Origin of the sequence: Paraburkholderia sp. GAS448, assembly GCF_050435685.1 — a bacterium.
Classification (GTDB): Bacteria; Pseudomonadota; Gammaproteobacteria; order Burkholderiales; family Burkholderiaceae; genus Paraburkholderia.
In genome coordinates this window covers 288,358-399,178 of sequence record NZ_JBNDKT010000001.1, presented here as the reverse complement: position 1 = coordinate 399,178, position 110,821 = coordinate 288,358, and the positions used below count along the sequence as shown (strand labels likewise).

The 110,821-nt window shown below is 62.7% G+C and carries 114 protein-coding genes, 2 pseudogenes and 1 riboswitch (2 of these 117 running past the window's edge); of the genes and pseudogenes, 58 read left to right on the top strand and 58 right to left on the bottom strand.

The genetic code is table 11. The features are described from left to right. Window positions 1-14: the 5' portion of a Rieske 2Fe-2S domain-containing protein gene (locus P3T23_RS01850; protein ID WP_429314487.1), read on the bottom strand. Its footprint begins 1,147 nt before the window's first position; the window shows 14 of its 1,161 coding nt (coding positions 1-14); it begins with the start codon at window positions 12-14; the stop codon falls past the left edge of the window. A gap of 406 nt (window positions 15-420) precedes the next feature. Between P3T23_RS01850 and P3T23_RS01845 the strand changes: the two genes are divergently transcribed. From P3T23_RS01845 to P3T23_RS01825, 5 genes are all read left to right on the top strand, one after another. Next, on the top strand, window positions 421-1,332 hold the full coding sequence (locus P3T23_RS01845; RefSeq protein WP_429314486.1) for a LysR substrate-binding domain-containing protein: 912 nt from the start codon (window positions 421-423) through the stop codon (window positions 1,330-1,332). Window positions 1,333-1,452: 120 nt separating this feature from the next. After that, window positions 1,453-2,394, top strand: coding sequence for a CmcJ/NvfI family oxidoreductase (locus P3T23_RS01840; protein WP_429314485.1), 942 nt, complete (start codon window positions 1,453-1,455; stop codon window positions 2,392-2,394). An 18-nt stretch (window positions 2,395-2,412) separates the two neighbouring features. Continuing rightward, a complete protein-coding gene (locus tag P3T23_RS01835; protein ID WP_429314484.1) occupies window positions 2,413-3,045 on the top strand; it encodes a 2-hydroxychromene-2-carboxylate isomerase in 633 nt (210 codons plus the stop codon). Window positions 3,046-3,226: 181 nt separating this feature from the next. Next, on the top strand, window positions 3,227-3,865 hold the full coding sequence (locus tag P3T23_RS01830; protein WP_429314483.1) for a LysE family translocator: 639 nt from the start codon (window positions 3,227-3,229) through the stop codon (window positions 3,863-3,865). A 10-nt stretch (window positions 3,866-3,875) separates the two neighbouring features. After that, window positions 3,876-4,067 (top strand): hypothetical protein, encoded by a 192-nt coding sequence (locus tag P3T23_RS01825; RefSeq protein ID WP_429314482.1) that lies wholly within the window; start codon window positions 3,876-3,878, stop codon window positions 4,065-4,067. Here the strand turns inward: P3T23_RS01825 and P3T23_RS01820 are convergent. Beyond that, window positions 4,030-4,539 (bottom strand): Lrp/AsnC family transcriptional regulator, encoded by a 510-nt coding sequence (locus tag P3T23_RS01820; RefSeq protein ID WP_429314481.1) that lies wholly within the window; start codon window positions 4,537-4,539, stop codon window positions 4,030-4,032. The genes P3T23_RS01825 and P3T23_RS01820 overlap by 38 nt on opposite strands. Before the next feature lie 200 nt (window positions 4,540-4,739). On the opposite strand from P3T23_RS01820, the gene P3T23_RS01815 reads away from it, so the two are divergent. From P3T23_RS01815 to P3T23_RS01800, 4 genes are all read left to right on the top strand, one after another. Then, window positions 4,740-5,756 carry a 1-aminocyclopropane-1-carboxylate deaminase gene (locus tag P3T23_RS01815; protein ID WP_429314480.1) on the top strand — a complete coding sequence of 339 codons (1,017 nt, stop codon included), beginning with the start codon at window positions 4,740-4,742 and terminating at the stop codon, window positions 5,754-5,756. 43 nt (window positions 5,757-5,799) lie between these two features. Beyond that, window positions 5,800-6,291 carry a hypothetical protein gene (locus P3T23_RS01810; RefSeq protein ID WP_429314479.1) on the top strand — a complete coding sequence of 164 codons (492 nt, stop codon included), beginning with the start codon at window positions 5,800-5,802 and terminating at the stop codon, window positions 6,289-6,291. A 465-nt stretch (window positions 6,292-6,756) separates the two neighbouring features. Then, on the top strand, window positions 6,757-7,653 hold the full coding sequence (locus tag P3T23_RS01805) for a hypothetical protein (protein WP_429314478.1): 897 nt from the start codon (window positions 6,757-6,759) through the stop codon (window positions 7,651-7,653). Then, window positions 7,646-7,933: a hypothetical protein gene (locus tag P3T23_RS01800; RefSeq protein WP_429314477.1), complete on the top strand. Its 288-nt coding sequence runs from the start codon at window positions 7,646-7,648 to the stop codon at window positions 7,931-7,933. The genes P3T23_RS01805 and P3T23_RS01800 overlap by 8 nt, the downstream gene beginning before the upstream one ends. Before the next feature lie 51 nt (window positions 7,934-7,984). On the opposite strand, the gene P3T23_RS01795 is transcribed toward P3T23_RS01800, so the two are convergent. After that, window positions 7,985-8,671 (bottom strand): glutathione S-transferase family protein, encoded by a 687-nt coding sequence (locus P3T23_RS01795; protein ID WP_429314476.1) that lies wholly within the window; start codon window positions 8,669-8,671, stop codon window positions 7,985-7,987. Between the two features lie 224 nt (window positions 8,672-8,895). Then, complete coding sequence (locus P3T23_RS01790; protein ID WP_429314475.1) at window positions 8,896-9,849, bottom strand: alpha/beta fold hydrolase; 954 nt, start codon at window positions 9,847-9,849, stop codon at window positions 8,896-8,898. 127 nt (window positions 9,850-9,976) lie between these two features. Between P3T23_RS01790 and P3T23_RS01785 the strand changes: the two genes are divergently transcribed. Then, window positions 9,977-10,894 carry a LysR family transcriptional regulator gene (locus P3T23_RS01785; RefSeq protein WP_429314474.1) on the top strand — a complete coding sequence of 306 codons (918 nt, stop codon included), beginning with the start codon at window positions 9,977-9,979 and terminating at the stop codon, window positions 10,892-10,894. A gap of 18 nt (window positions 10,895-10,912) precedes the next feature. Here the strand turns inward: P3T23_RS01785 and P3T23_RS01780 are convergent, their stop codons facing one another. Continuing rightward, window positions 10,913-13,267: a putative bifunctional diguanylate cyclase/phosphodiesterase gene (locus P3T23_RS01780; RefSeq protein WP_429314473.1), complete on the bottom strand. Its 2,355-nt coding sequence runs from the start codon at window positions 13,265-13,267 to the stop codon at window positions 10,913-10,915. 271 nt (window positions 13,268-13,538) lie between these two features. Between P3T23_RS01780 and P3T23_RS01775 the strand changes: the two genes are divergently transcribed. Continuing rightward, the gene (locus tag P3T23_RS01775) at window positions 13,539-13,787 is read left to right on the top strand and encodes a hypothetical protein (RefSeq protein ID WP_429314472.1); all 249 of its coding nucleotides are present in this window, start codon (window positions 13,539-13,541) and stop codon (window positions 13,785-13,787) included. Window positions 13,788-14,223: 436 nt separating this feature from the next. Here P3T23_RS01775 and P3T23_RS01770 read toward each other — a convergent pair whose 3' ends face one another. The 3 genes from P3T23_RS01770 to P3T23_RS01760 all read right to left on the bottom strand — a co-directional run bounded on the left by P3T23_RS01770 (window position 14,224) and on the right by P3T23_RS01760 (window position 18,635). Then, window positions 14,224-14,910, bottom strand: a complete 687-nt coding sequence (locus P3T23_RS01770; RefSeq protein WP_429314471.1) for a Fe2+-dependent dioxygenase — start codon at window positions 14,908-14,910, stop codon at window positions 14,224-14,226. Window positions 14,911-14,991: 81 nt separating this feature from the next. After that, window positions 14,992-17,220: a TonB-dependent receptor gene (locus P3T23_RS01765; RefSeq protein ID WP_429314470.1), complete on the bottom strand. Its 2,229-nt coding sequence runs from the start codon at window positions 17,218-17,220 to the stop codon at window positions 14,992-14,994. 482 nt (window positions 17,221-17,702) lie between these two features. Then, window positions 17,703-18,635: a GlxA family transcriptional regulator gene (locus P3T23_RS01760; RefSeq protein ID WP_429314469.1), complete on the bottom strand. Its 933-nt coding sequence runs from the start codon at window positions 18,633-18,635 to the stop codon at window positions 17,703-17,705. Window positions 18,636-18,815: 180 nt separating this feature from the next. Here P3T23_RS01760 and P3T23_RS01755 point away from each other — a divergent pair, with 180 nt between their 5' ends. The 6 genes and pseudogenes from P3T23_RS01755 (at window position 18,816) to P3T23_RS01730 (ending at window position 22,829) form a co-directional block, all read left to right on the top strand. Beyond that, the gene (locus tag P3T23_RS01755) at window positions 18,816-19,649 is read left to right on the top strand and encodes an SDR family NAD(P)-dependent oxidoreductase (protein ID WP_429314468.1); all 834 of its coding nucleotides are present in this window, start codon (window positions 18,816-18,818) and stop codon (window positions 19,647-19,649) included. Window positions 19,650-19,931: 282 nt separating this feature from the next. Continuing rightward, window positions 19,932-20,285 carry a YciI family protein gene (locus P3T23_RS01750; protein ID WP_429314467.1) on the top strand — a complete coding sequence of 118 codons (354 nt, stop codon included), beginning with the start codon at window positions 19,932-19,934 and terminating at the stop codon, window positions 20,283-20,285. A 205-nt stretch (window positions 20,286-20,490) separates the two neighbouring features. Continuing rightward, a complete protein-coding gene (locus tag P3T23_RS01745; RefSeq protein ID WP_429314466.1) occupies window positions 20,491-20,907 on the top strand; it encodes a YciI family protein in 417 nt (138 codons plus the stop codon). Between the two features lie 40 nt (window positions 20,908-20,947). Then, window positions 20,948-21,085 (top strand): annotated as a pseudogene (locus tag P3T23_RS01740) (polyketide cyclase); the annotation flags it as partial. 44 nt (window positions 21,086-21,129) lie between these two features. Continuing rightward, the gene (locus P3T23_RS01735; RefSeq protein ID WP_429314465.1) at window positions 21,130-21,540 is read left to right on the top strand and encodes a VOC family protein; all 411 of its coding nucleotides are present in this window, start codon (window positions 21,130-21,132) and stop codon (window positions 21,538-21,540) included. A gap of 8 nt (window positions 21,541-21,548) precedes the next feature. Beyond that, the gene (locus P3T23_RS01730) at window positions 21,549-22,829 is read left to right on the top strand and encodes an RNA polymerase sigma factor (protein WP_429314464.1); all 1,281 of its coding nucleotides are present in this window, start codon (window positions 21,549-21,551) and stop codon (window positions 22,827-22,829) included. 27 nt (window positions 22,830-22,856) lie between these two features. Here P3T23_RS01730 and P3T23_RS01725 read toward each other — a convergent pair whose 3' ends face one another. Beyond that, window positions 22,857-23,573 (bottom strand): ArsR/SmtB family transcription factor, encoded by a 717-nt coding sequence (locus P3T23_RS01725; RefSeq protein WP_429314463.1) that lies wholly within the window; start codon window positions 23,571-23,573, stop codon window positions 22,857-22,859. Window positions 23,574-23,700: 127 nt separating this feature from the next. On the opposite strand from P3T23_RS01725, the gene P3T23_RS01720 reads away from it, so the two are divergent. The 5 genes from P3T23_RS01720 (at window position 23,701) to P3T23_RS01700 (ending at window position 27,381) form a co-directional block, all read left to right on the top strand. After that, a complete protein-coding gene (locus P3T23_RS01720) occupies window positions 23,701-25,077 on the top strand; it encodes an MFS transporter (RefSeq protein WP_429314462.1) in 1,377 nt (458 codons plus the stop codon). A 326-nt stretch (window positions 25,078-25,403) separates the two neighbouring features. After that, window positions 25,404-26,111 (top strand): phosphate signaling complex protein PhoU, encoded by a 708-nt coding sequence (gene phoU / locus P3T23_RS01715; protein ID WP_429314461.1) that lies wholly within the window; start codon window positions 25,404-25,406, stop codon window positions 26,109-26,111. A gap of 255 nt (window positions 26,112-26,366) precedes the next feature. Continuing rightward, on the top strand, window positions 26,367-26,492 hold the full coding sequence (locus P3T23_RS01710; RefSeq protein WP_429314460.1) for a hypothetical protein: 126 nt from the start codon (window positions 26,367-26,369) through the stop codon (window positions 26,490-26,492). 69 nt (window positions 26,493-26,561) lie between these two features. Next, complete coding sequence (locus tag P3T23_RS01705; protein ID WP_429314459.1) at window positions 26,562-26,978, top strand: hypothetical protein; 417 nt, start codon at window positions 26,562-26,564, stop codon at window positions 26,976-26,978. 172 nt (window positions 26,979-27,150) lie between these two features. Beyond that, window positions 27,151-27,381, top strand: coding sequence for a hypothetical protein (locus P3T23_RS01700; protein WP_429314458.1), 231 nt, complete (start codon window positions 27,151-27,153; stop codon window positions 27,379-27,381). 59 nt (window positions 27,382-27,440) lie between these two features. On the opposite strand, the gene P3T23_RS01695 is transcribed toward P3T23_RS01700, so the two are convergent. Together P3T23_RS01695 and P3T23_RS01690 are read right to left on the bottom strand one after the other, a co-directional pair. Next, window positions 27,441-28,787: an aspartate aminotransferase family protein gene (locus P3T23_RS01695; RefSeq protein WP_429314457.1), complete on the bottom strand. Its 1,347-nt coding sequence runs from the start codon at window positions 28,785-28,787 to the stop codon at window positions 27,441-27,443. A 207-nt stretch (window positions 28,788-28,994) separates the two neighbouring features. Then, a complete protein-coding gene (locus P3T23_RS01690) occupies window positions 28,995-29,855 on the bottom strand; it encodes a MurR/RpiR family transcriptional regulator (RefSeq protein WP_429314456.1) in 861 nt (286 codons plus the stop codon). A 181-nt stretch (window positions 29,856-30,036) separates the two neighbouring features. Between P3T23_RS01690 and P3T23_RS01685 the strand changes: the two genes are divergently transcribed. Then, complete coding sequence (locus P3T23_RS01685) at window positions 30,037-30,447, top strand: DUF4440 domain-containing protein (RefSeq protein WP_429314455.1); 411 nt, start codon at window positions 30,037-30,039, stop codon at window positions 30,445-30,447. Window positions 30,448-30,479: 32 nt separating this feature from the next. Here the strand turns inward: P3T23_RS01685 and P3T23_RS01680 are convergent, their stop codons facing one another. After that, window positions 30,480-31,136: a glutathione S-transferase family protein gene (locus P3T23_RS01680; protein WP_429314454.1), complete on the bottom strand. Its 657-nt coding sequence runs from the start codon at window positions 31,134-31,136 to the stop codon at window positions 30,480-30,482. 205 nt (window positions 31,137-31,341) lie between these two features. Here P3T23_RS01680 and P3T23_RS01675 point away from each other — a divergent pair, with 205 nt between their 5' ends. Next, the gene (locus P3T23_RS01675; protein ID WP_429314453.1) at window positions 31,342-32,760 is read left to right on the top strand and encodes a polyhydroxyalkanoate depolymerase; all 1,419 of its coding nucleotides are present in this window, start codon (window positions 31,342-31,344) and stop codon (window positions 32,758-32,760) included. Between the two features lie 66 nt (window positions 32,761-32,826). On the opposite strand, the gene P3T23_RS01670 is transcribed toward P3T23_RS01675, so the two are convergent. Both P3T23_RS01670 and P3T23_RS01665 read right to left on the bottom strand, forming a co-directional pair. Further along, complete coding sequence (locus P3T23_RS01670) at window positions 32,827-33,261, bottom strand: cupin domain-containing protein (RefSeq protein WP_429314452.1); 435 nt, start codon at window positions 33,259-33,261, stop codon at window positions 32,827-32,829. A 181-nt stretch (window positions 33,262-33,442) separates the two neighbouring features. Further along, the gene (locus P3T23_RS01665) at window positions 33,443-34,084 is read right to left on the bottom strand and encodes a pyridoxamine 5'-phosphate oxidase family protein (protein WP_429314451.1); all 642 of its coding nucleotides are present in this window, start codon (window positions 34,082-34,084) and stop codon (window positions 33,443-33,445) included. 100 nt (window positions 34,085-34,184) lie between these two features. Here P3T23_RS01665 and P3T23_RS01660 point away from each other — a divergent pair, with 100 nt between their 5' ends. Continuing rightward, window positions 34,185-35,672, top strand: coding sequence for a PLP-dependent aminotransferase family protein (locus P3T23_RS01660; RefSeq protein WP_429314450.1), 1,488 nt, complete (start codon window positions 34,185-34,187; stop codon window positions 35,670-35,672). Window positions 35,673-35,754: 82 nt separating this feature from the next. On the opposite strand, the gene P3T23_RS01655 is transcribed toward P3T23_RS01660, so the two are convergent. The 12 genes from P3T23_RS01655 to P3T23_RS01600 form a co-directional block, all read right to left on the bottom strand. After that, window positions 35,755-36,588 (bottom strand): AraC family transcriptional regulator, encoded by an 834-nt coding sequence (locus P3T23_RS01655; protein WP_429314449.1) that lies wholly within the window; start codon window positions 36,586-36,588, stop codon window positions 35,755-35,757. 108 nt (window positions 36,589-36,696) lie between these two features. Then, a complete protein-coding gene (locus P3T23_RS01650) occupies window positions 36,697-38,205 on the bottom strand; it encodes a DHA2 family efflux MFS transporter permease subunit (protein WP_429314448.1) in 1,509 nt (502 codons plus the stop codon). A gap of 30 nt (window positions 38,206-38,235) precedes the next feature. After that, window positions 38,236-38,655, bottom strand: a complete 420-nt coding sequence (locus P3T23_RS01645) for a VOC family protein (RefSeq protein WP_429314447.1) — start codon at window positions 38,653-38,655, stop codon at window positions 38,236-38,238. Between the two features lie 257 nt (window positions 38,656-38,912). Beyond that, window positions 38,913-40,130, bottom strand: a complete 1,218-nt coding sequence (locus P3T23_RS01640) for a dienelactone hydrolase family protein (RefSeq protein WP_429314446.1) — start codon at window positions 40,128-40,130, stop codon at window positions 38,913-38,915. A gap of 37 nt (window positions 40,131-40,167) precedes the next feature. Continuing rightward, the gene (locus P3T23_RS01635; protein WP_429314445.1) at window positions 40,168-41,805 is read right to left on the bottom strand and encodes an AMP-binding protein; all 1,638 of its coding nucleotides are present in this window, start codon (window positions 41,803-41,805) and stop codon (window positions 40,168-40,170) included. 27 nt (window positions 41,806-41,832) lie between these two features. Next, window positions 41,833-42,237, bottom strand: coding sequence for a RidA family protein (locus P3T23_RS01630; protein WP_429314444.1), 405 nt, complete (start codon window positions 42,235-42,237; stop codon window positions 41,833-41,835). Further along, window positions 42,234-42,677 (bottom strand): acyl-CoA thioesterase, encoded by a 444-nt coding sequence (locus P3T23_RS01625; protein ID WP_429314443.1) that lies wholly within the window; start codon window positions 42,675-42,677, stop codon window positions 42,234-42,236. The genes P3T23_RS01630 and P3T23_RS01625 overlap by 4 nt, the downstream gene beginning before the upstream one ends. After that, complete coding sequence (locus P3T23_RS01620; RefSeq protein ID WP_429314832.1) at window positions 42,674-43,858, bottom strand: acyl-CoA dehydrogenase family protein; 1,185 nt, start codon at window positions 43,856-43,858, stop codon at window positions 42,674-42,676. The genes P3T23_RS01625 and P3T23_RS01620 overlap by 4 nt, the downstream gene beginning before the upstream one ends. A gap of 25 nt (window positions 43,859-43,883) precedes the next feature. Further along, window positions 43,884-44,735 carry an enoyl-CoA hydratase family protein gene (locus P3T23_RS01615; RefSeq protein ID WP_429314442.1) on the bottom strand — a complete coding sequence of 284 codons (852 nt, stop codon included), beginning with the start codon at window positions 44,733-44,735 and terminating at the stop codon, window positions 43,884-43,886. 126 nt (window positions 44,736-44,861) lie between these two features. Continuing rightward, entirely contained in the window at window positions 44,862-45,419 is a 558-nt protein-coding gene (locus P3T23_RS01610; protein WP_429314441.1) for a MarR family winged helix-turn-helix transcriptional regulator, read from the bottom strand. Next, complete coding sequence (locus P3T23_RS01605; protein ID WP_429314440.1) at window positions 45,416-46,201, bottom strand: SDR family NAD(P)-dependent oxidoreductase; 786 nt, start codon at window positions 46,199-46,201, stop codon at window positions 45,416-45,418. Before P3T23_RS01605 ends, P3T23_RS01610 begins: the two co-directional genes overlap by 4 nt. After that, window positions 46,198-48,570, bottom strand: a complete 2,373-nt coding sequence (locus P3T23_RS01600; RefSeq protein WP_429314439.1) for a bifunctional salicylyl-CoA 5-hydroxylase/oxidoreductase — start codon at window positions 48,568-48,570, stop codon at window positions 46,198-46,200. Before P3T23_RS01600 ends, P3T23_RS01605 begins: the two co-directional genes overlap by 4 nt. A 396-nt stretch (window positions 48,571-48,966) precedes the next feature. Here P3T23_RS01600 and P3T23_RS01595 point away from each other — a divergent pair, with 396 nt between their 5' ends. From P3T23_RS01595 to P3T23_RS01585, 3 genes are read left to right on the top strand one after another with little or no spacing between them, the layout of a single operon-like run. Continuing rightward, complete coding sequence (locus P3T23_RS01595) at window positions 48,967-49,338, top strand: YciI family protein (protein ID WP_429314438.1); 372 nt, start codon at window positions 48,967-48,969, stop codon at window positions 49,336-49,338. Next, window positions 49,335-50,603 (top strand): RNA polymerase sigma factor, encoded by a 1,269-nt coding sequence (locus P3T23_RS01590; protein WP_429314437.1) that lies wholly within the window; start codon window positions 49,335-49,337, stop codon window positions 50,601-50,603. Before P3T23_RS01595 ends, P3T23_RS01590 begins: the two co-directional genes overlap by 4 nt. Further along, window positions 50,604-50,870, top strand: a complete 267-nt coding sequence (locus P3T23_RS01585) for a hypothetical protein (protein WP_429314436.1) — start codon at window positions 50,604-50,606, stop codon at window positions 50,868-50,870. It begins immediately after the preceding gene. Here the strand turns inward: P3T23_RS01585 and P3T23_RS01580 are convergent. Beyond that, complete coding sequence (locus P3T23_RS01580) at window positions 50,849-51,733, bottom strand: LysR family transcriptional regulator (protein ID WP_429314435.1); 885 nt, start codon at window positions 51,731-51,733, stop codon at window positions 50,849-50,851. The two genes, P3T23_RS01585 and P3T23_RS01580, sit on opposite strands and share 22 nt — an antisense overlap. A gap of 151 nt (window positions 51,734-51,884) precedes the next feature. On the opposite strand from P3T23_RS01580, the gene P3T23_RS01575 reads away from it, so the two are divergent. From P3T23_RS01575 to P3T23_RS01540, 8 genes are all read left to right on the top strand, one after another. Further along, entirely contained in the window at window positions 51,885-52,916 is a 1,032-nt protein-coding gene (locus tag P3T23_RS01575) for an NAD(P)H-quinone oxidoreductase (RefSeq protein ID WP_429314434.1), read from the top strand. A 102-nt stretch (window positions 52,917-53,018) separates the two neighbouring features. Next, window positions 53,019-53,471, top strand: a complete 453-nt coding sequence (locus P3T23_RS01570) for a MarR family winged helix-turn-helix transcriptional regulator (protein ID WP_429314433.1) — start codon at window positions 53,019-53,021, stop codon at window positions 53,469-53,471. Between the two features lie 28 nt (window positions 53,472-53,499). Beyond that, entirely contained in the window at window positions 53,500-54,063 is a 564-nt protein-coding gene (locus P3T23_RS01565; RefSeq protein WP_429314432.1) for an isochorismatase family protein, read from the top strand. A 2-nt stretch (window positions 54,064-54,065) separates the two neighbouring features. Next, window positions 54,066-54,395 (top strand): hypothetical protein, encoded by a 330-nt coding sequence (locus tag P3T23_RS01560; RefSeq protein ID WP_429314431.1) that lies wholly within the window; start codon window positions 54,066-54,068, stop codon window positions 54,393-54,395. After that, window positions 54,392-55,645, top strand: coding sequence for an MFS transporter (locus P3T23_RS01555; protein WP_429314430.1), 1,254 nt, complete (start codon window positions 54,392-54,394; stop codon window positions 55,643-55,645). The genes P3T23_RS01560 and P3T23_RS01555 overlap by 4 nt, the downstream gene beginning before the upstream one ends. Further along, a complete protein-coding gene (locus tag P3T23_RS01550) occupies window positions 55,617-56,537 on the top strand; it encodes a fibronectin type III domain-containing protein (RefSeq protein WP_429314429.1) in 921 nt (306 codons plus the stop codon). The genes P3T23_RS01555 and P3T23_RS01550 overlap by 29 nt, the downstream gene beginning before the upstream one ends. A gap of 206 nt (window positions 56,538-56,743) precedes the next feature. Beyond that, entirely contained in the window at window positions 56,744-57,028 is a 285-nt protein-coding gene (locus P3T23_RS01545) for a hypothetical protein (RefSeq protein ID WP_429314428.1), read from the top strand. Window positions 57,029-57,070: 42 nt separating this feature from the next. Then, window positions 57,071-57,895, top strand: a complete 825-nt coding sequence (locus P3T23_RS01540) for an isocitrate lyase/PEP mutase family protein (protein WP_429314427.1) — start codon at window positions 57,071-57,073, stop codon at window positions 57,893-57,895. Between the two features lie 485 nt (window positions 57,896-58,380). On the opposite strand, the gene P3T23_RS01535 is transcribed toward P3T23_RS01540, so the two are convergent. The 4 genes from P3T23_RS01535 to P3T23_RS01520 all read right to left on the bottom strand — a co-directional run bounded on the left by P3T23_RS01535 (window position 58,381) and on the right by P3T23_RS01520 (window position 63,005). Beyond that, on the bottom strand, window positions 58,381-59,589 hold the full coding sequence (locus tag P3T23_RS01535; protein WP_429314426.1) for a DUF3443 family protein: 1,209 nt from the start codon (window positions 59,587-59,589) through the stop codon (window positions 58,381-58,383). Between the two features lie 13 nt (window positions 59,590-59,602). Then, complete coding sequence (locus P3T23_RS01530) at window positions 59,603-60,154, bottom strand: DUF2844 domain-containing protein (protein ID WP_429314425.1); 552 nt, start codon at window positions 60,152-60,154, stop codon at window positions 59,603-59,605. Window positions 60,155-60,617: 463 nt separating this feature from the next. After that, on the bottom strand, window positions 60,618-61,676 hold the full coding sequence (locus P3T23_RS01525; protein ID WP_429314424.1) for a serine hydrolase domain-containing protein: 1,059 nt from the start codon (window positions 61,674-61,676) through the stop codon (window positions 60,618-60,620). 36 nt (window positions 61,677-61,712) lie between these two features. After that, window positions 61,713-63,005: an MFS transporter gene (locus P3T23_RS01520; RefSeq protein ID WP_429314423.1), complete on the bottom strand. Its 1,293-nt coding sequence runs from the start codon at window positions 63,003-63,005 to the stop codon at window positions 61,713-61,715. A gap of 156 nt (window positions 63,006-63,161) precedes the next feature. Between P3T23_RS01520 and P3T23_RS01515 the strand changes: the two genes are divergently transcribed. Beyond that, on the top strand, window positions 63,162-64,067 hold the full coding sequence (locus tag P3T23_RS01515; protein WP_429314831.1) for a LysR family transcriptional regulator: 906 nt from the start codon (window positions 63,162-63,164) through the stop codon (window positions 64,065-64,067). A gap of 146 nt (window positions 64,068-64,213) precedes the next feature. Here the strand turns inward: P3T23_RS01515 and P3T23_RS01510 are convergent, their stop codons facing one another. Continuing rightward, the gene (locus P3T23_RS01510; RefSeq protein ID WP_429314422.1) at window positions 64,214-64,486 is read right to left on the bottom strand and encodes a hypothetical protein; all 273 of its coding nucleotides are present in this window, start codon (window positions 64,484-64,486) and stop codon (window positions 64,214-64,216) included. A gap of 418 nt (window positions 64,487-64,904) precedes the next feature. On the opposite strand from P3T23_RS01510, the gene P3T23_RS01505 reads away from it, so the two are divergent. Further along, complete coding sequence (locus tag P3T23_RS01505; protein WP_429314421.1) at window positions 64,905-66,014, top strand: ABC transporter substrate-binding protein; 1,110 nt, start codon at window positions 64,905-64,907, stop codon at window positions 66,012-66,014. Beyond that, window positions 66,011-67,834 (top strand): HAMP domain-containing protein, encoded by a 1,824-nt coding sequence (locus P3T23_RS01500; protein ID WP_429314420.1) that lies wholly within the window; start codon window positions 66,011-66,013, stop codon window positions 67,832-67,834. The genes P3T23_RS01505 and P3T23_RS01500 overlap by 4 nt, the downstream gene beginning before the upstream one ends. Before the next feature lie 98 nt (window positions 67,835-67,932). On the opposite strand, the gene P3T23_RS01495 is transcribed toward P3T23_RS01500, so the two are convergent. Then, window positions 67,933-69,384 (bottom strand): cytochrome-c peroxidase, encoded by a 1,452-nt coding sequence (locus tag P3T23_RS01495; RefSeq protein ID WP_429314419.1) that lies wholly within the window; start codon window positions 69,382-69,384, stop codon window positions 67,933-67,935. 113 nt (window positions 69,385-69,497) lie between these two features. After that, window positions 69,498-71,183, bottom strand: coding sequence for a phospholipase C (locus P3T23_RS01490; protein WP_429314418.1), 1,686 nt, complete (start codon window positions 71,181-71,183; stop codon window positions 69,498-69,500). Between the two features lie 382 nt (window positions 71,184-71,565). Here P3T23_RS01490 and P3T23_RS01485 point away from each other — a divergent pair, with 382 nt between their 5' ends. Continuing rightward, entirely contained in the window at window positions 71,566-71,925 is a 360-nt protein-coding gene (locus tag P3T23_RS01485; RefSeq protein ID WP_429314417.1) for a BON domain-containing protein, read from the top strand. Between the two features lie 12 nt (window positions 71,926-71,937). Here the strand turns inward: P3T23_RS01485 and P3T23_RS01480 are convergent, their stop codons facing one another. From P3T23_RS01480 to P3T23_RS01465, 4 genes are all read right to left on the bottom strand, one after another. Then, the gene (locus tag P3T23_RS01480; protein ID WP_429314416.1) at window positions 71,938-72,636 is read right to left on the bottom strand and encodes an HD domain-containing protein; all 699 of its coding nucleotides are present in this window, start codon (window positions 72,634-72,636) and stop codon (window positions 71,938-71,940) included. A gap of 470 nt (window positions 72,637-73,106) precedes the next feature. Further along, a complete protein-coding gene (locus P3T23_RS01475; RefSeq protein ID WP_429314415.1) occupies window positions 73,107-73,952 on the bottom strand; it encodes a carbohydrate ABC transporter permease in 846 nt (281 codons plus the stop codon). After that, the gene (locus P3T23_RS01470; RefSeq protein WP_429314414.1) at window positions 73,949-74,839 is read right to left on the bottom strand and encodes a carbohydrate ABC transporter permease; all 891 of its coding nucleotides are present in this window, start codon (window positions 74,837-74,839) and stop codon (window positions 73,949-73,951) included. Before P3T23_RS01470 ends, P3T23_RS01475 begins: the two co-directional genes overlap by 4 nt. A gap of 188 nt (window positions 74,840-75,027) precedes the next feature. Then, entirely contained in the window at window positions 75,028-76,260 is a 1,233-nt protein-coding gene (locus P3T23_RS01465) for an ABC transporter substrate-binding protein (RefSeq protein ID WP_429314413.1), read from the bottom strand. Between the two features lie 382 nt (window positions 76,261-76,642). Here P3T23_RS01465 and P3T23_RS01460 point away from each other — a divergent pair, with 382 nt between their 5' ends. The 3 genes from P3T23_RS01460 (at window position 76,643) to P3T23_RS01450 (ending at window position 79,571) form a co-directional block, all read left to right on the top strand. Then, the gene (locus P3T23_RS01460; protein ID WP_429314412.1) at window positions 76,643-77,416 is read left to right on the top strand and encodes an SDR family oxidoreductase; all 774 of its coding nucleotides are present in this window, start codon (window positions 76,643-76,645) and stop codon (window positions 77,414-77,416) included. 120 nt (window positions 77,417-77,536) lie between these two features. After that, window positions 77,537-78,619 (top strand): ABC transporter ATP-binding protein, encoded by a 1,083-nt coding sequence (locus P3T23_RS01455; protein ID WP_429314830.1) that lies wholly within the window; start codon window positions 77,537-77,539, stop codon window positions 78,617-78,619. 70 nt (window positions 78,620-78,689) lie between these two features. Further along, the gene (locus P3T23_RS01450) at window positions 78,690-79,571 is read left to right on the top strand and encodes a MurR/RpiR family transcriptional regulator (RefSeq protein WP_429314411.1); all 882 of its coding nucleotides are present in this window, start codon (window positions 78,690-78,692) and stop codon (window positions 79,569-79,571) included. Window positions 79,572-79,574: 3 nt separating this feature from the next. Here the strand turns inward: P3T23_RS01450 and P3T23_RS01445 are convergent, their stop codons facing one another. The 7 genes from P3T23_RS01445 to P3T23_RS01415 form a co-directional block, all read right to left on the bottom strand. Continuing rightward, on the bottom strand, window positions 79,575-80,492 hold the full coding sequence (locus P3T23_RS01445) for an ABC transporter permease (RefSeq protein WP_429314410.1): 918 nt from the start codon (window positions 80,490-80,492) through the stop codon (window positions 79,575-79,577). Further along, window positions 80,493-81,413: an ABC transporter permease gene (locus P3T23_RS01440; protein WP_429314409.1), complete on the bottom strand. Its 921-nt coding sequence runs from the start codon at window positions 81,411-81,413 to the stop codon at window positions 80,493-80,495. It abuts the gene before it with no gap. An 81-nt stretch (window positions 81,414-81,494) separates the two neighbouring features. Continuing rightward, window positions 81,495-82,835, bottom strand: a complete 1,341-nt coding sequence (locus P3T23_RS01435) for an ABC transporter substrate-binding protein (protein ID WP_429314408.1) — start codon at window positions 82,833-82,835, stop codon at window positions 81,495-81,497. An 84-nt stretch (window positions 82,836-82,919) separates the two neighbouring features. Further along, window positions 82,920-83,981: an ABC transporter ATP-binding protein gene (locus P3T23_RS01430; RefSeq protein ID WP_429314407.1), complete on the bottom strand. Its 1,062-nt coding sequence runs from the start codon at window positions 83,979-83,981 to the stop codon at window positions 82,920-82,922. A gap of 1 nt (window position 83,982) precedes the next feature. Then, window positions 83,983-85,269 (bottom strand): amidohydrolase family protein, encoded by a 1,287-nt coding sequence (locus P3T23_RS01425; RefSeq protein WP_429314406.1) that lies wholly within the window; start codon window positions 85,267-85,269, stop codon window positions 83,983-83,985. 352 nt (window positions 85,270-85,621) lie between these two features. After that, window positions 85,622-86,512 (bottom strand): IclR family transcriptional regulator, encoded by an 891-nt coding sequence (locus tag P3T23_RS01420; RefSeq protein ID WP_429314405.1) that lies wholly within the window; start codon window positions 86,510-86,512, stop codon window positions 85,622-85,624. Then, a complete protein-coding gene (locus P3T23_RS01415) occupies window positions 86,513-87,334 on the bottom strand; it encodes an IclR family transcriptional regulator (RefSeq protein ID WP_429314404.1) in 822 nt (273 codons plus the stop codon). A 266-nt stretch (window positions 87,335-87,600) separates the two neighbouring features. Here P3T23_RS01415 and P3T23_RS01410 point away from each other — a divergent pair, with 266 nt between their 5' ends. The 4 genes from P3T23_RS01410 (at window position 87,601) to P3T23_RS01395 (ending at window position 92,064) form a co-directional block, all read left to right on the top strand. Then, on the top strand, window positions 87,601-88,560 hold the full coding sequence (locus tag P3T23_RS01410) for an MBL fold metallo-hydrolase (protein WP_429314403.1): 960 nt from the start codon (window positions 87,601-87,603) through the stop codon (window positions 88,558-88,560). A gap of 36 nt (window positions 88,561-88,596) precedes the next feature. Continuing rightward, on the top strand, window positions 88,597-90,312 hold the full coding sequence (locus P3T23_RS01405) for an FAD-dependent oxidoreductase (protein WP_429314402.1): 1,716 nt from the start codon (window positions 88,597-88,599) through the stop codon (window positions 90,310-90,312). A gap of 69 nt (window positions 90,313-90,381) precedes the next feature. Further along, a complete protein-coding gene (locus P3T23_RS01400; RefSeq protein WP_429314401.1) occupies window positions 90,382-90,624 on the top strand; it encodes a DUF2783 domain-containing protein in 243 nt (80 codons plus the stop codon). Window positions 90,625-90,738: 114 nt separating this feature from the next. Next, window positions 90,739-92,064, top strand: a complete 1,326-nt coding sequence (locus P3T23_RS01395) for an MFS transporter (protein WP_429314400.1) — start codon at window positions 90,739-90,741, stop codon at window positions 92,062-92,064. 206 nt (window positions 92,065-92,270) lie between these two features. Here the strand turns inward: P3T23_RS01395 and P3T23_RS01390 are convergent, their stop codons facing one another. From P3T23_RS01390 to P3T23_RS01355, 8 genes are read right to left on the bottom strand one after another with little or no spacing between them, the layout of a single operon-like run. Beyond that, window positions 92,271-92,744 (bottom strand): hypothetical protein, encoded by a 474-nt coding sequence (locus tag P3T23_RS01390; RefSeq protein ID WP_429314399.1) that lies wholly within the window; start codon window positions 92,742-92,744, stop codon window positions 92,271-92,273. 42 nt (window positions 92,745-92,786) lie between these two features. After that, window positions 92,787-93,236 (bottom strand): hypothetical protein, encoded by a 450-nt coding sequence (locus tag P3T23_RS01385; RefSeq protein ID WP_429314398.1) that lies wholly within the window; start codon window positions 93,234-93,236, stop codon window positions 92,787-92,789. Beyond that, window positions 93,223-93,786, bottom strand: coding sequence for a lysozyme (locus P3T23_RS01380; protein WP_429314397.1), 564 nt, complete (start codon window positions 93,784-93,786; stop codon window positions 93,223-93,225). The genes P3T23_RS01385 and P3T23_RS01380 overlap by 14 nt, the downstream gene beginning before the upstream one ends. Further along, window positions 93,786-94,355: a hypothetical protein gene (locus tag P3T23_RS01375; protein WP_429314396.1), complete on the bottom strand. Its 570-nt coding sequence runs from the start codon at window positions 94,353-94,355 to the stop codon at window positions 93,786-93,788. The genes P3T23_RS01380 and P3T23_RS01375 overlap by 1 nt, the downstream gene beginning before the upstream one ends. Beyond that, entirely contained in the window at window positions 94,356-94,922 is a 567-nt protein-coding gene (locus tag P3T23_RS01370) for a hypothetical protein (RefSeq protein ID WP_429314395.1), read from the bottom strand. Next, complete coding sequence (locus P3T23_RS01365) at window positions 94,923-95,447, bottom strand: PAAR domain-containing protein (RefSeq protein WP_429314829.1); 525 nt, start codon at window positions 95,445-95,447, stop codon at window positions 94,923-94,925. It lies immediately after the preceding gene. 53 nt (window positions 95,448-95,500) lie between these two features. Continuing rightward, on the bottom strand, window positions 95,501-96,052 hold the full coding sequence (locus P3T23_RS01360) for a PAAR domain-containing protein (protein WP_429314394.1): 552 nt from the start codon (window positions 96,050-96,052) through the stop codon (window positions 95,501-95,503). Window positions 96,053-96,065: 13 nt separating this feature from the next. Next, window positions 96,066-96,623 (bottom strand): hypothetical protein, encoded by a 558-nt coding sequence (locus P3T23_RS01355; RefSeq protein ID WP_429314393.1) that lies wholly within the window; start codon window positions 96,621-96,623, stop codon window positions 96,066-96,068. A 498-nt stretch (window positions 96,624-97,121) separates the two neighbouring features. On the opposite strand from P3T23_RS01355, the pseudogene P3T23_RS01350 reads away from it, so the two are divergent. Continuing rightward, window positions 97,122-97,268 (top strand): annotated as a pseudogene (locus P3T23_RS01350) (porin); the annotation flags it as partial. Window positions 97,269-97,319: 51 nt separating this feature from the next. Here P3T23_RS01350 and P3T23_RS01345 read toward each other — a convergent pair. After that, a complete protein-coding gene (locus tag P3T23_RS01345) occupies window positions 97,320-97,901 on the bottom strand; it encodes a histidine phosphatase family protein (protein ID WP_429314392.1) in 582 nt (193 codons plus the stop codon). Window positions 97,902-97,949: 48 nt separating this feature from the next. Beyond that, window positions 97,950-98,080: riboswitch (cobalamin riboswitch) on the top strand. A gap of 46 nt (window positions 98,081-98,126) precedes the next feature. On the opposite strand from P3T23_RS01345, the gene P3T23_RS01340 reads away from it, so the two are divergent. The 4 genes from P3T23_RS01340 to surE all read left to right on the top strand — a co-directional run bounded on the left by P3T23_RS01340 (window position 98,127) and on the right by surE (window position 102,407). After that, window positions 98,127-98,336: a CbtB domain-containing protein gene (locus P3T23_RS01340; protein ID WP_429314391.1), complete on the top strand. Its 210-nt coding sequence runs from the start codon at window positions 98,127-98,129 to the stop codon at window positions 98,334-98,336. A 12-nt stretch (window positions 98,337-98,348) separates the two neighbouring features. Beyond that, entirely contained in the window at window positions 98,349-99,095 is a 747-nt protein-coding gene (locus tag P3T23_RS01335) for a CbtA family protein (protein WP_429314390.1), read from the top strand. 499 nt (window positions 99,096-99,594) lie between these two features. Next, on the top strand, window positions 99,595-101,427 hold the full coding sequence (locus P3T23_RS01330) for a diguanylate cyclase (protein WP_429314389.1): 1,833 nt from the start codon (window positions 99,595-99,597) through the stop codon (window positions 101,425-101,427). 191 nt (window positions 101,428-101,618) lie between these two features. Next, entirely contained in the window at window positions 101,619-102,407 is a 789-nt protein-coding gene (gene surE, locus P3T23_RS01325) for a 5'/3'-nucleotidase SurE (RefSeq protein WP_429314388.1), read from the top strand. A 46-nt stretch (window positions 102,408-102,453) separates the two neighbouring features. On the opposite strand, the gene P3T23_RS01320 is transcribed toward surE, so the two are convergent. Next, window positions 102,454-103,410 carry a chemotaxis protein gene (locus P3T23_RS01320; protein WP_429314387.1) on the bottom strand — a complete coding sequence of 319 codons (957 nt, stop codon included), beginning with the start codon at window positions 103,408-103,410 and terminating at the stop codon, window positions 102,454-102,456. Between the two features lie 287 nt (window positions 103,411-103,697). On the opposite strand from P3T23_RS01320, the gene P3T23_RS01315 reads away from it, so the two are divergent. Both P3T23_RS01315 and P3T23_RS01310 read left to right on the top strand, forming a co-directional pair. Next, entirely contained in the window at window positions 103,698-103,898 is a 201-nt protein-coding gene (locus tag P3T23_RS01315) for a hypothetical protein (RefSeq protein WP_429314386.1), read from the top strand. A gap of 84 nt (window positions 103,899-103,982) precedes the next feature. Next, window positions 103,983-104,291 carry a DUF4148 domain-containing protein gene (locus tag P3T23_RS01310; RefSeq protein WP_429314385.1) on the top strand — a complete coding sequence of 103 codons (309 nt, stop codon included), beginning with the start codon at window positions 103,983-103,985 and terminating at the stop codon, window positions 104,289-104,291. A gap of 157 nt (window positions 104,292-104,448) precedes the next feature. Here the strand turns inward: P3T23_RS01310 and P3T23_RS01305 are convergent, their stop codons facing one another. Next, window positions 104,449-105,750, bottom strand: coding sequence for an NRAMP family divalent metal transporter (locus tag P3T23_RS01305; RefSeq protein WP_429314384.1), 1,302 nt, complete (start codon window positions 105,748-105,750; stop codon window positions 104,449-104,451). 304 nt (window positions 105,751-106,054) lie between these two features. On the opposite strand from P3T23_RS01305, the gene P3T23_RS01300 reads away from it, so the two are divergent. Both P3T23_RS01300 and P3T23_RS01295 read left to right on the top strand, forming a co-directional pair. Further along, complete coding sequence (locus P3T23_RS01300; RefSeq protein ID WP_429314383.1) at window positions 106,055-106,708, top strand: GNAT family N-acetyltransferase; 654 nt, start codon at window positions 106,055-106,057, stop codon at window positions 106,706-106,708. A 93-nt stretch (window positions 106,709-106,801) separates the two neighbouring features. Next, the gene (locus P3T23_RS01295) at window positions 106,802-107,113 is read left to right on the top strand and encodes a hypothetical protein (protein WP_429314382.1); all 312 of its coding nucleotides are present in this window, start codon (window positions 106,802-106,804) and stop codon (window positions 107,111-107,113) included. Between the two features lie 50 nt (window positions 107,114-107,163). Here P3T23_RS01295 and P3T23_RS01290 read toward each other — a convergent pair whose 3' ends face one another. Together P3T23_RS01290 and P3T23_RS01285 are read right to left on the bottom strand one after the other, a co-directional pair. Next, entirely contained in the window at window positions 107,164-107,580 is a 417-nt protein-coding gene (locus P3T23_RS01290; RefSeq protein ID WP_429314381.1) for a universal stress protein, read from the bottom strand. Window positions 107,581-107,921: 341 nt separating this feature from the next. Beyond that, window positions 107,922-108,818, bottom strand: coding sequence for a LysR substrate-binding domain-containing protein (locus tag P3T23_RS01285; RefSeq protein ID WP_429314380.1), 897 nt, complete (start codon window positions 108,816-108,818; stop codon window positions 107,922-107,924). Between the two features lie 130 nt (window positions 108,819-108,948). Between P3T23_RS01285 and P3T23_RS01280 the strand changes: the two genes are divergently transcribed. Continuing rightward, window positions 108,949-110,130 (top strand): M20 aminoacylase family protein, encoded by a 1,182-nt coding sequence (locus P3T23_RS01280; RefSeq protein WP_429314379.1) that lies wholly within the window; start codon window positions 108,949-108,951, stop codon window positions 110,128-110,130. 91 nt (window positions 110,131-110,221) lie between these two features. After that, window positions 110,222-110,821 carry the start of an MFS transporter gene (locus tag P3T23_RS01275; RefSeq protein WP_429314378.1) on the top strand. 717 nt of this gene lie beyond the right edge of the window, so 600 of the gene's 1,317 nt are visible here — the first part of the coding sequence; it begins with the start codon at window positions 110,222-110,224; its stop codon lies off the right edge, out of view.

Below are 110,821 nucleotides of genomic sequence, written 5' to 3'. Positions count from 1 at the left end.
GGGACTGCATGCATGGGTAACGCCTCCTTGCGCGACCGAGCCAGCCCGGTGAGTTGACTCAAAAGACCATGACGACAACGTCGGTCAGTCTACTCGAACAAGGGTCACGCCGGAGGTTTGATCGGACGTGATCGCATGCGTTTCGTGGTTGCGGGAGCGTGCCGCACGGCTGCTTCTCAAGCGCCATCCGGTTTCCACCTGGTTGTTAGCAGGTTGTTATCTGGTGGTCATCCGCCTGTCATGCGCCTGTTATCCGGTCGCTGGACGTTCTGTCGTGCGTGGGCGTTGTTCTCTGCGCGCGCCTATCGCCGCGGGCGCCACACGACGAAAACGACGCCCCCAATCGTAAGGGGCCGGCCGGCATGCCGGACGCCTGTCTTGCGCGGTACGATGGTTCTCTCCTTCCCATGAGGCGCGCGCATGTCAATGTCACTGCCCGGTCTGGCTGCGTTGATGGAGCCGCTGCGAGGCTTTGTTGCGGTCGGGCGCCGGATGAGCATCACCGTCGCGGCCGGCGACCTGTGTCTGACGCAGTCTGCGCTCAGCCGCCAGGTGCAGGCGCTTGAAGAGCGGCTTGGCGTAAAGCTGCTGATTCGCGGTCATCGCTCGATCGCGTTCACCCCGGAAGGCGAGCGGCTCTTTCGCAGCGCGAACGGCGCGCTTCAGCAATTGCAGGATGCCGTCGGCGCGGTCAGCGCGCGCGGTCGCAGGCCGCCCGTTACGCTGAGTGCGAGCATCGGTGTGACGGGCCTGTGGGTTTTGCCGCGGCTCGGGCGCTTCCAGCAACGGCACCCGGATATCGACGTACGGGTGGCGGCCAGTAACCGCCTGCTGGACCTGGCGAGCGAAGGCGTCGATCTGGCGATCCGTTATGGTCCAAGGTCGTCGGCTCACCCTGGCGCCACGCTGCTGTTCCGCGAGACGGTTGCACCGGTGGCACATCCGTCGCTGGCTGGCGGCGGTATCCGTTCGCCGGAAGACATCGCGGCCCAGGTGCTGCTGGAATTCGACGACCCCGGCCGGCCCTGGCTGCACTGGGACGACTGGCTGGCCGCGGCAGGCTGGAGCGGCGTGAAGCCCAGGGGTGTCCTACGCTTCAACCAGTACGATCAGGTCGTGCAGTCGGCGATGGCCGGGCAGGGTGTCGCTCTGGGACGGGTCGAACTGATTCGCCCGATGCTGTCCGACCAGCGTCTGATGCTGCTGCCGACGTCGTTACAGGGGCCGCCTGGTGATCACGCTTACTGGCTGATCCAGGCAGAGGACGCGCCGCGGCCGGACGTCGCCGCCGTGATTGAGTGGGTTACGTCGGAAGCGCGAGGCAACAGCTAGTGTTCGCATGCATACGGTGCATGTGAACAGTGCGCGTTCTGCGCTTGAGCGTGGTGATGTCCGCGAGGCTTAATGGGTGACGGGCCACCGCACCAGCGACGGCATTCCAGGAGCCACACGATGAACGTCAATCCGTCCGCCGGCATCGCGGAACCGCACTACTCGCAGCGACCTTACATCCAGACCGAAGGCGACGTTTCATCCGCGTTCCGGTTCAGGCCGGCAGCCATTCAGTCTCCATCTGTTCAAGCCACATTTGGCTATCTGCAGCCGACAGGCGAGCGACCCTACAACTATGCGTTCGATCCGCCCGAAGGCGCGCCATGGGAAAACTACACACGGGACGAACGCCTGATGCGCGTCGTCGATGGACGTCTGGCATCGGCGCCGGGATCCGTCCACACGGAAGGCTTCGAACTCTGGGACGCGCCATCATCGCTGCGTGATTTCGACGACCGTGACGAGATTGTCCGCTCGTACTATCCGGAGGTCGCAGAACTGGCGTGTGCTGTCACAGGCGCCACGCGCGGGTATGTCTTCGATCACCTTGTGCGTCGACGCGAAGCGGATCGGCGGCCGCTCGGATTTGGACGGGCCGGCAGCGGTGCGCCGGCCGCCGCGAACGGCGCGGTCCATAACGACTACACCGAGGCATCCGGCCGCCGCCGGCTGTCACTCGTGCTGGGCGACGCAATGGCTTGTGCAGGGGTGGGGCGCTACAGCATCGTCAATGTATGGCGTTCGATCAAGGGTCCGGTTCTCGATACGCCGCTTGCGGTCTGCGATGCGCGGTCCGTCGATGTGGCTGATCTTGTCGTCGCGGACGTGCGCTATCCGCGACGCACCGGAGAGATCTATCTGGCGCAGTACGCGCCCCGGCACCGCTGGTCGTATTTTTCGGCGATGGACCGGCACGAAGCGCTCGTGTTCAAGCAGTACGACTCACAGATCAGCGGCGTCGCCCGCTACACGCCGCATGCGGCTTTCGATCATCCCGACGCGCCCGCGGATGCGCCGCTGCGCGAAAGTATCGAGGCACGTTGCCTCGTTATCTACGACTGACCGACTCCGGAGACCGCGATGAATCCAGCCCAACCCGCGAAGCTCGAGTTCTGGTTCGAGTGCGGCAGTCCCTATAGCTATCTGAGTGCTATGCGCATCGAGACGCTGGCGGCCCGGCATGGCGTGACGGTGGCATGGAAGCCTTTCCTGCTCGGCCCGATTTTCCGGTCGTTCGGTTGGGACAGTTCGCCGTTCGTGCTGCAGAAGGAAAAGGGCGCTTATGCAATGCGCGACCTTGCACGCGAATGCATGAAATACGGCGTGCCCTGGCAACCGCCGACAACCTTCCCGCGTCGCGCGCTGTTGCCGATGCGCGTCGCGATGCTGGGCGCGGACGAGCCGTGGATCGACGAATACACGCGGCGGATGATGCAACTCAATTTTGCCGTCGACCGCGACATCGACACACCCGACGCTGTGACGGAAGTACTCGCCGCGTTGAACTTGCCCGCAGCGCAGATCATCGAGGCGGCGGTCTCGGACGCAAACAAACAGCGCCTGCGCGAACAGACGGAAACGGCACAGCGGCGCGGCGTGTTCGGCGCACCGATGTTCTTCGCTGGCGATGACATGTTCTGGGGCAACGATCGCCTCGAAGACGCATTGAGAGAGGCCGCGAGCGCGACGACGAAACGTTGGCGCGATGGATGACGACTGACTCGTGGCACATGACGCCGGATAAGATGTCGCCGCTCAAAGGTGGCCGTGTTCCGGCATTTCGGCGCGCTGACGCTGCCGTTCCTTCCCCGGCCTCCTGACCGGTCGTCACAGGACGCGCCCGGGCGCTCTTTCGACTGTAGAATCATCGTCTCTACCCGTTCAGGAGCCGCGCATGAACCCGTCCACGGCGATTGCCGCCATCCTTGCCGCGCTGCTGGTCGGCGCGATGAGCCCCGGGCCCAGCTTCGTGATCGTCGCGCGCAACTCGATCGGTCTGTCGCGCCGCGACGGCCTCGCAACCGCACTGGGCATGGGCTTCGGCGGCGTGTTCTTCAGCGGCATTGCGCTCGCGGGGCTCTATACACTGCTGGCGGCGGTCGAATGGCTGTATGTCGGCCTCAAGGTGGCGGGCGGCCTGTACCTGGTCTACATCGCTTCGAAAATCTGGCGCGGCGCAAGAACTCCGCTGACGGTCGACGCTGCGTCGTCCGGTCCCGGGCGCAATCCGCGCAAGTCATTCTGGATCGGGCTCAGCACGCAACTGAGCAATCCGAAGACGGCGATCTACTACGGCAGTATCTTCGCTGCGCTGTTGCCGCAGCATCCGCCAACGTGGTGTTACTTCCTGCTGCCGCCGATGGTGTTTGCGATCGAAGCGGGCTGGTACACCGTCGTCGCGCTCGGCTTTTCGAGCCGCCGTCCGCGCGAGCTTTATCTGAAGGCGAAGGTTTGGGTCGACCGCATTGCGGCCGGAGCAGTCGGGGCGCTCGGACTTCGGCTGGTTTTTACCGCGCATAAGGTGGGCATCTGACGGCGGCGTGATGGATAACCCGAACACGCTCTTCGAGCCGCAGCACGCCGATGCCACTGGCAGCGACGAAGCAGACATGGTGCAACATGCGCTTGCCTGCATCGATGCGTTCACGGAATGCTTCAATGCCCGCGATCTGAGCGGGATGGATGCACGGCTAGCAGTCAGATCGGAAATTTCGTCGTCGACAGGATTTCCTTGAGCACCATGAACGTTCGTATCTGCCGCACGCCGGGCAGATACAGCAACTGTTCCGCGTGAAGCCGGTTGAAGCTGTCGCTGTCTTTCGTGCGGACCAGCATGAAATAGTCGAACTCGCCCGTCACCACGTGGCATTCCATGCAGCCGACCACTTTCTGCGCGGCCTTCTCGAATGCAGCGAACGACTCGGGCGTCGACCGGTCCAGCACGACGCCGATCACGACCAGCATCCCCGCACCGACTGCCTTCGGATCGAGCAGCGCGACAAGCCCCCGTATCAGTCCCATCTCCTTGAGCCGTTCGACCCGTCGCAAGCAGGCCGGCGCGCTCAGATTCACCTTTGCCGCGAGACTCACGTTCGAGATCGACGCGTCGCTCTGTAGCTGTCGCAGGATCGCACGGTCGATGCGGTCGAGTTGCTGCAGCGCGCTTTCGTCGCGCGTTGCTTCGGCGCGAAATTTTGTTGCGTTCATGTTCAAATCCATGCAATTCAGAAGCGGAGATGTTTTGTCGCACCTACTAAACGTAGGCCTCAGCAATTTTTTTCGCAAGCTCATTTCGGCAGCTCTTGCCTAACATTTCATTCATCGCCGCTTCGTCCTGCCGATGAATAGCTCCGGCTCGTCGAGGCCCGTGTCCTCTCAACCGCATCTCGACCATCCGGAGCCAGTCCATGAACCTGCAACGTTTCCCCCGTTATCCGCTGACGTTTGGCCCGACGCCGATCCAGCCATTGAAGCGGCTCAGCGATCACCTTGGGGGCAAGGTGCATCTCTACGCCAAGCGCGAGGACTGCAACAGCGGTCTCGCGTTCGGCGGCAACAAGACGCGCAAGCTCGAGTACCTGATTCCGGAAGCGCTCGAGCAGGGCTGCGACACGCTCGTATCGATCGGCGGCATCCAGTCGAACCAGACGCGTCAGGTGGCGGCCGTCGCCGCGCATCTCGGCATGAAGTGCGTGCTCGTGCAGGAAAACTGGGTCAACTATTCCGACGCTGTGTACGACCGTGTCGGCAACATCCAGATGTCGCGGATCATGGGGGCGGACGTGCGCCTCGTGGCGGACGGTTTCGACATCGGCATCCGCAAGAGCTGGGAAGACGCACTCGAAAGCGTGCGCGCAGCGGGCGGCAAGCCTTACGCGATTCCCGCAGGGTGTTCGGAACATCCGCTCGGTGGCCTGGGGTTCGTCGGCTTCGCAGAAGAAGTCCGGCAGCAGGAAGCGGAACTGGGCTTCAAGTTCGACTACATCGTCGTGTGTTCGGTGACGGGGAGCACGCAGGCGGGGATGGTCGTCGGTTTTGCGGCGGACGGGCGTGCGGATCGCGTGATCGGTATCGATGCTTCAGCGAAACCGGAGAAGACGCACGAGCAGATCACCCGCATCGCAAAGCACACCGCAGGGCTTGTCGGGCTGGAGCGTGACATCACCGACAAGGACGTCGTACTGGATACGCGTTACGGCGGTCCCGAGTATGGGCTGCCCAATGAAGGCACGCTCGAGGCGATCCGTCTATGCGCGCGTCTCGAAGGCGTGCTGACGGATCCCGTCTACGAGGGAAAGTCGATGCACGGGATGATCGACAAGGTACGCCGTGGCGAATTTCCGGAAGGTTCGAGAGTGCTGTATGCGCATCTCGGCGGTGTGCCGGCGTTGAACGGCTATAGCTTCATCTTCCGCAACGGCTGAAGCCTGTTGGTGGGCGCGCCCTGATCGAACGACGGAGGCACTGATGGATCCGCTGACTGGAACTTCAGATGAGCACGGTTGCGACCATGAGCCTGGAGCAGGGATCTGGGTTCAGCCGCCGTCGCCGCTTACGCAGGTGTGCGCGGTGACGGATAACACCACACCGCGCGCGGTTCGCGAGGCGTTGATCGAACGCTTTGGCGATGTGCCGCAGTTCGCTTTGCTCCATCTCGACGCACCCGAGCAACAGAGGCTCGACTGGTTGTCTTCATGCCTGGCTGCGACCCGGGCTGGGCATCGAGGGCAACGGCGAATCGATGGCCTGCTCGCGGCGCTGTCGGCATCGTGCCGGCTCCTGCTTTGCACGCAGTCGGCGAGATCGCTCGACTGGCTTGGTTCAGTCTGCGGTCATCGATGCGCCTTCGCGTCGCTCCATGCGATCACCAGCGATGACAGGCAGAACGAAGTTGCCGTCGAAACGGTGCGCGCGCTGTTGCACGAGACGCTCGCCGAGCGTTGGGGGAGTGCGCTTTAGCGCTTTGCCTCCCAGTCTCTGTCGCTGCATCGGGCAAGCGGTGAATCGAATCCATCGCTTGCTCAATTCACCGACATCACGCGCCCAAGGTATTGATTAGATTGCCTTCCGGATCGCGGATCGGGTGTGCACCTATCGGCTGATCGGCCCAGACAGTCTCGACACCTTGTGCGGCGAGCGCCGCCGTCGTTGCGCGGAGATAAAGAATCCGCGCCCGGTCGCGTTCGTCAGACAGGCGAACATTGCGAATGGCCCGCACGACCCCGCAAGGGTCGGCTTTTTCGTTGGTACATGCGGGCCGATAGACAATCTTCCGCCGAAAAAATGCGGCGGATATCCCAAAAACATGGGCTTCCGGCAATCTGCCAGGTTTACGCCGTCACGATTTGAAGCGACCCGGCAAGGTATTGACGCACCAAGCCGGGCCAGGAATCGCCTGTTACAACGAGCAAAGCAGGTTCGCCTATGTCGCAATGGAATACGCTCTCGGTCCCGCTGGAGACCGGGTGGCAATGTACGCTGGTGCTGGCCAGCGAATACCGCAGTCCATCCGGAGAATGGCTCGCTTTCATGCGGGGCGGTAAACGCAAGCAGCTTGAGCAGGACCGGAAAGATTTTGACTGGTACTTCCGGCCACGCCGAGACTTGAGAACCGTGACCGGCGAGACGGAACTAGACACGATTCAGTCGTTCCTGAGCGATATCCTGAATGTGGTTCACTGGGACCTTCCCACGGACAACGCGAGCGTCGAAAGCATGCTCCGGAAGTTGGTGGCGGACGGTCGGCTGGTGCCCGTCGTCAATCGCGAATGGCGCTCCCGGCCCCTGGTGTCTCGTCCTGTGCCCGCGCCGGAGCGGTGGCCGTCGTCGGGTGGCGGCGGTGGCATGGTGAGGGCGGTTCCATACTCGGGGCTGTTCAATGGTGAGCCGGTTCTGTCCAGCCCGTACGACCCGACCATGCAGGAAGCCAAGCTCATCGCTGCACGCGGTGCGATGGCCGCAAGTGACGGCGGCAGCGATCTGCCTGGCGTGGTTGAGGCCATGGCCGGTGCCGCGCTCAGCATTGACTCCGGCGCGGATGACGGCGGCGGCGAGGTGGCCGACGATAGCGGCCATATATCTACACTGCTCGGCGATGCGCAGCCTTTGAAGCTAGGCGACGAGGTAGCAAGCGGCAACGTTGAACAGGATGCCGGTATATTCCTGACGCCAGCCGAAGAAGCGGAATGTGAACTTCAGCTTCGTGCGGATATGGCTGAATGCAGCGCATGGTACGCCGCAAAGCCCTCAAGCTGGGGTGTATGCAAGACCCGCGCAATGGAACGCTATGCCAACTGCCTGAGAGGTAAATCAATTGGCTGATACAAACGAACGTCCGCCGCGGTGTGTGGTCATCGCCTACGATGAGGATGCGCAAGCCCTCAATGTCTGCACGGTAAGCCGTGCATCAATGGAAAAACGGATGGAAGCCGCTCTTACGGTTCCGTGGCCACTCGAAGACGAGCATTTCAGGCTTGATGATGAATTCGCGAGAAAGCTTGGGGGTTTGGTCTTCAACCTGCTGGCAGTTCACCAAACTGAGTTGAAGCAATACATCAGTATTACCCCCCATCCAGACGCCAACAAACCGCCCGCCGACTGAAGCACCGCGCACATGCGCAGCCGGTCATCGCGTGAGTTGCCTGTCCCTGACTTACGCCGCGGTCAGATCAGCGTTTTGCGGAAACAGCGCGCGACGCGTTTCTTCATCGAACTCTGCCTTCAGTGTCAGCCTGTTCTTGAGCGCCTGTGCACGCGCGGCTGCGGGACGTGCGGAGATTTCATCGACCACGCGTTTGACGTTCGGGTAGTCTGTCAAACCCTTCTCTCCGAGGACGTAGCCAGCAAAATTCGCCCAGCCCCACAGCGCCATGTCGGCGATGGTGTATTCGTCGCCGGCCAGATACTTCGACCGCGCGAGACGCGCGTCGAGAATGCGGTAGTGACGCTCGACCTCTTTCAGATAGCGGTTGCGTGCATACGGCAGCGCTTCCGGCGCGTGGTGCAGGAAGTGCACGGCCTGGCCCGAGAACGGCGACAGGCCGGTCGCGACGAACTGCAGCCACGACAGCATCTGCGCATGCTGGGCCGGCGGGGCCGGCACGAACTGGCCATGCTTCGTTGCGAGATACAGCAGGATCGCGTGCGAGTCGAAAACGGTGACGCCGTCGTCGTCGATGGCGGGTACCTTGCCGTTCGGATTGACCTTCAGGAATTCAGGCCTGTGTTGCTCGCCCTTGAAGGTATCGACGGCGATGAGTTCGAAAGGCGTCTGCAGTTCCTCGAGCAGCAGCGCGGCTTTCAGCGGATTCGGCGACGGATGGAAATAGAACTTCAGCATGATGTTTCCTTGATTGACGGATGAGGCAGGCCACGGCCAAGCGGCGAGCCGCACGGTCGAAGGTCGATGGTTGGGAACGGCGCGCGCCTCAGTCGCGCCGCGATAAACGGGTTGCGGCCTTTTGAGCATTTCTGGCCGCGTCGATGAAGTGGCCGACGTACACAGCGTCGAAACGGATCAGCGTCGTGAAGAGGCGAATGTCCGCCTCGGCCTCTTCCTGCCGCTTACTGCGCGGCCTGCTGCGCCGGCGGCGCGTTGATGAACTGGACGATCGCCGGAATCGTCTGCTCTGGCGCTTCCTCCATCAGCCAGTGCCCCGATCCCTTGATGATCACGCCCTGCACGTTGTTGTCGACCACACGTGCCTGATTGATCAGGAAGCTGCCGGACGCCTTTTCACCGGCAAGAACCAGCATAGGCATCGGCAGGGGCGTTTTCGCGAAGCCGGCGAAGTCTTCAGCGTCCTGCGGGAACGCGTGGAAGTATTCGAAACCCGCGCGCATCCGGCCCGGTCGCGCATATTCGGCGGCGTAGCGCCGGCGATCGGCTTCCGACAGCCCGTGCGACGGATCGGCGGCGAAGTCGTTCCAGAAGTGCTCGAAGTAGATCCGCTCGCGACCCTGCACCAGCTTCAGCGGCGTTTCGCCGTAGAAGTTGAAGTGCCATTTGTCGCGCAGCAGCCAGACCTTCTGCCAGTCGCCGACGCCAGGCAGGAACGCATCCATCAGCGTGATGCTTTCGACTTCGTCCGGATATTGCGCCGCGTACGCATACGCGACCATCAGGCCGATGTCGTGGCCGACGATCTTCACCTTGCGGTAGCCGAGTTGCTGAACCATCGCATGGATGTCCTGCGCCATGGCTTTCTTGTCATAGCCGCTTTCCGGCATCGACGATTGACCCGCGCCGGGCAGGTCCGGCGCGAGCACGACGCGGCGGTCGTCCAGCTGTTTGATCAGCGGCAGCCACATGTGGCTCGATTCGGCATTGCCGTGCAGCAGCACGACGGGCGTTTCGTCGCCCTTTCCGGCTTCGAGATAGTGCAGCTCGATACCGTTCGCGTTGATCGAATGACTCTCGATGGGCGGATTCGTCGCCGCTTTCGAGGTGGACAGCAGTGCGCCGGCAAGCAAAGCGGCGGCGCCGACATGCCGTGCGACTTGAGTGAACAGGCTCATGACAGGTTTCTCCGATGACGGGCCAGCGTTTTGCTGGAGGACATTCTGTTGACGTGATGCCATGGTGGACTGGCGCCCACCTTTTGCCGTACGATTTTCCCGACGAACTCGTTCGACGGAGTTGAACATGTTGTCTGAGGAGGAACTGGCCTTACTGGAGGCGATACGGGACAGCGGCAGCCTGTCGCGGGCGGCGGCGCGGCTCGGCAAGGCGCCTTCGACGGTGTCGCACGCGGCCCGGCAGCTCGAAACACGCTTCGACGCGTTGCTGTTCGACCGTCGGCGCTACCGTCTGCAGCTCACGCCGGCTGGCCACATGCTGGCGGAAGAGGCGGCACGGCTGATGCAGGACGTGTCGCGGATGACGCAGCGCGTTCGCCAGATCGCGAGCGGCTGGGAGGACCGGCTGTGGATCGTGACCGACGAAATTCTCGAATTCGAGTTCGTGATGCCGGTCGTGAAGGCCTTCGACGCCCTGCAGTCCGGGGTCACGCTGCGCTTTACGCACGAGGTGCTGGCCGGCACGTGGGAAGCGCTGCGCGACGGGCGCGCGGACCTGATCGTCGGTGCAACCAACGAGCCGCCGGCGATTCCCGGATTGCGCTGGTTCGAACTCGGCGTAATGGATTGGGTGTTTGCGGTGTCGCCGCGCCATCCGCTGGCAGCCGTCGAGGGGCCACTAAAGCGCGAGCAGATCGTCGCGCATCGGGCCGTCGTGGTGGCGGATTCGTCGCGCAGAACGGTCGGCCGGGCCTACGGCGTGGTCGGCGGGCAACCGGCGCTGGCCGTGCCGGCCATGCGCGCGAAAGTACTGGCGCAGCGCGACGGGCTTGGCGTCGGCTGGCTGCCGCGCCATCGCGTTGCGTCACTGCTCAAACGTGGTGAACTGGTGGAGAAGCAGACTGCCGACCCGCGCGAACCGAACGTGCTGTACGTTGCATGGCGTGGCGACCACGAAGGACGCGCGCTGCAATGGTGGCTCGAACAGTTGCGCCAGCCGCGGCTCTCGGAGCGGCTGGTCAAGGGTATCGACATGTTCGCGTGAACCGACGCGGTGTGTCTGTCAGCTCACGTTGCTGGTGCTGCGCGACGTCTCTCTTTCGCTGGCCTCGCCGGAGCTGATTGCGTCGGTCAGCGCCTCGGGCGGCTGTGGCCTGCTCAGGAGGTAACCCTGCACATAGTCGCATTGCACCTGGCGAAGAATGTCGAGTTGCTCCTGCGCTTCGACGCCTTCGGCGACGACCTTGATCCCCAGCTTGCGCGACAGGCCGATGATGCCTTCGACGATGGTCTGGGTCGCGGCGTCGTGGGCGATCTTCGAGGTGAAATGGCGGTCGATTTTCAGCGTCTCAGGCGCGAAGTCGGCCAGGTACATCAGGCTTGAATAGCCGGTGCCGAAATCGTCGATGGCGATCCGCACGCCGAGCCGCTTCAGCGCATTGATCGTCTTTTGCGCTTCGGACGCGTTTTGCATCAGCGCCGTTTCGGTCAGCTCGATTTCGAGTTGATCAGCCGGGACGCCGTATTGCTTCAGCGCGCGCTCGACCTCTCTCACGATGACATCGTCGGCGAGCTGCCTCGCCGACACGTTCACCGACATGCAAAGACCCGTAGCGCCCGCACGTCGCCACGCGGCCAGCTGGCTCAGCGCGCTGTCGAGCACCCACACGCCGACGTCGGCGATAAATCCTGTTTCTTCGAGGATCGGAATGAATACGCCCGGCGGGATCAGGCCACGCGTGGGATGCCGCCAGCGGATCAAGGCCTCGACACCGCACACGGCGAGCGTGGCCGGCTCATGGATAGTCTGGAAGTGAAGCAGGAACTGGCTGGACACCAGCGCTTCGGGCAAATCGCGCTCGAGTTCGAAATCGTCGATCGTCGCCGCGGCTTCCTTGCCGGCGAACTGGAAGCTGTTGCGGCCGGCCTTTTTGGCGGCGTACATCGCGACGTCCGCGCTGCTCAGCAGCGTTTCGGGATTGGCGCCGTGATCCGGAAACTGCGAGATGCCGATGGACGCCGTCGTGAACACGCCGACGCGCTGTTCGAGGTGGCTGCGCGACAGGTCGGCCAGCAAAGACCCGGCCAGCCGCCCGAGCCCCGCTTTGTCCGGCACGCTGCCGATCAGCACAGCGAATTCGTCGCCGCCCAGCCGGGCGACGAAGGCATCGCAGGGAAGCGCCTTCCTGATGACGCAGCCGACGCTCTGCAGCAGGTGGTCAGCCGCCACATGGCCGAGCGTGTCGTTGAGCACCTTGAAGCGGTCGAGGTCGACGAACATGAGGCCGAACGGCTTGCCTGCCGTGCAGCGCTCCTCGATCTCCCGCAGCAGCGCCGCCCGATTGGCGAGCCCGGTGAGCGAGTCGGTGTAGGCGAGCCGGTCGAGGGCCATGATCCGCTCCTGCTCGGCGGTGATGTCCTCGGTGATGCCGACGATGCGCAACACCCTGCCGCTCTCGTCGCTTACCGGATAACCGGTGCTTCGCAACCAGCGCAAGGATCCATCGGCCTTCCGGATGCGGTATTGCGCCCGTCCGTCCGTCGATTCCCTGACGATGCGGTTCATTTCGGCAAGCACCGGCTCGAGATCGTCATCGACGACCAGTTTCATCCAGGCGGATGGATCCTTGACGAAATCCGCCGGTTCCAGACCGAACACCTTGGTGCAGCCTGCCGTGATGTAGTGAAAATAGTCGAAGTTCGCGCTGTACGAATAGAACACGATGGGCATGTGCGCTTCCATCTCCGACATCAGCGCATTTTTCGCCTGCAACTGCGTCAGCAGTTCGGTTTCGTCGGTGACGTCAGACGATGCGCATACCACGGCAACCACCTTGCCGCCGCTGTCGCGAACCGGCGTCAACCGGCTGTCCCACCATTTCGGCCGCCCGGTCGTCGTGTGACAAAGCGCGCGAAACGACGCGTCCCGGCCCGCCAGCACGTCGTCGAAGGCGGCCCTGGCGGCCACGCTGTCGGCGCCTTTCCAGAAGCTGAGCCAGTCGGCGCCCGCCAGTTCGAGCGGTGAGGGCGCGTCCATCAGCGTCGCGCCGTATTCGGAAATGCGCAGCATGCGTCCATTGACGTCGAGCAGCTTCATGCATTCCCGGTTCGTGTCGAGCAGCGCGGAGGCCAGCTTGCCTGTCGCCATCTGCCGGGAGCGCTTGCTGGCCTGGGTCCGATAGGCGGCAATGAACACGACGGTGCCCACTGCGATGGCGCTCGCCAGACTCACGCTTCGCGGCAGGCTCTCGGGAAACATCGACCACACGGGGGCGTACAGGCTCAGCGCGCCCGCACCGAACGCAGCGGCGGCGCTGATCAGCGTCTCCGCTGCGCCGGTTCCCTGATAGCGCGCGTGCCAGCCGACAAAGTACGACAGAAAAAGCTGGTTCTGCGGCGGCGTGGTGCCGTCGCTCAAAGGGACGCTCGGAGTGCCGCTCCCGGGAATCGAACGGCTTAAACGCGACAGTTTCAATTTGATGCCTGTTCTGCCAGGTGTTTCGTTCATGCGTACATGGCGCACACGATCGCGATACGGGCTGTCAGCCGATCATGCTCCCGTTTGGACGCGTGCAAAAGCATTTCTGCAGAGCAATGAGTTCCCGGGTCGATGAATCGGTCGTCGCGAACCGAAACGTACGGGTTTCCGTGGCCTTTGCAATATGCAATGCCCCAGATTGGCGCACTTGATGACGAATTCGAAGGACTTGCGGTTCAAGGCGGATGCGATGTCGTTGTCTGGCGTGAGCCGTAGCGCGGCCCATGCTCTTTGCATAGGCATCGCCACGACGCGCGAGCCGGTGGGGATCAGCGCGCAAGCCATATCATCGGCAAACGACGACCGTTTGCGCCTGCATGGAGCCTCCAGCATAGGCGAGCGGGCACGCGTCGTCGTGCGGCCGCTTGCTCCTGTGAGCGTCGCGGGAATCCAGTCGTGAAGGAGCATCTTGCCTGTCATGGTGTCGCTCGGGCGGGGATTGTTGATCGGCTCCGATACCGCCGCTTTCCGTGTTAACGGACAAAGAATTCATTTTTTTAGTGCAGGGTTTTTGCTATCCCGCAGGATGCTGCGCCGACGGCCGGCGTTTGCGACCTGTTTATGCGCAATGAACTGTCGAAGGTCGTCTAACGGTTATGCATTTTGCAAGCGGGCGCACATCTGGGCGCTCTCCGCAGATGCCTCGTTGTCGGCCTTCACGGCTTGGTTAACGTGCCGGCGGGTTTGGACCATGCAGAGCGCGAGCCATACACGGCTCGTCTGCTCCGGCCTGCTTTTCCGCGGTGATGATGACGTGGTCGAGGTGGCGGGGCGATCACGCGTGCGATGCCATTCGGACCGCCGCCTCCGTTGCAGACGCGTCTGCGCCCCGGAGGTTACGTTTCGCTCCAGAGTCGCAGAAGATTGTGATAGCAACCAATCAGTGTGCGTTTTGCCGCCTCATCGCCGTTTGTTGCATTGAGACGTTGGATAGCGTTGTCCATATCGAACAGCAGCGAGCGGCGCGTGTCGTCGCGCACGAGGCTTTGTGCCCAGAAGAAGCTCGCCACCCGCGTGCCGCGCGTGACGGGCCGCACCTGATGCAGGCTCGTGCCGGGATAGAGGATTGCGTGGCCAGCGGGCAGCTTGACTTCCTGCACGCCGTAGGTGTCTTCGATCAACAGTTCGCCGCCGTCGTATTCGTCGGGCGGTGTGAGAAACAGCGTGATCGACAGGTCGGTGCGTACCCGCGCGCCATGCCCAGGGACTAGCCGGATCGCGCCGTCCACGTGACTGCCGAAATGCATGCCGCCTTCATAGCGGTTGAAAAGCGGCGGATAGACACGGTTCGGCAACGCGGCGCTGATGAAGAGCGGATGCCGTTCCAGCGCACCGACGATGATATCGCCCATTTCCTGCGCAATCGGCGAACCTTCCGCGATCTGCTGGTTGCGCTTGACGGGCGCACCCTGGTAACCGGCAGTCGCACGGCCGTCGACCCAGGAATCGGCGGCGGCATCGAGACGCGCGCGCATCGTGGCGGCGTCAGCGGGACTGAGTACGTCCGGAATGGAGACAATCATGGCTGGATACTTCCTGCGTCAGACCGCCCGCTTCTTTGGTGGAGAAACGGGCGGCGATTCGTGGGTCGTCGCTTCGGGCGATCAGAAGAAGCGGTAGTTTACCGTCGCGAGGAAGGTCCGGCCGAGACCCGGCACCGCGCGCCCGCCATCCGACGGAATCAGCGCATCGTAGTACTTCTTGTCCGTCATGTTGAGCACGTTGAACTGGACGTCGTACTTCTTCGCGTGATACGCGGCCATGGCATCCCAGCGCGTATAGCCGCCAACCTTCACGTAGTTGGTGTTCGCTGCGTAGCGCGACGACGTGTAGACCGGGCCGCCGCCGACTTCCCAGTGCGGCGTGAACGCGTACGTGGTCCAGAGCGTGAGCATGTTGCGCGGCGTGTTCGCGGGTGTCTTGCCGGCGGTGCCGTCAAGCGCCTTCAGCACGGTGCCGTCCATGTACGTATAACCGCCGAACACCTGCCACTTGTTCGTGATGTGGCCGGCAACGCCAAGCTGATAACCGCGCACGCGAATATCGCCGTCGAGCTGGTAGACGCCCGTCGAATCCAGCGTGCGGGCGTTGGTCTTCTCGATGTTGAAGAGCGACTGCGAAATCGACAGGCCACCGCCCAGCAGGTCCCACTTCGAACCCACTTCGTACGAGCGGTTCTTTTCCGGCGGCAGATTCTGCTGTCCGTTGGTGAGCGTCAGTGCTTCCAGCGACGGATCGAACGACGTGCCATACGACACATAGTACGACTGCCAGTCGGTTGGTTGCCAGATGATGCCGCCGCGCACGCTGGTGTAGAAGTTCGTCTGCGTGGCGTACGAAGGCGCGTTGATCGAATTGCTGATCGAGGCTTCATAGCGGTCCCAGCGCACGCCGCCGACTACCTTCCAGTGCTCGCCGATCGAAATCGTATCGTTCGCGAAGAGGCCGATGCCGTTCGCGCTCGACTCGGCGAGGTTGGTCGCCACGGTCTTCGTGCTGGACGGGCGGGTGGTGTAGGTCGGATCGATCAGCGGGACGATCGCGAGCGTATTGGACGGCAAGCCCGCTGCAGTCGACGTGTAGGTCTGGTTGCTGTACGTCTCATGACTCAGATCGACGCCGGTGATCACCTCGTGCCTGAGCGGCCCGGTCGTGAATTTCGCATCGAGGTCGGTCGTGTTGTAGACCGAGTGATCGTTGATGATGCGGTCCTTGCCCTGCAGCTTGACGTACAGCTGCGATAGCGGCAGCGACGTGAAATTCCCGTTCGTCAGCGCGGTCGAGGTGGCCAACGGTCCGGTCAGCACTGCCGCCGCATTGGTTGCGCGCGCGTCGGTGCTGTAGTGGCTGAACTGCGTCTGGTTGCGCAACGTCAGGTTTTCGTTGAAGCGGTGCTGGATGCGTGCAGAGAACGTCTGCACGTCCTGGATCGTGCGGTCGTCGGTGAAGCCGTAGAAGGTTCCCCGGCCGACCGGCGCCGGCTGTCCGTTGAGCGACGGCACGCCGTAGTCAGGCTGGTCGCGGTTGTGCTGGATCAGCGCGGACAGGGTGATTTCAGTCGGCGTGCCGATGCCAAAGCGCACTTCCGGGGCGACGCCAAAGTCCTTGTTCTTCATGACGTCGCGCGTCGAACCCATGTCCTGACCGAACGCGTTGACGCGAATCGCGGCGGTGTCGCTGATCGGCTGGTTCACGTCGACGGTGGTGCGGTAGCGGTCGTGTGTTCCGGCCATCACCGAAACGTCGGCGCGGCGCTTGAGGTCCGGTTGCTTGCTGACCTGGTTGATCACGCCGCCCGTCGACCCGCGCCCGAAATACAGCGACGACGGGCCATATAGCACGTCGATCGATTCAAGGTTGAAGGTGTCCCGGTAGTACTGGCCGCGGTCGCGGAATCCATCGAGATAGATATCGGTGCGTGCCGTGAAACCGCGCAGGTTGATGTTGTTGCCGATCTGGCCGCCTTCCGCTGCGCCAATCGTGACGCCGGGAACGTTGCGCAGTGCGTCGCTGAACGACGTCGCGGCCTGCGACTGCAGTACGGCTTTCGGTACGACCACCACAGCCTGCGGGATGTCGCGCAGTGCGGTAGGAACCTTGGCGCCGACGCTCGATGTCTCCGGCTGGAAGTCGCGGCTGTTGTCGACCTGACTCGTTACCCTGACTGCAGGCAGTGTGGCGTTGCTGTCGGCGGCGGTGTCTGCTGCGGGTGTGGTCTGTGTCGCTTGCGCTGCCTGTGCGACGGGTGCGGTGGGTTGCGTTGCGGTTTGAGCGTAAAGCGGCGCCGCAAAAACAGTCATGATGGCCGCGGCGAGCGGTGTTGTTCCAGGCATTTCGATTCCTGTCGTTGTTACTGTCATTTTTCTGGCTCGGCGCAACACGGACGTCGTGCCGCAAACCCGGCGCGTGTCATGGCGCACGCGCGAGTTCATCCCCCCGGATCTTTGCTAAAAGGCCCGGTAAGCGTACGTAAATGCGAATCATTATCATTTCATAGATGGTAAGCGTTCGCAACAAAACCGTATGTTTTGTGGGTTTTTTGTAATTGTCTGACGGGTGACTTTTGCGCGAAAACGACATTCCGCGCGGACGATGGGCAACGGCGCCATCGTTAGCGAAGGGGGAGGCTTGCCCGGCGCGCGGTGATCGCGGCCGGTTCTCACAAACTCAGATGGAAGGCAGTCGAGCGGCGCTCATCTGCAGGTCGAGGATTATTCGCGAGTCAGCGCGACCGGCTGCGGCGAATGGAGGAAACGGGCAACAGATCGAATCGGGTGCAGACGAACCGCCCGGCCTGTCCATCTGCGCACGGCCTTCAGTTCCGCGCGGCCCGCTTGATCGCCTGCGGCGGCTGCCCGAACGCGCGCAGGAAGGCGCGCCGCATCCGCTCCGGATCGACGAATCCGGTTTCGGCAGCGACTACATCCAGCGAATGACGCCCGGTTTCGATCATCGAACGCGCCGCTTCCACGCGCAGGTTTTCGATCGCCTTGGCCGGGGATTGCCGGGTCTCATCACGAAACGCACGGCTGAACTGCCGCGGACTCAGATGGGCCACCTCCGCCAGTTCTTCGACCGACAGACGCTCGTGCAGATGATTTTTCGCATAAGTCAGCGCGGTCTGGATCCGGTCGGAACGCGGCTCGAGATCGAGCATCGCCGAAAACTGCGACTGGCCGCCTGTGCGCCGGTGATAAACCACCAGCTTCTTCGCAACCGCGCGCGACACCTCGACGCCAAGATCCGCTTCCACCAGCGCGAGACACAGGTCGATACAGGCGGTCATGCCGGCTGACGTCCAGACTGACCCGTCGACGATAAAGATCCGGTCTTCGTCTACCTGGGTCTGCGGAAAACGGTGTTGGAGCTCGCGCGCAAAACGCCAGTGCGTCGTGACGCGGCGGCCATCCAGAATGCCCGCCTCGGCCAGCACGAACGCGCCGGTACAGATGCTGGTGGTGCGCCGCGACGCGGTCAGCGCCCGGTTGAGAAACGCACACAGCCCCGGCGTAGACGGCGCGATATCCATCGCCCCGGAGACGATGACCGTATCGAATGCCGGATCGTCGAAGGCCTGCGTGTCGATCTGCACACCCGACGAACTGCGCACCTGGCCACCGTGTTCCGAGATGACTTCGATTGCGTACGCGGGATGCTCCGCCTCCTTGTTGGCCAGCTCGAGTACCGACACGGCCACCAGATCGAGGATCTGGAATCCGGGAAAAACCACCACGCCGATACGCTTCATCGCTGTGTCCTAAAACGAGGTAAATACGTCATTTGAGACATAAGCGTACGCGCCTAGACTCGCTCATGTCAATTCCAGATGCGTTTCCCGAGGCGGCGTGTCCGGAGCGATAAGGGTTCGTTATTCACATTGATTCGGGCGCGCGGCACTCAGGTCCGCCGTTCACAAGGAGAGCTTCAAATGGCAACTCAAAAAGACGCAGAAGCACGAGCAACGAAGGGCACCGCGTTGATCACGGGCGCATCGTCGGGTATTGGCGCGGTCTATGCCGACCGCCTGGCGCGGCGCGGTTACGACCTGATTCTGGTGGCGCGTGACGCGAAGCGTCTTGCCGGTCTGGCGGAACGCCTGGCGCGTGACACAGGACGCAATATCGACATCGTCGCCGCCGATCTGACCGCGAGACCGGATCTGCATCGCATCGAGGAGCGCCTGCGTTCCGACACGGGCATCACGATGCTGGTCAATAACGCCGGCGTGGGCGCGACAGCCACGCTGATCGATTCGGACCCGGACAGCCTCGAAAGCATGATCCAGCTGAACGTCGTGGCGTTGACGCGCCTCACTTCGGCGGCGGTGCCGGGTTTCGTGGCGCGACGTCATGGCGTGGTCGTCAACATCTCGTCCATCGTCGCGGTGGCGCCGGAATTGCTGAACGGCACGTACAGCGGCACGAAGGCGTACGTGCTCAATCTGACGCAGTCGCTGCATCACGAAGTGAGTGAGCAGGGTGTGCAGGTTCAGGCCGTTTTGCCCGGCGCGACCAGCACGGAGTTCTGGGACCGCGCGGGAACACCGGTTTCCGCGTTGCCCGAGCAGATCGTGATGTCGGCGGCCGAGATGGTCGATGCCGCGCTCGCGGGGCTCGACCAGCAGGAACTCGTCACGATTCCATCGTTGCCCGATGCGGGCGACTGGAAAACGTTCAACGACGCGCGGCTCGCGCTCGGGCCGAATCTGTCGCACAACCATGCAGCCGCCCGCTACGGGGTTGCGGCTCACGTCGCAGCGTAAGCCTGCTGCGCTGAAACTCCGGCTGGGTGATCCAGCCGGAATTGTTCCCGCTTCGCAATAACGCAGCGTCCAGAGCGCCTTTGGCGGATCGTCGAGTTCGCGCCGCCGGCGCGCGCAGGTCCCTGACGGGACGTTTGCACCTCCCCACATCCGCTTGCTAGACTGCCATCGCACACATCGCCCGCCGCGCTCCGATGCGGCCGCGATGGCAGGCAACTCTCGCGCCACGCGCGCCCTCACCGTTTCGACGCATGACGCGTCGCGCGATTCATGGGAGACCCCATGTCCTACATGTTGCTCATCATCGAACCCACCGACCAGCGCGACCAGCGGACCAGGGAGGAAGGGCAGGAGATCTACGACCAGATGGTCCGCTTCGCCGAAGGCCTGCAGTCGCGCGGCGTGCTGCGCGCGGTGGAATCGCTCGCATCGCAGGATAAGGCCGCGCGCGTCGAGGTGCGCGACGGTCGCAGCAAAGTGATCGACGGCCCGTTCGCCGAAGCGAAGGAAATGATCGGCGGCTTCTTCCTGCTCGATTGCGAAACGCTCGAAGAGGCGGTCGCGATCGCTAAAGAGTGCCCGGCGGCGTCATGGTGCACGGTTGAAGTCCGCAAGATCGGACCTTGCTGGGAGTGATTCCGTGGCGCGGTCGCTGTCCCGCTGCCTGCCGATTCCTGAGATCGTCACCCAGGATGGCCACATGAGAGTCGATGCCTGACATCGCTCAGGGATATCCCTGGAGTCGCATTTTTCATGTCGATCCGCTCGCGGGTGGTTCGTCGTGTAAGCAGAAGCCAGCAAAACAAACGGCTTTCCTCACCAAACCACAGGAGAAACTGCGATGCGATTCATGATCATGGTGCGGGCGAACGCAACGACCGAAGCCGGCGTGATGCCCGACGACGATACCGTGTTCGCCGCGATGGCGACCTACCACGAAGAACTCGCGAAGGCGGGCGTGCTGCTCGACGCCACCGGCCTGCAGCCGAGTTCGAAAGGCTGGCGGATCCGCTATAGCGCCGGCAAGCGCACGGTCGTAGACGGCCCGTTCGCGGAGACGAAAGAACTGATTGCCGGCTATACGCTGATCCAGGTTCGCTCGCGCGAAGAGGCGATGGAATGGGCACGCCGTTTCCCGGCACCGTTCGGCGAAACCGCCGACGGCGAGATCGAAGTACGCCAGCTCTACGAGATGGACGACTTCGAGCCGAGCGAGCCGGTTGAACGGTTCCGCGAACTGCAGGCTGGCAAGCGGTAGCGCGCAGGCATCGGAGGAGGCTCACATGCTCAAGACCATCCAGGTCACGTGGGCGATGCAGGGCCCCGTGCCGTTCGTCTCGAAGCTCATCGCCGTGTTCTTCAACATGGACCGCATGATCGGCAAGGATTTCGAAGACGGCCTCGGCAACCTGAAGAACATCGCCGAAGCAGGCTGACGCAACGCAATCTGCCAACAGCACGCAATTAACAAGGGAACATCATGCACAAGCAGATCTATGTGAATCTCCCGGTGAACGACCTGCCGAAGTCGATGGCTTTCTTCAAGGCGCTGGGTTTCAGCTTCAACGCGCAATTCACCAACGACTCCGCGGCCTGCCTCGAGATCGGCGAAAACATCTTCGCGATGCTGCTCGTGAAGGACTTCTTCAAGGGCTTCACCGGCAAGCCGGTAGCCGACGCGAAAGAGAGCACGGAAGTCCTCATGTGCCTTTCGTGCGGGAGCCGCGCGGAAGTCGATGAACTGGTCGCGAAGGCCGTGGCCGCGGGCGGCACCGCGCCGCGCGCGCCGCAGGATCACGGCTTCATGTACGGCCACGGTTTCGAGGACGTCGACGGCCATATCTGGGAACTGGTCTATATGGAGGACCCCGCCGCGGCGGGCGCTCATTGAAGTCCGCCATGATTCCGGCCGACACCCATCGAGCCATCGAGGCGGTCTGGCGGATCGAATCCGCCAGGGTCATCGCCCACGTTGCGCGGATCGTGCGCGATGTGGGGCTTGCCGAGGAGCTAGCGCAGGACGCGCTCATCGCCGCACTCGAACACTGGCCCGAAGCGGGCGTGCCGGATAACCCGGGAGCCTGGCTGATGGCGACAGCGAAGAACCGCGCGCTCGACCGCTTGCGTCAGGAAGCGCTGCACGCGCGCAAGCATGAAGAACTCGGACGCGACATGGACGCGCTGGAGAGTCACGTCGTGCCGGATTTTGTCGATAGCCTCGACGCGGCGCGCGAGGACGATATCGGCGACGACCTGCTGCGGCTCGTCTTCACAGCGTGCCATCCGGTGCTGTCGACCGAGGCGCGGGTCGCGCTGACGCTGCGCCTCATCGGCGGCCTCACGACCGACGAAATCGCGCGTGCTTTCCTTGCGCCCGAAGCGACGATCGCACAGCGCATCGTGCGTGCGAAGCGCACGCTCAAGGCGGCCCACGTGCCGTTCGAGGTGCCGCAGGCTGACGCTCGGGCGGCGCGCCTCGCATCGGTGCTCGAAGTGATCTATCTGATCTTCAACGAAGGCTATTCGGCCACCGCCGGCGACGACTGGATGCGACCGGCGCTCTGCGACGAAGCGCTGCGGCTGGGGCGCGTTCTCCAGGGGCTGATGCCTGATGAAAGCGAAGTGCACGGGCTGGTCGCGCTGATGGAAATCCAGGCGTCGCGCACTCATGCCCGCACCGATACGCAGGGCCGCCCGGTGCTGCTGCTCGATCAGGACCGCAGCCGTTGGGACCCGTTGCTGATCCGTCGAGGGCTGGCCGCGCTCGAGCGCTCAGTGGCGCTTGGCGGCGCGAGCGGCCCTTATACGCTGCAATCGGCGCTGGCGGCGTGTCACGCGCGCGCCAGAACGGCGGAGGAAACCGACTGGCTGCAGATCGTCGCGCTTTACGACGCGCTCGCGCAGGTTGCGCCGTCGCCGGTCGTCGAACTGAATCGCGCGGTGGCGATCGGCATGGCCTTCGGGCCGGCCGCAGCGCTGGAGATCGTCGAGGCGTTGGGCGACGAGCCGTCGCTTGTGAGCTATCACTGGTTGCCGAGCGTACGCGGCGATCTGCTCGCGAAGCTCGGACGCACCGGCGAAGCGCGCGCCGAGTTCGAACGTGCCGCCGCGATGACCCGCAACCTGCGCGAGCGCGAATTGCTGCTGGAGCGTGCGAGCGAGATGGGGCTGCGCAGTTGATTGCTCCTGCGCGCGTTGCACGGACGGTCAGTGTCCGTGCGACAGCTCGCCCAGCCGGCCTTCGATACCCAGATGTTCCCTTAGCGCATCCCAGCCCTTCGGCGTGACCTGCACGACACGCGATGCCTTCGCGCGCCGCAGCCAGCCCTCTGCGCAGAGCAGGCTCATGAACTGCACGCCGAGCGGCCCGGCCAGATGATGCTGCCGCTCGGTCCAGTCGAGACATTGGCGCGCGAGGCCGCGTCGGGTGGGTCGCACGGCTGCGAGGTCGAGACCCACGCTGCCGAACCACGCGATGCCCGCGGGCGTCACCTCGAACTGTTTGTCGGCGGAGGCGACGATGAAGCCGCGCTGCTGCAACGCCTGCGTCACCGCCACGCCGACTTCGCCCGCCAGATGGTCGTAGCAGCAGCGCGCGAAACGCAGGTTTCGCGCTTCCGGCGTGAGGGGCTTACGCCGCACGTCGTTGACCGGATGGATCGCCGCGAGATTCTCCAGCACCTGCGCGACGTGTGAGCCGCTAAGCCGGAAGTAACGATGCCGCCCTTCGGTTTCGACGGCCAGCAAGCCGCCCGCGAGCAGTTTAGCGAGGTGGGTGCTCGCGGTCTGCGCGGTGACGCCCGCCGCATAGGCAAGTTCGCCGGCGGGCAGGGCACGCCCGTCGGCGAGCGCCATCAGGATGTTTGCGCGGGCGGGCTCGGCAATCAGGAACGCGGTGGATGCGATGTTCGGCTGGACAGGCATACAGGATCTCCGTCGACGTTCACATGATAGTCGGCTGCGCGCACCGGATGCTTCGATACGCGTCGAAGCATCTGCGTGGCGTTGCAGGCCACACTGAACCTGTGATTTCCCACAGGACAAGCCTGCCGTGTCAGACCGTGCCCTTCAGCGCCGCGTGCTCGCGGCAACGAGCATCAGTTACGTCGTGGTCATTCTCGACACGTCGATCGTCAACGTCGCACTCGAACGTATCGCACAGTCCCTTGCGACCGACATCGCCGGCCTGCAGTGGATCGTGAACGCGTACACGCTCACGTTCGCGGCCCTGCTGCTGACGGGCGGCGCCCTCGGCGACCGTTGGGGCGCGCGCAATACCTATCTCGCCGGGCTGGTGGTTTTCACGCTGGCTTCGGCAATGTGCGGCATCGCTCCCGGTCTGACGGTGCTGACGCTTGCGCGCGTATTGCAGGGTGTCGGCGCGGCGTTGCTGGTGCCGTGTTCGCTGACGCTGCTCAATCACGCCTGGCCCGACCCGGGAGAACGGGCGCGGGCGATTGGCCTATGGGCCGGAGCGGGTGGCGCAGCGCTCGCAGCCGGTCCGCTGGTGGGCGGTGTGCTGATCCATCTGTTCGGCTGGCGCAGCATCTTTCTCGCCAACGTGCCGATCGGGCTCGCGGGCGTGTGGCTGACATCGCGGATCGCCCGCGACCCACAGGTCGCCACGAGCCCGCCGCTCGATCTCGCCGGGCAGTTGACCGCGATCGTGGCGCTTGGCTCGCTGATCGGCGTATTGATCGAAGGCAGCGCCGCAGGCTGGCGCTCGCCGCCGGTCGTTGCGGGCATCCTCCTTTGTGTGGCGGCGTGGATACTGTTCGTCGCAATCGAAACGCGACGCTCACAGCCGATGCTGCCGCTGTCGTTTTTTGCGGACCGTGTGTTCGTCGGTTCGGCGATCGCCGCCATGACGACGGCGCTGACGTCGTTCGGCATCATCTTCGTGCTCAGCCTGTATTTCCAGCAGGTCCGCGGCTACGCTCCGTTGTGGGCGGGCGTCGCGTTTCTGCCGCTGACCGTTGTGGTGACCGGTGGCAACATGCTTGCCGGCAGACTGGTCAAGACATACGGCGCCCGTTGGCCGGTGCTCACCGGTTTGCTGCTGCAGGCCGCCGGCTTTCTTGGTCTGCTACTTTCCACGCCCGCATCACCCTACTGGCTTGTTGCATTGCCATTGCCGGCGATTGGTCTCGGCGGCGGCTTCATCACGCCAGCGGCAACGGCGGCGCTGATGGGCAGCGTCGAAAAGAGCCGTGCCGGCATGGCGGCTGGGGTGCTCAACTCGGCGCGTCAAACGGGGGCGGCGCTGGGCGTCGCTATCTTCGGCATGCTGCTTGCCGCACGTGACCCGTTCGACTCCGGCATGCGGGCCGTGCTGTGGACGGCTGCGGGGATGTCGCTGGCGGCGGCGCTGGTGTGGTGGCGGGCTGCGGCTACGACGCGTCGCGAGGCGCGTCCGCGCCACGTCTAATGTCCGCGCTGCGGCGCCACGCGCCGGACGCTAGCGTGTGGCGATCACGATTCCGGGTGCCGATCATCATGGCGCCCGCCGCGCGATCGATATTCGCTTTGGTACGCGACGAAGTCGGCGCATAAGGTTCCCTTCAGGAGAATTTGATAACGTCGCCCGAGGCGGTTGTTGGGTGAGATCGCGGTCCTGCATCGCAGGGTCCTTTGCATGCCAGAAGGATACGAGGACGGATGAGGTTGTAATCGTTCACACGCATGACGGTTCGGGTCACGATGCCGCCCGCAGCCGCAGAATTATCGGACTCGCAGTTTCGCGCAGGAACGAACATGTCGGACAAGCACACTTCGAGCACATTCGATGGCGACCTCAAGCGGCTCACCGGCCGGTTGCTGGAGATGGGCGGTCTCGTGGAACAGCAGATCGCCTCGGCGATGGATGCCCTGGATACCTTCGATTTACCACTCGTCGAACAGGTCCTCGAGGGTGAGCGTCGACTCAACACGATGGAAGTCGAAATCGACGAAGAAGTGAGCAACGTCATTGCGCGTCGGCAACCGGCTGCTCGCGACCTGCGCTTTCTGATGGCGACTTCCCGATGCGTCACGAACCTGGAGCGCGCGGGCGATGAGGCCAGCAAGATCGCCAAGCGGATTCGCAGCCTTGCGATGAATCGGGCGGGACGCAGCGTCGACATCGCTGAAATCAAGAACTCGGGCGAGATGGCGTTGCAGATTCTTCGCAGGGCGCTCGACGCGTTCGCGCGCATGGACACGGAGTCGGCAAGACAGATCATTCGCGACGATGTGTCTATCGATAACGAGTTCCGTGCCTTCATGCGCAAGCTGGTCACCTGCATGATGGAAGACCCGCGGTCCATCTCTGCCGGGCTGGATTATCTTTTCATCGCGAAGGCCATCGAGCGCATCGGCGACCACGCGACCAACCTCGCCGAATCCGTCGTCTACGTGGTGCACGGCACCGACGTTCGCCACCAGCCGTTACAACGCATCGAGGGCATGGCGTCCGATAGTTGAAGCGGAGTGGTTGTCTCTAATCAAAATCGCACCGCATCGACCGGGATCAGCCTCGCATCGGAATCGATCCAGCGGCGGCGTCAACGTTCCCACTCTCGTCGAACTCACATGTAACCAGCGCATCGCTGGCTGCACAGGCGCGCCAGGAATACGTCACGGTGAGCTGTTTCAAAGTACACGTTTGGATACACACAAACACACCGGTAATTTGCTCACCCGATATAGTTGACTCAACACTAACGAGCGGGGCACCGTATGAAACGAACCTTGGCGCTGATGCTGCTGGCAATATCCCTTGGAAGCGCGCTCAGCGGATGTATTGTCGTGCCGGAAGGCGGCTACGCCTATCACGATCACGACCACTATCGCGACCGCTACTAAAAACCCAGGCGGGCCGCCCCGGTCCTTGTGACCGGACGGTCCCCTCAATATCAATCCGGAGAAGCGGTTATGAGAATCTCAAGCACTCGCTGGCTTGCGATGGCGTTGATTGCCGGAGTGGGCGGCAGCATGTCGTCGCTTGCCCTCGCACACGTGGACGTCGGTGTGAACATCGGCATCCCTGGCGTGGCGTATGCACCAGAGCCAGTGTATGCAGCACCTCCTCCCGTCGTGTATGCGCCGCCACCTCCTGCTGTCGTCATCGCGCCGGGATGGTACGGCGAGCGGTACTACGATGGACACCGTTACTGGGCACGTCGTGACTGGGAAGCACGCCACCACGATGACCGGGACTGGCGTGAAGCTGGCAACGACCACCGCGGTCCGCGCGATGGTTGGGGACACGACCATGGCGGCGACGGCCCGCGAAACGACTGGAATCATGGTCACGATGAAGGCGGACGCGGCAATCACGGCGATCACTAACAGCCACGCTGCTGCCAGCGCGCCCAGCGCGCCGTGCCTGTTGCAGGCGCATTGTCTCCTGTGAGCCGTGTTGGTCAGAGATCCTTGATCTGCCGCGCGGTGTATTTGCCACGCAGTCGCGACGGCCGCGGATGATCCGTCGGCCTGAGGCTGATGACCCTGGAGAGGCACCATGTCACGAAACAGCTCTCGATCGGTTACGGCGCAACTTGGCGGCAAGCAGATGTCCGCTGAGTTTAGCGAACAGACGGGCCAGCTACTCGTTCGACAGGACGGCGTTCTGATTCGCGAGTGGTTCCCGCCGCACTCATGGTTTGCCATTGCTTCCGTAGCCGGCGCGCGCAACTGGGGTACCCGCCCAAGCGAGGACGACCTGTTGGCGCTACTGGAAAATCACGTATAACGTCATGAGACACCGGCGCGCATATCGTCACTCCGCGCCGGCGACCGTATGAATAGTCGTTAGCGGGTTGCCGAGGCGCCGATAGAAGACAGGGCTGCGTCGACGGCATCCGTCAACCGGCCGACGATGGTTTCGATCTGCTGCTCCGTGCAGATGAACGGTGGGGCGATAAGAATATGGTCGCCCTGATTGCCGTCGACGGTGCCACCCATCGGATAGACCATCAGCCCGCGCTTCATCGCCTCGCTCTTGACGACTGAGTTCAGTTTCTTCTGCGGGTCGAAGGGTGCTTTGGTGTCGCGATTCTGGACGAGTTCGACGCCGACAAAAAGACCTCGCCCCCGTACGTCCCCTACAAAAGGGTGATCCGCATAGTGGCCGCGGAGCAGCGAACGCAGCTGTTCGCCGCGCGCCTTCACGTTGTCGAGCAACCTGTCTTCCGCGATGACACGCTGCACCTCGAGTGCTGCCGCACATGCCGTGGCGTGGCCGATGTACGTGTGGCCGTGCTGGAAGAAGCCGGAGCCGGCGACGATGATGTTATAGATTTCGTCGCTGACAAGCGTGGCGCCGATGGCCTGGTAGCCGGCGCCCAGCCCCTTGGCGATGGTGAGAATGTCGGGCGAGATGCCATCTTCCTCGCATGCGAAGAGATAGCCCGTGCGCCCCATGCCTGACATGATTTCATCGAGAATCAGCAGAACGCCATACTTATCGCAGACTTCACGAATTTTGCGGAAGTACTCGCGCACCGGCGGCACGGCGCCAGCCGTCGCGCCGACGACGGTTTCCGCGACAAAGGCCGCAACCGAATCCGGTCCGAGTTCGAGAATCTTTGCTTCGAGTTCGTCTGCGAGACGTTGTGCGAATGCTTCTTCCGTCTCGCCCGCGCATTGTTCGCGATACGCGTAGCAAGGGGTGACGTGGTGCGCCTCAATCAGGATCGGCAGGAACGGTTCACGACGCCATGCGTTGCCGCCGATGGCGAGCGCCCCCAGCGTGTTGCCGTGATAGCTCTGGCGGCGCGCGATGAAATGGCGCCGCTCGGGCTGCCCCTTCTCCACAAAATACTGACGTGCAAGTTTCAGCGCAGCCTCGATAGCCTCGGAACCGCCGGAGACGAAGTACACATGTCCCAGCCCTTTAGGCGCTGCATCGACGAGGCGATCCGCGAGTTCTTCGGCAATGTCTGTCGTGAAGAACGATGTATGTGCATAAGGGAGTTTCTGCGCCTGACGCTTGATGGCGTCGATGACCCGCTGATTGCTGTGACCAAGGCAGGAAACCGCAGCGCCGCCGCATGCGTCGATGTAGCGCCTGCCGTTGGAATCGATGATCTCGATGCCGTCGCCAGCCACGGCGACGGGAAGTGTTGCGCGGGGCGCGCGGTGAAATACGGTCGTCATTCTTTGCCTCAGGATGCGGGGGACTGGCGACAACACGCTACGCCGCAACATGCGATGTTGAATTTATACGTACAGAAACATGTGTTGTCAAGGCGGATACTATTACCCCAAAAAAGACGTCAACAGAAATTTGCAGGGCGGGAAACCCTGGCTCTCGCCCGGCGGGCTCAGGCGCGCTGGCTGGGCGAGCACAGACCGGGAATCCGGTCAGCCGACGTACGACCCCTTCTCGTGCAGGGCTTTCTCTGCGTCGGACAATTGCCTGACGGCGTCCTCGCCCTCAAGGGCGAGCAGATGCGCGACAAGCGATTCGGCGATCGCAGACGCCGCGACGAGCGACGGGAAGAAGGATGGGCTCTCGTGCGAAAAGAGCAGCACCTGGTCCGCATTCAGCGCAATCGGCGCGACAGCGCTGTCGGTAATGGCGATGAGGCGGCTGCCTTGCTCTTTCGCTGCCTCAGCGACCCTGGCCGCTTCGCGGGAGTAGGGCGCAAAGCTGACAACAACTGTTGCATGCCCTTTCGCGATGCTGCGCAACTGCATTTCGAGGGTACCGGCCTCGCCGGAGACAAGGCTCACCGTGGAGCGGAACAGCCGGTAGCCATAGAGCAGGCTAAACGCGATCGGGTAGCAGGAGCGGAACCCGGCAATGTGGACATGAGAGGCCTTTTTGAGCAAACGGGCCGCGTCCGGTATCCGGCCCCCGCTCTGCGCGAGCGTTGCCGCGAGGTTGTGTTGCTGGGCCGCGCCCATATTCGTTGCCAGCGCCTCGCGCGAGCCGCCTTTCACCAGCGCACGGGCCTTGCTGCTCAGTGGCTCGGGCCGCGTGCGAAGGCGCGCGACAAAGAGTTCGCGCAGTTCGTTCCAGCCTGGAAAGCCGAGCGTCTGCGACAGCCGGACGAGCGCCGCCGGCTGCACTTTCGCGCCTTGAGCCACCTTGCGCATCGACGATACTGCGACTTCGTCCGGGAAATTCAACAGGTAGGCAGCGCCTGCCTGGAATTGAGGGCTGAAATCCGGGAATCTGGCGCGAATGAGCGCGGCCAGTTCGTCAAAGGTCGGTGGCACGGACAGGGACTCGTTTGGGTGACAACAAATGTTACGTAGCGGCCGTCGTGCCGGCAAGGCCTAAGTAGAGGCGTGTCGTGAGCAAAGGTGAAGACGAAAGGAATACGATATAGCTGCCTCGGATGCCGCATCGCGCGGCATGACCCCTGAAACCTTGCTGGCACCAGCTGGAGTTTCCGACATGACGCACGCCCTTTGTGAACCTTCGCGCATCACCGAACCGGATCTGATCGCCGTTCGTGACGAACTGGCGAGCCGCGAGCCAGTTTTTCATCGTCCGGAGTGGGGTACGACGCGCGCCGACTTCGAGAGGATGACGGCCGCGGGCTTCTGGGAAACGGGCGCGTCCGGCAGGCGTTACAGCCGGGCGTTTGTTCTCGACGAACTCGAACGGCGCTACGCGTCGCCGCCGCTCGACGACGACTGGGAAAGCTGCGACTTCCACTGCCAGCGGCTTGCCGCCGACGTCTATCTGTTGACCTACTCGCTGCGCCAGGGCGCGCGGGAAACGCGCCGCTCGACGGTCTGGGAACGCGTCGGCGCCGACTGGAAGATCGTCTTCCACCAGGGAACGATCGTGCAGGATGCCTGACCAAGATGAGCTAAACAGGCGCTAGCCGCGCTTCAAAACTCGACATCCAGTTCGTCGATTTCCTCCACTTCCTTTTGCGCGTCCGCAATCCACTGCTGCATGTCCGGGAGCGCGAGAATGCGCTGTCCGTACGCGACGATTTCCGGTTCGAGCTTGACGTCATACGTCACGAAGCGCGTGACGACGGGCGCGTACATCGCGTCGGCGGCAGTCGGCCGCTCGCCGAACAGAAACGGCCCACCGTACTGCGCGAGACACTCGCTCCAGATTGCAACAATCCGCTCAATATCGGATTGCGCACGCGCCCACACCTTGAAGTCAGGGAAGTGCGCTTTCAGGTTCATTGGCAGTGCCGAGCGCAGCGAACTGAAGCCCGAATGCATCTCGCCGCAGATCGAGCGGCAGTGCGCGCGTTCGCGCCGGTCGGCGGGCAGGAGGCCAGCCTCGGGGCGGATCTCGTTCAGATATTCAGCTATGGCCAGCGTGTCCCATATCCTGATATCGTCGTGGAACAGACACGGTACGAGTATCGATGGCGACAGCAGCAGCAGTTCCGCGCGCGCGGCGGGATCGTCGATCGGCATGACGATCTCTTCGAAAGGCAGTCCGCTGAGTCTGGTGAGCAGCCAGCCGCGCAGCGACCAGGACGAATAGTTCTTGCTGCTGATGGTAAGCGTGGTATTCGCCATACGAATCTCCTGATCGCGCGCTGCACACAGACGTGCACTGTATTGTGCGGAGTGCGCACCAAATAACAGCAAAGCGCGCGCTCCGGGCGGAATCGCGCAAGTGCCATGCCAGGGCGATGCGGCTGGCGGGCCGGGCGTGAGTCCTGCCTGGCATACGTATTGCCTGTTGTTGGCTTCACTCCTTTAGGGCATTCGTGCGAAGGCTATGAATCTGTTTGCCTATCCTGCCTACCAGACCTTCGCCGACGCGACGCTGCCTTTCCGGCACGGCGCTTCGCTGATGAACCGGTCCCTCGAAATGTGGCCGGACCTGGCCGATACCCCGCAAGGCCGTTCACTGCGTGCGACCTGTGAACTGATCACGCTTGCGGGCCTTACGCACCATCGTCCTCCATTTGACATCGGCTCGGTTGAAGTCGACGGCAAAAAAGTTGGGGTCGTCGAAGAAATCAGTGCTGCGACGCCGTTCTGCTCGCTGCTCCATTTCCGCAAGGACCATGCGCCAGCGCAACCGCAGCCGCGTGTACTGGTGATTGCGCCGATGTCGGGACACTTTGCGACACTGCTGCGCGGCACGGTCCGCACCATGCTGCCGGAACACGACGTCTACATCACAGACTGGCACAACCCGCGCGATGTTCCGCTGATAGAAGGGCGCTTCGGCTTCGATGAATTCGTGCAGCACGTGATCGACTTCACGGACCAGATCGGCCCCGGTGCGCACCTGCTGGCGGTGTGCCAGCCAACGGTGGCCGCGCTGGCGGCAGTCTCGCTGATGGCCGCCGACAACCATCCGGCGCAGCCCGCGAGCATGACGTTGATGGCCGGACCGATCGACACGCGGGTCAATCCGACGCGCGTGAACGAGCTCGCGAAGAGCAAGCCGATCGAGTGGTTCGAACAGAATCTGATCAGCGCCGTGCCGTTCGGTTTTGCGGGGGCGACGCGCCGGGTCTATCCGGGGTTTGTGCAACTGGCCGCATTCATGGCGATGAACCTGGGGCGCCATCTCGACTCATTCGAAACCATGCACGACGAACGCGCGAGGGGCGACCATCAGAAGGCCGACGCGATTCTCGTGTTCTACGAGGAATATTTCGCGACGATGGATCTCACCGCCGATTTCTATCTGGAAACGGTGGATACGGTATTCCAGCGTCACGCGCTGCCGTTGCACGTGCTCGAAGTGCGCGGACGGCGCGTCGACCCGTCGGCGATCCGGCGCACGGCGCTGCTGACGGTCGAAGGCGAAAAGGACGATATCTGCGCGGTCGGCCAGACGCTGGCGGCGCAGGATCTGTGCGACAAGCTGCGACCGTATCTGAAGACGCATCATGTGCAGACCGGCGTGGGTCACTACGGCGTGTTCAACGGGCGGCGCTGGGACCGGCACATCTACCCGCGTGTGCGCAGTGTGATTCACGACAACGAGCCGCGGGCGGTTGTCGTCAGCGCGCGTGCGGCGCCGATTCAGCTTGCCGCTGCGTCGCTGATCAGTCCGCCGCCGGGTTCCGCGCCCGCGGCGCCCGCTGCGAGCGGCGTTACCGAGGCCGATGGGCCCGGCGGCGATGAGCCGGTTGCTACAAACGTGTTTCCGTTACGGCGTAACAGCGTGACGGGGTAGGTCCGCCGCTTGCGGGAAGCACGGCGAGAGCGGTCGCATGACCGCTCCGCCTCCACAGCGGCCCGCTCAGGCCGCTTCGCTGTTCCAGGGCGTGACCGGTGGCACCGCGCAGGGACCTTCGACGCCCACGGTCTTGAAGTCGGCGGGAGAGACGATCTCCAGATACTCCATATCTTCGGAGTAGTCGAACAGATAGTGGACGATGCCGGGCGCCTGATGCACGCAATCCCCGGCGGCGACCAGCGTTTCCTTGTCGCCGTACATGAAGCGCGCCCAGCCCTTCAGCATGATCACGATATGGAAATCGGCCTCATGACGGTGCCAGCCGGTGCCTTCCTGTGGTGCAATGTTTGCCTTGACGAGTTGCGCCAGCACTTTGCCGCCGGTCGCCTGTCCGATGCCGAGATCGCGATACAGGAAGAAGTCGCGCAGCCCCTGATCCTCCCAGGGCGTATCTTGTGGATGGACGTGCGAAAACTCAGTGGCGAATCCGGAAGTCATGATCGCGCTCCAGAATGATGAACGGTCAGGGGAACGACATAGGGGCCGTTTTCTCAAGCATCAAACATTCCATGCGGGCGCGCAAGGGCGGGTGACGGATCGGGCGTCACGATCCCCGCGCAGATACGCGCGACCGACGGGAAATAGCATCGGCGCGCGGCATCCGGATGCGTCGCTGGCTTCAACGCCACTTCGCGATGTACTCAGGCGTCTGTTCGTAGGCGCCGTCGGGCACGGCGCTGTGCGGCGCCAGTACCAGCGGCAGCACGCCGGCCCAGACCGGCAGGTCCAGGTCGTCCTCGTCGTCTTTAGGGCCGCCTTCGCGGATCTTGCAGGCGAATTCGTCGAGCGGCAGGCGTAGCACGGTGGTTGCGGCCAGTTCCTTTGCGTTGCCCGGCCGAACCTCGCGGGAGCGTCCAGGGGCGATGGTTTCCATGAAGGCGTCGAGTGCGGCGGCCTTGTCTTCGTCGGCGACGCGCTCGCAGACGCCATAGATCACCGCGCAGCGGTAATTCATCGAGTGATGGAACGCCGAGCGCGCCAGCACCAGCCCGTCGAGGTGGGTGATCGTCACACAGACCTGCGCGCCCGATGCCGCCTGCCTGATCAACCGGCTGCCGTTCGAGCCGTGCAGATAAAGATGATCGCCTTCGCGCCAGCAGACCATCGGAATGCAGTGCACGCCGCGTTCGTCGGCGAAGGCGAGATGGCAAAGGTGCGCGGCGTCGACGATCGCATCCAGCGTCGCGCGTTCGTAATCGCCGCGCTCCGGCACGCGGCGCACGCGCGTACGGTCAGTCGGTGCTTTTGCCTTCATATCCATGAGTGTGGTTCCCCTTGTTGGTTGTGTGCTGGCAGAATAGGGTTTTCGTGGCACTACGAGTAGACCCACGGCAGACACTATTTCTGGAGCCACGAGGCACATGGATTTTGGATTGCTGCTTTCCACACACGCGAAAGAAAGCGCGGCTCAGTCGAACGGTCGTCGGTTGCCGCGTCAGCGGTTGTTGTACGAAGCGTTGCGCAGCGCGATTCTCGACGGCAAGGTCGCGCAGGGTTCGCGTTTGCCGGCCACGCGCGTGCTGGCGGAAGAACTCGGCATCGCGCGCAATTCCGTGCTGTACGCGTACGAGCGTCTCGCCGCGGAAGGCTTTCTCGAAGCCGATCGGCATGGCTCCGTCGTGGCGCATCTTGGGCTGCACGCGCAACCGTCGGCGGCGCTCGACAGACAGCTGTCAGTGGGCTTGTCGCGGCGCGTGGGCGGCCTGCGCAACGATCGGGAGGCGCTGGAAGAGCACGTCGCGTTTCGCCCTGGCCTGCCCGCGCTCGACGAGTTCCCGCTTGCCCAGTGGCGCGCGGCGATGGAGCGCGCATGGCGCAGGGTCGACGTCACCGATCTGGGTTATGGCGGCAGCCAGGGGCATCCTTCGCTGCGGCGGGCGGTTGCCGATTATCTGAAGGTGTCGCGCGGCGTGCGTTGCGATGTCGAACAGGTGTTCATCACCGACGGCACGCAGACCGGCCTCGACGCAGCCGCGCGCATGCTGGCCGATAGCGACGATACGGCGTGGATCGAAAACCCCGGTTACAACGGCGCGCGTGCTGCGTTTCAGTCGGCAGGGCTCCGGATCGTGCCGATTCCGGTCGATGCGCAAGGAATTGCGCCGACGCCGGCGCATTGGCAGGATGCGCCGCCCAAGCTGATCTACATCACGCCGTCTCATCAATACCCGCTTGGCAGCGTGCTTGGTCTGGAGCGGCGCGTTGCGCTGATCGATGAGGCGCGCGCGCATGGCGCCTGGATCATTGAAGACGACTACGACAGCGAATTCCGCCATGAAGGGCCGCCGCTGTCCGCCGTCCAGGGGCTCGCGCCCGATGCGCCGGTGTTCTATGTCGGGACCTTCAGCAAGACGCTGTTTCCTGCGTTGCGGCTCGGCTTCATGGTCGTGCCGGCGCAACTGGCGAACGCGATCGCGCTGACGATGGGCGAGATCACGCGGCGCGGTCGCGTCGCGGACCAGATCGCGCTCGCGGATTTCATTGATAGCGGCATGTATAGCCGTCATCTGCGTCGCATGCGGCGGCTCTATTCGGACAGACGCCGCGCGCTGCTCGAGGCGCTTGAACGCCATCTGCGTGGTGTTGTGACGGTATCGGGCGGCGCGGGCGGCATGCACCTGACGGTGCGGCTCGATGTGCCGCTCCCGGACGTGGAGATCAGCGACATCGCGTTGACGAAGGGCATCGTCGTACCGCCCGTCAGCCGGTATTGCCTGCCTGCGGAAGATGCGGGCCGATATAACGGCTTTGTGCTCGGCTATGCGGGCGTGCCTGCTGATGAGATCGATGGGCTTGTTGCGCGGCTGGCGGATGTGATTGACGCGTTGTTAGCTGCGCGTGGCCGGTAGACGGGGATCACGCGGGGCGACTTACAGCGAGGCGACGTCCCGCACGATCCTGTTTGCGCAGCAGCGATTCGCATGCCACCCCTCACACCTTAAGCGGAATCCAAAGCTCGAACCCACCCATACCCGTCATCGGATTGAACTGCTCGCCATAGCGTTCGAAAACAGGCGCGTCTGCGACCTCATGTTCCGACTCGGGCAGCCATTTGTTCCAGATCGTATTCCAGGTTTGCCGGATCGTCGAAATGTGCTCGCGGTGCGCAAACACCGCATAGCGCTGTTCGCCGATACGCACGCGTGCAAAGTCTGCCGGCAGCGCCGAGAAGTCGGTCACTTCGACGCCGCACAGATAGTCGAAATTTCCCGCATCGTCCTGGTTGAAGCAGACGCCATAGGCGATCTGTCCAACCTGTCCCGGCACCTTGCCGAAATGCGGCCCGAAGCGTTGCCACTGCGCGGCAATGCCGGCGCTCTGCTCACACGTATAGCGTTCGCAAAGGCCTGCGATGAGCAGCGCCTTGCCGTCTTCGATGCGCGGTGGCGCGAGGTCTTCGAGAAATGACTGGTCCATGATGATCGGCTCCACGAGTTCGATGTTGCATACGGATCCTTGCGCGCGGACCGCTTCGGGCGTGATCCCGAATTGATCGCGAAACGCACGGGTGAATGCCTCATGAGAGCCGTATACCGCCTCGACTGCGACCGCCAGAATATCCGGAGCGCCGTCCGCGAGCGAGCGGGCCGCTTCCGACAGGCGCCGGCCGCGCACATAGCGCATCACCGAACGGCCGGTCGCGGCTTCGAACGCCCGCGACAGGTGGAAGCGGGACACACAGCTACCGCTTGCGATGTCATCGAGCGTGATATCGCGCGCGAAGTGGCTTTCGATAAACCAGAGTGCTTTTCCGACGGGGTTCATGCCAGCTCTCATATCAGCATGAAACCAGCATAGCGGTGCGCCGCGCGGCGCATTTGATCGCTATTGCGCAACATGCGTCGCGAGACCATCGGTTGTGGGGAGTGAGATTCAGCCGCTGCGTGCGGCCGTATCGCTGCCTGCCCGGCCAGATGCGCCGCGGCGGCTGTGCCCTTCGCCGCGATCGGTGGCTCCGCTCTGCCCGGCGCCAGCCTTTGCGCCCCGGCGCAGCAACAGTCCGCCAAGCACGCCTGCCGCGGCCGCAAAGACCGCGCCCGACATGAAGGCGACGTGATAACCGCCGTTGAGTGCGGCGCGCGGCTGCGCACCGCTGCCGAGCAGGTTGCCGGTTCGTGCGGCGGCGAGGCTTGCGAGAATCGCGAGACCGAGCGCACCGCCCATCATGAAAGCCGTGTTGACGAGGCCCGACGCAAGCCCGGAATCCTCCGGCTTCACGTCGCTCATCGCGGCGAGCAGCAGCGGGTTGAACGCGATGCCCGCACCGAAGCCGAGCAGGATCATGCCGGGCAGCACGTCGATGGCAAAGTGCCCGTCGAGCGGCGCGCGCGCGAACAGCGCCAGTCCGCACGCCGCGATCAGCAGACCGACTGCGAGCGGCAATCGCAGACCGAAGCGCATCACTAGCCGTGCCGACAGACCGAGCGAGAAGAACGCCATGATCACGTTCGCCGGCAGGAAAGCGAGGCCGACCTGAAACGGCGGATAACCCAGCACGCGTTGCAGATAAAGCGCCGAGATAAAGAACCACGCGAACATGGCCGCTGCCCACAACACAGCGACGACGTTTGCCGTCGCGACGTTGCGCAACGTGAAGAGACCGAGCGGCATCAACGGATGACGCACGCGTGACTCGATGCCAAGAAAAAGCGCAAGCAGCGCCGCGGCGATGACGAGCAAGCCGATCGTTTCCAGCGACGTCCAGCCGGCTTCGTTGCCATTCACGATTGCATAGACCGCGAGCATCAGCGATGCGGTGACGGTTGCCGCACCCGCGACGTCGAGCCTGCCCGCCTCTGCCTGGCCGCGCCCGGCGGGCAGCAATGTAAGACACAGCGCATAGACGGCGATGCCGATCGGTAGATTGACGAGAAAGATCCAGTGCCAGCTCAGCACGTTCGTGAGCAGTCCGCCGAGCAGTACACCAATGCTTCCGCCTCCGGCACACACGAAGCCATAGACCCCCATCGCTTTCGCACGCTCCCCCGTTTCGGTGAACAGGTTCATGATCAACGACAGCGAGACCGCCGACACCACGGCGCCGCCCAACCCCTGCACAGCGCGCGCGAAGACCAGCAGCCCCTGGGCGTTCGCGAGTCCGCATGCAAGGGACGCGAGCGTGAAGAGCGCGATACCGGCAAGGAACAGCCGCCGATGTCCGAACAGATCGCCCAGCCGTCCCCCCAGCAACAGGAAACCGCCGAAGGTCAGCATGTAGGCGTTGACGACCCATACCAGCGCGGTTTCGGAGAATCCGAGATCTGTCGCAATCGACGGGAGCGCGACATTCACGATCGTCGTGTCCAGGACGATCATCAACACGCCCATGCAGAGGACGATGAGTGCCAGCCAGCGCTTCTTGCCGTCGATGTTATGCGTCATGCCCGAGTCTCCGTGTTCTGCCTTGTCGCTTCAAAGGGGGGCCATCCCGCCGTTGACCATCCATGGCGTGCCGAAGCGGTCTGTCGTCATGCCGAATGCTTCGGCCCAGAATGTCTTCTGCAGCGGCATGATGACCTGGCCGCCGTCTGCCAATGCGTCGAATATACGCTGCGCGTCGGCGGCGGTGGGATACACCAGCGACAGCGAGAAACCCTTCATGCCTTCGTACGGCCGGTCGGGCGGGCAGTCGGAAGCCATCAACGTGCGCTCGTCGAGCACGAGGCGCGCATGCATGACCAGGTCGCGCGCTTCGGGTGCCATCTGGTCGCAGCCAGGACCCTCGCCGTAAGTCATCATGCGTTCGAGCTTGCCGCCGAGCGTGCGCTCGTAAAAGCGCATCGCTTCGGCGCATTTGCCGTTGAAAAACAGATAGGACTCGAGTACTGGCATGACTGTCTCCTTCGTTTCAGATTGAGATTGCAGTTTAGTACTCTAACGATTGCTGGTAACAGGAAGGTGGTGAAACGCTTCCTGACCTTGTTTACGCTGCCGGAGCCCGCGCCCGGCAATGTGCTTCCTGAATGACCTCATGTGAATGCCGCACAGTGCATGCGGCATTCAATCACTTCAGCTCAACAGCTCGTAAGGACCGCCGCGCTCCAGCGCCTGCTGATACGCGGGCCGCGCATGCGGCCGCCACCCCATGCTTACGCCTTGTCTCCCATCAAGGCGTTCGAGGGCAACGTCTCGTCCAGCAGTTTCCTCGCGCTTTCGATGCCTGCCACCGGCAGGCCAGTCGGGTTCAGCAGCCCGATCTGCACGAGCACCGATGCCTGATCCCAATAGATGTGCTCGTTGTACAGCTTGTCGCCCCGGAAGCACACGATGGCCAGCATCGGCACCTCGAAATACTTGCCGGTCGGCGCGACGCCGGGCAGCATCCAGTCGATTTCGCGCGAATGGGTACAGCTGAAAATAAACTCATCGACGATGCGATCCGCGCCGATAGTGCGCGAAATCGGAATCAGCTTTGTATCGTCGGGGTTCGAGTTGACGAAGTGCTTTGTATAGAAGCGCTTCAGGTTGTCGTAGCCGACGCCGCCCGTCATCGTCGGCACGTGATTGACGTAAGGGTCGGCGACCATTGTCGGCATCACCGAATCGACATCACGGGTCGCGAACTCGTAGTAGCAGTGCTGTTCCCACAGCGCGTTGAGGTCGTACACCGGGCCGAGCACCTTGCGCAGCAACGCGAGCGTGCGCGAATACGCCATCATCGTCGCGGGTTTGTTGTACTGCGGACGCGCCGGTGTGGCGAACGCGTGATCGCAGCCGGGATAGACGTACTGTTCGATCTGCGGCCGCTGGCGCAACGCGGCGCTGATGCGCTCACGTACGTCCGGCGGGCAGAGTGCGTCGTTCTCAGCAAAATGGAACACCATCGGGCAGCGGATGGTCTGCACCTCGTCCAGATACGCTTCGCAACCGACGCCGTAGTAGCTCACCGCGCAATCAACGTCAGTGCGCGCCGCGGCAAGCATGGCGAGCCTGCCGCCGAGGCAGTAGCCAATCGCGCCGACCTTGCCGACCTGCTCGGGCAACGCGCGCAATGCGGCGAGCGTGGCCGCGATGTCGTCGATCGAGCGGTCGATGTCGAAGCGTTCAAGATACCCCAACGCCTGCTTGACGTCCGCCTCGCCATAACCGAGCACGATGCCCGGTTTCATGCGCCAGAACAGATCGGGCACCAGCACGACGTAGCCCTCTTCGGCGTAGCGGTCGGCCATCGACCTCATATAGTCGTTGATGCCGAAAATCTCCTGCAGCAGCACGAGCCCCGGGCCCGAACCTTGCGCTGGACGGGCCATGTACGCATTGAAACGGCCGCCATCCTGGGCGACGACTTCGATGAAAGATCCGGCCATGAGCGCTCTCCTGCAGGAATGACGGTGTCGGGGTGATCTACATCGTGCGTAACGCAAACCGTTTGAGCTTGCCAGTTTCCGTGCGCGGCAACGCGTCGATGAACTCGATGATGCGCGGATACTTGTACGGCGCAACCGTATTTTTCACGAAATCCTGCAGTTCTGCGACCAGTTTGTCACCTGGCTGATACGGCGCACGCAGCACCACGAACGCCTTGACGATCTGGCCGCGCATCTCGTCGGCGACGCCGATTACCCCGCACTCTGCCACCGCCTCGTGCTGCATCAGCGCACTTTCCACTTCCGGACCGGAGATGTTGTAGCCCGCGGAGACGATCATGTCGTCGGCGCGCGCCTGATAGAAGACGTAGCCGTCGTCGTCCATATAGACGCTGTCGCCGGGCAGGTTCCAGCCGTCGCGCACGAACTTCTCCTGGCGCGGGTCGGCCAGATAGTGGCAACCGGTTGGACCGCGCACGGCGAGTTTGCCGATGGTGCCGCGTGGCACGGGCTTCATTTCATCGTCGACCACCTGCACCACGTAACCCGGCACCGCGCGGCCGATCGCGTGCTGGCGCACCTCGTTGCCAGCCGCTGAAATGAAAATATGGATCAGCTCCGTGCCGCCGATGCCGTCGATCATTTCGATGCCGCTCGCGTCGCGCCACAGCGTGCGTGTGGAATCGGGCAGCGCTTCGCCGGCGGAGACGGTCTTCTTCAGGCTCGTGATATCGAAGCGCGGCAGCAGCGGCGCCATCTGCCTGTAGAAGGTCGGGGCGGTGAACATGATCGTCGTGCGATAGCGTTCGACTGTTTGCAGCAGCGTTTCCGGCGTGAGCCGCTCGATCAGCACCGTCGATGCGCCAACGCGCAGCGGAAAGCACAACATGCCGCCAAGACCGAACGTGAATGCCAGCGGAGGCGTGCCGCAAAACACATCCTGAGCCGATGGCTTCAGCACATGGCGGGGGAACAGGTCGCACATCGCGAGGACATCGCGATGAAAATGCATGCAGCCTTTCGGCGCGCCGGTTGTGCCGCTCGTAAAGGCGATCAGGCACACGTCGTCGCTTGCGGTGTCGCAGGCCGTAAAGTCGGCGGGCTTGCTGGCCGCCAGTGTTTCAAGCGAACCGGCTGAGTCGTCGTGAAAGACGCAGATCTGTCTGAGGTCCGGGCAGAAGAACTCATCTTCCGCATCGCTGTTGCGCCTGAGTTCGTCGGTCAGGCGCCCATCGCACAGGGCGGCGCTCACGCGCGCCTTGTCGATGACCTGCTTGAGCTCTTTTGCGCGCAGCAGTGGCATTGTCGGCACGACGACGAGCCCGGCTTTCAGGGCGGCGAGAAATGCCACGGCCATCTGCAACGTATTCGGCCCGCGCAGCAGCACGCGGTTGCCGGGTTGCAGGCCCATGTCCTCGATCAGGACATGGGCGCTGCGATTGACCAGCGCCAGCAGTTCGCCGTACGTGGTGGCGTGAGGCTGCCCGTCGACTTCAGACCAGATCGCCGGACGGTCGCGATGACCCCCTTCGACGGTCCGGTCCAGCAGTTCCGTTGCGCAGTTCAAACGCGCCGGATAGGCCACGTCGGGATTGTCGAGCAGAAACACCGGCCATTGTTCCTGCGGCGGGAGGTTGTCCCGTGCAAAGGTATCGACGTGTGCTGACGGTTCCATCCTGGTCTCCCGGAGCGAGAAAGAGGTTTAGCGGGCTTCGTGGGGGATCACTGCTGTGGCTTCGATTTCGACTTTCGCTTCGTCTTCGATGAGCGCGACGACCTGCACCGCGCTCATCGCGATGTCGTAGTCGCCGATCAGCTCGCGGAACGCACCGCCGATTTCCTTCAGCGAGGCGAGGTATTCGCGTTTGTCCGTGACATACCACGTGAGGCGCACCAGATGCTCGGGCTTGCCGTTCGCTTCACGCAGTACGGCCACCACGTTGCGCAGCGCCTGGATGGCCTGCGCCGCGAATTCGGTGCTCTGAAAACGGGCCTGTTCGTCCCAGCCGATCTGGCCGGCGATGAACACCTGCGTGCCGGTCGCGGCGACGCCGTTTGCGTAGCCGCGCGGCTTGATCCAGCCTTGCGGCAGGAGAGATTTTTTCATGAGCGAAGCTCCTGCAAGGATTGATGCTGCGGGGCGAACATCGCGAGTGCGGTGGCGATGTCGTCGGGAATATCGATGGAGTTGCCCGTCTCTAGCGATGTGGTCACCAGGACCTGGTGCGCGCGAAAACGGACTTCGTCACCACACTGACCGACGATGTCGAGCCGTATCGAACGCCGCCCGATCGACGCGACGGATAGCGATAGCGTGACTGTTTCGCCCATCCGGCTCGGCCGCGAGAACTCGCATTCGAGCTTGACGATCGGCAGGCCGATCCGGCGCTGTTCGATCATGTGCGCGTAGTCGATGTTCAGGCGATCGGTGAACCAGTCTTCGACGAGCGCGTTGGTGAGCACCAGATACTGCGGAAAGAACACGATGCCGGCGGGATCGCAATGCGAGAAACGAATGCGTACCGGCAGCTCGAAGATCGCGCTCATCGGCTCTTCCCCCGCTCTTGCGCGACGGCATGCGCCTTCAGAAGATCGCGTCCGACAATCAGTTGCTGCACTTCGGTTGCGCCTTCGTAGATGCGCAGCGCGCGAATCTCGCGATACAGCATTTCGACGGCTGTACCGCTTTGCACGCCCATGCCGCCCCAAAGCTGCACGGCTGCGTCGATCACCTGCTGCGCACCTTCGCTTGCGTGCCACTTCGCCATGGCTGCCTCGCGCGTGACGCTTTCGCCCTGATCGCGCAGCCACGCGGCGCGATAGACGAGCAGCGCGCTGCTGTCGATCGTCAGCGCCATCTGCGCGAGCTTTGCCTGCGTCAACTGGAAGTCGCCGAGCGTCTGGCCGAACATCTTGCGCGAGGCGGCGCGTTCGAGGCCTGCCTGCATCGCATGCCGCGCGAAACCGAGCGACGCAGCCGCAACCGACGTGCGGAAGATATCGAGCGTGCGCATCGCGATCTTGAAGCCTTCGCCCGGCACGCCGAGCATCTGGCTGCGCGGGATGCGTGCGCCTGCGAAGTGCAGGCGCGCGAGCGGATGCGGCGCGATGACGTCGATGCGCTCGGCGATCTGCAGTCCCGGCGTATCCGCATCGACGATGAATGCGGTGATGCCGCGCGCTCCGGGCGCTTCGCCCGTTCTCGCGAAGACGACGTAGAAGTCGGCGATGCCGCCGTTCGAGATCCACGTCTTGTCGCCGTCGAGTACGTACGTGTCGCCTTCCGCGCGTGCCGACAGCGCCATCGCCGCGACGTCCGATCCGGCTTCGGGTTCAGACAGCGCAAACGCTGCGAGCGCCTCGCCACGCGCGACACGCGGCAGATAACGCGATTTCTGTTCGTGCGTGCCGGCGAGCGAGATTGCGCCTGATCCAAGTCCCTGCATCGCGAGCGCAAAATCGGCAAGGCCGGAGTGCTTCGCGAGCGTTTCGCGCAGCAGGCAGACCGCGCGCGTGTCGATGGTGTCGCCGTGTCCGCCGTAGGCGAGCCCACCGACGCCGTATTTCAGCCAGCCCGCCTCGCCCAGCTTGCGCACGAGCTGCCGGCAGGTCGCATCGACGTCGTCGTGCGGCTCATGTCCGAGGTTGGCCGCGGCCCACGCTTCGACACCGGCGGCAAGCGCGCGATGATGGTTTTCGAAGAACGGCCACGCGAGCGCGCCGTGCATGTCTGTTGTCTGTGAGGTGCTCAACTCAGTCTCCTTCGAACACCGGTCGCGTTTTCGCCGCGAAGGCGCGATACGCCCGATCGAAGTCGCGTGTGCTCATACAGATCGCCTGAGCCTGCGCTTCGGATTCGATCGCCTCGTCGACGCTCATGCTCCATTCCTGATGCAGCATCTTCTTTGTGATGCCATGCGCGAAAGTCGGACCGGCGACGAGATCGGCCGCGAGTTGCGTGGCTTCGGCGAGGAGCGCATCCGGATCGCAAAGACGGTTGTAGAAGCCCCACGCGTGGCCTTCCTCGCCGCTTGCCGAGCGACCCGTCAACAGCAGTTCGGTCGCGCGACCCTGGCCGATGATGCGCGGCAGGATCGAGCACGCACCCATGTCGCAACCGGCGAGACCCACGCGCGAGAACAGGAAGGCGAGCTTGCTGCGCGCGGTGCCAAGACGCAGATCGGACGCCATCGCGAGGATCGCGCCCGCGCCGGCGCACACGCCATCGACGGCCGCGACGACCGGTTGCGGGCAGTGGCGGATCGCTTTCACCAGATCGCCGGTCATGCGGGTGAACATCAGCAGTTCGGGCATCGGCAGGTCGATCAGCGGTCCGATGATTTCATGCACATCGCCACCGGAGCAGAAATTGCCGCCCGCGCCGTGGATCACGACGGCCTTCACATCGGTTGCATACGCGAGCTGGCGAAACAGGTCGCGTAGTTCGGCATACGATTCGAACGTCAGCGGATTCTTGCGCTCCGGACGGTTCAGCGTGACGGTGGCGACGCCGGCGTTGACGGACCAGCCGAAATGCCGTGCTTCGTAGTTCGCAAGTTTCAGGCGATTGCCGGCGAGCAGGGCGTCGGCGTTGTGCTGTGTCATGAATCTCTCCTGTGTCGACCAGAGTTGGCGCTTTAGCGTGTCGACCAGAGTTGGCGCTTTAGCGCCTACTTTGGTCCCATGCAGAGCACCTACTTTGGTCCCATGCAAGTTACAGTGCGGTATCAATCAATCGCCGAGGGTGTCGAGCAGATGTTGTTTCAGCTTGCCGAGGCGCTGATGCATCCGCGATTTGTCGTCGAGGCCAAGGCCGCCGAACATTTCGACGACCCACTGTTCGTGCGCGACGGCCATCCTGTCGAACAATGCGCGGCCATTCGGTGTGAGCTTGACGCTGATCGAGCGACGGTCGTTCGGATCGACGTCACGGGTGACGAGGCCTTCTTTCTCGAGCTGGTCGGTGATGCCGGTCACGTTGCCGCCGGTCACCATCAGGCGACGCGACAGCTCGGTCATCTTCAGGCCCTCGGGATGGCGCTCGAGCTGCGCCATCAGGTCGAAACGCGGCAACGTCGTGTCGAATTCGTTGCGCAGACGCTTGCGCAGCTCGGCTTGCACGAGGTTGGTGGTGGTCAGCATCCGCAGCCACAGACGCAAGCCCATATGGCTATCCGCGCCGGTGCTCATCTCCATGTCGACGACATTCCCGGCGGGCTTGGCTACGCCTTTGCGCGTGCTTTTTGCTTCGGCGGCAGCGTTTTTCTTCACGTTGGCAGCGTTGGTCACATTACTTCTCCACCGGAGATGGAAATCGATTGGCCCGTGATCGCGTCGGAACCTGGCGCACACAGCCAGAGCACGGAGTTCGCGACTTCTTCCGGCGCGACGAAACGGCGTTGGGGGTTCTGACGCAGCAAGGCTTCGCGCGCCTCCTGTTCGCTGCGCGAGGTTTTCGCCGTGATCTGGTCGAGCGATGCGCGCAGCAGTTCGGTCTCGGTATAGCCGGGGCACACTGCATTGACGGTGATGCCTCTCGTCGCGACCTCGAGAGCGAGCGAACGCGTGAGGCCGATCACGCCATGTTTCGCCGCGCAGTACGCCGCGACGTAGGCATAGCCGGTCTGCCCCGCGGTGCTTGCGACGTTGACGATCCGGCCGCCGCCGCGTTGGAGCATCGAAGGCAACACGGCGCGGGTGCAAAGGAAGACGCCCGTCAGGTTGACGTCGAGCATGCGTTGCCAGAGCGCCATGTCGGTGTGCGCGAACGGCGCGGCCTGGGCCTGGCCCGCGTTATTGACGAGCACGTCGACCGGACCGAAGCGCTCCGCAGCCCGCGCGAACGCGGTGGCGACGGCCGCTTCCTGCGTGACGTCGACGCTGAGCGCTTCTACTTGCCCAGCCGCTTCGAGTGCATCGCGTTGTGCAGCGAGCTTCGCCGGATCGCGGCCCATCAAGGTCACGCGCGCGCCAGCGCGAATCAGCGCCTGCGCGGTGGCCGCACCGATGCCGCTACCGCCGCCGGTCACGACGACGTGCCGGCCTTCAAGTCCCTGCCACGTGTTGTTCACGTTGTTCCCTCCGCGCGCTGGGCGCGCTCCTGCGGCGAGAGCCGCGCATTCTCGATGGCCTGCGCGCGTTCACGTTCCAGATTGCGTTCGAGCTGCGACTTTGCCGCGGTGTACTGCCTGGGCCACATCACATCGAAATAACCGATGCGCGCGGCTTCGTTGAGCGTCCACGAAGGATTGGCCAGATGCGGACGCGCAACCGCGCACAGATCGGCGCGTCCGGCTGCGATGATGCTGTTCACGTGATCGGCTTCGGAAATCGCGCCAACGGCGATCGTCGCGATGCCGGCTTCATTGCGGATGCGGTCGGCGAAGGGCGTCTGGAACATGCGGCCGTACACGGGCTTCTCTTCCTTGCTGACCTGTCCCGACGAGACGTCGATCATGTCCGCACCGGCTGCCTTGAACGCGCGCGCGATTTCGACGGCGTCGTCCGGCGTGGTGCCGCCTTCCACCCAGTCGTTGGCGGAAATGCGCACGGAAATCGGCTTGTCCTGCGGCCAGACCTTGCGGATCGCAGCGAAGACCTGCAGCGGATAGCGCAGACGGTTCGCAAGCGAGCCGCCGTATTCATCCGTGCGTTGGTTGGTAAGCGGCGACAGGAAGCTCGACAGGAAATACCCGTGTGCACAGTGCAGTTCGAGCCAGTCGAAGCCGGCAGCGTCCGCCATTTCGGTGGCACGCACGAATTCGGCTTCGATCGAACGCAGGTCCTCATGCGTGGCCTCGCGCGACCACTGGCTCACGCCGCGCAGATACTGCTGCGGCGAGGCGGACACGAGCGGCCAGTTGCCGTCAGGCAAGGGCTGGTCGATGCCTTCCCACGCGACGCGCGTCGATGCCTTCGCTCCAGCGTGGCCGAGTTGCATGCCGATCTTCGCGTCCGATTGCGCATGCACGAGATCGACGATGCGGCGCCATGCAACGAGATGCTCAGGCGCATACATGCCGGGACATCCCGGCGTGATGCGCGCTTCCGGCGATACACAGGTCATCTCGGTCATCACCAGCGCGGCCCCGCCCATTGCGCGGGCGCCGAGATGCATCAGGTGGTAGTCGCCGGCAATGCCGTCGACCGCCGAGTACTGCGCCATCGGCGATACGACGACGCGGTTCTTCAACGTCACGCCGCGCAGCCTGAATGGCGTGAACATCGGCGGGATCGGGCGCTTGCCGTCGTCGCGCGTGACACCGGCTTCAGAGGCGAGCCAGTCTTCGAACTGGGACAGATACCGTGCATCGCGGGCGCGCAGGTTTTCGTGCGAGATGCGCTGCGAGCGCGTCAGCAGCGAATACGCAAACTGTTCCGGCTTGAACGACGTGTAGCGGTCGACGTGTTCGAACCATTCCGTCGAATTGCGCGCCGCGTTCTGGATGCGCAGGACGTCGACGCTGCGCACTTCCGTGTAGTGCGCAAGCGCGGCCGGAAGGTCGCCGGGATGGGCGCCGATGCTGTTGGCGAGTTCGATGGAATCTTCAAGCGCTAGCTTGGTGCCGGAGCCGATCGAGAAATGCGCGGTATGGGCGGCGTCGCCCATCAGGACGACCGGCGTTTTGCCGCCGCCGGCGCGCGGTTTCCAGTGCACCCATTCCTTGTTGACGACGCGCGGGAAGCGGATCCATTGCGACGAGCCGCGCAGATGGCTTGCATTGGAGAGCAGCGCATTGCCGTCCAGGTATCTGGCAAAAATGCGCTCGCAGAACGCGATGCTGTCTTCCTTGCTCATTTCGTCGAGACCGGCAGCGCGCCAGACGTGCTCAGGCGTTTCGACGATGAAGGTCGATGTGCTGTCGTCGAAGCGGTACGCGTGGGCCTGGAACCAGCCCCATTCGGTTTCTTCGAATGCGAATGTGAAGGCGTCGAAGAGCTTCTTCGTGCCGAGCCAGACGAAGCGGCAATGGCGCACGTCGATGTCGGGCTGGTAGGTCGCCTCATACTTCTGGCGGATCGCGCTGTTCAGGCCGTCCGAGGCGACGATCAGGTCGGCGTCATAGAGGTCGTCATCCGTGACCTGGGTTTCGAAGACCAGCTTGACGCCCAGTTCCTCGCAGCGCGCCTGCAGGATGTTAAGCAGACGCTTGCGTCCGATCCCGCAGAAGCCGTGGCCTGACGAACGGACCTTCTCGCCGCGGAAGTTGATCTCGATGTCGTCCCAGTGATTGAAGGCGTCGAGGATCATGTCGGCGCTGGGCGCGTCGGCCGCACGCAGGTTGCCGAGCGTCTGGTCCGAGAACACGACGCCCCAGCCGAACGTGTCGTAAGGGCGGTTGCGTTCGATTACGGTGACTTCGTTCTCCGGGTTCCGTCCCTTCATCAACAGGCCGAAGTACAACCCGGCGGGGCCTCCCCCGATACAGACGATGCGCATACCCGCTCCTTACGTGGTTTACGGGATTTAATTTAGTCCTAGATAGTTTAGATGTCAAGTAAATGGAAACCCGGGGGGAGAGGCAGGAAACTCAGTGCTCTGAAAGAGGCGAGAATGAAGTCTGTCAGGACCCTCGCCGGGATTGTCGCGATACCTGCGGGAACCGGGCTTTAATGCGGTCTGCAATGGTGTGGTGAAATTGATAGCCGCGCGGAGGGGATGGCGGGCTCGCCCGAAGTTGCCACGCGCAGGGTCCTCGACGGAGGCGAACGAGTAAGGCCGGTGCGTCATTCGCAATTTTTTCGACGCCGCCTGTCCGTCAGCATGCGGACCGAGCGTCATTGTGATGGCGGCCCGATGTAATTCACCCGCCTTAACCCCATGACGGAGGCTCATATGCAATACCTATTGATGATCTATTCGGAAGAAAACAGCTGGAACCAGATGACTGACAGCGAGCGGCAGCAAGGGGTCGCCGCCTATCAGGCGTACACCGAATCGTTGAAAAAAGCCGAGGCGCTGGTGGGCGCCAACCGGCTGCAGCACACGAACACGGCTACCACGGTGCGGCTCGTCGACGGCAAGCCGCAGGTGCTTGACGGACCGTATTCCGATTCGAAGGAGCAGCTCGCCGGCTACTACCTGATCGACGTGCCCAACCTGGACGCGGCGATCTCGTGGGCGTCGCGTTGTCCCGGCGCGGCACACGGCCTCATGGAGGTGCGCCCGGTCTGGACTGCCCCGTACGACGCGCCATCTGTTGCATGAGTCCGTCCGGCGGCGGCCGTGACGCTGACGGCGCCGCGCATTCGATTGCCGAGGCGGTCGCTCGCCGCAGTTATGGCAAGCTCGTCGCGCTGCTGGCGATGCGCACGCGCGACGTCGCCGCGGCCGAGGACGCGCTGGCCGACGCGTTTGCGGCCGCGCTCGCGGACTGGCCTAAGCGAGGCTGCCCCGCGAATCCCGAAGCGTGGCTGATGACGGTTGCGCGCCGCCGGGCGATCGACGGCGCACGCCATCGCCGCGTCGGCGACGAAGTGGCGAACCAGCTCACGATCCTCGCCGACGAGATCGACGAGCGTGAAGCAGGCATGTTGCCCGACCGGCGGCTTGCGCTACTGTTCGCGTGCACGCACCCTGCGCTCGAGGCCGCGATTCGCACGCCGCTGATGCTGCAAGTGGTGCTGGGGCTCGAAGCAAAGACGATTGCGTCCGCGTTCCTGATGTCGCCCGCCGCGATGAGCAAGCGCCTCGTGCGGGCGAAGAACAAGATCCGCGAAGCGGGCATTCCGTTCAGCGTACCGGAGCGCGAGGAGTTGCCCGGCCGGCTCGCTGCGGTGCTGGAAGCGGTCTATGCAGCGTATGCGGAAGGGTGGACCGATCCGGTCGGCGGCGATACCGAGCGGCGCGATCTCGCCGGCGAGGCGCTGTTTCTTGCGCAACTGCTGGTCGAACTGCTGCCCGAGGAGCCAGAGACGCTTGGTCTGCTCGCGCTGATGCTGTATGCGCAGGCGCGGCGCGATGCGCGACGCAATGCGGCCGGCGACTACGTGCCGCTGTCGGCTCAGGATCCGGCGACATGGGATGCGCCGATGATCGACGCAGCCAACGCACTGCTGCGGCGCGCGAACGCATTCAACGCAATCGGACGCTTTCAGCTCGAGGCCGCGCTGCAGTCGGCGCACGTCCACCGCTGCCGGACGCATCGCCCGAACTGGGACGAGATCGTGCAGCTCTACGATGCGCTGCTCGCGATTGCAGCGTCGCCGGTGGTCGCGGTGAACCGCGCGCTCGCGCAGGCGGAACGGGACGGCCCGCAGGCGGCGCTCGACGCGCTCGAGCCGTATGCGGACGATCCGAGGCTGGCCGACTACCAGCCGTACTGGGCCGCGCGTGCCGATCTGCTCGCGCGTGCCGGCGCGACGGCCGAAGCGCTCGGCGCGTACGATCTCGCGATCGGACTCGAGCGCGATCCGGCCGTGCGCCGGTTCCTGCAGCGCAAGCGCATCGAGCTGTTATCGGCGAGAAGTTAGATGGGCGCGTTGCGTTTGCCACGCGAGGTTGCAAGCCTCGCGCTGACGCGGCTCAGACCCCACGCTGCGCTGCGCGGTCCGGACCGTTCGGTTCCGTTCCCATCGGGACAGCTCCGTCTCGCGGTGCGCCACCTGCTGCCGCGCATGGTGGCCCCGATGGCGATCAACATGCCCGGTGCCGGTGGCACGCTGCCGAAGACTATTTGTAACGCGGCACGCAGCAGCCGCAGCCAGGTCGCGCGTGACTATTTTGTTTGGGTTGTGTGAACTTCGAACGCGGAGACGATGCCGTCAATCATTGCAGCGATGCGCGCGGTATGCCGAAGGTCTTGATGCGTGACGAGCCAGATTTCGTAGACCGCCCCACGTGCGGGTTCCGGCCATATCTGCACGAGGCCGTCGTGTTCAGCCAGATGTATCGGAAGCTCACCGATGCCGATGCCGGCCTTTACCGCGGTACGCAGCATGAGGCTGGAATTGAAGGTCGATACGATGCGCCCCGCATGTATCGGTTCGCCGGCAAGAGTCGGTGATCGATTACCGGTCCAGTTTCCCTGATAGACGACAAGATCGTGGCCCCCGAATGCGGAGCCAGCGGCGGGCTTGCCGTGCTGCTCGAGATAAGCATTCGATGCAAAGAGCGCCATGGGCCAGCGAGCCAGACGCCGCGCGACAAGATCGGGATTATCCGGTCTGACTGACCGGACCGCGATATCCGCTTCACGCTTTGCCAGATTGAGCATGCGCGTCGACGTGTCCAGCAGGACGCGCACTTCGGGATGCGCAGCATGCAGGCGTTCGATGGCGGGAAGCAGGAATTCGAGCGCGATCGAGTCGGTGCTGGTAACTCTTACGTCCCCCGCAAGCCGTGTATCCGTGCCTTGAGTTCGTCTGACGAGTTCGTGTGCGGAGTGTTCCATTTTCTCCGCTGATCTCAGCGCGGCCTCGCCTGCGGCGGTCAACGCGTAACCCTCAGAGGTGCGCAGGAAGAGCGTTGCACGTAGGGCGTGCTCTAGTGCCGCAATCCGTCTGCCGACGGTCGCCTGATCGAGATTGAGCGTCCTGGCCGCTCCACGGAGCGTTTTTTCGCGCTCCACGGCGAGAAACACTCGCGCGTCATCCCAGTTCATCGTGCCGCCCTCCTGATGCAAATTTGCATCTCACAGTGTGAATAATGCTGCGCATATTCATCAATGTCGATGCCTATACTGAACGCAAGAGTTCCTCGTTCAACGATCCGCCCGGATCAATCGAGCCCCATCTATAGAAGGAGTGGTATCCATGTCAGCTTCAACTTATCGTGTGCCGTCGTCCATGACGGCCATTGAAATCAAACAGCCCGGCGGTCCTGAGGTCCTGGTGCCGACTACGCGCCCGGTGCCGGTGCCGGCCGCCGATCAGGTTCTGATCCGCATCCACGCGGCTGCCGTGAACGGCCCAGACGTTTTCCAGCGCAAAGGGTTGTATGATCCGCCCCCCGGCGCTTCGGACATTCCAGGGCTGGAAGTGGCAGGTCAAGTGGTTGCCGTTGGCTCCGACGTGTCCCAATTCCGGATCGGCGAACTGGTGTGTGCATTGATTCCCGGCGGTGGCTACGCAGAATATGCAGTCGCACACGCCTGCAACACGATGCATATCCCCAAAGGCCTGACGTTGGTGGAAGCGGGGGCCATGCCCGAAACGTTTATGACGGTATGGCTGAACCTGTTCCAGCGCGGCAAGCTGGTTGCCGGCGAATCGGTGTTGATCCATGGCGGCGCGTCAGGTATCGGTACCACGGCGACCATGCTGGCGAAGGCATTCGGCGCTGCGAAAATCATCACGACAGTTGGCTCGCAGGCGCATCGGGAGGCCAGCCTGGCGCTAGGCGCAGACCTCGCGATAGATTATCGCGAGGAAGATTTCGTCGCCGAAACGAAGCGGTCTACCGATGGAAGAGGCGTCGACGTAATCCTCGACATCATTGCCGGCGACTACGTGGCTAGAAACTATGACGCCGCAGCCATGGACGGGCGGATCCTCCAGGTGGGCGTGATCAAGGGGCCGGCGAAGGATCTCAACATTGTGCCTATGTTGACTAAACGTCTAACGCATATGGGCTCGACATTGCGATCGCGCACATCCGCGGACAAGGCGACCATCATCAATGAACTGGAGCGGCAGGTCTGGCCGCACATCGAGAGCGGCAAGATCAAGCCGGTTGTCTACAAGACCTTTGCGCTTGCCGACGCTCGCGGCGCTCACGAGCTGATCGATTCCGGCACACACTTTGGAAAGATTGTCCTTACGACAGGTGCCGATCTCATTGGCTAAAGCCTGGCTTGCCGCCAAACCGGCAAGCCTCTTGCCGGTCTGGCGATGGAACATATACAGCTAACCTGTACAGATTGACTGTATGTATGCTATCGTCGGCTCATGGTCAAACAATCACGCACGTCCGAAACTCCCCAGTTGGCCGCCCTGGCTGGTGAGCTGCGCATTTCCCTGGGCAAACTGGTTCGACGGGTGCGGGAGCAGGCGCATCCGGGCGACTTCACATCCGCCCAGAAGTCGGTTCTCCACCGCCTGGATCGCGACGGGCCCGCAACCGTCTCCGCCCTCGCGCGGGCGGAGAGCGTGCGCCCGCAGTCCATGCGCGTCACGGTGGCCGGTCTGGAGGCTATGGGGGCCATCAGTGGCGAACCCGATCCGACCGATGGTCGGAAAACCCTGATCGCCCTGACCCCCACTTTCCGAAAAACCATCAAGGCCAGCCGGGCCGCTAAAGACGACTGGTTGTTCCGTGCCCTGCAAGCGCAACTGTCTCCCCAGGAACAGGACGCACTCGCGGCCGCGGTGAAACTGCTGCAGCGGCTCGCCGACTTCTGAGCCATTCCCAGACCCTTACAGGAAAAACATGGCCCTCACCACGCTCGATCCGAACACCGCCCTCATCGTCGTCGATCTGCAAAAAGGTATCGTCGGCTCCCCCTTCATCCACCACATAGACAAGGTCGTTGAGCGGTCGCGCGCACTGCTCAACGCGTTTCGCGAACGCGGCTTGCCGGTCGTGCTGGTCAACGTCGCCGGTGGAGCACCGGGCCGCACCGAGCGACCGCGCCACAGCGAACCGTTTCCCGCCGGGTGGACCGACTTTATCCCCGAACTCGACCAGCAGCCTCGCGACATCGTCGTGACAAAGCGGACCTGGGGCGCCTTCGCCAGCACCGACCTCGAAGACCGGCTGAAGGCGCTGGGCGTCACCCATGTCGTCGTCACTGGCGTCGCCACCGGGACCGGCGTCGAGGCGACCGCTCGCCAGGCATATGAGCAGGGATTCAACGTCACCCTGGCCCTCGACGCCATGACGGACGGGCGTCCCGAGGCGCACGACTACAGCATCGAGAACGTCTTCCCGAGGCTGGGAGAAACTGGCACGGCCCAGGAAATCGTCGATCTGCTCGGAACGAGGAGCGCCTGAAAATGGAATGGCTGCATCTCGTGTCCTACTTCTTCGCTGGTGCCTTTCTCGCGAACGCCGTGCCGCATTTTGTCAGCGGCGTGATGGGAGAGCCGTTCCAGAGCCCGTTCGCCAAGCCGCCGGGGCAAGGGCTTTCCTCCTCGACCGTGAACGTGCTCTGGGGCTTCTTCAATATCGTCGTCGGCTACGTGCTCGTTTGCCGCGTCGGCGATTTCGGATTGAAGATCACGGGCGATGTCGTTGCGTTCGGGCTCGGCATCCTGGCCATGGGGTTGCTTCTCGCGCGGCAATTTGGCCGCCTGCACGGCGGTTATAGGCCAGAGCGTTCATGACCGCAACGGCCACCGGCGTCTTTCGTTCGCTAAGGAGCTACAACTATCGGGTCTGGGCGGCCGGCGCGTTGGTTTCCAACGTGGGAACCTGGATGCAGCGCACGGCCCAGGACTGGCTTGTGCTCACCCAGCTTACACATCACAACGCATCAGCCGTGGGCATGGTCATGGCGCTCCAGTTCGGCCCCCAGCTTCTGCTGCTGCCCTGGACGGGCTTCGCGGCCGACCATTACAACCAGCGCAAGCTCCTGATCGCTACCCAGGCAACGATGGGCGCGCTTGCCCTGGCGTTGGGGGTACTCACCGTCACGGGCGTCGTCCAGCTCTGGCACGTCTATGTATTTGCCTTTCTGTCCGGCAGCGCGGCAGCATTCGATGCGCCCGTGCGCCAGACCTTCGTGGCGGAACTGGTTGGCGACGCGGATCTGTCGAACGCGGTCGCGCTCAATTCGACCTCGTTCAACGCCGCGCGGATGATCGGGCCTGCGGTTGCTGGTCTGGTCATCGCTTCGGTCGGCACCGGCTGGGCGTTCCTGATCAACGGCGCCAGTTTTGTCGCGGTTCTAGCCTCCTTGTCGTTGTTCCGCGTCTCCGAGTTGCGTGCGAACGCGAGGGCTCGCCGCACCAAGGGCGGCTTCACCGAGGGATTTCGCTATGTACGGTCCCGACCGGACCTCAAGGCAATCCTGGTCATGCTGTTCCTGATCGGCACGTTCGGAATGAACTTCCCGATCTTCATCTCGACCATGGCCGTCGGGGTCTTCCACACCGATGCGCGTGGCTATGGTCTCCTGTCATCGATCATGGCCATCGGCACGATCTCGGGCGCCCTGCTTGCCGCCGGTCGTGGCAGACCGCGGTTCATGTCGCTGTTGATCGGTGCCCTGACTTTCGGGCTGGGCTGCACGCTGGCCGCCATCGCCCCGAACTATTGGCTGTTCGCTGGCGCGCTGGTCGTCATCGGCGTGGCCGCCTTGACCTTCGCCAACGCGACCAACACCCTGATGCAGCTCTCGACCGAGCCGGCCATGCGAGGACGAGTGATGGCGCTCCGTCTCGGCATCGCGCTCGGGGGCACGCCGATTGGCGCGCCAATCGTAGGTTGGATCGCCGACCATCCCGGCCCGCGCTGGTCGCTCGGCATCGGCGCTGCATCGGGCTTTACCGCGGCCGTTGTGGCCGCTTACGCTTTGGCGCAGCAGGTTCATCGACCTCGTCAATGTGGACTGGAAGGGCACGACCTTCGTTGATGAGGCTGATGGAGGTCCACTTCCGAAGCCAGGCGGACGCTCCAATGTCCGCGTGAGCTCAATCTGTCCGCCCGCTTCTGGCCGGAACCTGTTCAACGATCAAACCTATCCAAGCTTCGGGCATCCCACGATAGGGGCGAGCCAGTCACAGGTGAAGGTCGGTGAGACGATCACTGTCATCGGCAGCGAATTCACTCCCCCCAACACGATCAGCTTCGTGCTCACCTGGAGCGACACAATCTCGGGCGCGATTGTTCGATCGGAAATCGAATGGGGACCGCAGGGCGGACCTACAGCAACCATCTCGATTCCGAGGCAGCCCTACAACAGTGGTAACGCATACCAGTTCACCAATCTGAACCCCAACCAGACCTATCAGTTCCGCGTGCGGGACTGGGACGAGACGACGTGTACGCCCTGGAGCGCCTGGAAAATCATCGCAACGCCGGGATCCACTGCAGATCAGGCAATGCTGGGGCTTGACAACGACTTCTCCGCGCCGCTGACAACGGTGGCCGTGCAACTGGACGGCACGTTCACGACGCCCATCACGATCCCGAACGGCACATCAACCGGTACTCACCTTCTGAACGCCCAGATGATGGGCGGCCCGGCGGCATGGCCCTTCAAACTCGACGTAATCGCGGCAAACGCGACATACACGCCCACAATCGAGCTGATCGATCCGGATACCCAAACCGTGGCGATCGGGACGGAAGTTGGGTTACCGTTCACCTTGCGCGGCAATGGCTGGGCACCTGGGCCCGTGAGCATCGCGGTTGATTCCGCCACTGGCCTATCGATCGGTCAGGTAAATGCCGGACCGGACACCAGGATTCCACCGACGACGTTCACCATGCCGCCGATTTCGTCGGGCCCCACCAATTCGTAGCCTGGCAAACAACGGGGGGAACACCGCAACCGCCACAGCGCCCTTCTTCAACCAGCAGGCACCCACGTAGCTGGGTGTTTTGCGGTAATTCAGTTGCCGCGGGTGTGCGAACCCGCGGCTTCGTCAGCTCGCGCGCGCGGAGTTTGCTGTCAATTGCCAGATTGAACATCGCGAGGTCGCGGGTCCTCCCCGAGGGCTGGAGCCGGATGCTGGACATGGAAGTGCCAGCAGGGCATGCGCTCCGGCCCCGAGCGCGTCTATGCGCAGCGGCCGATTTTCAGGCGCTTCGTTGCAGCGTCTTAACCACACTCATGCAAACCCGTGGCAAAGTATCCGGGGCCGATCTTGAGACGGTCCGCGCCGCAGGGTTCACCGATGCGAACATCGTCGAGATCATCGCCTTGAGCGCCCAGTTCATGCTGACGAACTTCGTCAACCATGCGTTCGAGAGCGGGATTGACTTCCCCGCCGTAGAAGCCGAAGTCGCATAGCAGCACGGGGAGCTTCGGCTCCCCTTATCCAGGAGACTCGCCATGCCCCGCACCATCGCCGAAAAACGCGCCGTCTTTCGTGAGTTGCACGCTTCCGGATGCTTCGTGCTGCCCAACCCTTGGGATATCGGTAGCGCTCGTTATCTGCAGAATATCGGCTTCAAAGCCCTGGCGACGACCAGTTCCGGATTCGCCTGGTCCGTCGGACACGCCGACAATACGTTGCCCCGCGAAGCGATCCTCTCGCATCTGCGGTCCATCGTCGAAGCAACGGACCTGCCCGTCAACGCGGATTTCGAGAACGGCTTCGGGACCGATCCAGACGGCGTCGCGGCAAGCGTCAAGCTGGCCGTCGATACCGGCGTCGCTGGCCTGTCGATCGAAGATTCGACTGGCGACTCCGATAACCCGCTCTTCCCCATCGACGTCGCCGTGGAGCGGATGAAGGCCGCACGCCGCGCCATCGACGAGGCAGGCAGCGATACGTTGCTGATCGGGCGGGCGGAGAACTTCTTCGCTGGCGTGCCGGATCTCGACGACACGATCGCGCGTCTGAAGGCGTACGCCGCCGCCGGCGCCGATTGCCTCTACGCACCGGGTATCGACACGCGCGAGCAGATTGAGGCAGTCGTCGCCGCGGTCGCGCCGAAGCCCGTGAATCTGCTGATCGGTTCGACCTCCGGCCTCACGCTCCAGGACGTGGCCGCACTCGGCGTGCGGCGCATCAGCGTCGGCGGTGCACTTGCCCGCACCGCGTGGGGCGGATTCATGCGCGCTGCACAGGCGCTGGCAGACGGCCGCTTCGATGGCTTTTTCGGGGCGGCCTCCGGCGCACAACTCAATGACCTTTTCCGGGACCGCGTGTGAAGTCTGCCGGCCAGGCGGCCCGCGTTTCCCTCACATGGAGATCACCGGAAAATCATCGTGCCGCTATCCGCCGCGATATTCTCGTGAGCACATCCGGCTGGAATAACCGTTCGCGACTGACGGTCTTGCATGGTGAGACGAGACAAAATCGGGAGGTCCAAAATGAACGTGATCGAATTGGCTCGCGAATCGGGCATGGCGGTCATCCTTGACGGCAGAATTGGTCGTGAGGAATACCAGAGCGTTTGCGGCTCACTATCAGCGCTCCAGCGATTTGCGGATGCCCTGCGTGCTGCGACGGCGAACGAATATTTCTGCCCTGTCAGCCCGCATACCGGGCGGTGCCGTTTCGGCTCAAGCCGCGCAGGTGATCGCCAGGGTGTCTCACACTCAGGACGTTCAGCTGACAAAAGTACGGCGGAGCACCCTTGCGGGTCTCCGCCGTTCCTGTTTGTGGGCGCGCCTTGCGTCACGCCCACGGGTCACTACAGCGCGAAGTACCCGGCACCGCTGGCCGTCGACATGTCAGCGCCCTGGATGCCAAAGTAAATCGTCTTGCCGTAGAAATACGGCATTCCGAGGTCGAGTGCCGGCGTTCCCAGCACCGCCAGATCGACTCCCGTGTTATCGAACGCCTTGTTCGTCGTGGTCAGCAGACTCAGCGCGTTGCCGATCGAGAAATTCGCCACCATCGCTCCCGTGACGCCGACGATCGTGGCGCTCTCCGCGGTGTCGGTCGCGGGACAGTACCACTGGTTCGGGGAGTTAAGCGGTGCGCCACATCCCGGGATCGTCGCATCGGTAAAGAAGTACACGCTCGACCCGCTGTCGAAAAAACTCGGCAGCGGGGTGCCCTTGTAGGTGGCCGAGACGTTTCCGTACGCGTCGGTGGCGAGCACCGTCGCGCTTCCGCGCGCGTTGTTCGCCTGGGTATTGATGCCGAATATGAGCGTGCCCGATATCGCGTTCGCGCCCGTCGCGGGCACCGCCGGAAACGTCAGTGCGATCCCGTTGTTGTCGGAGGCGAACGACAACACCGGATTGGTGACCTGGTTGGCCGGCTGCACGACGGCTGGCGAACAGGTCGTGCCAGCACATGCGTAGTAGTCCGTGTTCGCCAGGACCGTGCACGCCGTGCCGCAATCCTCGCGGAAGGTGTCCATCCCGATAATGCCCTTGGCAAGGAGCGTGGCCGTGCCTCCAGCACCCGCTGAAGTTCCAGTGCAGGGTACTGTCGCAAAGCTGTCGTTGATCAGCTGGGCCGTCAGTCCATGGGCAGTCTTGAGGCCGATGGTCAGGTCCAGTTTCGTCAGAGGCCCGAATGTAAATCCGCTGCCGAACTCTGCACATTCCGCGAGCGGATTGCCACTGGCCGGGTCCGCGACCGTAGGCAAGCCGAGATCCGAGGGCAGCGCCGACGACAGCAGCCGCAAGCCTGTGGACATCGAATCGACAAGGACGTGGTCAACCGTCGCGCAATTCGTCGTACCCGGCGCACAAACGGTAATGGTGACGTAAGGGACGTTCACCGCGCTATACGAGCCATCGATTGTCACCGGCACGGTATTGGCGCTCGAGACCGCCGGGGTTGCCGGGCTGCTGTTGCTCGCAGCGGGCGTTGATGCATCGCCACCGCCGCCGCCGCACGCACACAGTAGCAGGGCAAGCGAAAGTGCCCAGAAAAGATTTTTCATCGCAGGAGTCCTCTTAACGGATATCGGAAGGGGACATACCTGCGGGCAACTGTGCCGGCAGGTAGGCGACGCCGGCCAGCATATGCATGTGGCCGTAAGTCTGCACGACGAGGTCCGCTGCGTTCAGGGTGCGGCGCGACAGGCCGCTCGCGACTGATTCCGCAGCCTGCGATGCGCTGCCGGCGAAGCGGGCGTACGAGGCGCCGAGCAGTTGCTGAAGGTCCGGCTGGCGCGGGCCTTGCCAGACGACCCCGAAAACCTGATTGGTCGAGCTGTTCACGTATTCCCGCACGATAGTGCCCGACTCGAGCGTGACTGTATTGACCGTGAACGTCGTTGCGGTCGCGGCGGACGCGGAGGTGGCAGTGCCCGTTGCCGCGAAGGCGAGAAGCTGGGTCGGATGGATCGGCGTCCTCTGTTCGGACACGACGTTGGCTACGTGGTTGTCGGCGCCGGACAAGGGGGAGGTGCCAAGCGTGGCGCTTGCCGGCGTGCTTGCCGCAACGAGTGCCATCGCGCCCAGCGACAAAGCTGCGCGACGGAGTACGGGGGATGCGACGGGCATCCCCGTGCAATCCGGAATTGTCCTTCTCATTGGTCTCTCTCGAGTTCTTTGTGTGTTGGCCAAACTGACGAAGCCTGCGCAGTTCCACCGGCCGACCGGCGGGGCAGCAATTCATTGCCACGCTGTCGAATCAGCAGACCGAAAGGGCGGCTTTGCGACAGGGCATAACTCTACCTGGCAAACTGGCGTTTGCAAGCCGTCGACCGCCGAAAATTCAGCACTCGCGAACGCCGAACTGCAGATCGATGCCGCCTGAGGCGCAGTGCGCTAACCGAATTGGCAAAGAAAGAAACGTGTCGACCGGCGCGAAGGCTGCGTCACAGGGTCGGCAGAGAAAGTGCGCGGCTCGATGGAGCGACTTTGAGACGTAGCCGACTGTGCGCAATGCATCAGCGGTCGGCTTCCGTTTATCGGCAGGGCTGCGCCGCGCGAGGCGGCCTTCATGGAATGGGACTTCCAGTCGTTAGCAGAGGCGGAGCGCGTCGACTGCGTTGAGGATCCGCCCAAAGAGGTCGTCAGCGGCGGCCGGATTCAACCAGCGAACGATAACCGTCATCCGGCGGTCCGGCTCTACCCAGGTAAAGGAACTGCCAGCGCCGACGCCGAAATAACTCGACGCGGGCACACTCGGGAAAATCTTGCGGTCAGTATTGAGCCACACAAGATAGCCGTAGAACGGCGCGAGCGCGCACGGCGTACGCATGCGCGCGATCCATTCACGCGAGAGAATCCGCCGCCCGTCCACGACGCCCTCGTTCAGCAGCATCTGCGCCACCTTGAGCTGATCATTCGCGCTGACCGACATGCCGCCGCCCCAGTGCGTACCGCCCGGAACAGACTGCACGCGTCGCCCGTCGATCTCGACCCATGCGTTGTCATAGCCGACCCATTGCCAGTTTTCGCTCGCGCCGGCAGGGCGCATGATCGCTTCACGGAACACCTCAGGCAGCGGTTGCCGGAACAGGTGCAGCAGCGCCAGCGAAAACTGGTTGATACGCACATCGTTGTATTCCCAGTATGTGCCGGGGCGTTGCAACGGACGCAGGTCGCCCTTTTTGCCATCCGGCGGCGCGGCGAAGTTGACGGCCCGATAGTGGTCGGCCTGATCCGACAGGCCGAAACAGGTGCCTTGCCATTCGCTCGTCTGTTGAAGCAGTTGCGCCCATGTCACGTCGGCATTGTGTTCGTCGTCGAAGCCTGCGCCGGGCACCCGGACGCGCACGGGTTCGTCGACGTCCGGCAGCAGCCCGCGATCGTGGGCGACGCCGGCGAGCAATGCGAGGTACATCTTGGCAACGCTGAAGGTCAGATCGGCACGGTCGGGTTCGCCCCATGCGGTCAGCACGCGGCCGTCGACCGCGATCGTGCCGGATGCGGGACCGCGGTCATGTACCGGGCCGAGCAGCCGGTTCCACGGTGGCGGGTCGTTCACATGCACGCCCCACGCGCCATCGACGTGGCGATCCCAAAGCGACTCATGATCCACTGCGAACTGCACGGCTTGCTGCAAATCATCTTGCATAGGTAAAGTCCTGTCGGTTCAACGAAGTCATCTGGCCTAGCGCGCATTCAGGCGCGCACGTGCCCATACCAGAGTGAAAAGGCTGATGACGGCCGCGAGCATCAGATAGAGGCCGGGCGCGAGATTGTTGCCGGTTGCCGCGATCAGTGCGGCCACTGCCAGCGGTGTGAAGCCGCCGAACACGGTGGTGCCGATGTTGTAGCCGAGCGCCATGCCGGTCGTGCGCGTGCGGGTCGGGAAGAGTTCCGACATCAGTGCGGGAATGGGCGCGAAGTACGTAGCCTTCAATATGGCGACCCAAACGACCGCGGCAAGCAGCGTCGCGAGCGACGGGTGCGCGTTCATGAGCATGAACGCCGGATAGACGGTCGCGAAGAACAGGATGCCGGCGCCCAGCATGATGCGGGTGCGGCCGACCTTGTCGGACCAGTGGCCTACCATCGGTGTCAGTACCATCATGATGAAACCGGCCAGCAGCGTCGCGATGAAGCCGGACGACGGCGAGAGACCGAGTTGCCGCGACGCATACGTCGGCATGTACAGGAGCATGTAGTTGGCCGTGGTCGTCAGCACGAGCGAGCCGATCGACACGAGCACGCGCTCCTTCTGCGTTGCGAGCAACTCCCGCACCGGCGATGCGGACTTCTCCGCACGCTCGAACTCCGGTGATTCGTCGATGCGGCGGCGGATATAGAAGCCGACCGGCCCGATCAGCATGCCGAACAGAAAAGGAATGCGCCATCCCCAGCCTTCGAGCTGTGGCTGCGTCAGCACACCGGTCAGTACCGCGCCGAACGCGGAAGCGAGCAGCGTACTCGCACCCTGGCTCGAGAACTGCCAGCTTGCCATGAAGCCCTTACGTGCCGGTGCATGCTCGATCAGAAACGCCGTGGAACTGCCGAACTCGCCGCCGGCCGAGAAGCCCTGCAACAGGCGCGAAGCGAAAATGCCGATCGGCGCAAGCACGCCGATCGTTGCATAGGACGGCATCAGCGCGACCATGCCCGTGCCGAGCGTCATCATCGCAATGGACAGCGTGAGCGACGCTTTGCGGCCCTTGCGATCGCTAAACGAGCCGAGTGCCAGCGCGCCGATCGGACGCGCCAGATAAGACAACGCGAACGTGCCGAGTGTCAGCAGAAGCGACACGGTCCTGTCATTCACCGGAAAGAATATCCGCGACAGCGTGGTGGCGAAGTACCCGTACACGATCAGGTCGTAGAACTCGAGCGCGTTGCCGATGGAAGTCGCGAGGATCAGACGCGATACGCTCGCGTGCGACACGGGTTTGGCGATCGTACCAGCCGCGGCGGCGGAATCAATGCTCATGACGGTGTCCTCGTTGGTCTCCGGTGTAGCGCGGCGCGGGCGCGGGCGCGTGATGCGAAGTGATGTCGCGATCTTGGCGTGGACGATATTTGTGGACAATTACAATATTTGGCAGATATCGTTGCCGAAACGGCAAAGCGGAACAGCCTGAACGATATGGACAACACAGCACTGCGTTATTTTCTGGAAGTGGCGCGCAGCGGCTCGCTGAGCAAGGCATCGGAGCGGCTGTACGTTGCCGTGTCAGCGCTGAGCAGGCAGATCGCGAAGCTGGAGGAGGAAGTCGGCGCGGCGCTTTTCGAACGGCGGCCGCGCGGGATGGTATTGAGCGATGCCGGACGTTTGCTGGCCGAGCATGCGCGGCGCAGTCTGCTGGACACGGAGCGCGTGACCGAGGAGATTCGCGGGCTCGCCAACGGTGGCCGCGCGACGATTCGCGTGGCGAGTTCGGAGGGCGTTGCACCTCATTTTCTGCCACAGGTTTTCGCGCGCTTTCTGAAGACGCACCCGGCTACGCATTTCCAGCTCGACGTGTCCGCGCCGTCTGTTGCGACGCAGCGCGTCCGCGAGGGCACCGCCGATATCGCCGTATGTTTCAGCGTTGCGCCCGAGAAGGACATCAATGTGCTGTACTCGCAGCGCGCGCCGATCTTTGCACTGGTCAGGCGCGATCATCCGCTCGCGGCGCGCGAGTCCGTCTCGCTCGCGGACCTGATGCCGTGGCCGCTCGCGATAGACCATCAAGGCGTGACGATCCGCCAGCTATTCGATATTTCGTGCAGTCTTGAAGGCCTGCTGTTCGAGCCGGTGTTTGTCAGCAACTATCATACGGCGCTGCAAAGCTTCGTCTTGCAGACCGATGCCGTCACGCTGACAGGGTTCCTGACCGTGCGCAGCCGGCTGGAGGTGGATGGGCTCGCGGCTGTGCCGATTCGCAATCCCGAACTGCACCAGCGCACGCTCCAGATCCAGACGATGGCCGGCCGCACACTGCCGCAAGCGGTGCAGGCGTTCCTCGAATTGCTGACGGGCGCGATCGATAACCCCGCCCTGCTCGACTGAAGCGGCGTGAACCTGCATCCGGCGCGCGACAATGATCGAGCGTCCCCGTCACGCCTCGTGCATGAGGAGCAGGACCTTGCCTTGCCTGCCGCCGCTCGATGCTCTGAGCGGCGCGCGGCTCGTCTCCCGCGCGCCTTCGGCCTGGCCTATTGCGCTGCCGTGAGCTTCAATCCTGGCCGCAACGGCGGCGAGATCTCGTGCTGCCCCTTGCGGTCGTCGGATACCTGCTCGATGCCTTTCTTCAAAACTTCTTCGCAGAAGGCGATGCGTGTGCGGTAGTAGTCCGCATGCATTTGAGCGTCGAGGACACGCTGCTCGGCCTGAAACAATTCCATGCGTAGTTCGCTCAGCGCGCGTTCAGCATGTTTTTCGGGAGCAGGGGTGTGATGTGATGCCCAGTGGGTCAACCATCGCAGCATGATGAAGCCCTCCAGATTGCTGATGCTCTTGTGCCATGTCGAAAGGTGCCAGCGTTGTCGTACAACGCCCCGGTTCGATCGCGCACAAAGCTAGGCTATCAAAAATATCGGCAGCATCTGTGTGACTTTCCGCACGTGTTGCGAAAACGACGCACCGTGGATGAAGTGGACACGTTTTGATGTTGCTTATGCTCTCGAACGTGACGTGAGGTGACTGCAGATCGGGAAATACCCGATTGCCTGTTAGCGATGCACACTGGTCAGCGGAGCGCGCTATTTTGACGGCGCAAGGCGCCGATTTAAACTGATTGGCCTTACCGGGGCAGCCGTTCGCTGCAGTAAGCTGTTGCGCTCACGAAGTTCCCCGACATCGCGCCCACCTATCCATGTTCGAGCCCATCGTAAGCGAAATCGTCATATGAATCGCAGAAAGGCATTGCTTGCGTGCTCGCTGGGTGCGCTGCTGTGCCCGACGGAGTTTGCGCGCGCGACGGCGCGCCCGCCCCGCGTGGTCTTTCTCAATCCGGGAGAGGCGAAGGAGCGTGGCACGGGCCAGCATTGGCAACTCGTGTCGCAGTTCATGACGATCGCAGCGAAGACTTTCGATATGCAACTCGAGGTGCTGTACGCCGAGCGTGATCATTTGCTGATGATGCGCCAGGCCGATGAGGTCGCACGTCGAATCGATGCGCCGGACTACGTGGTGATCGTCAATGAAAAAATGGCCGCGCTGCAGATGCTCCGCTCGCTTGCGCACTCGCCGGCAAAGGTCATGGTCATTCACAATGACCTCACGGCGCGGCAGCGTCGGGAGGCGGGCAATGAGCGGCAGCAGATACCAAACTGGATCGGAACGGTCACGTCCAACGCGACGCGTGGCGCTTACCGTTTGATGGAATATCTCTGTCAACGTCTTGGCGGCGATGGCCCCAGGGTGATTGGCATCACAGGCGACCCCAACACGCCTGTTTCACTGGAGCGTGCCGCCGGCGTCGATGCTTACCTGTCCCGCGTGCCGCATGCACGAACCTGCCAGCTGGTATTCAGCGACTGGAGCTATGCGGACAGCGAGCAGAAGACGCGTGTGCTGCTTGCCCGCTATCCCGATGCGAATCTGCTATGGGCTGCGAACGATTCGATGACGCTGGGTGCGCTGAGCGCCGTCAATGAGCGCGGCGCCCGGGTGCTGGTTGGCGGAGTGGGTGCGCTGCAAGGCGCGCTCGACAGCGTGGCAAAGGGTGGACTACAGGCGATGGTCGGCGGCGACTACTTTATCGGCGCGTGGGCGATGGTCCTGCTGTATGACTATCACCACGGTCGCGATTTTGCGATCTCGGGAGGCGCGCGCCAGACGCTCGACTACCTGACTATCGTTCATCGCGGCAACGTTGCCCGCTTCAGCGAGGCGGTGTTCGATCGCAGCAATGCGCTGAACTTCAGGCAGTTCTCGAAAGTGGCAGGCTCCCTTTCCGGCCAGTACGATTTCAGCCTGGCGCGCCTGCTGGGCCTGTCCGCGAGCGCAGCATGATGCGCCCCTTCGCGCCGCTCATGCTGCGCTCGCTCAATTTGCACGCGAAGCTGATGCTTGCGCTCGCATTGCTCGTCGCGCTGGTGGCGGGCTCTTGCGCGTATTTCCTGATCGAGCATCAACGCGAGCAGAAATTCGTCGAACTCGAAGATCGTGCCGCGCGCATTGCCGACCTGCTAAGCCACTCGCTCGCCCTGCCGCTGTGGAATGTCGATCGGGCCGCGATCGGCAGCCAGCTCGCCGCGCTTGCACCGAACCCCGAGGTTGTGCAGTTCACCGTTACCGCAGCCAACTACGGGGTCATCGCCGCTGCAAAGGGCGCGCGTCGCATCGATCCGGCAAACGATGTGGTGAGGGTTCGTCCGATCGAATACCAGCCGCCAGGCGACGCCCCGCTCGAGAAGCTCGGCGAGATTCGCGTCGAGCTGTCCAGAGCCGTTGCCACGCAGGAGACCAGCGATGCCCGCCGCGCGATACTCGCAACGATAGCGGCGATGGTGGCGACGCTCTATGTCACGACGCTATATCTGCTTAACCGGATGGTGCGCAAGCCGATCAATCGTCTGGAGGAGATGGTCGATCGGATCGCAGGCGGCAATCTCGATGCGCGATGCGCTGTTGAATCGGATGACGAGATCGGACGGCTCGCCGCACGCGTGAACGCGATGGCGAGCCGCCTTCGCGAGTCGACGATGCGCCTCGGCGAAAGCGAAAGAATGTATCGCAGCATCGTCGAGAACGCGCTTGAGGGGATTTTTCGGCTCGACCGGAGCGGAAGACTCGAGGAGGCCAATCCGGCGATGGCGCGGCTACTGGGGTTCGAGAACCCCGAGGCGCTGGTGGCAGCCGGAGCGGGCGATGCCGCGAAGAGGCCGTTCTCGCCGCACCAGGTGGAGGTACTGTTCCGCGAGTTGAACCGGCACGGCGAGATCGCGGCGCTCGAGTTGCAGTTGCAGCGGCTTGACGGCGTCGGGATCTGGGTTCAGATGAGCGCGCGCGGTATAGCGGATCAGGACGGCCATCTGTCGTGCCTTGACGGATTGCTTGCTGACGTCACTTCGCGCAAGCACGCGCTGGAAAGTCTGCGCCGCCATCGGGATGAACTCGAACTCGAAGTCGGAGAGCGCAAGCGCACGGAGTTCGAACTGCGCGCCTCGCGCGAACAGCTTCAGCAACTCTCATGGCATCTGGAAGCGGTCCGGGAGGAGGAGAGAAAACGCATCGCCCTGGAGATACACGACGAACTCGGCCAGCTCCTGACCGCGCTGAAATTCGAAATTTCGCTCCTCAGAATGCGGATTTCCGGTGACGAAGAGGCGCTCGGCAAGGCCGACAGCATGCGCGAACTGGTCGAGAAAACGATGTGGGTGGTACGCAATGTCGTGAATTACCTGCGTCCGGCGGCACTCAACTTCGGCATCGTCTCGGCCCTGGAATGGCTCGCAGAGGACTTCAACCGGCGCCATAGCATCCGCTGCCAGGTCGTGACCGACGGGGATGAACCGGCGTTGCCGGACTCACAGGCGACGGCGGTTTTCCGGATTGCCCAGGAATCACTGACCAACGTGGCGCGGCACTCGGGCGCGTCACATGTGATGCTAACCCTCAGTGCAAGCGACGCATCTTTCGACCTTCAGATCAAGGACGACGGCTGTGGTTTCCACATCGATGCAGTATCGGCGAAGCGACGACACTCCTACGGTCTGCTCGGCATGGCTGAACGCGCACGGCTGATCGGCGCCGAGCTTTCGATCGAGAGCTCACCCGGAACAGGTACGGTCGTTTCACTTCACATTCCGCTGCTGGACGTCGTACGCTAACCAGCCGCCTCGATCAGCGGACGCGCCCTCCGCCGTTGCGTCGACACCTGACATGAACGTCATGGCCGGAACGACACACCCACGCGCGCGAACGTGCACTACCGTGTGTCGCCATCCGGGCGATAGCCATCCGTCAACGTCTTCATGAACGCGATGATGTCCTCGATGTCTGCCTTGCTCATGGCGGGCACGTCGCCGCGCTTTCGATCGAATGGCGCGTCGCTCGTGTCGATGTTTGCACGGTATTTACGCGGTAAATCGTCATATTTGTTGGCGCTGCCGCGGGCATCGCGCGGATAGATCTTTGCCGGGTCGACGTCGCGCAGGTTGTAGAACACGAGCACCTGCTCGAGCGTCCGGTAGACGCCGTTATGAAAGAACGTGCTGCGCGTGGCGACGTTGCGTAGCGTCGGCGTGAGGAACATTCCGCAGTATTGAGTCTGCGCCGAAAGATCCTTGCGGTAAGGGCCGCAGATGCCCATGTCGTAGAAGTGCGGATTCCGGTTCGCGGCAAGCTTCAGGTTGCGCGGCGGCCCGAGCGCTTCGTACTGGTCGTCGGTGAAGAGCGGCGGCAAGCCGTCGCTGCTGGGCTTCGAAAGATGGCAGCCGGCACAGTTGGCCTTTTTGGCATCGTTGAACAGATGCAGACCGCGCAATTCAGCCTGGGTGAGGCGCGCTTTCCCTTCGAGCCAGTAATCGTATTTGCTCGTGTAGGGGTGAAACGACGGATCCTCGATCTGATAGCGCGCCACGGCGAACATCGCCTCGGATAGCAGAATCCGCCGATTCTCGAAGACGTTCTCTCCGAACAGCTGGGTGAAGAGCGTTCGGTAGGTGCCCCGCTCGAGTTTGACCGCGACGTCTTCGATGCGCCGATTCGCCATCTCGGCAGGATCCAGCAACGGGCCAAAGGCCTGTGATTGCAGTGTATCGGCGCGACCGTCCCAGAAGAGGCCGCCTTGCGGCACCATCGCCGGGGCGGCGGGCGCCACGCCGGCGGTTTTCTGCGCGCGCACAGTAACACTGGCCTGCGCTGCAGCCTGTGTGAGATCGACCGGTGTATCCGCATCTGCCTGATCGGGGCCGATGCTGAAATTCGGTTGACGGTACAGGTACATCAGCGATGGCGGCGCCCGGTCGCCTTCGAGCGTCATCGCCGGGCCGCCGAGCTGAACGGGGCGTGCATTCGGCGGACCGTATGAGTGCTGCGGGCTGTGGCACGACGCACACGACAGGCGGCCCGAAGCCGATAACGTCTGATCGAAGAAGATCTGCTTGCCGAGCTGCGCCATCGCGCTCAATGGCGCCGTCGGTGGGCGCTGCAGTTGAATGGGGTGCGGATTTGCACCGCTCGCGTCGACGATCCTGTCGTCGTGCGCGGGCGCCGGCTGCACCGGTTGTGCCGGTTGCGCGTGCGCGAGTACCCACGCGCAAAGGCCAACGGGAAGGACGGCAACCGCGGTCGCCATTGAAACGAGTGCGCGCCTGCGCAACGTTCGGGCTGTGATGTGGTTACGTGCCGCGGATTGCTCGTGTTCGGATGAGTGCATCGTATCGAAGGCAGGCCGGCATGCGGTCTATCGGGGAAGTGGCCACAGCCCTGAAACAGCGGGGCTGTGGCCAACGCTTGTCATCGTGGCGCGGAGTTGTGTACTACTGCGCGTCAGATGTGCGGAGGCGTATCGACGGGCGAGCCAGTGGCCGGATCGAGGAAGAGCCTGGCGTCATGGCGGTCATCGCCGCGGCGGTTGAAATCGAACATGCCCATGATGCTGCCAGCCTTCGCGTCGAACGAGCCGCCGCCGATGCGTTTGCCGTCAAGCCAGTTGTCTTCGATGAAGCGCACTACGGACGACTGATCGATCAGCGTATGGTCGACATGATTTTCCTTGGCCCACGGCGAAATCACGACGAACGGGATGCGTGTGCCCGGGCCGCAGCGGCCGTTCACAGGTTTGCCGTTCAAGCCGTCGGGGGCTGAGCCCGAGCCGCAGATACCGGGGGCGTTCAGCTGGTCGGCGACCGGGTCGAACGAGGCGCTCGTCGTCGTCGCAAAGGCGTGGTCGTACCAGCCGTCGGAGTCATCCCAGGCTACGATGACGGCGGTGTCGCGCCAATCCCGCTGTTCCTGAAGGAAGTTGACAACCTTCGTGACGAACGCCTGCTCGTCGAGCGGATCGGAGTAGCCTGCGTGGCCATCCTGAAAGGCCGGCGCCTTCAGGAAGCTCACCGACGGGAAATTGCCCGCGCGTACGGCATCGAAGAAATCGTCGGTGTCGTACTGGTGATTGGCAGGGTCGACGGTTCCGCCATTCGGCTCGTTGGTGTGTCCGATGGCCCGAACGGAACTCGGGCGCAAATGTTTCGGGTTCGACGTCGACGCGTAATACTGGAACCAGTTGTGGTGCGGAATGTAGTCGGAGGTGGCGGCACCGACGACCGTCGACAGCGTGCTGCGCTTGCATCCGGTCGTTCCGTTGCTGTTCACGGTTGCCAGGTTGAAGCCGCCCATAAAGCCGCCCCATGAGATGTCGCGCGAGTTCAGCAGGTCGCCGATATTCTTGCCCGTCATCTGCGCGGAATCGGTCGTGCTCGAGCAGGCGTCGTAGGCGGGATCGACGTCGTTGATCATCGTGAACCCACCCTGACCGTCGTTCACGTAGTACGAACCAGCGACCGACGGTTGCTTCGTCGTCAGGACAACCTTCATGCCGTTGGTCTGTCCTGAGACGACTTCGAGCGCGCCAGGCGTCGACGGGCCATAGGTCGACGTGTAGGCGTTATCGCTCATCGCGAATTTCTGTGCGTAGTTCCAGAGCGCCGTGACCGTGTTGCCGTCGTAATAGCCCATCACCTGGCCCGACGTGCCGAACGCGCCGGCGCCGCCGCTCGTGCCGCGGCCCGTGTATTTCGGAAAGAGGTCCGCCGAGCCGTTGTCATACGCCTGCTCCTCGGCCGTGTACGCATGGTTCTGGTCGGCCGTGGCCGCCTGCGTGCGATCGAGGCGGAACGGGTTGGCTGCGCCAGCGCCGTTGGCCGGATTCGTATAGTTAGGGTTCTGGGTGAGCAATGCACCCGACAGGCCGTTCACCTCGGGCGTACCGGGCGTCGCATTGAACGCGGGTTCTCCGGGCGGGTTCGTCGCATGGGGGTAGGTCGCGAAGTAATGATCGAACGACACGTTTTCGCCGTAGATCACGACCAGGTGCTTGATGGGTGTTGCGGTACGGACTTCTTGCGGCCGGGGATCGGGCCGGTTCCTGTCCTGGTCTTCGCTGGCGCTCCATGCAACCGTCGACGCAAGTGCGGCGGCTGTGAGCGAAAAGAGGGCTATCTGACGCCAAGGCATTTTGTGGCTCCTAGTTGTGTTGCCAAGATAACCACGGCGCCCGGGAAAGGCTCATCTAAACCGCATCACAATGCTGATCCCGATCGGACGAGAGACGGCTAGGCGGTGGTCGGTTCGAAGAAGCGGGAACCATTAGAGCACCTACGTATGAATGCTTGGCGTCTGGAGGCTTTCAGATTGGTTTCAATCGGTCCCTATCAGGGTGTCGGGAGTATTCAGGTGGTAGCGGCTGGAGGAAACGGCTCCCAAAAATTGCATTCGATAGCGCCGCTTCGACGCAAGGCAGGCGCGGCTTTTGCGCTTTTGCCGCGAAAAGAATAGATTGGATCGCGACGGCATTTGTTGGCGGCGTTTGACCAACCCACTCCGTGTCGAGGTAGAAATGAAAGCGAATGGAATAAAGGCTTTGTTGACGATGGCTTGTATGGGTGTCGCGCTTTCGTCATACGCTCAGTCGAGCGATGTCGCGCCAGGCGGCGAGATGTCGTCGGGAGCGGCCACTGCGAAGACCCCTGCGCAGACCGATCGCGCACTTGCACGCGCAGTTCGTCGCGCCTTGGCAAGGGCTCAGGGGTTTGACGTATCGGGTGTCTTCGTCCGTGCGCGCGGTGGCGCGGTGACGCTCAGCGGCACGGTTCGTACCAGTGATCAGATTGCTCAGGCGGAGCGGGTTGCTCACACGGTTCAAGGGGTGAACTCAGTTTCGAACAAGTTGACGCTGTTTCACGGCGGGAACGGGTAGCGCCGCTTATCCCTATGCCGTTTCCGCGCCTGAACACCCGCAGCCGGCGTGATGAGCGTGGCCAGCGTTGCTGTCGTCCCAGGCCGAACCGAGAATGATCTGGCAGAAATTCAGGCGCTTGTAGGTCGGATCACGAAGTTCGAGTACATCGGCCTTGACGTTGCCGAACGTGGTTTCGGGCTTGCTGATTGTGCCGTGCGCGAACGCGTCGATGATGTCGTTCTTGAAGGTCTGCTCGCGCGGATGGGCGGCAACAACCTGGATCCGTTGTTCTTCGCTGAATTCGTAATAGGCGAGCCCAAGCACATCCATCTCGACACCCGCCGTTACCAGCGCGACAACCGGCTTCATATGTTCGGGCACGCCTGGCGTCGTATGCAACGCGATGGCCATCCATACCTGCTCGATGTCGTATTCGTTCGCGCCGTACTGCTTGAGGAAGTCGCGCGCTGCGTTCGCGCCATCCACTTCGAAGCGGTTCGTCTGGCTGCTGTATGCATCGACGAGTCCCATGTCATGAAACATTGCGCCGATATACAACAACTCCGGGTCGTACTTGAGCTTCTTGCGTTCACCCGCCAGCGCACCGAACAGATACACACGGCGGGAATGGTTGTAGAGCAGATCCGGCTCTGTGTCGCGCACCAGTTCAGTGGCCGCGCGCGCCATGATGCTGTCGGGTATCTTGATGCCTGCAATGGTGGTAGTCATTTGATTTTCCTCGATAGGAGACGGAAAGTTGAGTGAATCGTTAGCGGGCGTCGTAACCGTTGACAGTGAAGCGACGCGATGGAGATCAGTATTGGCGAACACCCTGCGGCGGACAACGAATAAGGACCGTTGAAGAGTGCCAAAGTGACGCGATTTTCTGCCATGTCCACGTCGCGGGGTATTGGCAGCGTATGTCACAACGCGCAGAGCGCTGTACGCCAGCTGCTGGAACTCAGCGACGCGCCACTTGAGGCGGTGGCCTGGAACAGAGGGTTGGCATTGGGGAGCGATTGCGAGCTTTGGCACGCGCCTTGGCCACACGTCCCACGGGCCTCCACTGTCCATGTTTTCCAGAACAGTCGGGGCAACTGCGGCGCTATCGAGCGTGAAACGGGAATGAGGGAACAGGAAGGAGAGCCATCCTGCCGACTTTCCCGACGAATGCAGGAAAGTCAGCAGCAGAGGAAGCGTTACTTGACCGCGCCAAGCGCCAGCCCTTTAACCAGATAGCGCTGCAGCCAGGCAAAGACCACGGAAACCGGCAACGTAGCGCACAAGGTGGCGGCCATCACCAGGTGCCACTGAACCACATACTTGCCGGCAACCATATCGGTCACCTGCACGGTTAGCGTCTTGTTCTCCGGCGACCGGATAAGCGTATAAACAACAGCAAACTCATTCCACGCATTGATGAACGTAAAGATCGCGGTCACGACGATCGCAGGCACAGCCAGTGGCAGGAACACCTTGAAAACCGCCTTCGTCCGGCTACACCCCTCGAGCCACGCGGACTCCTCGAGGTCACGCGGTACGGTCTGAAAATACGAGGAAAGCATCCACACGGCGAAAGCGATATTGAACGCCGCATAGGAAACGATGACCCCGATCTTCGAATCGACAAGATTGCCGTCGCCATAGGGAATCATCGCCGCCAGCCGGAACAGCCCGACCACCAGCAGGATCGGCGACAGCATCTGCGTCACGAGCAAAAACTGGCGATACACACCCCGTCCGCGAAACGGAAAGCGGGCAAGCGCGTAAGCGGCCGGCAGGCTGACCGACAGCGCCAGCGCGGTGGAAAGCAGACTGATCACCGTGCTATTGCGCAGCGCGACGCCAAAATTCGCCGCGGTCCACATGTCGACGAAGTTCTCCCAGCGCCACTGCACCGGCAGCCAACGCGCCGGGTACACAAAGATCTCCTCAGCAGGCTTCAAGGCAGTGAAAAACATCACCGCAAACGGGAAGAGGATCACAACAACGAGCGGCGACAGCGCGAGCCAGCACCACAAGGAGCGTTTCATCTTGAGGCTCATGCGGCTTCTCCCGACGACTTCGGCTGGATGCGCAGATACACCATCGAAAACACAAACAGCATGATCAGCATGATGAGCGAAACGGCTGCCGCTTCGCCTGGCCGACCCAGCCGGAAACCAAGCTCATACAGATAAGTGACGAGAATATGCGTGCCGTTATCCGGTCCGCCCTGCGTCATGACCCAGATGATCGGAAACGAGTTGAACACGTAGATCACATTCAGCAGGATCGCCATGTTGATGAACGGCCGCATCAACGGCAGCGTCAGCTTGCGAAACTGCTGCCACGCGCTGGCGCCGTCGATGCGCGCCGCTTCGTAAATATCGCCCGGGACCGACGAAAGTCCGCCAAGCAGAATGGTCACCGTAAACGGAATCGACACCAGAATGCCGACGGCGATTTCCACCGGGAACGCCAGTTCAGGCGTCGCCAGCCAGTGGATCGGGCCGGCAATCAGCCCTAGACGATGGAGCGTGACGTTGACCATGCCGTAATCGTCGTTGAACGCCCAGCGCCAGACGACGGCCGTCATCGTGAGCGAAACGGACCACGGCAGCATGATGATCGTGCGTGCTACGCCGCGGCCATGGAAATCCTGATTGAGCACCAGTGCGACCGGCACCGAGATCAGCACCGTGCCGCACACGACGAACAGCGTCCATACGACCGTGCGCCGCATCGCATCCAGGAACGCTGGATCGTCGAAGATCGTGTAGAAATTTTTCAGGCCGGTAAAGTCGCGGATCGCGCCAAAGCGCGACACCTCGTGCAGCGACTGGTACACGATGTTGAAAATCGGATAGCTGATGATGAAGAGCGCCAGAATGAGGCTTGGCACAATCAGCAACCAGGGCGCCGGTGGGCGCAGAGAAGCAGGACGGCTCATGCGTGCTCGTTCAGAAGAGGCGCCGGCGATGATGAAAAATCATGCCGGCGCGTCAGAATGGGTCGATCAAGACCGGACCCATGCGAGAGTCGAAGACAGGACAACAACAACGGCCGGAACAGCGCCGCATGGGCCGCGCTCAAGGCATCAGGCCAGCAAGCTCTCAGGTTCGCGCGCGGCCCGTTGCATCAATGACCCAGCGCCTTGTTCGCCTGCGTGGCGGCGTCGGCGAGCGCATCCGCCGGTTTCGCCTTGCCAAGGTAGACCGACTGCATCGAATTGGTGACCGCCTTCGCCGTGTCTTCCCAACCCGTTACCGTCGGCGCGAAATGGGCCGTCGGCAGCAGCGCGATGAACGCCTTCGTGTCAGGATCGTTGAACACCGGATCCGCTGCCTCGGCCTTCGTCGTCGGCAGGAAGCCTTCCGTGCTCGTGAACTCGACGCGCGGTTCCTTCGTGAACAGATAGTCGAGGAACTTCCAGGCGTCCTTCTTCACCTTGGAGTTCTTGAACATCACGATCGAATCGGTCACCGCATACGTTGCAGGCGTGGTGGCGACAGGCACCGGATCGATACCGTACTTGAGGTTCGGTGCTTCCTTCTTGATCTGCTTCGCAAGGAACGGCGCGGAGATGACCATCGCGACGCGGCCCTGCTTGAAGAGGTTCTGCACGTCTTCGCGGCTATAGCCGGTGACGCCAGGCTGTGTGAGGCCTTCGTCGATCATCGTCTTGTACAGCGTCGCGGCCTTGATGCCGGCCGGCGAATCGAACGCCGCCTTGCCGTCCTTGCCGACCACATCGCCGCCGTGCGTCCACAGCGCGTAGTAGTAGTACACGTCGGTTTCGATTTCCTTGCCCTGCAGGCCGAAGCCGGCGACACCCTTCGCCTTCAGCTTCTTCGAGGCGTCGACCACGTCATTCCACGTCTTCGGGCCGTTCGGATAGCCGACCGACGCGAGCAGATCCTTGTTGTAGTAGAGCGCACGCGCCGATGCGGCGATCGGCAGGCCATACGTCTTGCCGTTGATCTGCCCCGGGGCGAGGAACGGGCCGATGAAGCGGCCCTTGAACGCGGCGTCCATGTAGCCGTCGAGCGGTTCGGCGACGTCGTCCTTGACGAAATCGAGCAGCCAGCGCGTGCCCACGATAGCCAGGTCGGCGTTGGCGTTGCCGGAAATGTCCGTTTGCAGCTTCTGTTGCAGCGTGTCCCAATTCACGTCTTCGATCTTGATCGTCGTGCCGGGATTGGCTTTCTCGAAGTTCTTCGCCATCTTCTCGAAGTACGGTGCGGTAGCGTCGCTGTAGTGGGCGACGGTCACGCGGACCGTATCGGCGTGCGCCGCCGTAGCGATACCTGCGACCGCGAGCGCAACGGCCAGCTTGCCGAGCGCAATTGAAGCACGTGCATGCAACGACATTTTCGTCTCTCCTGGGGTGGTCTGCCGCCGTAGCCGGCTGCTGGGTTTGGATTGTTTGAAAAAATCCTACAGGACGAAAAAATAGTTGTCACGTAGGGTTCGCCATATTTTTTATCTGAGCCGTTCCCGCATAATATGCTGTAAAGAAGGCATATTTTGTGCGGCGCAAGACAGATGAGACAACGCTGTTCACTGGTAAAGATCATCGCGAAACGACCTTTTTGTTGGAAACTTACAGGCGGGTCGGGCTAAAAATAAGGGGCCACGGGGCCAGGTGGCTTTGCTCCACGTGGCAGGCAGCAATCAGGGAGAGGGACGGGGCAGGCGGCGCGGCGCGCATCGAGGGAGCCGCCCGCAAGGCAACACATCGACGAGGACGGACATGAATCGCGTGGTCTTGGTGACGGGTGCCTGTGGCGGAATCGGCAGGGTGTTATGCAGACGCTTCGTGGAGCAGGGCGACACGGTGCTGGCGCTCGATATCGACGCGACTGCCCTTGCCGTGCTCAGGGATGAACTCGGCGCGAGCCACGTGACGCCGGTTGCCGTCGATATCGGCGACGCGGCAGCGGTTCGCGACGCGGTCGCGCAGGCGGCGCAGCAGCGCGGCCCGGTCGACGTGCTGGTCGCGAACGCAGGCGCGGCGGAAGGCCTGACGCTCGCCACCACGGATGCCGCCAGCTGGCAGCGCGACGTGCACCTCAATCTGAACGGCACGTACCACACGGTGGAAGCCGTGCGTGCGTCGATGATCGGGCGTCAGCGCGGCGTGCTCGTGCTGATCGGCTCAGTCAACGGCATGGCGTCGCTGGGGCATCCGGCGTATAGCGCGGCGAAGGCCGGTCTGATCAGCTATACGAAGGCGCTCGCGCTGGAACTGGGCCGCTACGGTATTCGCGCCAACATCGTGTGCCCGGGAACGGTGAAGACGCAGGCGTGGCAGGCGCGCGTCGACAAGAACCCGCAGGTCTTCGAGGCGCTGAAGAAGTGGTATCCGCTGCGCGACTTCGCGACTCCCGACGATATCGCCGACGCGGTGCTGTTCCTCGCGTCGCCAATGGCGCGGGTGATTACCGGCGTGGCGTTGCCGGTCGACGGCGGCCTGATGGCGGGCAACCGGCTGATGGCCGAGGAACTGACGCTCGAACAGATTTGAGCGGGCGGACCAGAACAGGCCGAAGCGGGCCGGAACAAGCCTGAGCGGCGCTCAAGAGCGCACGATGAAAGCATGAACGTCGCGCAGCGCGCGCGGCGCTTTCGATCTGAAGAGGGCAGCATGGCAGCAGTGCAACTGAACGGGATTTTCAAGCGCTACGGCGATACGCAGGTCGTGCACGGCATCGACCTCGCTATCGACGATGGCGAATTCGTCGTGCTGGTCGGGCCTTCGGGCTGCGGCAAGAGCACGCTGATGCGCATGGTCGCGGGCCTTGAAGAAATCAGCGGCGGCGATCTGATGATCGGCGGCACGCGCGCCAATGCGCTCGCGCCGCAGGAGCGCAACATTTCGATGGTGTTCCAGAGCTACGCGCTCTATCCGCATCTGTCGGTGTACGACAACATCGCGTTCGGCCCGCGCATCCGCAAGGAATCGGCGGAGCGGTTCAAGCCGCGCATCGAGGCGGCGGCGAAGATGCTGAACCTCGGCGGTTATCTCGACCGTCTGCCGCGCGCCCTGTCCGGCGGGCAACGGCAGCGCGTGGCGATGGGCCGCGCGGTGGTGCGCGAGCCGTCGCTGTTCCTGTTCGACGAGCCGCTGTCGAACCTCGATGCGAAGCTGCGCGTGCAGATGCGCACTGAAATCAAGGCGTTGCATCAACGTCTGAAGAATACGGTGATCTACGTCACGCACGACCAGATCGAAGCGATGACGATGGCCGACCGGATCGTCGTGATGAACGCGGGGCGCATCGAACAGATCGGCCGTCCGCTGGAACTGTACGACCGGCCCGCGAACCTCTTTGTGGCGAGCTTCCTCGGCTCGCCGTCGATGAACTTCGCCGAAGGCACGATCGTGCAGGGCGACCGCGGCCTCGTGCTGGCGTTGCCGGACGATCACGTGATTCCTCTGCCGGATGAAGCGAAGACATCGACCGCACCGGGTGCGCGCGTGACGCTCGGCATCCGGCCGGAGCATATCGAAACCGGAGCGGACGCTCAGCCGGGCGTGACGATGGAAGTCGAAGTCGTCGAGCCGACTGGCGCGGAGACGCACCTGTACGGGACAATCGGCGGCAGTTCGTGGTGCGTCACGACCCGCCAGCGCTCGAAGATCGAGCCTGGCCAGCGTGTGACGCTCGGGCTGCCCGCTCAGCATCTGCATCTGTTCGATACGGAGAGTGGCCGCAGGCTTGCCTGAATCCGCGTGCTGTCGTTGCCATGAACGTGCTGACAGAACGCGGAGTCTTTAACCCAACTGGAACACACGGGTGTCCGCTCCGAACCTGATTCCCCACATCCGCAACGCGCTCGCGTCGCTGCGGCCTGCTGAGCGCAAGGTTGCCGACATGGTGCTGAGCGACGTCGATTTCGCGATGCGCGCGAGCATCACCGAACTCGCGCAGCGCGCCGACGTGTCGGAGCCTTCCGTCACCCGCTTTTGTCGGGCGGTTGGCGCGCATGGACTGCGCGACTTCAAGATGCTGCTCGCGCAGAGCGTGGCGGGCGGATTGCCGTATGCCTCGACGGCCGTTACGCGTGACGACGATATCCAGACCCTCTTCGACAAGGTCAGCGAGGCCGCCGTGCAAGGCATCACGCACGCGCGCGGTGCGCTCGAACCCTCAGCCGTGGAGGCGGCGATCTCGGCGATTGCGACCGCGCGGCGCGTGTATTTCTTCGGTGTGGGTTCTGGCTCGGGGCTTGCGGTGCAGGACGCCGCATTGCGCTTTCTGCGGCTCGACATTGCGGCCAGCGCCTTCACCGATGGTCATCTGCAACGCCTGTACGCGGGCTTGATGGAGCCGGGCGACGTCGCCTTTGCGATCTCGCATTCGGGGCGCAGCGTCGAAGTGAACGAGAGCATCCAGATCGCGAAGGAGCGTGGCGCGACCACCATTGGGCTCACGAATGTCGGCTCGCGGCTTGCATGGCTCGTCGATATTCCGTTGCTGCTGCGTGTGCCGACTCCGATCGATCCGAACACGCCGGGCGTATCGCGGCTCGTGCATCTGTGCATCATGGATGCGCTCGCGATCGGCGTCGCGCTGCGCCTCGGACCGAAGACGCTGGAGAAAATGCGGCACGCCAAGGCGCGGCTGTCGCAGGAGCAGGAGCCGGCGCCGACCCAGGCTCCTGGTGACACGCCCTGAGCCTTAGTCAACCGCCGCCAGCAGACTCGCCTTGCGCCGGCGTCGCGCGATCATGCGCACAGCGAGTAAGCACACGATCACCACAGCAAACGACATCACCGTTGTGGTTGTGCCGAGCGCATAGATCACCGGCGTCGTCACTGACGTCGTCAGTCCCTGCAATTCCAGCGGCAACGTATTGGCATCGCCGATTGCCTGCGACGTCCGCGCGATCTCGTCCCACGACAGCGTAAAGCCGAACATCCCGACACCGATCACCGACGCCCCGATGATCGGCAATACGACGTGCAGGAACCGCTGCCATGGCGTCGCGCCGAGATCGCGCGCCGCTTCTTCCCAACTGCTGTTAAAGCGGTTGAACACGGCAAACATCACCAGCAGGCCGAACGGCAACGTCCAGGTAAGATGCGCGCCCAGCGCCGATGTATAGAGTCCCATCGATGTCGTATAGCTTTCCGCGAAGCTGCTCCAGCCTGCCGCATTGGCGAGCGTTTTCACGCCCATATCGAGCAACCGGAATGTCAGCCCGATGCCGAGCGACACGATGATCGAAGGCATGATCAGGCTGGCGATGCTCATGTAGAACACCGCCCCATCGCCGCGAAAACGCCGGCGAAAGGCGAGACCGGCCATCAGCGAGAACACGACGGTCAGCACCATCGTCACGAGCGCGAGCTTCATCGAGCGGGCAAAGGCCCCCCAGATGTCGACCTCGCCGACGCCCTGACTCAACTGCCTGAACCAGTGCAGCGAGACGCCGCGCATCGGGAATGTCAAGCCGCCTTCGGGACCCTGAAACGACAGGATGAAAATGGTGATGGTCGGCCCATAAAGAAACAGCACGAACAGGGCGAACAGCGCCGAAAGCCAGTAGAAGCTCGCAGGACGCCGGTCGCGCCGCATGACTGTGGGAGCGGTCATTTAAAGCTCCTTGCGAATATCGACGAGACGCGTGAGCGCCCAGATCATCATCAGCACGATGGCGAGCAGCACCATCGCATTGGCGGCGGCGGCCGGAAACTGCAGATACGACGTCTGCACCTGAATGATCTTGCCCACCGATGCGATCTGCTGGCCGCCCATCACACCTACGGTCAGAAAGTCGCCCATCACGATCGTCACGACGAAGATCGAACCAATGATCACACCCGTCTTCGACAGCGGCAGCACCACACACCAGAGAATCTGCCAGCCGTTTGCGCCGGCATCGCGTGCGGCCTCGATCAGCGAGCGGTCGATGCGCATCATCGCGTTGAAGATCGGCACGATCATGAAGAACGTGAACAGATGCACGAACGCCAGCACGACGGCGAAGTCGGAATACAGCAACCAGTCGAGCGGCCTGTCGACGAGATGCGCACCGACCAGCGCCTGATTGACGAGCCCGTTGCGCCCGAGCAGCGGCATCCACGAAATCATGCGGATCACGTTCGAGGTCCAGAATGGAATCGTGCAGACCATGAAGAGCAGCGTCTGCATGCGCACCGTGCGCACGTGAAACGCGAGGAACCAGGCAATCGAGAAGCCGAGCACGAGCGTGACGGCCCACACGATCACGCAGAAGCGCAGCGTCGACCAATAGGTCTTCAGTGTTACGCAGACGTTGGTGAGCGAGCCGCAGCCGTCGAAGATCGCCTGATAGTTCTTGAACGTGAACGCCGGAATGATCTCGTACTCGTTGAAGTTCCAGAAACTCACGACGAGCGTCATCACGAGCGGCACGATGAAAAACAGCAGGAACGCGAGGGTGAGCGGGGCGGCCTGCCACCACGCGGAACGCCGCGCCTTGCGGCGTTCGCGTGCGGCAGGCCCGGCGGCGATCGGATTGGGAAGCGTGGCCATCGCGTTGTCCTTGCCTGAATGACCTGAGTGAAGTGAAAAAGAGCAGCGCGGCCCGCGCGGGCCGCTTCACAGGCGCGGCGATCAAGCCGCGATGAACTCGTTCCATTTCTGGACCATGTAGATGTTCTCGTCCATCACAGCGTTCCAGCATGCGATAGCGCCCATGCGCGTCTGATATGAACCGCCGTCGCGAACGGTGCCGACTTTTTCGAGCAGTTGGCCGTCCGGCGCCTTGATCTCCTGCGTCGCGGGTTTGCCTTCGATCCAGTAGTCCCACTCGAACGGCTGCATGTGCTGGCGGGCCGTTTCGAGCACGGCGGCGTAATAGCCCTGACGCATCAGATACGCGCCGGCCCAGCCGTCGAGGAACCAGTTGATGAACTGATAGGCCGCATCGAGCTTGCGTCCCTGCAACGTGCGCGGCAGCCCAAAGCCCGAAGCCCACGCGCGATAGCCTTCTTTCAGCGGCTGGAACGTACACGGCACGCCCATCGTGCGAACCTTGGTCACGGCCGGCGACCACATCGACTGGATCACGACTTCGCCGGAGGCCATCAGGTTCACGCTCTCGTTGAAGTCGCGCCAGAACGCACGGAACTGGCCCGCGTGTTTCGCTTCGATCAGCGCGGCGATGGTGCCGTCGATCTCGAGCTTCGTCATGTTGCCCTTGTCTCCGTATTTCATCTTGCCGCTGGCTTCGAGCGCCATCGCGGCGTCCATGATGCCGATCGACGGGATGTTCAGGAGGGCGGCCTTGCCCTTGAACTGCGGGTTCAGCAGATCGGCCCACGTGTTCACCGGGCGCTTGATCAGGTCGGGCCGGATGCCGAGCGTGTCGGCGTTGTAGGTGGTCGGGATCAGCGTCATCCACTCGGTGGGCGTCGGCGAAAACTGTGTCGAATGCTGGTCCGTCAGGAACATGACCTTTTTGGGCGCGGTGCCCTGGTCGCCGATCTTCTTGCCGCCGATCTCGCCATGCGTTAGCACCGGCGTGATCTTGTCCGCGTACTTGATCTTCTTTGCGTCCAGACCGACGAGCGTGCCTGACGGAATCAGTTTTTTCAGCGAGAAGTATTCGGTGTCGGCGATATCGAACGAATTCGGCTGCGTGATGATGCGCTTGGTGACGTCGTCGGTGGTGAGCGGGATGTACTGGATTTCGATGCCCGTGTCTTCCTTGAACTTCTTCGCGATGTCGGCGCTCTGGTTCACGGCGGTACCGAGATAGCGCAGGGTGATCTTTTCCTGCGCGTGCACGTAGGGGAAGCCGGCGATGCCGGCGGCCGCGACCGCGCCTTTCAGGAACGTGCGGCGCGAAAGGCCGCCGTGTTCGGCGGTGGTGTTTGCGTTCGTTGCGGTGTCATGGACGGCGGTGGCGGCGTCGGTTTCCACGCGGGCGTCCGTTGTTTTCTTGTCGCTCATGGCAAAGGCTCCTCGTTGCGTTTGTAGTGCATTCAATGAAAGACGGCTGGATATAACGTATTTCAGGGTGATGGGTCAGATCGGTCAGGCGGCAAGCGCATGCGCGTGCTCCTCGCTCCACCACACGACCACGCGTGCGCCGACCTGCATCCGGGCGACGTCGTAATCGGCATCGCCCACGAGCGCGATCAGTTCGCGGTCGCTGTCGACCGTGGTAAGGCTCATGCGGACGTGCGTGCCGTGGTACTCGGTGGCGGTGACACGGCACGGCACGCCGCCGATGCGGCTCATGCCTTCAGGACCGCCCTGCACTGGCACAGTGCCGTGCGGCGCGACGCGCAACTGGTCGGCGCGCACGGTGATCATCTCCTTGCCGGATGGGATCACGTTGTGCGCGCCGAGAAAGCGTGCGACGAATTCGGTGCGTGGCCGGTTGAACACTTCGTGCGGCGTGCCGGCCTGTTCGATCCTGCCGCCGTTCATCACGACAACCAGATCGGCGAGCGCGAGCGCTTCTTCCTGCGAATGCGTGACGTGGACGAAGGTGATGCCGAGTTCTTTCTGCCAGCGCTTGAGTTCGGCCCGCATCTGCACGCGCAGGAACGGATCGAGCGCGGAAAGCGGTTCATCGAGCAACAGGCAGCGCGGCTGGTTGAGCAAGGCACGCGCTAACGCCACACGCTGCTGTTGACCGCCCGATAGCTGGGCCGGTTTGCGATGCGCATAAGCGCCCATCGACACCAGCTCCAGCAGCGCCTTCGCACGTTGTTCACGCTCTTCACGCCCGACACCGCGCATGCGCAGGCTGAAGGCGACGTTGTCGAGCGCGGAAAGGTGCGGGAAAAGCGCATAGTGCTGGAACACCATCGCCGTGCCGCGTTGTGCGGGTTCCAGCAGCGTGACGTTGCGGTTGCCGATCAGGACATCGCCGTCGTTGACGGTCTCGTGACCGGCGATCATCCGCAGCGTCGTGGTCTTGCCGCAGCCGGAAGGTCCAAGCAGACAGCAATAGCTGCCGCCTTCGATAGAGAGGTCGAGACGGTCTACGGCGACGCTGTCGCCATAGAGCTTCGTCACGTGAACGAGTTCGATCCGCGATTGCGCGTGCGATTTTGATGACGTCGGCGATGAGAGCGGGGCGGGCACGTTACACCTCTTCTGTTGAATGGGCGCGATGAATCTCGCAGCAGTGATGCGTGGTCACGGTGATGCGGCCGCGCTTGATGACCCATGTGCGCGGCGGGATGTCGAGCAGGGCGTCCGCGATCCAGTGCGTATCGAGCACGACGAGATCGGCGATGCGGCCTGGCGCCACGCCGTAGTCCGAAGCGAGGCCGATTGCGCGCGCCGCGTTGACGGTGCCCATCGCGAGGATCTGCGCCTGCTGCGATGGCGTGCCGAACTGCGCGGCATGGGCGAGCAGGTTGCCGATGGTCAGCACGTCGGCATTGCCGAACGGCGTGAACGCATTGCGCACGTTGTTCGACGAGTACGCGACATTCACACCGCCGTCGATCAGCGCGCGCAAGGGCGTCAGGCCGCGGCGCGGATTCGACGCGTCGTGGCGTGCGCCCAGATAGAGATCGGTGGCGGGCAGCGTGACCACATGGATGTGCGCCTCGGCAAGCAGATCGACCAGCGGCGCGAGCTGCTCGGGCGGCAATGAACCGAGGCTTGTGACATGGCCGAGCGACACACGTCCCTGGTAGCCCGTCTCAATCGTTCTGCGCGCGATATAGGCGGTGGCGAAGAAACGGGCGTCGGCGGTGTCGTCGGCGAAATCGGCGTGCATGTCGATGTCGACGTCAAAGCGCTGCGCAAGGTCGAAGACCGCGTCGATGTGACGCTCGGTGTCTTCGCGATTCAACTCGTTGTAGGGGCAGCCGCCCGCGACATCCGCACCGAGCCGCAGACCTTCTTCCATCAGTTGCAAGGTGCCCGGCGCCTTGATCAACCCCTCCTGCGGAAACGCGACGATCTGCAGATCGAGCAGGTCGCGATACTCGTCGCGCAGTTCTAGCATCGTTTCCACGCCCAGCAGTTGCTGGATCGGATCGACGTCCGGATGCGCGCGCAGCGCGACGGTGCCGTTTCGCACCGCCATATCGAGTACGCGACGCGCACGCACCAGCATGTCGGTGCGATCGCGGCGCGACTTCAGGTCCGCCGTGACGCGAATGGCTTCTTCAAGCGTGCCCGCAACCGAAGGCCGCGCACGATGCCACATTGCCTTGTCGAGGTGGATATGCGGCTCGATGAAGCCAGGCACGACGGCACGGCCGGCCGCGTCGATTTCTTCGCGGGCGGTGCCGTGCCAGTCGGTTTCGAGCGCAACGATGCGGCCGGCGTCGATGACGATGTCGGTGAGCGGCGCATCGTCGTCGATCCGCGCGTGGCGGATGACCAGGTCCACGTGATCGGGGAGTCGGTTCATGTGTGAGCGGATTCAGTAGCCGAGCGCGACGCCTTCGCCGCGCGGATCAGTTCCGCCTTCGAAGAACGGCGACCAGGGGCCGCATCGCGCAGCATGAGATGGGTCCGCTCGTCGGCGCCCTGAGTGGACGCAATGCGAGCAGTTATGCAAGCTTTATGCCGATGCTGGCTTGTGCTTGCTGGCACTGGGTTGGGGCGCTGTCCTGAGGCTCGCCTGGCAAGGGTGGCTGCACCACGCCGCTGCATGGCGCTTCAGCGCGGTGCGTGCGCACCGGCCGGGCTGGTCGTGATTGTTGCTGGTGCGGATGTGAGCGACGCGTTTGGTGCGCTGGGCGCGGCACCTGTGTGCGTGCCTATCCCTGCGACCGCCAGTTGCTGTTCACTACCGCTGCATACCCAAACCGATGCGACAGCCGCTGCGTTGCTGCGAGCAAGGTCTGCGCGGGGTCACCCTTCAGATCGCTGTCGAAGCTGCCAGCCGGCCCCATCAACGCGACGACGAGGCAGATGTTCCCGGTATGGTCGAACACGGGTGCCGCGAGCGTGTTGATGCCAGGCACTGGCTTGTTGAGCGCGTGATCGACTCCATCCACGCGGATCGTTGCAAGCCGCTCTGCATAGCGCGGCTCAAGCTGCGCTCGCGAACGCTCGCTGGTTTGGCGCGCGTCCGCGTAAATCTCTGCCGCCGGCGCGCCGGCCAGCCGCAGCGCATCCTGCGCGAGCAGTCCGCTCAGCACATCGTCGGCAATGAAAGCGGCGAATACGCGGCCGATCGCCGTGTTCACCAGCGACATCACCGTCCCCACCCGCAGGCTCACATGCAGCGGCCGCGACGATTCCTCGAGCCGCACGACGGTCGGCCCGAGCGGTCCGAGCACGGCCATCGCGACGCTCATGTCCGTCGATACGGCCAGTCCGGCGATTTCGGCTTCGGCTTCGCGTGTCGGCGACAGGCGTTGCAAGCCGATCAGGCCAAGTTCGAGCGCGAGCGGCCCGGCTTCGAAACAGCCGCCCGCGTCGCGGCTGAGCAAGCCGATCTTCAGCAGACTGACGAGATGCGGGAAGGCCTTGGCCGGCGGCATGCCGGCTGCGGCGGCGAGGTCGCGCAAGGTTAGCGGCCTGCCCGCCGCAACGAGCGCGGTGAGGAGTTCGCCGGTGCTGTCGAGCGACTGGATGCCGCGCTGCTGGCGGGCATGGCAGGCGTTGTCGTTGTCTTGAGACACGGGGGAGGGTGAGCGAGGCATTTACGGGGTGGCGACGAGTTCGGCGCTGATCGTCTGCGTGGTCTCGCGCAGCGCACGGGCGATCGGACCATTCCATTTCACATCGATCGAGCCGGTCGAGCCGATCACGGTCAGTGCGAGGCAGAGCTGGCCGTTCGCGTCGAGTACCGGCGCGCTCATGCTGCTGACAGCGGGGCTCGGTGCATCGATGCTCCGTTCGAGACCGCGCGCGCGGATTTCGGCGAGCGTCGCGTCGAATGCCTGGCGTTGAGCGGGCGTAGCGAGCACGTCGTCGGGGGAGCCGGCTTGCCTCGCCCACATCGTCTGCCATTGTTGCGGGGCAAGCCAGGCGCAGAACACGCGACCCGTCGACGTCGCCGGCAAGGACATCACGGTTCCCACGTGCAGGTTCACATGCAACGGAAAACCCGCGTGCTGATAGCGAACGATGGTCGGCCCCTGCGGACCCGCGATGCAGATCGCGACACTGAAGCCAACCGCTTCGGCCAGCGCGGCAACCCGCGGCACTGCCGCGCGAAACGCCGGCTGATGTTCGAGATGCAGCAATCCCAGCCGTAGCGACAGCGGCCCCGGTTCGTAACGGCCCGACAGTTCGTCGCGTTTGATGAGCCCGAGTCGGGTCAGACTGACCAGATACGTATGCGCCTGGCCGGGCGCCAGCTCCGCGCTGGCGGCCAGGTCGCTGAGCGCGAGCGGGCCGCGCGCGGCGGCGAGCGTATGCAGCAGCCTGCCGCCGACTTCGACGCTCTGGATGCCGCGCTGCCGCTTTTCCGCGTCCGGCTCCTCGCCGTGACGCGCCGTCTCTTTCGATGCTCTGCTCACGTCCACGTACGCCCTGAAAAAGGGTCCATGTTAAACGAAGCCTGGCGGCTTCCCGACCCTTAAAGTCTAGTTTTGCTATTTGCGTATGGCAACACAATTCGCTATTGACAAATAAATCAGGTGAGTCATAAGATGCAATCACCCCGACACACCGGCGCAGTTATAGAGTCAAAACGGGGCGAGACACTCCTCCAGTACCGCCTGCGTGCGCACGACCGTGCGCCGTGGCCGTCTCGCCTCACACCCAACTCATGAGGGAGACAGACATGGCAAAGGCATTCGCATCGCAGGCCGATCTCGAAGAAAAGAAGATCACGTTCACGCAACTGTCGGAGAACGCCTGGGCTTACACGGCCGAGGGCGATCCGAATTCGGGCGTGATCATCGGCGACGACGGCGTGCTGATCGTCGACACGACCGCCACGCCCGCGATGGCTCAGGATCTGATCGCGAAGATCCGCACTGTCACCGACAAACCCATCAAATACGTCGTGCTGTCCCACTATCACGCGGTGCGCGTGCTGGGCGCGTCGGCGTATTTCGCGGAAGGCGCGCAGCAGGTGATCGCGAGCCGCGGCACGTATGAAATGATCGTCGAACGTGGCGAGGCCGACATGAAGTCGGAAATCGAGCGCTTTCCGCGTCTTTTTGCCGGAGTCGAAACGGTGCCGGGCCTCACCTGGCCGACGCTCGTGTTCGAACGCGAAATCACGCTCTTCCTCGGCAAGCTCGAAGTGCGCATCGCGCATCTGGGCGCCGGCCATACGAAGGGCGACACGGTGGTCTGGCTGCCGTCGCAGAAGGTGCTGTTCTCGGGCGACCTGGTCGAATACGACGCCGCCTGTTATTGCGGCGACGCGCAACTCGAACAGTGGCCCGCCACGCTCGAGGCCTTGCGCGCGCTCGGCGCCGAGAAGCTCGTGCCCGGCCGCGGCCCCGCGCTCACCACGCCCGAGGACGTCAACAAGGGCATCGACTACACGAAGGACTTCGTCACGACGCTGCTTCAGCAGGGTCGCGAAGCCGTCGAGCAGAAGCTCGACCTGAAGGCCGCCATGGCGCACACGCGTCAAGCCATGGACCCGAAGTTCGGCCACGTCTTCATCTATGAGCATTGCCTGCCGTTCGACGTGTCGCGTGCGTTCGATGAAGCGAGCGGCATCGCGCATCCGCGCATCTGGACGGCGCAGCGCGACAAGGAGATGTGGGACGCGCTGCAAGCCTGATCGATGCAGCGTGGAAGAGACGGACGGAGACACCCGATGAGCACCAACTATCAGACCCTGTCGTTCGACTATCAGCCCTGCCGCGAGCAGCAGGGCGAAGGCGAGCAGGCCGGCCAGCCAGCGACCGTGCACCCCGTGATCGTGGTCGGTGCCGGGCCGGTGGGCCTCGCAACCGCAATCGATCTTGCGCAGCAGGGCCAGCCAGTCGTGCTGGTCGACGACGACTGTTCGCTTTCGACCGGTTCTCGCGCGATCTGTTTTTCGAAGCGTTCGCTCGATATCTTCGACCGGCTCGGCTGCGGTCAGAAGATGGTCGACAAGGGCATGAAGTGGAATGTCGGCAAAGTGTTCCTGCAGGACGAACTGGTTTACACGTTCAACCTGCTGCCGGAGAGCGGGCATCAACGGCCGGCGTTCATCAATCTGCAGCAGTACTACGTCGAAGGCTTTCTGCTAGATCGGGCGCGCGAGTTGCCGAACCTCGAGATTCGCTGGAAGAGCAAGGTGGTGAGGCTGCGGCAGGACGAAGCGGCTGTCACGCTAACGGTTGAAACACCGCAAGGCGAATACGCGCTGCGCGGTCGCTATGTGGTCGCCGCGGACGGCTCGCGCAGCCCGATCCGCAAGCTGATGGGCCTCGACAGCAAGGGCCGCACGTTCAAGGACCGCTTCCTCATCGCCGACGTGAAGATGGAAGCGGATTTTCCGACCGAGCGCTGGTTCTGGTTCGATCCGCCGTTCCATCCGAACCAGTCGGTGCTGCTGCATCGTCAGCCGGATAACGTGTGGCGCATCGATTTCCAGCTGGGCTGGGACGCCGATCCCGTGCTCGAAAAAACGCCTGAGCGCGTGATTCCGCGTGTGCGTGCGTTGCTTGGCCCGGACGTGAAGTTCGAGCTGGAGTGGGTGAGCATCTATACGTTTTCGTGTCAGCGGATGGATCGCTTCCGGCACGGCAATGTGCTGTTCGCCGGCGATTCGGCGCATGGCGTCTCGCCGTTCGGCGCACGCGGTGCGAACAGCGGCGTGCAGGACGCGGAGAATCTCGCTTGGAAACTCGCGATGGTGCTGGAAGGCCGCGCGTCCGACACGTTGCTCGACACCTACGCCAGCGAACGCGAATACGCCGCCGACGAGAACATTCGCAACTCCACCCGCTCGACCGATTTCATCACGCCCAAGAGCGCCGTCAGCCGCGTGTTCCGCGATGCCGTGCTGAAGCTCGCCCGCGATCATGCGTTCGCGCGGCAACTGGTGAATAGCGGTCGCCTGTCGGTGCCGGCGGTGCTGCACGATTCCGCGCTCAATACGTCGGATGCGGAAAGTTTCGCGGGGCAGATGGTGCCGGGCGCGTCGTGTTGCGATGCGCCGGTCGAGGTCGATGGACAGTCTGCGTGGTTGCTGCCCCAGCTTGGCCAGCAATTCACCGGTGTGCTGTTTTGCGGCACGTCCGGTATCGATCCGGCTACGCAGGCCGCAGTGGAGAAGCTGCGGCAAGGCGTGGTTCCGCTGCGCCTCGTCGTTGTGAGCGAGCGTGCCTTGAAGGCTGACTCGAAGCCTCAGGGATTTCCGCCGTCCGCCGTGATCGCACACGATATTGAAGGGCTTGCTGCAAAGCGTTACGACGCGTTGCCGGGCACGTTCTATCTGATTCGCCCGGATCAGCACATCTGTGCGCGCTGGCGGCAGATCGATACAGCGCAGGTCGAGCTGGCACTGAAGCGCGCCCTGTGCGTAGCCGGAACGGCCTGAATCGCGGCACCAGTGGATGCTGCGAGACACGGCATCCACTGCGCTCGAAACAAATAGCAGGAGACAGCGATGACACTCAACACTGAACCGAATCTCGCGCGCCCCGACGACTTCTATGAAGCGCTGATCGATATGCATCGCGATCTCGACGACGCGCAAAGCCAGTCCGCCAATGCGCAACTGATCCTGCTGCTCGCCAATCACATCGGCGATCACGCGACGCTGCTCGAAGCGATGCAGCATGCGCGCGACGGCGCGCTGCACTCCTGCACCATCAGGCCCGAGCCGCACGCGCCGCAGATCGCCGCGTAGTCCGCGCATTCACCCTGCGCACGGCCGATCCCGGCCGCGCATCGATTCGCCCACGGCGCGACAAGACGCCGGGTTCCCAAGGTCCAACGGACCTTTCGTTTGGAGAGAGACACCATGACCCAATCCGTCGCCCCGGCTTTCGAGCCGGCGGCATCCGACAACTCGCGCGACGATCCGCTCTACCGGAAGGTCACGCTCCGGATCATCCCGTTTCTGTTTCTCTGTTACGTCGTGTCCTTTCTCGACCGGATCAACATCGGCTTTGCGCAGTTGCAGATGAAGCACGATCTCGGATTCAGCGACGCCATGTATGGCCTTGGCGCCGCGGTCTTCTTTGTTGGCTACGTGCTGTGCGAGGTGCCGAGCAACCTGCTGCTCGCGCGTTTCGGCGCGCGCCGCACGTTTGCGCGGATCATGCTGCTGTGGGGCCTTGCGTCGATGGGGATGATGTTCGTCTCCACGCCTTCGCACTTCTATGCAATGCGCTTCCTGCTCGGGGTATTCGAAGCAGGCTTTTTCCCGGGAATCGTGCTGTATCTGACGTACTGGTATCCCGCGCGCCGGCGTGCGGCCGTGCTGTCGATTTTCTTCGCAGGCGTGGCGGTGGCGGGCGTACTGGGCGGTCTCTTTTCCGGCTGGATCATGCGCGATATGGCCGGCGTGCTGAACCTCTTCGGCTGGCAATGGATGTTCGTGATCGAAGGCGCGCCGGCGGTGTTGCTTGGTCTTGCCGCGGCGTTCTGGCTGGTCGATGGCCCGCAGCACGCGAAGTGGCTGAGCGCGGCGGAAAAGGATCACCTGATTGCGCAGCGCGACGCCGGTCATAAGGCCGCGCACGGACATTCGTCCAGTTCGTTCGCGCATGCGTTGCGCAATCCGCGTGTCTATCTGTTCGCGTTCATCTACTTTTCGCTGACCTGTGCGTCGTTGACGCTCAACTTCTGGATGCCGCTGATGATCCGCGACTTCGGCGTGCACGACGTGCTGTGGATCAGCCTTTATACGGTGATTCCGAACGCGATCGGCGCGGTTGGGCTGATCCTGATCGCGCGCCGCTCGGACCGACACGGCGAACGTCGCCGGCATTTCGCGGTGTGTACGATTGGCGGCGGCATCGCGCTGTCGCTGCTGACGCTGCATCTGAGCAGTTTTCCCGCGATGCTGGCGATCCTGTCGGTGGCGGCAGTGCTGATTTTCGCCGCGCTGCCGATCTTCTGGACGGTGCCGTCCGGCTATCTGTCGGGCAACGCCGCCGCAGCAGGGATCGCGCTCATCAGCAGTATCGGCATTACGAGCGGGATCGTGAGCCCCTGGGTGATCGGCCTCATCAAGGTGCACACGGGCAGTATGGATAACGCGCTGTATCTGTTGACGGCGCTGCTGTTCGCGAGCGGTGTTGCGTTGTTGCGTGGTGTGCCGCGCGAGTCGCGTGCAGGGTGAGCGCCCCGACATCAACGATGTTCACTGCGGCTGGGCGGCACACCACGTCCACCCGCCGCGAATCGACCACCGCAATTCGACGGCCGAAAGCGGTGGAATCTCGATGCGTGCAAACGACTCGGGCGAAGCACCGAGCGCATGACGCTCGAATGAAAAACCCCGCGGAAGCGGGGCAATTGAATTAGCCATGAATGGCACAGTTAGTCTTAACCGTTCGTGATCGAATATAGATCGAGCAGAAACTCGTTTTGTTGCTTTCTAATCGAATAGTGGCAACGTGCCGCCATAACATCATATAATTCTATATGGTCTCTTCGCATTCTTTCTTTCTGTGACGGATATTCAAGTTTAATCGCGAGATCGCAAGCCTTCGCCGCATCGTCTTGCGCTCGCATATATTGGTTCAATTCAGCCTTGTTTGCGCTAGTAACGCCGCGCGCTAACGTGATTGCATTGGAAACCTTCTTGTTATCAGCCTCCAGACTCTTAGCATGATGTTCGTAACAATCGAAATCTCCGAACCCACCACCGCCAAGGTGCTGCATGCAGTTAGAATCATTGATGTCCTCATCGGCATATATCGACTGAAAGCCACTTATAGCCACTGCTACCATAAGGCACTTGGCCGATTTATATAACAATGCCTTTCCCATGTCGCCCACCATGACTGACTGTTTCAAGAAAACACGTATAAAACCCCGTCGAAACGGGGTTGAAACGATCTATTGATTTTCGCCAAGCGCCTTGCTAACCGCAGTGCATTTCGGAACCTTTGATGTTTCCATATCATCAGGGCAAGCTAGCCATTTGTAAAAATCCAATTCCTGCGATGCAACCTTCGCGCGGCACGCTGCCACCTGAAAATCAGTATCAGGCGAATAATCGCTACTCCAGTCATTGAATGAATAGGCGAATACTAAACAGTCTGACGAAATTTTCTCTTTCCAAAGCTCAAAATTCCTATCTAGTGCGATTTGCTTGTCGCCCAATGTCAGTTTTCTGATGTCCTGATACAGCTTTCCTGCTTCAGCAAGAGTCTTATCCGTATCGGCGCGGGAACAAGCGAGGAAATCATCGCGCGTCTTCGCATTCTTCTCGCAATTCGAATCGGCAAACGCAGACGCGGAAGCAATGATAGCGATCGTGGCTGCAATAATCTTAGTGACTTGCATCGTAGCTTCCATCTTTGAACAGATTCGCCTCGGAGCGACGACGCTTCACAAGTCCATTGGGATGTGCGCCACCGGCCAATGTGTACTCCATGAACTTCGCGGGTACACGATCATAGTGACCCGTGTTAACTAGATTCAATACTCCCTGATTGTTGTGCCGAAGGTTGTAAACGAAGTCAACTAACGCGTCATATTCGTATTGGAACAATGCGACATTGATACGCTGATTTACGATCCGTTGTGGGTCTATCAAGTCGCGGTGCATCAGTTGGTGCCCTTGTGCTTGCGTGATTCCATTCAAGAATGGTGCTTCGGATGGAGCGCCGGATACTGGCCCCATATGAACAAGGTGCCCATATCCAATTGTAGTATTTCCGCCACCACCGGCACCGTCGTTATCATACAAGTGTGCGCGGAATGCTTCCCATGTCTCAATGAATGCTAATCCCGCTTGTGATATTTGCCACGGCTTGCAAAGTCGGCCTGATTGGACATTCACGCATGAATTCGGATTAGTGTTTGTTACTGCGGTAGCGAGTGCATCAGGCATTATGTCTCCTGTTTATGGCCAAGATAAATTCTGATAGATTGAGCGCCTTTTGTTTCATAGCGCCCAGTGCGTCCCTGCGAATCAGTTAAGCCGTGCTGCAAAAGTCCAGACGGCAGACGAACGGTGTAATAGGTCTCGGCAAGTAGGCGACCCTCACCATCCCTGAGCGTGAATTGCTCGTCGTAGTTGACCAGTGGCGCGGATACCGAAGCGGCTGGCAAGCTGGCTGCTGACGCGTCGCTAGTGTCGATGTACTCACAGCTACGCGCATAGACGGATACGACGCGCGGATGCTGATCGCACTTGCAGATTACGATATCGCCGCCAACCGCTTCCTGTGCGCCCAGGATTCCGTCCCAACCGCGCAGATAGTCCGATATTCCCGCACCCGCAACGATTTCACCGAAAGACTGGCAAACTGAACACCAGGCTTGGTGTCCCAGGTGCGTCTGTCCGTGCGACCGTCCGTCCGGGCCTTCGATGGTCGAATGTGGCGCACCGCCGATAACATGGCTGTTGCCCCCGTTGTCGAGCGGATCGCCTTCCACAACTGCATGGTAGACAGTCAATTACGCCTCCCTATGCCCGAGATAGACGCGCAGGCGTTGCGCGCCGTCCGTTTTGAAGCGTGTGGTCCTGCCAGACGAATCGGTGACGCCGTGTATCAGTTCGCCGGAAGGCATGCGGACCGTGTACAAGGTATCGGCGAGCGCCTGACCTGCTGCATCAGTCAGTGTGAACTGTTCGTCATGGGGGAGGCTTTGCACAGGCGCTTTGGCAATGGGGGCGCGTGTTTCTTCGCCCCGGTCGTTGATTATCCATTTACGCCCGTACATGGCGATAATGCGGGGATGCTCGGGGCACTTGCAAAGAACGTTATCGCCGCCTACCGCCTGCCGTCGCCCGCCATTCACACGGTCAATCATGCGGTGTCTGTCACTCACGCCTGCACCGTAGGTAATAACGCCAGTGCTATCGCATGCCGAACAATAGGCTTCGTCTCCGATAAACGCCATGCGACGATATTTGCCATCTTCGCCCTTGATCTTACTCGCCAGTTTGTGCGTGAATACGCGGCTACCTTTGCCGCTTGTCAGCGGATCGTCCTCAACTGCTGCATAGTAGATACCGGTCATCTACGCCTCCCTGTGTCCGAGATACACACGCAGGCGTTGCGCGCCTTCGGTTGCGTAACGCTTGGTGCGGCCCATGTGATCCGTTACACCGTGGACAAGTGAACCGGACGGCAGACGGACCGTGTAATACGTGTCGCGCAAGGCGCGGCCGTTGACATCGCGAAGTGTGAACCGCTCGTCGTGCGTGGTTTGCGTCGCGATACAAGGTGCATTGACGGCGGTACGTGTCGTCGCACTATCATCGACCCATGACCGGTTTTGCGTCGTCGCGATCATGCGCGGTGGATTCGGACATTTGCATTGCAGAATGTCGCCATCAAGCGCGACTTCATGTCCGCAGACGTAACTGCGGCGCGGGCCGCCAGCCTTGGCGATTTGTCCCATGCACTTGCAGGCTTCGCAATACGCTTGTCCGCCTATGTACGCCACGTGGTGGCCCAAAATCGTGCGCGTTACTTCTAGCACATGCGGGACTATGTGGCCCCCTGTCTCGGGCTGATCGCCTACGCAGAGATTGAAACGCATCATGTCTGCATACCTCGCATTTTCAGGCGAATTACATACGCGCTGTCGGTCATTTATGCCTCCCTGTGTCCGAGATAGACACGCAGGCGTTGCGCGCCATCGGTTGCGTAACGCCTGGTGCGGCCCATGTGATCCGTTACGCCGTGCACAAGTGAACCGGACGGCAAACGGACCGTGTAATACGTGTCGCACAAAACGTGGCCGTTCGCGTCCTGAAGGGTGAACTGTTGACCGTACCGATTGGGCGCGCTATCCGTGCTAGCGGCTCGCGTGGTAGATAGGTTCATACGGCGTTCATAGCCTTCTTCCCGGTCTTCGACCCACGATTCGCCCGCAAGCCCGGCGATGATGCGGGGCGGTGTCGGACACCTGCACAAGACGATATCGTCGTCTAACGCTGCCTCGCGCGTGGTGTGATACTTAATCCGATAGGGGCCGCCCGCCTTGGCAATCGTTCCCATGCTTTTGCACTTCTGGCAGTAGGCGCTTTCGCCAATGAGCGCGGCTTTGTGGCCGTGAAAGCAAAAACCGCTAGTCTGCGTGTAGTCGAGAATCTGGCCGCCGCTCGTCAACGTGTCGCCTACAACAGCGATTCGACGCCTCATGATGTCCCCCCAGTTACTGGCGCGTCAGCGCGACACCGTGTTCGTCAATGGGAACAAAAATGGTAAACGTGAGCGGCTCGCGGTGCGGGCTGTCTGTAATCACGTCGCCGTTATCCAGCAGACTGCCAACGACCGCATACCGGGTCCGCTCAATGCCAGGAATGCCGATACCCGTAATGATGCGTGCGCGGCTTCCGTCCTCATACTCGACATAATCGCCAATGCCCGCGGCGTTGCGGTACGTCCCTTCGACTTGCCATACGCTAGACACTTCGCGCACGACACCGCCCCGTGCCGTAGTTGCACCGCACACGGCGAAACGATCCAGGGGTTTGCGCGGTGGCGGCGTCCAGTTCGCATCGAACAGGCCCGGCACCGTTTCATCGTCGGCGATGAAAACGCCCATTTCCAGGTGTCCCCAAGGCGTTTCGATAATGCGGTCGCCATTGCTGAGATTGCTACCGACCAGCGCGGCGGGGCAGTCCCCCAACACGGCCGCATATCCTGCGCCGTCAATGATGACGGCTTCGCTGCCGTCGCTATAGGTAACGGTATCGCCGACCCGCGCCATTGGAAGCCCGCAAATCTTCGACCGTAGCCGGTACTCACGCGCCCGCCGCGCTCAGTAAGCGCGCCAACCGTTGCGAAGCGATGCAGTGTTCCTTTACGTTCCCGTTCCGACATTTCCAACTCCCCCTTAGAGATAAAAGCGCCCGCAAGCAACGCAGGCTAAGTCCACGAGCAGCCAGTCGCACGATGGGACAGCTTTCGTGTTCAACTTCACTTAACATCTGTACTACTTATTTTTAAATACATGTTTTGCATAAACGTATTGCTCCCCTCAGCCGTCCTGAAATAGTTAGCAGATCAGAGGAAAATTAAACGAACACCGCACTAGAGTATCGCGGCCGGGGTCGGCCCAGGTGTCAACTTTTGTCAAACTATTTTGGCGCGTCATCTTCCGATGTCAAATCGCTCCGCCCGACGCCGCAATGATGGAGTGAGCGGGCACAGTGACAATGTTGGCGGACCGGTGTTATGCCAAGCCGGTAGACCCGAAGACCTCCCTGTGGACTACCTGCTCTCGAAGCGCACCGACGCGTATCTGGAGACGGTGTATCAGCGCGCGTCGTCAGGGGCACCGCCGGTGATCACTACGAGCGATCCGTCATCGAGCCGCAGCCAGTTGCTGATCGCGGCCGGTATCCGCCACCGGGTTCTGATCCCGACCGCGCAAGCGCCGCGACAACCGCGACATCAACGATGTTCACTGCACCTGAGCGGCCCACCACGTCCACCCGCCGCGAATCGAACACCGCAATTCGACGACCGAAAGCGGCGCAATATCGATGCGTGCAAACGACTCGGGCGACGCGCCCAGCGCATGAACGATCGCCGCCCGGATCACGGCGGCATGCGTGACGGCGACGGCCATGGAGGAATGGTCCAGCTCGAGCGCATCGAGCCATGCGCCGACGCGCAGGCGCACCGCCCCGAACGATTCGCCATCGGGAGGCGCCGCATCGGCTTCGCGAGCCCATGCCGCCAGCGCATCGGCCTCTTCGCTGGCGACGTCTGCAAGACGCCTGCCACGCCATTGCCCCAGGTTCATGTCGGCCAGCGCTTCGACGGGGACGGCGGTGAATCCAAGCCCCTCAGCCGTGTCACGCGCGCACGCCGCGGGGCTGCAGAAGACCGCATCCGCCTCACCCGCCAGCGACATCACGCGCGCGCGGCATGCCGCGACCTGGGCGAGACCGCGTGCGTCCAGCGGATCGTCGGTGGGAAACCGTCCGCTGCGCAGCGCCGCCGTTGCAGCGTGACTGATCAACAGCAGCCGTGTCTGCATCCTGTGTCCTTCTGGTTGAAAGTGTCGCGCGCTTTGCTCATTCATCGCGCTGCGCAGCGAAGTTTAGCGCGTAGAATAACGCCACTGAAGCGAGGAAGCCGGTGTAAGCCCGGCGCGGTCGCGCCACTGTAATCGGTTCATCCACAAGCCGAAAGCCAGACCTGAGCTTCGTGTCATCCCTTCCTGTTCGACTATCGGGGCGCGTAACCTCTGGAGAGTTCCGTCATGACTGACACCGTTTTCAAGCCCACTGCTCAACCGACACCGATTCCCCTGCGCGAACTGCTGCCATGGGTGGTCTTCGGCGGCTTGCTGCTGTTGCTCGCACTGTATTTCGTCGGCGCCGAACAGGGCGCGACTTCGCTGGTTCCTGGCATGTACGTGCACGAGTTCGTTCACGACGCTCGCCACCTGCTCGGCTTCCCCTGCCACTAACGGGGGTTCCTGATGGTAGGCAGACTGTTATTGCGCGGGATGCTCGCAGGCATCGCCGCGGGCTTGCTCACGTTCGCATTCGCCCGGGTGGCCGGTGAACCGCACGTCAATCAGGCTATTTCGTTCGAAGAAAAAGCCGCCGCCGCACGCGGCGAAGCGGCGGAGCCGGAACTGGTCAGCCGTGAAACGCAGGCGGGTCTCGGCCTGCTGACTGGCGTGGTGGTCTATGGCGCGGCCCTCGGCGGCCTGTTCTCGCTCACCTTCGCGTATGCGTACGGGCGGGTCGGCAAGCTCGGTCCGCGCGCGTTGTCGGCGGCGCTTGCGGTTGCCGCGTTCATTGCGCTGGTGATTGTGCCGAATCTCAAGTACCCGGCCAATCCACCATCGATCGGCGACCCTGAAACGATCGGCCAGCGTACCGGGCTGTTCTTCCTGATGATCGCGATATCAATTGCCGCACTGGTGTTCTCGCTGAAGGTGCGAAGACGCGCAGTCGTGCGCTTCGGCCAGTGGAACGCGGCGATCGTGGGCGGCCTGGTATACGTCGCGATCATCGCGGCGGTGCAGATCGCGCTGCCGACGATCAACGAAGTACCGGATGCCTTTCCGGCCACGCTGCTGTGGCACTTCCGCGTTGCGGCCATCGGCATGCAGTTGATCATCTGGACGACGATCGGCCTGTTGTTCGGCTGGCTGGTCGAACGCAGCGAGCGCGCGCAGCACGGGGGGCGCGCAGCTGGCAAGTCGGCCTGGCTGTAGCGGGCTGACTGCTTTGGGCGCCCGGGCTGCGTCGCTGCACAAGTCGTGCAGTTAGCCGAGCGGGCGCCGGCTTCACCGGAACCCTCGGCAGCCGTATTCTTCACAACCTTTAGCAAGTCCAATCCCTTCCGCGTGTTTCTGACGCCGAACCCGACCGTGTCGCCGCGGTTGCGTTCGGCGTCTTGCCATTGTGCGGGACATTGTCTGAGCCCGCGCGGCTGGCGCCCGCAAGTCCAGGGTTAAATTGCTTTCAATGTGAAAGTCGCACGAAGGAAGTCTCAAGATCCGGCGCAACCTGCCGATAAGCAGATGCGTAGGGGCGGTTTACCGCTTCTCCCTGATGGGGTCTGGGGCGATGTCCGGAACGTCCTGACTCCAGCGAAGCTGGCGTATCGTCCGCGGATTTCCGCGGATAGCAAGAAAAAGAATCAGAGAGAGCGAATAAATGGGGCTGTCATCCGAAGGGCCAACTCCTGGGTTCAAGGCGTTTGCTGAGTCATTGCGTTCACGCCGATGGGCCGCGCCGCTCTGGACCCTGTCGCTTGCGTTCGTGGTGACGATGCTCACCTGCATGGCGAGCGGGGCACTCAAGAGCATGGCCGGCGAAATCGCGCCGATCTGGCTGACCAACGCGGTGCTGCTCGCGCAGATGATGGTGGCGCGGCCGGGGCGGGTGACCTGGGTCTTTGCCGGTGGGCTGGCGGGCAATCTCGCGGCCAATCTGCTCGGCCTGAGTCTCGCGGTCTCGTCCTCCTACACAGCTGCCGACATGCTCGAAGTGCTGGTGGCGTTCAGCTTCGCGCCACGTATCTCGTCGGTCGTCGAACTGATCCGTTCGAAGCAACTCGTCCGCTTTCTCGCTGGCGCCATCCTGCTTGCGCCCGTCCTGTCGGGGCTGGTCGCCGTAACCTTGCTGCGCGGACAACTCAGCGGAAATATGTTGCCGAACCTCGCCAACTGGTTCATTTCGGATGCGCTGAGTCTCGTCCTTTTCACGCCGGCGGCAGTGGTCTTCTGGACCGGCGAAGTAAAAGGCCTCTTGCACCCCGACCGCCGCTGGAAGACGGGGCTGCTGTTGCTACTGGTCTGCGTCGTGACCACGGGCGTATTTGGGCAAAACCGTGTTCATCTGCTTTACTGGGCGCTCCCGCCGATCGTTCTGCTGGCGTTTCAGGCCGATCTCGCCGGCGTGCTGCTGGGTTTGCTGCTATGCCTTGCGATCGCGGTCACCTTCACGATGCGCGGCTCGGGGCCGCTCTGGATGTTTCACTATCAGAGCATGGAAGGGCGCATCTTCGCGCTGCAGCTGTTCCTGCTCGCGGCGTTGGGCATCGCGCTGCCGATCAGCGTCACCCAGTCATTGCGCAACCGTCTCGTCGGGCTGCTGCGCGAGGGTGAGCGCCGCTACCGGATCCTGGCGGAGAACGCGACCGACATCGTGATGAGCATGTCGCTCGACGGCCGTCTCACCTATGTTTCGCCGCGCGCGAAGGCCGTCATGAAATGGGCGCCCGACGATCTCACAGGCGTGTATTACCCGGACCTTGTGTTGCCCGAGGATCGCGAGGCGCTGGCCGCCACCATCGGCCGGCTGGCACGCGACGCGACGGAGGCTTCCCAGGTAAGCCGCTTCCCGTGCCCGGATGGCCGGATTCTGTGGATGGAAACCTATCTTCGCCCGGTGATCGATCCGTTTTCCGGCGAGCCCGAAGCACTGACAGCGACGGCCCACGACATCACCGAGCGCAAGGTGGCAGAACAGCGCCTTGCGGAAGAGCGCAGCGAGCTGCAGGGACTCGCGTTCCGCGACGGCCTGACGGGGCTTTTCAACCGACGGCATTTCGATCGTGAGCTGGGGTTCCAATGGCAGCAGCAGGCGCGCACGGAAAGTGAGCGCTCGCTTGCTGTGATCATGGTCGATGTCGACGCATACAAGAGCTATAACGACCACTACGGACACCAGGGCGGCGACGATTGTCTGCGCACCATCGCTCAGGCAATCGCCAACCTGGCGAGACGGCCCGCTGACGTGATGGCCCGTTACGGCGGTGAAGAATTCGCACTGATCCTGAAGGAAACCGGCCAGCAGGACGCGTTGCTGGTAGCCGAACGCATCCGGCAGGGCATCGAGGCGCTGCAGCTTCCCCATGCGGCGAGCGGCGCAGGCATCGTCACGATCAGCGTGGGTGTGGCGGCGCGGCGCCCGTGCGAGGGTGGAACCGCAAGCGAGCTGGTGGCGGCTGCGGACCGGGCGCTGTATGCGGCAAAGAAAGGCGGCCGCAACCGCACCTGTGTGGCGGACATGTATGACGTGGGCGATGTGACAGCGTGAAGGGGCTTCAGGCCGACCCGGATGGAACGGGTCGGGTAGGCGTCGACAGCGGATATCCACGAGTCATCTGCAATTGCGTGCAACCGGTGCATTGGGCGTCGGCCGCACATCTCTCTATCCGGGGACGCCACGATCTCTGGAATAATGATCTGCTCGTGACATGATGTCCGGATCGAAAGGAGAGCCTCGCGATGTCCCTCGCTGAATCCAAAGTGCCCCGCGTGCTGTTGACGAACGACGACGGCATCGATGCCCCCGGTCTTGCCGTGCTCGAAGCCGTCGCGGCCGAGCTTGCAGACGAAGTCTGGGTGGTCGCGCCTGAGCACGATCAGAGCGGCACGTCGCATTCGATCAGTCTGCACTCGCCGCTACGCGTGACCCAGCAGGGCGAGCGGCGCTTCGGCGTCGTGGGTACGCCGGGCGATTGCGTCGTGATGGCCGTGCGTCATCTGATGGTCGATGCGCCGCCGACGGTCGTACTTTCAGGCATCAATCGCGGCGCCAATCTCGGCGTCGAGACGATGTTCTCCGGCACCGTCGGCGCGGCGATGACCGGGTTGCTGCTCGGCCTGCCCGCCATCGCATTGAGCCAGACCTTCCGCGATCGCGAGAAGGTCCGCTGGGATACGGCGCGCGCGCTCGCGCCCGGCGTGATCCGCCAGTTGCTCGCGGTCTCGCACCATGCGCCGACGTGTCTGAACGTGAATTTCCCCGATGTCGACGCCGCGGTTGCCGGGCCGCTCACGGTGACGAGGCAGGGCGTCGGTCTTGTCGAAGGGATCGACGTGGTGCCGCAGGTCGACCCGCGCGGCTTTGCCTATCACTGGCTGCGCTTTCAGCGCGGGCCGCGCGAGAACGCGCCCGATAGCGAAACGGCCGTGGTGGGTTCAGGCCGCGTGTCGGTGACTCCGCTCAACTTCGATCGTACCGACGAGCAGACCTTTGCCACCCTGGCAGCGGCATTGCAGCGCGCGGGCTGAGCCGGTCAGGCTCAGCGCAGGGTGATTGCCGGCGGGCCGCGCCGGCTCAGGTCGCAAGCGCCTGACGTATCGCGCCGGCGAGTTCGGCTGCCGCAAACTTCGGGACATAGCCGTTCGCGCCAGCGTTCTTCACATGCGCTTCATTCGCTGCGCCCGTCAGCGACGAGTGGATGAGGACCGGAATGTCACGCGTGCGCTCGTCGCCCTTGATCTTGCGTGTCAGCATGAAGCCGTCCATTTCCGGCATCTCCAGGTCCGTCAGGACTAGGGCGATGGTGTCCCGTACCCGCTTTCCCTGCGCCTGGGCCTTGTCGGCCAGCTTCTGCAGCCTGTTCCAGGCCTCCTCGCCCGTCTTCGCCATCTCGTAGTCTGCCCCGATCGCGCTCAGCGCCTGCTCGATCAGCTTGCGCGCGAAGCCGGAGTCGTCTGCCGCGAGAATCTTCGCGCCGCTCAAGAGGCCGAGCGCCTCGCCAACCGACGTCGGGTCCACGGCCGGATGCTGGGAGGGAAACACATCGCGCAGCACCTGCTCGACGTCGATGACCTGGGCGAGACGCGAATCGCCCGTGTTGCCGTCGATGCGCGCGATGCTGGTGACGAGATTCCCGCCCGCCGTGCCTTCGGCGGACAGCACCTGGTTCCATTCGAGCCGGACGATGTCGTCGACTTCTTCGACGGCGAACGCCTGCGTCGAGCGGGCGAACTCGGTGACGAGCAGAATGTTCAGACCGCGCGACGGCTCGCAGCCCATCAGCCGGGGCAGGTCGATCACCGGAATGATCTGCCCGCGAATGTCCACCGCACCCATCACATAGGGCGACGAACCGGCGATCGGCGTGACGGGCGGCATCGTGGAGATTTCACGCACCTTGAACACGTTGATCCCGTATAGCTCGTGCGCGTCGCTGCCTGGCACTGAGCCAAGCCGGTACAACAGCAGCTCGAACTTGTTGGAACTCGTCAGGCTGCTGCGCTCGTGATTCGGATGTTGATCGGCTGACATGGGAAGGGCTCCGGGTTTCGATGCGAGCGTTGCGCCTTGACCCAGTGCGATCCGGCGTGAAGCTCGTGCGTCTATTTGTTATCGGCCCCGTGGGCGGAAAGTTCAGTGGCCCACTCGTCATGGTCGCCCGCGGGCAGGACGGCAAAAAGGTATGAATAATATGTTCGAAGGTTGACTGTCGCCCGATCGACAGCCGGTCTGGAAGGCCGTATCTGAGCAAACTGATTTATTAAGGTTTCCAGAATATTGTGTGAACCCGAGAACCGTTGCGTAGTCGATCTGCCGTTGTGACGATCTGGCCGGCGGTGGCGGTGGCGGTGGCGGTGGCGGTGGCGGTGGCGGTGGCGGTGGCGGCGAAGGCGAAGGCGAAGGCGAAGGCGAAGGCGAAGGCGAAGGCGGTGGCGAAGGCGAAGGCGGTGGCGGCGGCGGTTGTCGCGATTGTGATCGAAACCCAAACAGTGATTTCGAATCTTAGGTATTTACCCTAGTTCTCCACGGTCCTAGACTGTGATCAACGGGTTCAGACAAGCAGTTTGTCCGACTTTGGAAAACAATCTCTGGAGGTACTGATCATGAAATCGCTCATCAATGCTGTTGCTCTTGCTGCTCTTATCGCCGTTCCGGTCGCTTCGTTCGCGCAATCGAACCAGCCTCTGACCCGCGCTCAGGTGCGTGCCGAACTGGTACAACTCGAAAAGGCCGGCTACAACCCGAGTGTTTCCGATGACGCCACGTATCCGGCGAACATTCAGGCTGCCGAAGCTCGCGTCGCTGCTCAAAACAGCGGCTACGGTCCATCTACGAGCGGTTCGTCGCAGGCAGGCGCTCCTGCAGAGTGGACGGCGAGCAGCTATTCGCCGCGGGTGTACCGCGCTCACTAAGTTGCATCCAGGTCGCAACTGATTTGAGGCGGCCGCAATAACAAGCACGGTCTGCCGCAGAAGAACAGGCTCGCCTCTGAACGATTGAGGTGGGCCTGTTTTGCTTTATCGGCAGGAGTCGACTGAGCCGGCCCTCCGGCGACATCTCCGATGCCCTCTATGAAGGCACGAACATAACCACTGCCGCCACGCCCATCACCGCAGCCGCGATCCAGCCGAGGACGATCAGCGACCGGCTCGCCGTGAAAGCGCCCATCACCGATTTCTTCGACACCAGAATGATGATGACGACCAGCAGCGGCACTGCGACGATCCCGTTGATCACGGCGCTCCAGAACAACGCCTTCATGGGACTGATCGGCGAATACTGGATACCGAGTCCGGCAAGCACGCTGACGGCGATGATGCCGTAGAACCCGCGCGCATCGCTGACCTTCCGCTCAAGTCCTTCCTTCCATCCCATCGCTTCGGAAAGGGCATAGGCGCCGGAACCCGCCAGTACGGGTACGCCGATCAGGCCGACGCCGAGAATGCCAAGCGCGAACAGCAGATAAGCGAAATTGCCAGCAAGGGGCCGGAGTGCGCTGGCTGCCTGCGCCGCCGTGCTGATGTCCGTCACACCGGCGACGTGAAGGGTGACAGCGGTTGCCAGAATGATGAACCAGGCGGTGATATCGGAGTAGAGCATGCCGCTCCATGTATCCCACCGGATGCGTCGCAGTTCCGTACGTGCGGCGCGCGGGTCGCGTACGAGCGGCGCACCACCGCGTTGCGCCTGCATGTCTTCGACTTCTTCGGAAGCCTGCCAGAAAAACAGATACGGGCTGATGGTCGTGCCGAAGACGCCGACCACGACCGCGGCGGCCGTGGCGTCGGGCGTGAATCTGGGCCAGACCGTGCGCAGTGCGACCTGCGCCCAGGGAACATGAACCGTAAACAGCACAGCCGCGTAAGCAAGCAGCGATACGGTGAGCCACTTCAAAAAGAACACGTACCGGTGGTACGGGACGAACATCTGCAGCAGTAGCGTCGCGAATACGAAGAACGCCGTCATCAGGTGGCGATTGACGCCTGAGACGAGTTCCGCCACTTCCCCCATGGCGGCGACGTCGGCAGCAATGTTGAGGGTGTTGGCGACGAGCAGTAGCAGCACGACGACCTGAAGCACGACCGGCGGGAACGCGCTCCTGATGTTCGCCGCGAGCCCTTTTCCGGTCACCCTGCCGAGGTTTGCGCACATCGATTGAACGGCGGCCATCAAGGGGAAGGCCAGCGGCATCGTCCACAGCATGTTCAGGCCGAATTGCGCGCCCGCCTGCGAGTAGGTGGCGATGCCGCTCGGGTCGTCGTCCGCCACGCCGGTGATAAGCCCTGGTCCGATCCGCGCCAGCGGATGCTCCTTCAGTCGCTCCCAAAGCACCCTGAAGGTGCTCGCGCGAGCCGTTTCATCAACGTCCATTGATTCACCTCGCGATTGCGAAACCAGCACGGGCTTCGAAGACAGAAGAAGGGGGCCGTCTTGCAGATCGTTTCTCCACTCAGGCTGAGGACAGAGGCTTCGTCTGTCTGGCAGCGGGCATCATCGTGCGTAGCGAACGATCTCGCTTCGCATATTGAACGTGGCGTGTGATCGGTACGCGTTGATGTAGATCAAGGTCTCGCACGATCACGAACGTTGTCGGACGCTACGAACAGCCCGTTTTTTTTTACGGCATTTTTTCTTGCGAGGCGCACACGACGAACCCTAAACTTCAGGTAGCTTGATGAGAGTCGAGGTTGTCATTGTGAAGCAACGTACTGGACTGAAGAAGCCCGTCAAGGTCGCTTATGTTCATCGAGGTATGCCGGGCGTCATCATCCGGCACTTCGATCCCGCGTGCGATTCGTTCGATGAACTGACCTCGGTGCTGCATCGTGCGTTCGCCCGGCTTGGCGGCATGGGGCTCAATTGCACGTGCGTGGATCAACCGGTCTCTGTCACAAAGGCGCGCGCAACGCGCGGCGATTGCTACGTTGCAGTGTGTGACGGACGCCTTATCGGGACGATGACGCTCTATGCCCAGGATCGCGATTCGCCGTGTGCGCTGTATCGGCATCAGGGTGTCGCAAGCGTGCGTCAGTTCGGCGTCGATCCGGCGTGGCAAAACAGAGGTGTCGGACGGCTGTTGCTGGCTCTGGCCGAACGCGTGGCCGCGACGCGTGGTTACGACGAGCTCGCGCTCGACACGCCTCAGCCCGCCGCGCATCTGATCGCCTTCTATCGCGGGCAAGGCTTTCGCATCGCAGATTTCGTGAGGTTCGACGGCAAGCGCTATGACAGTGCGATCCTCATCAAATCCGCGACGGCTGCCCCCACCCTTGCGGCATGGTCAGGCCGGCTTGAATTGCCGGGCCGCACCATGGCCCGTGCCGCATGACGTGCCGCACAGAAGCTTGACGGACAATTCACCCACATAGAAGGACATGCCATTCCGATGGTGCGTTTCAGACCAGCCACGATGTTGAGAGGGATGAGCAAGGTCATTGCCATCGCCTTCGTGACCAACCAGATACTAACGACCGTCTTCACATACGTTGCACAGCAGATCGACGCTACGCTGCCGCATGAAACGATATGGATGTTCAGCTGCGTGACTTGCGGGCTGGTGACGCTTTGGCTTCAGTCCGATGCCCGGCGCGCATTTGGCTTTGCGCGCGAGAACGGCTACATCAAGCCAGCCGACGACACGAAACAGATTGTGCAGGTTGCGCAGGATTGTCCGAAGCGATGGCTTGTCATTCTGCACATGGATTTGAATCCGGCCGTGACCGGCGCACAGTGATCCGTCGTTGCCGCGTCATTGAGCGGCGGCGGGATCGAGCAACCGCACAACTAATGCAGCATCGTCACAGGTGTAGAAGTCCGGTGCCACAAACCGGCGAGCATGGCCAGCCTGCGAAAGAACCCAAGATGACTCGCGTCGATCACCACCACATCCGACTGAGTCCTGTCTGCATACGCGGCAATCGCTTTCGTGCCGTGTCCGAATACCCGCTTCCATTTGTACGGAACGCCGGCGTCATCGAGGATCGTGCGGGTTCGAACCAGCGCGCTCAGCATCATCTCCTTCTCGTGGCGACGTAGTGCGCCCCGCGAATGGAAGGCTGCGGCACGCCCTTCGTCGACAGGCTCCAGCACTTCAAGCAATTCGACTTCGGACACGCATTTTTCCAGAAACAGGAACGCAGCGTAGCGCGCGGCCTGCAAGGCGCCTTTTTGATCCACTACGGGTATGAGCAACCGTAACATCGAGCACTCCGGGTTCAAACCAGCAAAGCCATCCTGATGCTTCCATTTCAGCAAATGCGGTGTCAATGCGCCGCAAAACTGCGCACGGGAAGCGTAAAAATCCTGTAGTGATCTCCTTCGCTTTCTCCGCGAACCTTTGCTGCCCATGGTGCGCCGCGCACCCTGTGCAACGCCACCCGCGAAGCCCTGCTTAACTGACGAGCCCGACAGCGGAATCGCGCGGTCAGAGGAGTTACCGAACCTGTCGACTTGATGATAGATCGTGGCGGTCGGCGTGAAGGTCGCGTTATGTGCGATGACGCTCAGATCGCACGAAATGCCGGCGCGTCCCTGTCCGTCGGCTAGCGCGCCCGCCCGATCGCGTCTTGCAGACAGTCGAGCATGAGTGATGCCGCCGGCGTGAGCGGACTGTTCCGGCGCGTCACAACGCCGATTGCGATGGGCGGAATCGGATCGACGATCGGCAGCACCGCGAGGCCTTCGCCGACCCACGGATAGTCGAGCAGCGGCGCGGGCAGGGCAGCAATCGCATCCGACTCGCGCAGTAGCGCATGTGCGATCACGAAGCTCGGACACTCCACCACTCGCCGGGGCACCGATAGCCCACGCTCGGAGAAAAAGTCGAGCAGTCTGCGTGTTGAGCTTTCAGGTGATGGATTAAGCAGCCATTCGGCATCGACCAGTTCGGCAAGCGTCGTGCATTGCGCAAGCGGATGACCTGTGCGCGCGACGATCGCCGAGCGGCTCTGGTACAGCTCGAAATAATCGAACTCGGGCGCGAGCTGCTCCGCGAGCACCACCGCCACCACGAAATCGAGCGAGCCGTCGCGCAGACGCGGCAGCGCGACGCCCGTAAATCCTTCGATAAAGCTCACCTGCGCGTGCGGCATCTGCTTGCGAAATGCCCTGTACGCCTGGGGCAGGAACGACAGGGCGGTGGTCGGCGTGATGGCGGCCGCCACGCTTCCCGTGCCGGCGTCCTTCATGTGGGCGATGTCGTCTTCGGCGCGGCGCATTTCGCTCACCACCATCCGGGCACGAATCCGCAACCGCTGACCGTACTCCGTCAACTGGACCCCACGGGCCGTCCGCAATACAAGCGACACGCCGAGATCCTGCTCCAGTTCTTTCAACGACTTGGTCAGCGCAGCCTGCGAGAGATGCAGGCTGCGCGCGGCGGCACGAATGCTGCCTTGCTCCGCCACCGTCAGAAACGCTTTCAACTGATGAAATTTCACGATCGTGATTCGGGTTTATACCGACAACCTGGGGTGGTCATCGCTGGAAATTACTGTCTTTTGGTTTTCTATTTGACTTTATATCCTTGATCGGACGCAGTCAGGTACGAATTCGATAAGGAGTGTATTCATGTTGTCCGTCGACCCCGTCATTCCCGGCATCGCCGCCATTGCCCCGGAGATGATCGCCATCCGGCGTCAGATTCACTCGCATCCGGAACTCGCCTTCCAGGAGGTCGCGACGAGCGACATCGTGGCCGGCCTGCTCACGCAATGGGGCTATGAGGTGTCGCGCGGACTCGGCAAGACGGGCGTCGTGGGCGTGTTGAAGCAGGGCAGCGGCAGCCGGCGTATCGGTCTGCGTGCCGACATGGACGCGCTGCCCATCGAAGAGGCCACCGGTCTGCCATATGCGAGTACCGTGCCGCAAGCCATGCACGCATGCGGCCACGACGGCCACACCGCGATGCTGCTTTGCGCGGCGCGCTATCTCGCCGAGAGCCGGCAGTTTTCCGGCACGCTGAATGTCATTTTCCAGCCCGCGGAGGAAAGCTACGGCGGCGCGCGCGCCATGATCAACGACGGCCTGTTCGAGCAGTTTCCGTGCGATGCGATCTTCGGCCTGCACAACATGCCCGGCTACAAGACCGGCGACATGAATTTCCGCGCCGGACCCGCGATGGCATCCGCCGACCGCGTGACCATCGTGCTGCGCGGCGCGGGCGGACACGGCGCACTGCCGCATCTGGCGCGCGATCCGATGCCCGCGGTCGGCGCGATCATCCTTGGTCTGCAAAGCATCGTCGGCCGCGAAGTGGATGCGCAGAAGTCGGCCGTGATTTCGGTTGGCAGCGTCAAGGCTGGCGAGACCTTCAACGTAATTCCGCAAACCGCTGAAATGAAGCTGTCGGTGCGTGCCCTGGATCCGACGGTGCGCGCCTTGCTGCATGAACGCATCAAGGCGATGATCCATGCCCAGGCGAGCGCCTTCGGCGTCGAGGCCGACATCGACTATGAACTGGGTTATCCGGTGCTGGTTAATTCCGGAGAAACAACTGCGTTCGCCACCGAAGTTGCGCAGGCGATGCTGGGCGCGCAGCGTGTCGATGGCGATGCGCGGCCGCTGATGGGCAGCGAGGATTTTGCGTACATGCTGCAAGTCGTGCCGGGCACGTATGCATGGATCGGCAATGGTATCGAGGGCAAGGGAAGCTGCATGGTGCACAACCCGGGCTACGATTTCAACGACGACATTCTTGCCATCGGCGCGAGTTACTGGGTTCGCTTGACCGAAGCCTTTCTCGCCGATTGAGTGGCTGTCGTGTGGCTCGTGAGTGGCTACTGCATGGCCACCGACTTATCTGGTTTCATCTGTCATCGCATTGCCGTCACTGGGAACAACCATGGAAACGTCCACACTCTCGTCTGCTCACTCCGTACCCGTTGCGGTTGATCCCGGCAAACGAAACCGCACGAAGCTGGTGATGGCGGCGGCAGTCGGCAATGCGCTCGAGTTCTATGACTTCACCGTCTATGGCTTCTTTGCGCTCCTGATCGGCAAGCTGTTCTTTCCGGTCCATGATCCGGTGGGGCAACTGCTGCTGGCGGTCGCGAGCTTCGGCGTCGGCTTCTTTACGCGGCCTGTCGGCGGGCTGGTGATCGGCATGTATGCGGATCGCGCAGGCCGCAAGAGGGCGATGTTGCTGACCCTCGCGCTGATGGCGCTCGGTACCGCGATGATCGCGGTGGCGCCCACGTATGGACAGGTCGGCCTCGCCGCACCGCTGATACTCGTGGTGGCACGTCTGATTCAGGGGTTCTCCGCGGGTGGCGAGGTGGGCGCGTCCACCACGCTGCTGCTCGAACAGGCGCCGCAAAACCGGCGCGGCCTGTACGCATCGTGGCAGTTCTCGAGCCAGGGGCTCGCGGCACTTGCGGGTGCATTGACGGGTGTGGCGCTGACCTCGACGTTGTCCGCCGCGCAACTCGAAAGCTGGGGATGG

Excerpts from the sequence above, each read along its gene's own strand:
- P3T23_RS01435 (WP_429314408.1), bottom strand. The coding sequence starts at position 82,835 with ATGAGCGACAAGAAAACAACGGACGCCCGCGTGGAAACCGACGCCGCC.
- P3T23_RS01670 (WP_429314452.1), bottom strand. The coding sequence starts at position 33,261 with ATGACTTCCGGATTCGCCACTGAGTTTTCGCACGTCCATCCACAAGAT.
- P3T23_RS01735 (WP_429314465.1), top strand. The coding sequence starts at position 21,130 with ATGCACAAGCAGATCTATGTGAATCTCCCGGTGAACGACCTGCCGAAG.
- P3T23_RS01490 (WP_429314418.1), bottom strand. The coding sequence starts at position 71,183 with ATGCCTTGGCGTCAGATAGCCCTCTTTTCGCTCACAGCCGCCGCACTT.
- P3T23_RS01530 (WP_429314425.1), bottom strand. The coding sequence starts at position 60,154 with ATGCCCGTCGCATCCCCCGTACTCCGTCGCGCAGCTTTGTCGCTGGGC.
- P3T23_RS01630 (WP_429314444.1), bottom strand. The coding sequence starts at position 42,237 with ATGAAAAAATCTCTCCTGCCGCAAGGCTGGATCAAGCCGCGCGGCTAC.
- P3T23_RS01575 (WP_429314434.1), top strand. The coding sequence starts at position 51,885 with ATGTCAGCTTCAACTTATCGTGTGCCGTCGTCCATGACGGCCATTGAA.
- P3T23_RS01310 (WP_429314385.1), top strand. The coding sequence starts at position 103,983 with ATGAAATCGCTCATCAATGCTGTTGCTCTTGCTGCTCTTATCGCCGTT.
- P3T23_RS01675 (WP_429314453.1), top strand. The coding sequence starts at position 31,342 with ATGAATCTGTTTGCCTATCCTGCCTACCAGACCTTCGCCGACGCGACG.
- P3T23_RS01685 (WP_429314455.1), top strand. The coding sequence starts at position 30,037 with ATGACGCACGCCCTTTGTGAACCTTCGCGCATCACCGAACCGGATCTG.
- P3T23_RS01290 (WP_429314381.1), bottom strand. The coding sequence starts at position 107,580 with ATGTTACGGTTGCTCATACCCGTAGTGGATCAAAAAGGCGCCTTGCAG.
- P3T23_RS01785 (WP_429314474.1), top strand. The coding sequence starts at position 9,977 with ATGTTGTCTGAGGAGGAACTGGCCTTACTGGAGGCGATACGGGACAGC.
- P3T23_RS01425 (WP_429314406.1), bottom strand. The coding sequence starts at position 85,269 with ATGAACCGACTCCCCGATCACGTGGACCTGGTCATCCGCCACGCGCGG.
- P3T23_RS01380 (WP_429314397.1), bottom strand. The coding sequence starts at position 93,786 with ATGCCTGATGCACTCGCTACCGCAGTAACAAACACTAATCCGAATTCA.
- P3T23_RS01650 (WP_429314448.1), bottom strand. The coding sequence starts at position 38,205 with ATGACGCATAACATCGACGGCAAGAAGCGCTGGCTGGCACTCATCGTC.
- P3T23_RS01535 (WP_429314426.1), bottom strand. The coding sequence starts at position 59,589 with ATGAAAAATCTTTTCTGGGCACTTTCGCTTGCCCTGCTACTGTGTGCG.
- P3T23_RS01300 (WP_429314383.1), top strand. The coding sequence starts at position 106,055 with ATGAGAGTCGAGGTTGTCATTGTGAAGCAACGTACTGGACTGAAGAAG.
- P3T23_RS01635 (WP_429314445.1), bottom strand. The coding sequence starts at position 41,805 with ATGGAACCGTCAGCACACGTCGATACCTTTGCACGGGACAACCTCCCG.
- P3T23_RS01835 (WP_429314484.1), top strand. The coding sequence starts at position 2,413 with ATGAATCCAGCCCAACCCGCGAAGCTCGAGTTCTGGTTCGAGTGCGGC.
- surE (WP_429314388.1), top strand. The coding sequence starts at position 101,619 with ATGTCCCTCGCTGAATCCAAAGTGCCCCGCGTGCTGTTGACGAACGAC.
- P3T23_RS01400 (WP_429314401.1), top strand. The coding sequence starts at position 90,382 with ATGACACTCAACACTGAACCGAATCTCGCGCGCCCCGACGACTTCTAT.
- P3T23_RS01385 (WP_429314398.1), bottom strand. The coding sequence starts at position 93,236 with ATGCAAGTCACTAAGATTATTGCAGCCACGATCGCTATCATTGCTTCC.
- P3T23_RS01355 (WP_429314393.1), bottom strand. The coding sequence starts at position 96,623 with ATGGCGCGGGTCGGCGATACCGTTACCTATAGCGACGGCAGCGAAGCC.
- P3T23_RS01760 (WP_429314469.1), bottom strand. The coding sequence starts at position 18,635 with ATGAAGCGTATCGGCGTGGTGGTTTTTCCCGGATTCCAGATCCTCGAT.
- P3T23_RS01295 (WP_429314382.1), top strand. The coding sequence starts at position 106,802 with ATGAGCAAGGTCATTGCCATCGCCTTCGTGACCAACCAGATACTAACG.
- P3T23_RS01830 (WP_429314483.1), top strand. The coding sequence starts at position 3,227 with ATGAACCCGTCCACGGCGATTGCCGCCATCCTTGCCGCGCTGCTGGTC.
- P3T23_RS01365 (WP_429314829.1), bottom strand. The coding sequence starts at position 95,447 with ATGCGTTTCAATCTCTGCGTAGGCGATCAGCCCGAGACAGGGGGCCAC.
- P3T23_RS01655 (WP_429314449.1), bottom strand. The coding sequence starts at position 36,588 with ATGAACCCCGTCGGAAAAGCACTCTGGTTTATCGAAAGCCACTTCGCG.
- P3T23_RS01705 (WP_429314459.1), top strand. The coding sequence starts at position 26,562 with ATGAGAATCTCAAGCACTCGCTGGCTTGCGATGGCGTTGATTGCCGGA.
- P3T23_RS01750 (WP_429314467.1), top strand. The coding sequence starts at position 19,932 with ATGTCCTACATGTTGCTCATCATCGAACCCACCGACCAGCGCGACCAG.
- P3T23_RS01410 (WP_429314403.1), top strand. The coding sequence starts at position 87,601 with ATGGCAAAGGCATTCGCATCGCAGGCCGATCTCGAAGAAAAGAAGATC.
- P3T23_RS01710 (WP_429314460.1), top strand. The coding sequence starts at position 26,367 with ATGAAACGAACCTTGGCGCTGATGCTGCTGGCAATATCCCTTGGAAGC.
- phoU (WP_429314461.1), top strand. The coding sequence starts at position 25,404 with ATGTCGGACAAGCACACTTCGAGCACATTCGATGGCGACCTCAAGCGG.
- P3T23_RS01745 (WP_429314466.1), top strand. The coding sequence starts at position 20,491 with ATGCGATTCATGATCATGGTGCGGGCGAACGCAACGACCGAAGCCGGC.
- P3T23_RS01565 (WP_429314432.1), top strand. The coding sequence starts at position 53,500 with ATGGCCCTCACCACGCTCGATCCGAACACCGCCCTCATCGTCGTCGAT.
- P3T23_RS01545 (WP_429314428.1), top strand. The coding sequence starts at position 56,744 with ATGCTGGACATGGAAGTGCCAGCAGGGCATGCGCTCCGGCCCCGAGCG.
- P3T23_RS01590 (WP_429314437.1), top strand. The coding sequence starts at position 49,335 with ATGAGTCCGTCCGGCGGCGGCCGTGACGCTGACGGCGCCGCGCATTCG.
- P3T23_RS01815 (WP_429314480.1), top strand. The coding sequence starts at position 4,740 with ATGAACCTGCAACGTTTCCCCCGTTATCCGCTGACGTTTGGCCCGACG.
- P3T23_RS01805 (WP_429314478.1), top strand. The coding sequence starts at position 6,757 with ATGTCGCAATGGAATACGCTCTCGGTCCCGCTGGAGACCGGGTGGCAA.
- P3T23_RS01340 (WP_429314391.1), top strand. The coding sequence starts at position 98,127 with ATGACTGACACCGTTTTCAAGCCCACTGCTCAACCGACACCGATTCCC.
- P3T23_RS01510 (WP_429314422.1), bottom strand. The coding sequence starts at position 64,486 with ATGCTGCGATGGTTGACCCACTGGGCATCACATCACACCCCTGCTCCC.
- P3T23_RS01440 (WP_429314409.1), bottom strand. The coding sequence starts at position 81,413 with ATGGCCACGCTTCCCAATCCGATCGCCGCCGGGCCTGCCGCACGCGAA.
- P3T23_RS01765 (WP_429314470.1), bottom strand. The coding sequence starts at position 17,220 with ATGCCTGGAACAACACCGCTCGCCGCGGCCATCATGACTGTTTTTGCG.
- P3T23_RS01540 (WP_429314427.1), top strand. The coding sequence starts at position 57,071 with ATGCCCCGCACCATCGCCGAAAAACGCGCCGTCTTTCGTGAGTTGCAC.
- P3T23_RS01645 (WP_429314447.1), bottom strand. The coding sequence starts at position 38,655 with ATGCCAGTACTCGAGTCCTATCTGTTTTTCAACGGCAAATGCGCCGAA.
- P3T23_RS01730 (WP_429314464.1), top strand. The coding sequence starts at position 21,549 with ATGATTCCGGCCGACACCCATCGAGCCATCGAGGCGGTCTGGCGGATC.
- P3T23_RS01280 (WP_429314379.1), top strand. The coding sequence starts at position 108,949 with ATGTTGTCCGTCGACCCCGTCATTCCCGGCATCGCCGCCATTGCCCCG.
- P3T23_RS01775 (WP_429314472.1), top strand. The coding sequence starts at position 13,539 with ATGACGAATTCGAAGGACTTGCGGTTCAAGGCGGATGCGATGTCGTTG.
- P3T23_RS01515 (WP_429314831.1), top strand. The coding sequence starts at position 63,162 with ATGGACAACACAGCACTGCGTTATTTTCTGGAAGTGGCGCGCAGCGGC.
- P3T23_RS01570 (WP_429314433.1), top strand. The coding sequence starts at position 53,019 with ATGGTCAAACAATCACGCACGTCCGAAACTCCCCAGTTGGCCGCCCTG.
- P3T23_RS01465 (WP_429314413.1), bottom strand. The coding sequence starts at position 76,260 with ATGTCGTTGCATGCACGTGCTTCAATTGCGCTCGGCAAGCTGGCCGTT.
- P3T23_RS01485 (WP_429314417.1), top strand. The coding sequence starts at position 71,566 with ATGAAAGCGAATGGAATAAAGGCTTTGTTGACGATGGCTTGTATGGGT.
- P3T23_RS01405 (WP_429314402.1), top strand. The coding sequence starts at position 88,597 with ATGAGCACCAACTATCAGACCCTGTCGTTCGACTATCAGCCCTGCCGC.
- P3T23_RS01640 (WP_429314446.1), bottom strand. The coding sequence starts at position 40,130 with ATGGCCGGATCTTTCATCGAAGTCGTCGCCCAGGATGGCGGCCGTTTC.
- P3T23_RS01810 (WP_429314479.1), top strand. The coding sequence starts at position 5,800 with ATGGATCCGCTGACTGGAACTTCAGATGAGCACGGTTGCGACCATGAG.
- P3T23_RS01520 (WP_429314423.1), bottom strand. The coding sequence starts at position 63,005 with ATGAGCATTGATTCCGCCGCCGCGGCTGGTACGATCGCCAAACCCGTG.
- P3T23_RS01345 (WP_429314392.1), bottom strand. The coding sequence starts at position 97,901 with ATGCAGACACGGCTGCTGTTGATCAGTCACGCTGCAACGGCGGCGCTG.
- P3T23_RS01470 (WP_429314414.1), bottom strand. The coding sequence starts at position 74,839 with ATGAGCCGTCCTGCTTCTCTGCGCCCACCGGCGCCCTGGTTGCTGATT.
- P3T23_RS01625 (WP_429314443.1), bottom strand. The coding sequence starts at position 42,677 with ATGAGCGCGATCTTCGAGCTGCCGGTACGCATTCGTTTCTCGCATTGC.
- P3T23_RS01600 (WP_429314439.1), bottom strand. The coding sequence starts at position 48,570 with ATGCGCATCGTCTGTATCGGGGGAGGCCCCGCCGGGTTGTACTTCGGC.
- P3T23_RS01665 (WP_429314451.1), bottom strand. The coding sequence starts at position 34,084 with ATGGATATGAAGGCAAAAGCACCGACTGACCGTACGCGCGTGCGCCGC.
- P3T23_RS01770 (WP_429314471.1), bottom strand. The coding sequence starts at position 14,910 with ATGATTGTCTCCATTCCGGACGTACTCAGTCCCGCTGACGCCGCCACG.
- P3T23_RS01445 (WP_429314410.1), bottom strand. The coding sequence starts at position 80,492 with ATGACCGCTCCCACAGTCATGCGGCGCGACCGGCGTCCTGCGAGCTTC.
- P3T23_RS01480 (WP_429314416.1), bottom strand. The coding sequence starts at position 72,636 with ATGACTACCACCATTGCAGGCATCAAGATACCCGACAGCATCATGGCG.
- P3T23_RS01460 (WP_429314412.1), top strand. The coding sequence starts at position 76,643 with ATGAATCGCGTGGTCTTGGTGACGGGTGCCTGTGGCGGAATCGGCAGG.
- P3T23_RS01845 (WP_429314486.1), top strand. The coding sequence starts at position 421 with ATGTCAATGTCACTGCCCGGTCTGGCTGCGTTGATGGAGCCGCTGCGA.
- P3T23_RS01660 (WP_429314450.1), top strand. The coding sequence starts at position 34,185 with ATGGATTTTGGATTGCTGCTTTCCACACACGCGAAAGAAAGCGCGGCT.
- P3T23_RS01360 (WP_429314394.1), bottom strand. The coding sequence starts at position 96,052 with ATGAGGCGTCGAATCGCTGTTGTAGGCGACACGTTGACGAGCGGCGGC.
- P3T23_RS01790 (WP_429314475.1), bottom strand. The coding sequence starts at position 9,849 with ATGAGCCTGTTCACTCAAGTCGCACGGCATGTCGGCGCCGCCGCTTTG.
- P3T23_RS01755 (WP_429314468.1), top strand. The coding sequence starts at position 18,816 with ATGGCAACTCAAAAAGACGCAGAAGCACGAGCAACGAAGGGCACCGCG.
- P3T23_RS01495 (WP_429314419.1), bottom strand. The coding sequence starts at position 69,384 with ATGCACTCATCCGAACACGAGCAATCCGCGGCACGTAACCACATCACA.
- P3T23_RS01500 (WP_429314420.1), top strand. The coding sequence starts at position 66,011 with ATGATGCGCCCCTTCGCGCCGCTCATGCTGCGCTCGCTCAATTTGCAC.
- P3T23_RS01560 (WP_429314431.1), top strand. The coding sequence starts at position 54,066 with ATGGAATGGCTGCATCTCGTGTCCTACTTCTTCGCTGGTGCCTTTCTC.
- P3T23_RS01305 (WP_429314384.1), bottom strand. The coding sequence starts at position 105,750 with ATGGACGTTGATGAAACGGCTCGCGCGAGCACCTTCAGGGTGCTTTGG.
- P3T23_RS01335 (WP_429314390.1), top strand. The coding sequence starts at position 98,349 with ATGGTAGGCAGACTGTTATTGCGCGGGATGCTCGCAGGCATCGCCGCG.
- P3T23_RS01620 (WP_429314832.1), bottom strand. The coding sequence starts at position 43,858 with ATGCACGGCGCGCTCGCGTGGCCGTTCTTCGAAAACCATCATCGCGCG.
- P3T23_RS01840 (WP_429314485.1), top strand. The coding sequence starts at position 1,453 with ATGAACGTCAATCCGTCCGCCGGCATCGCGGAACCGCACTACTCGCAG.
- P3T23_RS01700 (WP_429314458.1), top strand. The coding sequence starts at position 27,151 with ATGTCACGAAACAGCTCTCGATCGGTTACGGCGCAACTTGGCGGCAAG.
- P3T23_RS01580 (WP_429314435.1), bottom strand. The coding sequence starts at position 51,733 with ATGAACTGGGATGACGCGCGAGTGTTTCTCGCCGTGGAGCGCGAAAAA.
- P3T23_RS01395 (WP_429314400.1), top strand. The coding sequence starts at position 90,739 with ATGACCCAATCCGTCGCCCCGGCTTTCGAGCCGGCGGCATCCGACAAC.
- P3T23_RS01370 (WP_429314395.1), bottom strand. The coding sequence starts at position 94,922 with ATGACCGGTATCTACTATGCAGCAGTTGAGGACGATCCGCTGACAAGC.
- P3T23_RS01595 (WP_429314438.1), top strand. The coding sequence starts at position 48,967 with ATGCAATACCTATTGATGATCTATTCGGAAGAAAACAGCTGGAACCAG.
- P3T23_RS01505 (WP_429314421.1), top strand. The coding sequence starts at position 64,905 with ATGAATCGCAGAAAGGCATTGCTTGCGTGCTCGCTGGGTGCGCTGCTG.
- P3T23_RS01725 (WP_429314463.1), bottom strand. The coding sequence starts at position 23,573 with ATGCCTGTCCAGCCGAACATCGCATCCACCGCGTTCCTGATTGCCGAG.
- P3T23_RS01475 (WP_429314415.1), bottom strand. The coding sequence starts at position 73,952 with ATGAGCCTCAAGATGAAACGCTCCTTGTGGTGCTGGCTCGCGCTGTCG.
- P3T23_RS01525 (WP_429314424.1), bottom strand. The coding sequence starts at position 61,676 with ATGCAAGATGATTTGCAGCAAGCCGTGCAGTTCGCAGTGGATCATGAG.
- P3T23_RS01795 (WP_429314476.1), bottom strand. The coding sequence starts at position 8,671 with ATGCTGAAGTTCTATTTCCATCCGTCGCCGAATCCGCTGAAAGCCGCG.
- P3T23_RS01820 (WP_429314481.1), bottom strand. The coding sequence starts at position 4,539 with ATGAACGCAACAAAATTTCGCGCCGAAGCAACGCGCGACGAAAGCGCG.
- P3T23_RS01455 (WP_429314830.1), top strand. The coding sequence starts at position 77,537 with ATGGCAGCAGTGCAACTGAACGGGATTTTCAAGCGCTACGGCGATACG.
- P3T23_RS01320 (WP_429314387.1), bottom strand. The coding sequence starts at position 103,410 with ATGTCAGCCGATCAACATCCGAATCACGAGCGCAGCAGCCTGACGAGT.
- P3T23_RS01695 (WP_429314457.1), bottom strand. The coding sequence starts at position 28,787 with ATGACGACCGTATTTCACCGCGCGCCCCGCGCAACACTTCCCGTCGCC.
- P3T23_RS01615 (WP_429314442.1), bottom strand. The coding sequence starts at position 44,735 with ATGACACAGCACAACGCCGACGCCCTGCTCGCCGGCAATCGCCTGAAA.
- P3T23_RS01680 (WP_429314454.1), bottom strand. The coding sequence starts at position 31,136 with ATGGCGAATACCACGCTTACCATCAGCAGCAAGAACTATTCGTCCTGG.
- P3T23_RS01555 (WP_429314430.1), top strand. The coding sequence starts at position 54,392 with ATGACCGCAACGGCCACCGGCGTCTTTCGTTCGCTAAGGAGCTACAAC.
- P3T23_RS01585 (WP_429314436.1), top strand. The coding sequence starts at position 50,604 with ATGGGCGCGTTGCGTTTGCCACGCGAGGTTGCAAGCCTCGCGCTGACG.
- P3T23_RS01420 (WP_429314405.1), bottom strand. The coding sequence starts at position 86,512 with ATGCCTCGCTCACCCTCCCCCGTGTCTCAAGACAACGACAACGCCTGC.
- P3T23_RS01825 (WP_429314482.1), top strand. The coding sequence starts at position 3,876 with ATGGATAACCCGAACACGCTCTTCGAGCCGCAGCACGCCGATGCCACT.